This is a genomic window from Micromonospora rhizosphaerae (assembly GCF_900091465.1).
GTDB lineage: Bacteria > Actinomycetota > Actinomycetes > Mycobacteriales > Micromonosporaceae > Micromonospora > Micromonospora rhizosphaerae.
This window is the reverse complement of the sequence record NZ_FMHV01000002.1, coordinates 2,475,430-2,589,910: the sequence shown is the minus strand read 5'-3', so window position 1 is coordinate 2,589,910 and position 114,481 is coordinate 2,475,430. Positions and strand designations below refer to the sequence as shown.

The 114,481-nt window shown below is 73.4% G+C and carries 102 protein-coding genes (2 of these 102 running past the window's edge); 40 read left to right on the top strand and 62 right to left on the bottom strand.

Annotated elements, in window-relative coordinates; genetic code table 11:
- Positions 1–398, bottom strand: the 5' end (the start) of a protein-coding gene (locus tag GA0070624_RS12490; RefSeq protein ID WP_091340616.1) for a stealth family protein. It extends 1,534 nt beyond the left edge of the window; 398 of the gene's 1,932 nt are visible here — the first part of the coding sequence; it begins with the start codon at positions 396–398; the stop codon falls past the left edge of the window.
- Between the two features lie 480 nt (positions 399–878).
- Between GA0070624_RS12490 and GA0070624_RS12485 the strand changes: the two genes are divergently transcribed.
- Positions 879–1,799, top strand: a complete 921-nt coding sequence (locus GA0070624_RS12485; RefSeq protein WP_091340613.1) for a DNA-3-methyladenine glycosylase family protein — start codon at positions 879–881, stop codon at positions 1,797–1,799.
- Between the two features lie 19 nt (positions 1,800–1,818).
- Here the strand turns inward: GA0070624_RS12485 and GA0070624_RS12480 are convergent, their stop codons facing one another.
- From GA0070624_RS12480 to GA0070624_RS12470, 3 genes are all read right to left on the bottom strand, one after another.
- Positions 1,819–2,322 carry a DUF1990 domain-containing protein gene (locus GA0070624_RS12480; RefSeq protein ID WP_091348718.1) on the bottom strand — a complete coding sequence of 168 codons (504 nt, stop codon included), beginning with the start codon at positions 2,320–2,322 and terminating at the stop codon, positions 1,819–1,821.
- Position 2,323: 1 nt separating this feature from the next.
- The gene (locus tag GA0070624_RS12475; RefSeq protein WP_091340611.1) at positions 2,324–2,746 is read right to left on the bottom strand and encodes an SRPBCC family protein; all 423 of its coding nucleotides are present in this window, start codon (positions 2,744–2,746) and stop codon (positions 2,324–2,326) included.
- A 76-nt stretch (positions 2,747–2,822) separates the two neighbouring features.
- Positions 2,823–3,035 (bottom strand): hypothetical protein, encoded by a 213-nt coding sequence (locus GA0070624_RS12470; RefSeq protein WP_091340608.1) that lies wholly within the window; start codon positions 3,033–3,035, stop codon positions 2,823–2,825.
- A gap of 135 nt (positions 3,036–3,170) precedes the next feature.
- Here GA0070624_RS12470 and GA0070624_RS12465 point away from each other — a divergent pair, with 135 nt between their 5' ends.
- Both GA0070624_RS12465 and GA0070624_RS12460 read left to right on the top strand, forming a co-directional pair.
- Positions 3,171–4,283, top strand: coding sequence for an ATP-dependent DNA ligase (locus tag GA0070624_RS12465; protein WP_091340606.1), 1,113 nt, complete (start codon positions 3,171–3,173; stop codon positions 4,281–4,283).
- Positions 4,284–4,338: 55 nt separating this feature from the next.
- Positions 4,339–5,895 (top strand): alpha/beta hydrolase, encoded by a 1,557-nt coding sequence (locus GA0070624_RS12460; RefSeq protein WP_245719144.1) that lies wholly within the window; start codon positions 4,339–4,341, stop codon positions 5,893–5,895.
- A gap of 334 nt (positions 5,896–6,229) precedes the next feature.
- Here the strand turns inward: GA0070624_RS12460 and GA0070624_RS12455 are convergent, their stop codons facing one another.
- Positions 6,230–7,582 (bottom strand): IS110 family RNA-guided transposase, encoded by a 1,353-nt coding sequence (locus GA0070624_RS12455; protein WP_176731612.1) that lies wholly within the window; start codon positions 7,580–7,582, stop codon positions 6,230–6,232.
- Between the two features lie 124 nt (positions 7,583–7,706).
- Between GA0070624_RS12455 and GA0070624_RS12450 the strand changes: the two genes are divergently transcribed.
- Both GA0070624_RS12450 and GA0070624_RS12445 read left to right on the top strand, forming a co-directional pair.
- Positions 7,707–8,159, top strand: coding sequence for a GNAT family N-acetyltransferase (locus GA0070624_RS12450; protein ID WP_091340600.1), 453 nt, complete (start codon positions 7,707–7,709; stop codon positions 8,157–8,159).
- Between the two features lie 233 nt (positions 8,160–8,392).
- Entirely contained in the window at positions 8,393–8,932 is a 540-nt protein-coding gene (locus GA0070624_RS12445) for a hypothetical protein (RefSeq protein ID WP_091348715.1), read from the top strand.
- 125 nt (positions 8,933–9,057) lie between these two features.
- Here GA0070624_RS12445 and GA0070624_RS12440 read toward each other — a convergent pair whose 3' ends face one another.
- From GA0070624_RS12440 to ligD, 5 genes are all read right to left on the bottom strand, one after another.
- The gene (locus tag GA0070624_RS12440; RefSeq protein WP_091340597.1) at positions 9,058–9,777 is read right to left on the bottom strand and encodes an ABC transporter ATP-binding protein; all 720 of its coding nucleotides are present in this window, start codon (positions 9,775–9,777) and stop codon (positions 9,058–9,060) included.
- Positions 9,774–10,769, bottom strand: coding sequence for an ABC transporter ATP-binding protein (locus GA0070624_RS12435; RefSeq protein ID WP_091340594.1), 996 nt, complete (start codon positions 10,767–10,769; stop codon positions 9,774–9,776). The genes GA0070624_RS12440 and GA0070624_RS12435 overlap by 4 nt, the downstream gene beginning before the upstream one ends.
- Before the next feature lies 1 nt (position 10,770).
- Positions 10,771–13,485: an FtsX-like permease family protein gene (locus GA0070624_RS12430; protein ID WP_091348712.1), complete on the bottom strand. Its 2,715-nt coding sequence runs from the start codon at positions 13,483–13,485 to the stop codon at positions 10,771–10,773.
- 43 nt (positions 13,486–13,528) lie between these two features.
- A complete protein-coding gene (locus GA0070624_RS12425; RefSeq protein ID WP_091340592.1) occupies positions 13,529–16,723 on the bottom strand; it encodes an ABC transporter permease in 3,195 nt (1,064 codons plus the stop codon).
- A 98-nt stretch (positions 16,724–16,821) separates the two neighbouring features.
- Positions 16,822–17,850: a non-homologous end-joining DNA ligase gene (ligD, locus tag GA0070624_RS12420; protein ID WP_091340589.1), complete on the bottom strand. Its 1,029-nt coding sequence runs from the start codon at positions 17,848–17,850 to the stop codon at positions 16,822–16,824.
- A gap of 47 nt (positions 17,851–17,897) precedes the next feature.
- On the opposite strand from ligD, the gene msrB reads away from it, so the two are divergent.
- Positions 17,898–18,308, top strand: a complete 411-nt coding sequence (msrB, locus tag GA0070624_RS12415) for a peptide-methionine (R)-S-oxide reductase MsrB (RefSeq protein WP_091340586.1) — start codon at positions 17,898–17,900, stop codon at positions 18,306–18,308.
- Between the two features lie 40 nt (positions 18,309–18,348).
- Here msrB and GA0070624_RS12410 read toward each other — a convergent pair whose 3' ends face one another.
- Positions 18,349–18,624, bottom strand: a complete 276-nt coding sequence (locus GA0070624_RS12410; RefSeq protein WP_091340584.1) for an isoamylase early set domain-containing protein — start codon at positions 18,622–18,624, stop codon at positions 18,349–18,351.
- 157 nt (positions 18,625–18,781) lie between these two features.
- On the opposite strand from GA0070624_RS12410, the gene GA0070624_RS12405 reads away from it, so the two are divergent.
- The 3 genes from GA0070624_RS12405 to GA0070624_RS12395 all read left to right on the top strand — a co-directional run bounded on the left by GA0070624_RS12405 (position 18,782) and on the right by GA0070624_RS12395 (position 22,086).
- Complete coding sequence (locus tag GA0070624_RS12405; RefSeq protein WP_091340580.1) at positions 18,782–19,042, top strand: Prokaryotic metallothionein; 261 nt, start codon at positions 18,782–18,784, stop codon at positions 19,040–19,042.
- Positions 19,043–19,233: 191 nt separating this feature from the next.
- Positions 19,234–19,680 carry a GNAT family N-acetyltransferase gene (locus GA0070624_RS12400; protein WP_091340576.1) on the top strand — a complete coding sequence of 149 codons (447 nt, stop codon included), beginning with the start codon at positions 19,234–19,236 and terminating at the stop codon, positions 19,678–19,680.
- A gap of 114 nt (positions 19,681–19,794) precedes the next feature.
- Entirely contained in the window at positions 19,795–22,086 is a 2,292-nt protein-coding gene (locus GA0070624_RS12395; RefSeq protein ID WP_176731674.1) for a peptidoglycan recognition protein family protein, read from the top strand.
- A 60-nt stretch (positions 22,087–22,146) separates the two neighbouring features.
- On the opposite strand, the gene hemQ is transcribed toward GA0070624_RS12395, so the two are convergent.
- From hemQ to hemE, 3 genes are read right to left on the bottom strand one after another with little or no spacing between them, the layout of a single operon-like run.
- Positions 22,147–22,848, bottom strand: coding sequence for a hydrogen peroxide-dependent heme synthase (hemQ, locus tag GA0070624_RS12390; RefSeq protein ID WP_091340569.1), 702 nt, complete (start codon positions 22,846–22,848; stop codon positions 22,147–22,149).
- A complete protein-coding gene (gene hemG / locus GA0070624_RS12385; RefSeq protein ID WP_091348709.1) occupies positions 22,845–24,254 on the bottom strand; it encodes a protoporphyrinogen oxidase in 1,410 nt (469 codons plus the stop codon). The genes hemQ and hemG overlap by 4 nt, the downstream gene beginning before the upstream one ends.
- A gap of 9 nt (positions 24,255–24,263) precedes the next feature.
- On the bottom strand, positions 24,264–25,355 hold the full coding sequence (gene hemE / locus GA0070624_RS12380) for a uroporphyrinogen decarboxylase (protein WP_176731673.1): 1,092 nt from the start codon (positions 25,353–25,355) through the stop codon (positions 24,264–24,266).
- Positions 25,356–25,551: 196 nt separating this feature from the next.
- Between hemE and GA0070624_RS12375 the strand changes: the two genes are divergently transcribed.
- A complete protein-coding gene (locus tag GA0070624_RS12375) occupies positions 25,552–26,124 on the top strand; it encodes a DUF3000 domain-containing protein (protein ID WP_091340567.1) in 573 nt (190 codons plus the stop codon).
- Positions 26,125–26,254: 130 nt separating this feature from the next.
- On the opposite strand, the gene GA0070624_RS12370 is transcribed toward GA0070624_RS12375, so the two are convergent.
- Both GA0070624_RS12370 and GA0070624_RS12365 read right to left on the bottom strand, forming a co-directional pair.
- Positions 26,255–27,025 carry a hypothetical protein gene (locus tag GA0070624_RS12370; protein ID WP_091340563.1) on the bottom strand — a complete coding sequence of 257 codons (771 nt, stop codon included), beginning with the start codon at positions 27,023–27,025 and terminating at the stop codon, positions 26,255–26,257.
- Between the two features lie 130 nt (positions 27,026–27,155).
- Positions 27,156–28,505, bottom strand: coding sequence for a S1C family serine protease (locus GA0070624_RS12365; protein ID WP_091348703.1), 1,350 nt, complete (start codon positions 28,503–28,505; stop codon positions 27,156–27,158).
- 229 nt (positions 28,506–28,734) lie between these two features.
- Between GA0070624_RS12365 and GA0070624_RS12360 the strand changes: the two genes are divergently transcribed.
- From GA0070624_RS12360 to GA0070624_RS12345, 4 genes are all read left to right on the top strand, one after another.
- The gene (locus tag GA0070624_RS12360; protein ID WP_091340561.1) at positions 28,735–30,063 is read left to right on the top strand and encodes a ribonuclease D; all 1,329 of its coding nucleotides are present in this window, start codon (positions 28,735–28,737) and stop codon (positions 30,061–30,063) included.
- A 228-nt stretch (positions 30,064–30,291) separates the two neighbouring features.
- A complete protein-coding gene (locus GA0070624_RS12355) occupies positions 30,292–31,485 on the top strand; it encodes a thiolase family protein (protein ID WP_091340558.1) in 1,194 nt (397 codons plus the stop codon).
- A 55-nt stretch (positions 31,486–31,540) separates the two neighbouring features.
- Positions 31,541–33,607, top strand: coding sequence for a 3-hydroxyacyl-CoA dehydrogenase NAD-binding domain-containing protein (locus GA0070624_RS12350; protein WP_091340555.1), 2,067 nt, complete (start codon positions 31,541–31,543; stop codon positions 33,605–33,607).
- Positions 33,608–33,974: 367 nt separating this feature from the next.
- On the top strand, positions 33,975–34,820 hold the full coding sequence (locus GA0070624_RS12345; protein WP_091340553.1) for a hypothetical protein: 846 nt from the start codon (positions 33,975–33,977) through the stop codon (positions 34,818–34,820).
- A gap of 66 nt (positions 34,821–34,886) precedes the next feature.
- Here the strand turns inward: GA0070624_RS12345 and GA0070624_RS12340 are convergent, their stop codons facing one another.
- The 4 genes from GA0070624_RS12340 to GA0070624_RS12325 form a co-directional block, all read right to left on the bottom strand.
- Positions 34,887–35,273, bottom strand: a complete 387-nt coding sequence (locus GA0070624_RS12340; protein WP_091340548.1) for a VOC family protein — start codon at positions 35,271–35,273, stop codon at positions 34,887–34,889.
- A gap of 224 nt (positions 35,274–35,497) precedes the next feature.
- Positions 35,498–38,038: a malectin domain-containing carbohydrate-binding protein gene (locus GA0070624_RS12335; RefSeq protein WP_245718757.1), complete on the bottom strand. Its 2,541-nt coding sequence runs from the start codon at positions 38,036–38,038 to the stop codon at positions 35,498–35,500.
- Between the two features lie 265 nt (positions 38,039–38,303).
- A complete protein-coding gene (locus GA0070624_RS12330; RefSeq protein ID WP_176731672.1) occupies positions 38,304–39,464 on the bottom strand; it encodes a sensor histidine kinase in 1,161 nt (386 codons plus the stop codon).
- Positions 39,461–40,129, bottom strand: a complete 669-nt coding sequence (locus GA0070624_RS12325; RefSeq protein ID WP_091340542.1) for a response regulator transcription factor — start codon at positions 40,127–40,129, stop codon at positions 39,461–39,463. Before GA0070624_RS12325 ends, GA0070624_RS12330 begins: the two co-directional genes overlap by 4 nt.
- Positions 40,130–40,299: 170 nt before the next feature.
- Between GA0070624_RS12325 and GA0070624_RS12320 the strand changes: the two genes are divergently transcribed.
- Entirely contained in the window at positions 40,300–41,484 is a 1,185-nt protein-coding gene (locus GA0070624_RS12320) for a peptidase C39 family protein (RefSeq protein WP_245718756.1), read from the top strand.
- A gap of 29 nt (positions 41,485–41,513) precedes the next feature.
- Here GA0070624_RS12320 and GA0070624_RS12315 read toward each other — a convergent pair whose 3' ends face one another.
- Together GA0070624_RS12315 and GA0070624_RS12310 are read right to left on the bottom strand one after the other, a co-directional pair.
- Positions 41,514–42,800, bottom strand: coding sequence for an outer membrane protein assembly factor BamB family protein (locus GA0070624_RS12315; protein ID WP_091348695.1), 1,287 nt, complete (start codon positions 42,798–42,800; stop codon positions 41,514–41,516).
- Positions 42,797–44,077, bottom strand: a complete 1,281-nt coding sequence (locus GA0070624_RS12310) for an outer membrane protein assembly factor BamB family protein (RefSeq protein ID WP_091340540.1) — start codon at positions 44,075–44,077, stop codon at positions 42,797–42,799. The genes GA0070624_RS12315 and GA0070624_RS12310 overlap by 4 nt, the downstream gene beginning before the upstream one ends.
- Before the next feature lie 109 nt (positions 44,078–44,186).
- Between GA0070624_RS12310 and GA0070624_RS12305 the strand changes: the two genes are divergently transcribed.
- Positions 44,187–46,046, top strand: coding sequence for a DUF6311 domain-containing protein (locus tag GA0070624_RS12305; protein WP_425413548.1), 1,860 nt, complete (start codon positions 44,187–44,189; stop codon positions 46,044–46,046).
- Between the two features lie 50 nt (positions 46,047–46,096).
- Here GA0070624_RS12305 and GA0070624_RS12300 read toward each other — a convergent pair whose 3' ends face one another.
- Both GA0070624_RS12300 and GA0070624_RS12295 read right to left on the bottom strand, forming a co-directional pair.
- On the bottom strand, positions 46,097–47,908 hold the full coding sequence (locus GA0070624_RS12300; protein WP_091340534.1) for a DUF6311 domain-containing protein: 1,812 nt from the start codon (positions 47,906–47,908) through the stop codon (positions 46,097–46,099).
- On the bottom strand, positions 47,866–49,614 hold the full coding sequence (locus tag GA0070624_RS12295; protein ID WP_091348692.1) for a DUF6311 domain-containing protein: 1,749 nt from the start codon (positions 49,612–49,614) through the stop codon (positions 47,866–47,868). The genes GA0070624_RS12300 and GA0070624_RS12295 overlap by 43 nt, the downstream gene beginning before the upstream one ends.
- Before the next feature lie 249 nt (positions 49,615–49,863).
- Between GA0070624_RS12295 and GA0070624_RS12290 the strand changes: the two genes are divergently transcribed.
- Positions 49,864–51,057: a hypothetical protein gene (locus GA0070624_RS12290; RefSeq protein ID WP_091340532.1), complete on the top strand. Its 1,194-nt coding sequence runs from the start codon at positions 49,864–49,866 to the stop codon at positions 51,055–51,057.
- A gap of 52 nt (positions 51,058–51,109) precedes the next feature.
- On the opposite strand, the gene dxs is transcribed toward GA0070624_RS12290, so the two are convergent.
- From dxs to GA0070624_RS12275, 3 genes are all read right to left on the bottom strand, one after another.
- Complete coding sequence (gene dxs / locus GA0070624_RS12285; protein WP_091340529.1) at positions 51,110–53,059, bottom strand: 1-deoxy-D-xylulose-5-phosphate synthase; 1,950 nt, start codon at positions 53,057–53,059, stop codon at positions 51,110–51,112.
- Positions 53,060–53,315: 256 nt separating this feature from the next.
- Positions 53,316–54,557 carry a class I SAM-dependent RNA methyltransferase gene (locus GA0070624_RS12280; protein ID WP_091340526.1) on the bottom strand — a complete coding sequence of 414 codons (1,242 nt, stop codon included), beginning with the start codon at positions 54,555–54,557 and terminating at the stop codon, positions 53,316–53,318.
- Complete coding sequence (locus GA0070624_RS12275) at positions 54,554–56,623, bottom strand: APC family permease (RefSeq protein WP_091348687.1); 2,070 nt, start codon at positions 56,621–56,623, stop codon at positions 54,554–54,556. Before GA0070624_RS12275 ends, GA0070624_RS12280 begins: the two co-directional genes overlap by 4 nt.
- A 161-nt stretch (positions 56,624–56,784) precedes the next feature.
- Here GA0070624_RS12275 and GA0070624_RS12270 point away from each other — a divergent pair, with 161 nt between their 5' ends.
- Positions 56,785–57,450 (top strand): potassium channel family protein, encoded by a 666-nt coding sequence (locus tag GA0070624_RS12270; RefSeq protein ID WP_091340524.1) that lies wholly within the window; start codon positions 56,785–56,787, stop codon positions 57,448–57,450.
- Positions 57,451–57,452: 2 nt separating this feature from the next.
- Positions 57,453–58,142: a potassium channel family protein gene (locus GA0070624_RS12265; protein WP_091340521.1), complete on the top strand. Its 690-nt coding sequence runs from the start codon at positions 57,453–57,455 to the stop codon at positions 58,140–58,142.
- 46 nt (positions 58,143–58,188) lie between these two features.
- On the opposite strand, the gene GA0070624_RS12260 is transcribed toward GA0070624_RS12265, so the two are convergent.
- The 4 genes from GA0070624_RS12260 to dut all read right to left on the bottom strand — a co-directional run bounded on the left by GA0070624_RS12260 (position 58,189) and on the right by dut (position 60,763).
- Positions 58,189–58,872: a DUF3159 domain-containing protein gene (locus GA0070624_RS12260; protein WP_091340519.1), complete on the bottom strand. Its 684-nt coding sequence runs from the start codon at positions 58,870–58,872 to the stop codon at positions 58,189–58,191.
- Positions 58,869–59,249 carry an OB-fold nucleic acid binding domain-containing protein gene (locus GA0070624_RS12255; protein ID WP_091348682.1) on the bottom strand — a complete coding sequence of 127 codons (381 nt, stop codon included), beginning with the start codon at positions 59,247–59,249 and terminating at the stop codon, positions 58,869–58,871. Before GA0070624_RS12255 ends, GA0070624_RS12260 begins: the two co-directional genes overlap by 4 nt.
- 238 nt (positions 59,250–59,487) lie before the next feature.
- Entirely contained in the window at positions 59,488–60,174 is a 687-nt protein-coding gene (locus GA0070624_RS12250; protein WP_091340516.1) for a DUF3710 domain-containing protein, read from the bottom strand.
- 25 nt (positions 60,175–60,199) lie between these two features.
- Positions 60,200–60,763: a dUTP diphosphatase gene (gene dut, locus GA0070624_RS12245; RefSeq protein ID WP_245718755.1), complete on the bottom strand. Its 564-nt coding sequence runs from the start codon at positions 60,761–60,763 to the stop codon at positions 60,200–60,202.
- An 88-nt stretch (positions 60,764–60,851) separates the two neighbouring features.
- Here dut and GA0070624_RS12240 point away from each other — a divergent pair, with 88 nt between their 5' ends.
- On the top strand, positions 60,852–61,343 hold the full coding sequence (locus GA0070624_RS12240; RefSeq protein ID WP_091348678.1) for a DUF3093 domain-containing protein: 492 nt from the start codon (positions 60,852–60,854) through the stop codon (positions 61,341–61,343).
- Positions 61,344–61,421: 78 nt separating this feature from the next.
- Here GA0070624_RS12240 and GA0070624_RS12235 read toward each other — a convergent pair whose 3' ends face one another.
- Together GA0070624_RS12235 and GA0070624_RS12230 are read right to left on the bottom strand one after the other, a co-directional pair.
- Entirely contained in the window at positions 61,422–62,318 is an 897-nt protein-coding gene (locus tag GA0070624_RS12235) for a hypothetical protein (RefSeq protein ID WP_245718754.1), read from the bottom strand.
- A 134-nt stretch (positions 62,319–62,452) separates the two neighbouring features.
- Complete coding sequence (locus tag GA0070624_RS12230) at positions 62,453–62,749, bottom strand: DUF4193 domain-containing protein (protein ID WP_007075406.1); 297 nt, start codon at positions 62,747–62,749, stop codon at positions 62,453–62,455.
- A 433-nt stretch (positions 62,750–63,182) separates the two neighbouring features.
- On the opposite strand from GA0070624_RS12230, the gene GA0070624_RS12225 reads away from it, so the two are divergent.
- A complete protein-coding gene (locus GA0070624_RS12225; protein WP_176732009.1) occupies positions 63,183–63,695 on the top strand; it encodes a LytR C-terminal domain-containing protein in 513 nt (170 codons plus the stop codon).
- Between the two features lie 17 nt (positions 63,696–63,712).
- Here the strand turns inward: GA0070624_RS12225 and GA0070624_RS12220 are convergent, their stop codons facing one another.
- Positions 63,713–64,534 (bottom strand): inositol monophosphatase family protein, encoded by an 822-nt coding sequence (locus GA0070624_RS12220; RefSeq protein ID WP_091340509.1) that lies wholly within the window; start codon positions 64,532–64,534, stop codon positions 63,713–63,715.
- 286 nt (positions 64,535–64,820) lie between these two features.
- On the opposite strand from GA0070624_RS12220, the gene GA0070624_RS12215 reads away from it, so the two are divergent.
- Positions 64,821–66,431 (top strand): RNA polymerase sigma factor, encoded by a 1,611-nt coding sequence (locus GA0070624_RS12215; RefSeq protein ID WP_091340506.1) that lies wholly within the window; start codon positions 64,821–64,823, stop codon positions 66,429–66,431.
- A gap of 246 nt (positions 66,432–66,677) precedes the next feature.
- Positions 66,678–66,911, top strand: coding sequence for a DUF7455 domain-containing protein (locus GA0070624_RS12210; RefSeq protein WP_073835435.1), 234 nt, complete (start codon positions 66,678–66,680; stop codon positions 66,909–66,911).
- A gap of 197 nt (positions 66,912–67,108) precedes the next feature.
- Here GA0070624_RS12210 and GA0070624_RS12205 read toward each other — a convergent pair whose 3' ends face one another.
- From GA0070624_RS12205 to GA0070624_RS12195, 3 genes are all read right to left on the bottom strand, one after another.
- Complete coding sequence (locus GA0070624_RS12205) at positions 67,109–68,842, bottom strand: DEAD/DEAH box helicase (RefSeq protein ID WP_091340503.1); 1,734 nt, start codon at positions 68,840–68,842, stop codon at positions 67,109–67,111.
- Positions 68,843–69,205: 363 nt separating this feature from the next.
- Complete coding sequence (locus GA0070624_RS12200) at positions 69,206–69,856, bottom strand: trimeric intracellular cation channel family protein (protein ID WP_091340500.1); 651 nt, start codon at positions 69,854–69,856, stop codon at positions 69,206–69,208.
- A 41-nt stretch (positions 69,857–69,897) separates the two neighbouring features.
- Positions 69,898–70,116 (bottom strand): DUF3039 domain-containing protein, encoded by a 219-nt coding sequence (locus tag GA0070624_RS12195; protein WP_091340497.1) that lies wholly within the window; start codon positions 70,114–70,116, stop codon positions 69,898–69,900.
- 88 nt (positions 70,117–70,204) lie between these two features.
- Between GA0070624_RS12195 and GA0070624_RS12190 the strand changes: the two genes are divergently transcribed.
- Both GA0070624_RS12190 and GA0070624_RS12185 read left to right on the top strand, forming a co-directional pair.
- Complete coding sequence (locus GA0070624_RS12190; protein WP_091340494.1) at positions 70,205–71,140, top strand: pseudouridine-5'-phosphate glycosidase; 936 nt, start codon at positions 70,205–70,207, stop codon at positions 71,138–71,140.
- Positions 71,137–72,033, top strand: a complete 897-nt coding sequence (locus GA0070624_RS12185; RefSeq protein WP_091340491.1) for a carbohydrate kinase family protein — start codon at positions 71,137–71,139, stop codon at positions 72,031–72,033. Before GA0070624_RS12190 ends, GA0070624_RS12185 begins: the two co-directional genes overlap by 4 nt.
- A 3-nt stretch (positions 72,034–72,036) precedes the next feature.
- On the opposite strand, the gene GA0070624_RS12180 is transcribed toward GA0070624_RS12185, so the two are convergent.
- Positions 72,037–72,393, bottom strand: a complete 357-nt coding sequence (locus GA0070624_RS12180) for a DUF3099 domain-containing protein (protein WP_091340488.1) — start codon at positions 72,391–72,393, stop codon at positions 72,037–72,039.
- A 107-nt stretch (positions 72,394–72,500) separates the two neighbouring features.
- On the opposite strand from GA0070624_RS12180, the gene GA0070624_RS12175 reads away from it, so the two are divergent.
- Together GA0070624_RS12175 and GA0070624_RS12170 are read left to right on the top strand one after the other, a co-directional pair.
- The gene (locus GA0070624_RS12175) at positions 72,501–72,788 is read left to right on the top strand and encodes a hypothetical protein (RefSeq protein WP_245718753.1); all 288 of its coding nucleotides are present in this window, start codon (positions 72,501–72,503) and stop codon (positions 72,786–72,788) included.
- Between the two features lie 12 nt (positions 72,789–72,800).
- Positions 72,801–73,112 (top strand): hypothetical protein, encoded by a 312-nt coding sequence (locus GA0070624_RS12170; RefSeq protein WP_091340483.1) that lies wholly within the window; start codon positions 72,801–72,803, stop codon positions 73,110–73,112.
- Positions 73,113–73,153: 41 nt separating this feature from the next.
- On the opposite strand, the gene GA0070624_RS12165 is transcribed toward GA0070624_RS12170, so the two are convergent.
- Together GA0070624_RS12165 and GA0070624_RS12160 are read right to left on the bottom strand one after the other, a co-directional pair.
- Positions 73,154–74,353: a low temperature requirement protein A gene (locus GA0070624_RS12165; RefSeq protein WP_091340480.1), complete on the bottom strand. Its 1,200-nt coding sequence runs from the start codon at positions 74,351–74,353 to the stop codon at positions 73,154–73,156.
- Between the two features lie 58 nt (positions 74,354–74,411).
- Complete coding sequence (locus GA0070624_RS12160) at positions 74,412–74,996, bottom strand: HhH-GPD-type base excision DNA repair protein (RefSeq protein WP_091340477.1); 585 nt, start codon at positions 74,994–74,996, stop codon at positions 74,412–74,414.
- 91 nt (positions 74,997–75,087) lie between these two features.
- On the opposite strand from GA0070624_RS12160, the gene GA0070624_RS12155 reads away from it, so the two are divergent.
- Together GA0070624_RS12155 and dtd are read left to right on the top strand one after the other, a co-directional pair.
- Positions 75,088–76,569: a DUF7782 domain-containing protein gene (locus tag GA0070624_RS12155; protein ID WP_176731671.1), complete on the top strand. Its 1,482-nt coding sequence runs from the start codon at positions 75,088–75,090 to the stop codon at positions 76,567–76,569.
- Positions 76,569–76,991 carry a D-aminoacyl-tRNA deacylase gene (gene dtd / locus GA0070624_RS12150; protein WP_091340474.1) on the top strand — a complete coding sequence of 141 codons (423 nt, stop codon included), beginning with the start codon at positions 76,569–76,571 and terminating at the stop codon, positions 76,989–76,991. Before GA0070624_RS12155 ends, dtd begins: the two co-directional genes overlap by 1 nt.
- Before the next feature lie 118 nt (positions 76,992–77,109).
- Here the strand turns inward: dtd and GA0070624_RS12145 are convergent, their stop codons facing one another.
- Positions 77,110–77,898, bottom strand: coding sequence for a sporulation protein (locus GA0070624_RS12145; protein WP_091340469.1), 789 nt, complete (start codon positions 77,896–77,898; stop codon positions 77,110–77,112).
- A 242-nt stretch (positions 77,899–78,140) separates the two neighbouring features.
- Between GA0070624_RS12145 and sigB the strand changes: the two genes are divergently transcribed.
- Positions 78,141–79,157, top strand: coding sequence for an RNA polymerase sigma factor SigB (sigB, locus tag GA0070624_RS12140; RefSeq protein ID WP_091340466.1), 1,017 nt, complete (start codon positions 78,141–78,143; stop codon positions 79,155–79,157).
- Between the two features lie 135 nt (positions 79,158–79,292).
- Here the strand turns inward: sigB and GA0070624_RS12135 are convergent, their stop codons facing one another.
- Genes GA0070624_RS12135 through GA0070624_RS12125 form a run of 3 tightly spaced genes read right to left on the bottom strand, consistent with a single transcriptional unit; the run spans position 79,293 to position 83,953 of the window.
- Complete coding sequence (locus tag GA0070624_RS12135; protein ID WP_091340463.1) at positions 79,293–81,848, bottom strand: bifunctional acetate--CoA ligase family protein/GNAT family N-acetyltransferase; 2,556 nt, start codon at positions 81,846–81,848, stop codon at positions 79,293–79,295.
- Positions 81,849–81,871: 23 nt separating this feature from the next.
- Positions 81,872–83,053, bottom strand: coding sequence for an acetoin utilization protein AcuC (locus GA0070624_RS12130; RefSeq protein WP_091340460.1), 1,182 nt, complete (start codon positions 83,051–83,053; stop codon positions 81,872–81,874).
- Between the two features lie 39 nt (positions 83,054–83,092).
- Positions 83,093–83,953, bottom strand: coding sequence for a sulfurtransferase (locus GA0070624_RS12125; RefSeq protein ID WP_091340457.1), 861 nt, complete (start codon positions 83,951–83,953; stop codon positions 83,093–83,095).
- 97 nt (positions 83,954–84,050) lie between these two features.
- On the opposite strand from GA0070624_RS12125, the gene GA0070624_RS12120 reads away from it, so the two are divergent.
- Positions 84,051–84,737 carry an iron-dependent transcriptional repressor DtxR gene (locus tag GA0070624_RS12120; protein WP_091340454.1) on the top strand — a complete coding sequence of 229 codons (687 nt, stop codon included), beginning with the start codon at positions 84,051–84,053 and terminating at the stop codon, positions 84,735–84,737.
- An 11-nt stretch (positions 84,738–84,748) separates the two neighbouring features.
- Here GA0070624_RS12120 and GA0070624_RS12115 read toward each other — a convergent pair whose 3' ends face one another.
- From GA0070624_RS12115 to GA0070624_RS12105, 3 genes are all read right to left on the bottom strand, one after another.
- Positions 84,749–85,297: a hypothetical protein gene (locus GA0070624_RS12115; protein WP_091348672.1), complete on the bottom strand. Its 549-nt coding sequence runs from the start codon at positions 85,295–85,297 to the stop codon at positions 84,749–84,751.
- 81 nt (positions 85,298–85,378) lie between these two features.
- Positions 85,379–85,621: a DUF5522 domain-containing protein gene (locus GA0070624_RS12110; RefSeq protein WP_091340451.1), complete on the bottom strand. Its 243-nt coding sequence runs from the start codon at positions 85,619–85,621 to the stop codon at positions 85,379–85,381.
- 218 nt (positions 85,622–85,839) lie between these two features.
- A complete protein-coding gene (locus GA0070624_RS12105; RefSeq protein WP_091340448.1) occupies positions 85,840–86,823 on the bottom strand; it encodes an asparaginase domain-containing protein in 984 nt (327 codons plus the stop codon).
- A gap of 255 nt (positions 86,824–87,078) precedes the next feature.
- Here GA0070624_RS12105 and GA0070624_RS12100 point away from each other — a divergent pair, with 255 nt between their 5' ends.
- Positions 87,079–87,822, top strand: a complete 744-nt coding sequence (locus GA0070624_RS12100; protein WP_176731670.1) for an MFS transporter — start codon at positions 87,079–87,081, stop codon at positions 87,820–87,822.
- Positions 87,823–87,965: 143 nt separating this feature from the next.
- Here GA0070624_RS12100 and GA0070624_RS12095 read toward each other — a convergent pair whose 3' ends face one another.
- Positions 87,966–90,845, bottom strand: a complete 2,880-nt coding sequence (locus GA0070624_RS12095; RefSeq protein WP_091340441.1) for a vitamin B12-dependent ribonucleotide reductase — start codon at positions 90,843–90,845, stop codon at positions 87,966–87,968.
- Between the two features lie 65 nt (positions 90,846–90,910).
- Positions 90,911–91,405: a transcriptional regulator NrdR gene (gene nrdR, locus GA0070624_RS12090; protein ID WP_091340437.1), complete on the bottom strand. Its 495-nt coding sequence runs from the start codon at positions 91,403–91,405 to the stop codon at positions 90,911–90,913.
- Between the two features lie 550 nt (positions 91,406–91,955).
- Between nrdR and lexA the strand changes: the two genes are divergently transcribed.
- On the top strand, positions 91,956–92,741 hold the full coding sequence (gene lexA / locus GA0070624_RS12085) for a transcriptional repressor LexA (RefSeq protein WP_091340434.1): 786 nt from the start codon (positions 91,956–91,958) through the stop codon (positions 92,739–92,741).
- A gap of 48 nt (positions 92,742–92,789) precedes the next feature.
- Here the strand turns inward: lexA and GA0070624_RS12080 are convergent, their stop codons facing one another.
- Positions 92,790–94,346, bottom strand: a complete 1,557-nt coding sequence (locus tag GA0070624_RS12080; RefSeq protein WP_091340431.1) for a hypothetical protein — start codon at positions 94,344–94,346, stop codon at positions 92,790–92,792.
- Positions 94,347–94,395: 49 nt separating this feature from the next.
- On the bottom strand, positions 94,396–95,859 hold the full coding sequence (gene hflX / locus GA0070624_RS12075; RefSeq protein WP_091340428.1) for a GTPase HflX: 1,464 nt from the start codon (positions 95,857–95,859) through the stop codon (positions 94,396–94,398).
- A gap of 174 nt (positions 95,860–96,033) precedes the next feature.
- On the opposite strand from hflX, the gene GA0070624_RS12070 reads away from it, so the two are divergent.
- Entirely contained in the window at positions 96,034–97,500 is a 1,467-nt protein-coding gene (locus tag GA0070624_RS12070; RefSeq protein WP_091340424.1) for an NAD-dependent malic enzyme, read from the top strand.
- Positions 97,501–97,558: 58 nt separating this feature from the next.
- Here GA0070624_RS12070 and dapF read toward each other — a convergent pair whose 3' ends face one another.
- From dapF to GA0070624_RS12055, 3 genes are read right to left on the bottom strand one after another with little or no spacing between them, the layout of a single operon-like run.
- Entirely contained in the window at positions 97,559–98,404 is an 846-nt protein-coding gene (gene dapF / locus GA0070624_RS12065) for a diaminopimelate epimerase (RefSeq protein WP_091340419.1), read from the bottom strand.
- Positions 98,405–98,411: 7 nt separating this feature from the next.
- Complete coding sequence (gene miaA / locus GA0070624_RS12060) at positions 98,412–99,323, bottom strand: tRNA (adenosine(37)-N6)-dimethylallyltransferase MiaA (RefSeq protein WP_091340415.1); 912 nt, start codon at positions 99,321–99,323, stop codon at positions 98,412–98,414.
- Between the two features lie 49 nt (positions 99,324–99,372).
- A complete protein-coding gene (locus tag GA0070624_RS12055) occupies positions 99,373–100,143 on the bottom strand; it encodes a class III extradiol dioxygenase subunit B-like domain-containing protein (RefSeq protein WP_176731669.1) in 771 nt (256 codons plus the stop codon).
- A gap of 150 nt (positions 100,144–100,293) precedes the next feature.
- On the opposite strand from GA0070624_RS12055, the gene GA0070624_RS12050 reads away from it, so the two are divergent.
- Entirely contained in the window at positions 100,294–101,502 is a 1,209-nt protein-coding gene (locus tag GA0070624_RS12050; protein WP_091340412.1) for a DUF349 domain-containing protein, read from the top strand.
- A gap of 71 nt (positions 101,503–101,573) precedes the next feature.
- Here GA0070624_RS12050 and miaB read toward each other — a convergent pair whose 3' ends face one another.
- A complete protein-coding gene (gene miaB / locus GA0070624_RS12045; RefSeq protein WP_091340408.1) occupies positions 101,574–103,109 on the bottom strand; it encodes a tRNA (N6-isopentenyl adenosine(37)-C2)-methylthiotransferase MiaB in 1,536 nt (511 codons plus the stop codon).
- A gap of 52 nt (positions 103,110–103,161) precedes the next feature.
- Between miaB and GA0070624_RS12040 the strand changes: the two genes are divergently transcribed.
- A complete protein-coding gene (locus GA0070624_RS12040; RefSeq protein ID WP_091340405.1) occupies positions 103,162–103,389 on the top strand; it encodes a DUF2277 family protein in 228 nt (75 codons plus the stop codon).
- Between the two features lie 19 nt (positions 103,390–103,408).
- Here the strand turns inward: GA0070624_RS12040 and GA0070624_RS12035 are convergent, their stop codons facing one another.
- Both GA0070624_RS12035 and selD read right to left on the bottom strand, forming a co-directional pair.
- On the bottom strand, positions 103,409–103,888 hold the full coding sequence (locus tag GA0070624_RS12035) for a hypothetical protein (RefSeq protein ID WP_091340402.1): 480 nt from the start codon (positions 103,886–103,888) through the stop codon (positions 103,409–103,411).
- Between the two features lie 199 nt (positions 103,889–104,087).
- Positions 104,088–105,077, bottom strand: coding sequence for a selenide, water dikinase SelD (gene selD, locus GA0070624_RS12030; protein ID WP_091340399.1), 990 nt, complete (start codon positions 105,075–105,077; stop codon positions 104,088–104,090).
- A 196-nt stretch (positions 105,078–105,273) separates the two neighbouring features.
- On the opposite strand from selD, the gene GA0070624_RS12025 reads away from it, so the two are divergent.
- From GA0070624_RS12025 to GA0070624_RS12010, 4 genes are read left to right on the top strand one after another with little or no spacing between them, the layout of a single operon-like run.
- A complete protein-coding gene (locus GA0070624_RS12025) occupies positions 105,274–106,029 on the top strand; it encodes an amino acid ABC transporter ATP-binding protein (RefSeq protein WP_091340397.1) in 756 nt (251 codons plus the stop codon).
- 57 nt (positions 106,030–106,086) lie between these two features.
- A complete protein-coding gene (locus tag GA0070624_RS12020; RefSeq protein ID WP_091340395.1) occupies positions 106,087–106,962 on the top strand; it encodes a glutamate ABC transporter substrate-binding protein in 876 nt (291 codons plus the stop codon).
- A 42-nt stretch (positions 106,963–107,004) separates the two neighbouring features.
- Positions 107,005–107,712, top strand: a complete 708-nt coding sequence (locus GA0070624_RS12015) for an amino acid ABC transporter permease (protein ID WP_091340392.1) — start codon at positions 107,005–107,007, stop codon at positions 107,710–107,712.
- Complete coding sequence (locus GA0070624_RS12010; RefSeq protein ID WP_091340391.1) at positions 107,709–108,671, top strand: amino acid ABC transporter permease; 963 nt, start codon at positions 107,709–107,711, stop codon at positions 108,669–108,671. Before GA0070624_RS12015 ends, GA0070624_RS12010 begins: the two co-directional genes overlap by 4 nt.
- A 67-nt stretch (positions 108,672–108,738) precedes the next feature.
- Here the strand turns inward: GA0070624_RS12010 and rny are convergent, their stop codons facing one another.
- The 5 genes from rny to GA0070624_RS11985 form a co-directional block, all read right to left on the bottom strand.
- The gene (gene rny, locus GA0070624_RS12005; protein WP_091340388.1) at positions 108,739–110,505 is read right to left on the bottom strand and encodes a ribonuclease Y; all 1,767 of its coding nucleotides are present in this window, start codon (positions 110,503–110,505) and stop codon (positions 108,739–108,741) included.
- Between the two features lie 757 nt (positions 110,506–111,262).
- On the bottom strand, positions 111,263–111,955 hold the full coding sequence (locus GA0070624_RS12000; protein WP_091340385.1) for a regulatory protein RecX: 693 nt from the start codon (positions 111,953–111,955) through the stop codon (positions 111,263–111,265).
- Between the two features lie 8 nt (positions 111,956–111,963).
- Positions 111,964–113,010, bottom strand: a complete 1,047-nt coding sequence (recA, locus tag GA0070624_RS11995) for a recombinase RecA (protein WP_091348664.1) — start codon at positions 113,008–113,010, stop codon at positions 111,964–111,966.
- A gap of 185 nt (positions 113,011–113,195) precedes the next feature.
- Complete coding sequence (locus GA0070624_RS11990) at positions 113,196–113,396, bottom strand: DUF3046 domain-containing protein (RefSeq protein WP_091340382.1); 201 nt, start codon at positions 113,394–113,396, stop codon at positions 113,196–113,198.
- Positions 113,397–113,400: 4 nt separating this feature from the next.
- Positions 113,401–114,481, bottom strand: partial view of an MFS transporter gene (locus GA0070624_RS11985; RefSeq protein ID WP_091340378.1) — the 3' portion only. Its footprint extends 239 nt past the window's final position; the window shows 1,081 of its 1,320 coding nt (coding positions 240–1,320); its start codon lies off the right edge, out of view; its stop codon occupies positions 113,401–113,403.

Sequence of the window (114,481 nt, the reverse complement as noted above, 5' to 3'; positions counted from 1 at the left end):
TCGACCACGCGGACATGCGCGCCGGACAGCGCCGGGGCGGAGCGGACCAGCCGGAGCACCTCGGCCCGCCGGTCCTCGAGCACCGCCACCGAGCTGCGCAGGTAGTCGTCGTTGCGCAGGCAGTGGTGGTCGATCCCGGCCGCCGCCAGGGCGGTGGTCACTGCGGTGAGGTTGCGGTGCCACATCTGCAGCGGCGTTGCGGCGGCGACCACCTCGGCCTCGGTCCGCGCGCCGCCGTCGCTGACGGTCACCCGCGAACCGATCACACGCACGGTGTCGCCGCCGCTCGGCCGGGTGAGGGTGCGCACCAGGCTGAGCCGGCGGTGCTGGGGCAGCACCGCGATCAGTCGGCGCCGCATCCCCTGCGGCAGGGTGCGGTAGAGCTTGAGCGCGATCATGGTAGCGGCCCGTCAGAGCTGACGACCGCGGCTGTCCCCGCCATCGGTCAGGGCCGGCGGGGCGATGCCGGCAGAGCCGGGTCCGGTACGTCGTGACACGCTGAACGAGCACGCATCGCTGATCGCCCTTCTGACTTGCTTCCCCGTTGGCCGCCCCCGGAGATCCCTTCCACCGGGCCGCGGCGCTGCGCGCCGGTAGGAGAGGACCGCCAACACGGGGAGCGGCACGCGAGACATTAACAGCGGATTCGAAGCAGGTACATCAGCCGTTCACCTCGTAGCGAACGACCTATTGGCCGTTAAGGGGCTTTGCGCGCAGCACACATGTTTCACGTCCGACAAGTAGGTCCTTCCGGAGGAGCGGCGACTGCCGATTCGGCTGACCGCCACCCATCCGCGCGTCGCAGTTCCCCAGCCGGCCGAGGCGCCCCCGGCCCCCAGGCCCGCTGCCAGGCCCAGGCCGAGTGGCAGAGTGTCGGGGTGACCCCATCCGGACCCGCCGCCAGCCGGACCCTGCACCCGCCGGCCGACTACCGACTGGCCGCCTCGGTCCGGGCACTCACCTTCAGCCCGTACGACCCGTGCGCCCGGCTCGCCGCGGGCACGTTCTGGTGGGCCACCCGCACCCCGGCCGGGCCGGCCACCCTCGCCCTCCGCCCGGCGGGTGGTGAGCTGGTCGCCGAGGGCTACGGCCCCGGGGCCGACTGGGTGGTGGAGCGGGCGGACGCGGTGGCCGGCCTGCGCGACGACCTGACCGGGTTCGCCGACCTCGCCACCGCGCACCCGGTGGTGGCCCGGCTGGCCGCCCAGCACCGCGGGCTGCGGATGCCGGCCACCGGGCAGATCTTCCCTCGGCTGCTCCGGGCGGTCTTCGAGCAGAAGGTCACCGGCAAGGAGGCCTACCGGGCGTACGCGGCGACGGTCAGACACTTCCGGGAGCCGGCGCCGGGGCCGTTGCCGCCGCTGCTGCTGCCGCCCGAGCCGGCCGCGGTGGCCGTCACGCCGTACTGGGTCTTCCACCCGTTCGGCGTGGAGCAGCGGCGGGCCGAGACGCTGCGCCGCGCGGCCGCCGCCGCGGACCGGCTGGAACGCTGCGTGGACGCCGCCGAGGCCACCCGCCGGCTGACCGCCATCGCCGGCATCGGCCCGTGGACCGCCGCCGAGGTGGTGCGGATCGCGTACGGCGACCCGGACGCGGTCAGCGTCGGCGACTACCACATCCCGAACACGGTGGCTTGGGCGCTGGCCGGTGAGCCGCGCGGCGACGACGCCCGGATGCTGGCGCTGCTGGAGCCGTTCCGGGGCCACCGTGGCCGGGTCTGCGTCCTGCTGGAGGCGGCCGGCATCCAGGCGCCGAGGTACGGCCCACGCGCCCCCATCCGTTCCTTCGCCCGCTTCTGACCGTCCGCCGTCCGGCCGGTCAGCCGGGGGCGCAGAGGCGGCGCAGGGTGCGGCCGAGCCACCACGCGTACCCGTGCTGGAAGGCCCGGACGAGCGGCCCGGCGGCGCGGACGAACCAGCGATCCGGCCGGCTGAAGGCCAGCACCTCGAACCAGACCGCGCCGGAGTCGTCCCGGGTGACCAGGAAGGCCTCCTCGCCCCGCTCCGGGTGCCCGGGCAGGGTGCCGTAGCCGAACCCGGCCCGGTCCGGCCCGTCCTCCGCCCAGACCACCTCGGTGGGAGCCCAGAGCCGCAGCGGGCCGACGCCGAGGCCCGGCGTGACCCGCACACCCGCCTCGGCGCGGGGCGCGTCCGTCCGCATCCGCACGCCTGCGGCGCGGTGCATCCGCCAGCTCAGCACCGCGTCCCCGGCCGCGGGGAGACAGCCGTCCGGGAGCCGCACCCGATGCCGCAGGTGGTGGTAGCCCGCCGGCAGTCGGCCGGCGCGGGTCGCCCCGGCCTCGGGGTACGTCAGCTCGGGCACGTCAGCCCCGTTCACACCGACGTTTGAGCCCGTCGGCCTCCATGCCGATGTAGCGCCGGACCAGATCGCCGTAGAGCCAGCCCAGCAGGGGCCCCAGCGGACCCGAGAGATCGAGGGCCAGCTCCACCCGGACGCCGCCGTCGGGCAGCGGCACGATCCAGTGCTCACCCGTGCTGCGGACCCCTGGGCTGCGGGACACCCAGACGAAGCCCCGCCCGGCCTCCAGCTCGGTGACCCGCCAGACGGTCGGGCGCAGCCGGGGCTGCTCCAACCGGGCGGTCGACCCCACGGCGAGCGGGCCCGGCTCAAGCCGCTGCGCCCGGCGCACCGAGGGCGTCCACTCCGGCCAGCGGTCGATGTCGCTCTGCACCGCCCAGACCAGGTCCGGATCGGCGGCGATCTCCGTCGTCTTTTCGAACCGCATGAAGCCCCCTCAGCCTGGCGACGGGTTCAGGCTACGCCGGGGATCGGCGGCGGGTGATCCCCGGCCGGGCCGGGTTTCAGGCGGCCTCGTGCAGGTCGGCCAGGCCGAGCGGGCTGCGGCTGCGCAGCAGTTCCTCCAGCTCGGCCACCGAGGAGACCTCCCCGATGACGTTGTTGCCGCCGCCGAACTCCGGCCGGTAGCGGTGCACCAGACGGTAGCGGTACCGACCGCGGATCAGCTCCACGCTGACCCGCCAGCGCCCGCAGCAGCCACAGACCCACTCCCGCACCCGGCGAAAGTAGCTCTGACCTGCGGTTTCATCATCCGCCCGAGGGGGACGAACGGGGCCGAGGCGGGACACGCCGCCCGGCACCGCCGGTGATCCGCCTCACGACTGTCGGTGCCGTCTGATTGACTGGTCGCCGTGGACCTGCCGATCAACCCGCCGGTCGAGCCGATGCTGGCCAAGAGCGTGCCCCAGCTCCCCACCGCCGCCGGCATGACGTACGAGCCGAAGTGGGACGGCTTCCGCTGCATCATCTTCCGCGACGGTGACGAGGTCGAGCTGGCCAGCCGGGGCGGCAAGATGATGACCCGCTACTTCCCCGAGGTGGTCGAGCAGGCGCGCAGCCAGTTGCCGTCCCGGTGCGCGGTCGACGGCGAGCTGATCGTGATCCGCCGCGACGGCCCGGGCGGCCAGCCCCGGCTCGACTTCGAGCTGCTCGCCCAGCGGATCCACCCGGCCGCCTCCCGGATCAAGCTGCTCGCCGAGACCACCCCGGCCGACTTCGTCGCCTTCGACCTGCTCGCCATCGACGACGAGGCGCTGCTGGACCAGCCCTACCCGCAGCGCCGGGCCCGCCTGGAGGAGGCGCTGGCCAAGGTCCGCCCGCCGGTGCACGTCACCCAGATCACCACGGATCCGCAGACCGCCCGCCGCTGGTTCGAGGTCTTCGAAGGCGCCGGGCTGGACGGCCTGATCGTCAAGCCGGCCGACCTGCCGTACGAGCCGGGCAAGCGGCTGATGTTCAAGGTCAAGCACGCCCGCACCGCCGACGTGGTGGTGGCCGGCTTCCGCTGGCACAAGTCCGGCCCGGTGGTCGGCTCGCTGCTGCTCGGCCTCTACGACGACGCCGGGGTGCTGCACCACATCGGCGTCAGCTCGTCGTTCACCGCGGCCCGCCGCAAGGAGCTGCTGGCGGAGCTGGCGCCGTACCGCGACGTCGGCGGCGACCACCCGTGGGTGCACGGCGACCACGAGCGCGGCCAGCGCATCCCCGGCGGGGTGAGCCGGTGGACCGGCACGAAGAACCTCGAGTGGGAGCCGCTGCGCCCGGAGCTGGTGGCCGAGGTCGGCTACGACGCGATGGAGGGCGACCGGCTCCGGCACACCGCCCAGTTCGTCCGCTGGCGTCCGGACCGCGATCCCCGCTCCTGCCGCTACGACCAGCTCGACCGCCCGATCCGCTTCGACGTGGACCAGGTGCTGCGCGGGGATCCGGCGGCGGCCGCCGGCAGCGCACCGGGCCCGGCGTAGCCTGGCCGTCGACCCGATCACGGAAGGCTCGCACGTGACCCGCTTCTCCGACCGGATCCGCCGGGCCCGGCTCACCCTGGCCGGGTTCGCCGCGGCGGTGGTGGTCACCGCCGGCTGCACGCTGCCGGCGTTCGCGCCGCGGACGGAGGGCGAGGCAGCCGCCCCGGGCACCACGCCGAGCTGGCATGACTGTCCGGAGGTCCCCAACGAGCTGGTCGGCCGGGGCGCGCCGGGCATGCGCTACGAGTGCGCCCGGATCGCCGTACCGCGCAACAGGGGCACCGCGACCGGCGCCACCGCCGGGCCGGGCGCCGGGGAGAGGTTCGAGATCGCGCTGATCCGGGCCCGCTCGAACAAGCAGCACGACCGGATCGGCTCGCTGGTGATCAACCCCGGCGGGCCGGGCGCCTCCGGTGTGGACACCGCCGTCTACCTCTCCTTCGGGCCGGCGTTCGGCGGGTTGCCGGCCAAGGTGACCGACCGCTTCGACATCGTCGGCTTCGACCCGCGCGGGGTGTCCCGATCCAGCCCGGTCAAGTGCATCTCCGACGCCGACCTGGACGCCAGCTTCGGCTACGACCCCGACCCGGAGAGCCAGGCATCCTTCGACGAGTTCGTCGCGCTCAACCGGCGGATCGGGCAGAGCTGCGGCCACCGGTACGGCAACCAGTTGCCGCTCTACGCCACCGAACAGGCGGCCCGGGACATGGACGCGGTCCGGGCGGCGGTCGGCGACGAGAAACTCACCTACCTGGGCTACTCCTACGGCACCCTGCTCGGCGCGACCTACGCTCAGCTCTACCCCCAGCGGGTGCGGGCCCTGGTGCTCGACGGCGCGGTCGACCCGCAGCAGAAGCTGATCGCCGGCTCGGAGAGCCAGGCCAAGGGCTTCGAGCGGGCATTCGACAACTTCAACCGGTGGTGCGCGGCCAACGCGGGCCGCTGCCCCATCGCGCCCGACGCCCGGGGCGCGGTCACCTCGGCCATCGACAAGGCGAGGGTCTCCCCGGTACGCGGCACGGGCGGGCGGGAGGCCACCTCGGGCTGGGTCTTCTACGCGGTCATCTCCTCGCTCTATACGGAGTCGGGGTGGCAGGAGCTGGCCCGGGCGATCGACCGGTTGCAGGGCGGCGACCCGACGGACGTGTTCAAGCTCGCCGACGCGTACGCGGGCCGCGAGGACGACGGGACATACTCCAACCTCTTCGACGCCAACCTCGCGGTCAACTGCGCGGACGAGACCGAGAAGCCGACCAGGGAGCGGATCCGTCAGCTCCAGTCCCAGTGGCGGGAGAAGTACCCGCTGTTCGGCCCGGCCTTGGCGGTCGGCATGCTGGGCTGCGTGGAGTGGCCCGGTCAGCGGGACCCGTACCCGACGGGCAAGGCGGTGGGTGCGCCGCCGGTCGTGGTGGTGGGCACCACGGGCGACCCGGCCACGCCGTACGAGCAGACCGCGGCGCTGGCCTCGATGCTCGGCGTCGGGCGGGTGTTGACCTGGGAGGGCGAGGGGCACACCGCCTACCCGCAGACCGCCTGCATCAGCGCCGCCGTCGACGCTTACCTGATCTCGCTGACCGTTCCCAGAGAGGGGCTGCGCTGCCCGGCCCGCTGACCGGCTCGCGCGGCTCCGGCTCGGGTACGGCGACGCCCTGCCCCCGGCAGATCCAGCGGAAGGCCAGCAGCAGGCGTTCCATGCGCACATGCTGCCCGCTGCGGCCAACCGACGCCCGTACATCAGCGTAAGTCGTTTTGTGTCAAGCTTCTGGTCGGTGCCTCGGCCGTCGTCTGTCCCTGCATAGCGGTGATGGGGTTGGTCCCCAGCAACGTGTAATCGGGTTGATGGGACGACGGGCCGGGGCTGCCCATGATGTGCGTCGAGATCAGGTTGTGTCTCAATGCCGCGTAGGGCTCGCCCCGACCGTCGGCTTGAACGCCGCACGGCAGAGTCAGGCGGCCAGAGCCAGCTGCCGGCGGCCGTTTGCACCGTGAGTTGCGATGTGGGGATCCCAGGCCTGGCCGGTGGTGATCACGGCGTGCAACTGGCGCAGGATCGCCGCGGCGATCACGGTCTGGGCTTGGGTTGCGGTGAGCCTGTTGGTCTCCCGCGTCGTCAGATGGTGGTAGCGGGCCGCGTAAACGGCGTTGCCGCGCTGGGCGCCCCAGACCGCCCGCCAGGCGGCCAGACGCAGCGCGGGCCGGCCCTGGCCGGTGAGTTTGGTGCGACCAACGAACGTGCCCGACAGCTTCTCCCGCGGCGCGAGGCCGGCGTGCTTGACCAGGGCACGGGCGGTGGCGAACCGGTTCGGGTCACCGGTCTCGGCGAGGATCGCCGCGGCGCCGACGGCCGATAGGCCGGGGATGGAGGTGACCAGTTCGGTCAGCTTGAGCTCGTCGAGGACGTCGGTCATCCGGGTCTCGGTGTCGGCGAGCTTGTCGGCGGCGGCCTGCCAGTCCTGCAGCAGGAACGCGACCCGCTCCAGCGCGCCGGGCCGGTGGGCGGTCACCCCGGTGGGGTCGGTCAACGCGGTGAACAGGTGCCGCAGGATGCGCAGCGAGGGCTTGCACCCACCCCGGCGGGTGATCTCACGGCGCACCGCCTGCTCGAACCGGGCCGCGCCGAGGCGTCGGGTGCGGGCGAGGTCACCGCCGTCACGATCGCAGATCACCGTCATCGCCGCCGCCCAGGTGCGGGAGCGGAACGGCTGCTTGGCGGTATCGAGCGCGGCGGGCCAGACGCACTCCAGCAGCGCGCGGATCTGCTGGATTTGGCTGACCATCTCGATGACGAGCTGTTCGCGGCGGGCGCCCAGATGCCGCAGCCGGCCCCAGGTCTCATCGACCGGCTCGGGTACGTAGCAGCGCAGCTGCGCGGTCAGCCGGGCGATCAGCACCGCATCCTTCTCATCGGTCTTGTCCGAGGTCAGGTCCTCACTGCGCCGCGCCCACGACGTCAGCATCGGCTGCACGCACACGAACGGCATCGCCCGGTCCGCGGCCAGCTGCCCGAGCACCCGCCACCGGTGCCCGGTCGGCTCGCACGCCACCGTCACCCCCGCCCAGCCTTTCACCGCGGCCCGCTCAGCGGCCCAGTCCAACGCCGCACCCAGATCCCACGCCCGACACCTGAACGTCTTGCGCGCCAACACCTTCGAGTCATGATCGGTAACCACGACCATCTGCTTCTTATCTGCCAGATCAATGCCGACGATCGCGTTCGTGGCCGGGACCAGCACCCGCAACCGAGCAAGCCGCGCGTTGCGGTTGCGGTCACCCCGGGACACGCCGCTACCGTTACCCATGAACGTCCTCCTCCTGCGATGGGACACCAAGCCCGACAAGCGCATCAGGGGGACGTTCCTACGTCCTGCATCGACACGCAGAACGTCTTTCTATCGCCGGGGGTCGCTGTGTCAGGCTGCCGGCATGAGCGACGTGACCTTCCGGGAAGCCGTCCGGGCGGATCTGCCCGCCGTCATCGCCCTGCTCGCCGACGACGTGCTGGGCAAGGCCCGCGACTTCACCGAGGTCGACGACGCGTACGAGAAGGCGTTCGCGGACATCACCGCCGACCCGCGCAACCACCTGATCGTCGCCGAGCAGGGCGGCGAGCTGGTCGGCTGCATGCAGCTCACCTACATCCCGGGCCTGGGCCGGCACGGCGCGGAGCGTTCGCTGATCGAGTCGGTCCGGGTCCGCTCGGACCTGCGCGGCCGGGGGCTCGGGCGGGAGATGATGACCTGGGCCATCGACCAGGCCCGGCAGCGGGGCTGCGCGCTGGTACAGCTCACCACCGACAAGACCCGCGCCGACGCGCACCGCTTCTACCGCAACCTCGGCTTCGTGGCCAGCCACGAGGGGATGAAGCTCGCGTTCTGACGCCGGCGCCGGAGGGCAACTCGACTGCCTCTCCCCCCGCTGGCCGCCGGGCGTCGGCCGAGCCGCTCTTCGGACCGACCGACGCGGACGGGCCGGATCGCTGCCCCGGGTCCCGGGACCGTTCGGGGCCCACCCTCCCCCGCATCGGGGAGCCGATTCCCCACCCCGGCGGGATGGTCGCCGCCTCTGCCCGGATCAGGCTGGACGGGCAGCCGACAGAACGGGGAGCCACCATGCCCACCAGCACCGCGCCGACCAGCCGCACAGTCCACCCGCGGGACGGGCGACCCGCCCCGGCCTGGGCGATCCGCGCCGCCCGGCTGATCCCGCTGGTCACCCTGCCGTCCGGGCTGTGGCGGATCGCCCTGGTCGCCGGGGTGCCGCTGGGCGCGTTCGAGCACGGAGAGCCGGTCCGCACGCACGGCTGGCAGAGTGTCTACATCGTCTCGCTGAGCCTGGTCGCCGAGGCGCTCGCGCTGCTCGCGCTCGGCCTCGTCCAGCCGTGGGGCGAGGTCTTCCCCCACTGGCTGCCGGTCGTCGGTGGCCGCCGCGTGCCGCCGCTGTTCGCCGAGATCGCCGCCACCGCCGGCGGCGTCGCGGTCACCCTGATCTGGGGGTACGCCGCCTGGGGCATCATCGTCCAGGGCAACGTCATGGGCTTCTCCCCGGCCGGCTTCGCGCTGCTGGTCGCCTGCTACGCCCCGCTGCTGCTCTGGGGCCCGTTGCTGCTCTCGGTCACCGCCGCCTACCACCGCCGCCGCTGCCGCGACTGACGCCCGACCGCAACTGCCGCCCTGTCCGCCCGCACAGCTCAGGGTCGATCATGAAGTTGTTGTCGGCCGGCGCGGCGCGTCGAGACAACAACTTCATGATCAACGCAGCTGTGGGCTGCGCGGGGTCAGTCGTCGACCAGGCGGCCGTCGCGCAGGGTCAGGGTGCGGTCGGCCAGCTCGATCAGGGCCGGGTCGTGGGTGGCCACCAGCGCCGTCATGCCGCGCGCGTGGACCACCGCGCGGAGCAGGTCCATGATGGATCGCCCGGTCTCGGAGTCGAGCTGGCCGGTCGGCTCGTCGGCGATCAGCAGGTCCGGCTCGTTCGCCAGCGCCCGGGCCACCGCGACCCGCTGCTGCTGCCCGCCGGAGAGCTCGTACGGGCGCTGCGCGGCGTGCCCGCCCAGCCCGACCAGCTCCAGCAGCACTGCCACCCGCTGCTCCCGCTCGGCCGCCGGCACCCGGGCGAGCCGCAGCGGCACCCCGACGTTCTCGGCCGCGGAGAGGATCGGGACGAGGCCGAAGGTCTGGAAGACGAAACCGACCGTGCCCCGGCGCATCTCCAGCAGCTCCCGCTCGCCGGCGCCGGTCACGTCGCGCCCGGCCACCCGCACCCGGCCCGAGTCCGGCCGGTCCAGCCCGCCGACCAGGTTGAGCAGGGTGGTCTTGCCGGCGCCCGAACGGCCGCGCACCGCCACCAGCTCGCCGCGGCCGGCGGAGAAGGAGACGTCCCGGACCGCGTGCACGGCGTGCTCGCCCCGCCCGAAGGTCCGGCTCACCCCCTCGACCCGGACCACCTCCTCGGTGGTGACCGCGGCGACGGACCCCCGGTACAACTGCTCGCTCATGCGTCACTCCGTTCGGCGCGGTTCCGGTCGCCGGGGCGCACCTCGACGTGGTCGGGTTCCAGGTTGAGTCGGACCCGGTCGCGCAGGGACAGGGCGTCGACGAAGGACGCCGGCAGCTGCATCCGGCCGGTCCGGTCGAGCACCGCGTACTCCTCGCTGACCAGCTCGGTGCTGCCGTCGGCGGCGACCCGCGCGGTGCGGCGTACCTCGGAGGCGGTCCGGCCGTCGCGGATCGCGACGGTCCGGCGGACCTGGGTCGCGACGGCGTGGTCGTGGGTGACCACCACGATGGTGACGCCCAGCTCCGCGTTGATGGTGCGCAGCGCGGCGAAGACCTCCGCGCCGGTCGCCTCGTCCAGCTCGCCGGTGGGCTCGTCGGCGAAGAGCACCTCGGGGTCGTTGGCCACCGCCACCGCCACCGCGCAGCGCTGCTGCTCGCCGCCGCTCATCTGGCCGGGCCGCCGGTCGGCGCAGTACCCGACGCCGACCAGGTCCAGCAGCTCCCGGGCCCGTTGCCGACGGGTTCGGCGACCGCCGCCGCGGCCCGCCAGGTGCATCGGCAGCTCGACGTTCTCCAGCGCGGTCAGGTAGGGCAGCAGGTTGCGGCCGGTCTGCTGCCAGACGAAGCCGACCATCTCCCGTCGGTAGCTCAGCCGCCGCCGCGCGGAGAGGTTGAGCAGGTCGTACTCCGCGACCCGGGCGATGCCGGCGGTCGGGGTGTCGAGCCCGGAGAGGATGTTCAGCAGGGTGGACTTGCCGGACCCGGAGGCGCCGACGATCGCCACCAGCTCGCCCCGGTCGATGACCAGGTCGAGCCCCTGCAGGGCGACCACCTCCACCCCCTCGGTCTTGAAGATGCGGACCAGTCCGTCGCAGACGATGTGTCCGCGCAGCCGGTCCTGGCCGCCGGCCCGCTCGGCCGCGCGCCGCGCGGCGCGCTCCTGCAGCGTGGCCAGGTCCGGCACGGCGGACACCTCGGCGGTGGCTGTCATCTCAGCTCTCCTCTCCGAGCCGGAGCACCTCGCCGAGGCGCATCCGGCGGTTGTTCAGGGCCTCGACGGCGACCGCGAAGCCGAGGGCGACCGCCCCGAGCGCGACGATCCCGGCGACCAGGCGGGGCTCGAACGGCACCCGGACGGGGGCGCCGTTGGTGAAGGCCGACAGGCCGAGCACCGGGGTGAGCAGCAGCGGCAGCAGCGCCCCGACCAGCGCGCCGGTGAGCACCGACACGCCGACCAGCGGGCCCAGCTCCACCAGCAGCAGTCCCCGCCACTGCCGGCGGGACAGGCCGAGGGTGCGCAGCCGGGACAGCACCTGACCGCGGGCCCGGGCGCCGGCCAGCACCACGAACGCGATGGCCAGCAGACCCAGCGCCGTCCCGGCAGCGGCGCCGGCGACGAAGCCGAAGACCAGAACTCCGTTCGCCCTGCCCTCGCCCAACTGCCGGCGGATCTCCGCCCAGGTGCGGACCTCCACCTCGAGCGGTCGCTCCCGCCCGGTGACCGTCCCGCCCTGCTGGAAGCGGGACTGGCCCTCGTTACCCACCCGGCGCAACTCCTCGACGTCGAGATCGTCGCCGGCCACCAGGAAGCCGGTCGGCAGGGCGGCGTACTCCCGCCGGGGCAGGGACTGCCAGGGCAGGATGACGAATCGGCTGTTGTCCGCCCGGAGCATCGGGAAGCTCTCCGCCCGCCCGGCCACCCGGAACTCGTACCGCTGGCCCTGCACGGCGACGAAGGCGGACCGGTCCAGGCCGGCGGCGGCCAGCTCGGCGGCGACGGCCGGGGAGACCACCGCGGGCAGCGGGCCGGGCTGCGCGCCCCGGGTGAGCAGCGCCGAGGGCACGCTCACGCGGACGCCGGTCTCCCGGACCATGCTGGCCAGGGCCGGCCCGTCGACCAGCACCACGCTGACCGTACCGAGTCGGGGGTCGGTGCCGATCGCGTCCTTCGTGATGCGCTGGCCCGCCTCGTTCAGCACCGGGGAGGCCGCCCGCACCCCGGGCAGCCGTTCCAGCTCGGCACCGGTCTCCGGGGCGAGCCGCTCCCCCTGGATCAACGCGTCGGCGGGCACCTGCCGGCTGGCCGCGCCGTCCCGGCTCGCCTCGATGCCGCCGGCGACGACCGCGCAGAACGCCGCGGTCGCGACGGCCAGCACGACGACCACCAGGGGGGTGGTGACCACGGCACGGCCGGCCCGGGCGGTGCCCAGGAAGGCGACACTGCCCCGGGTCCGGGCGGCGAGCCGGCTGAGCAGCCGCAGCGGCCACGGGTAGAGCCGTACGGCCAGCACCGCCGCGGCGACGGCGAGCAGCATCGGGACCGAGACCAGCAGCGGATCGACCTCACCGAGGATGAGACCGCGGCGCCGCAGCAGCACGACCGCGAGCACGGCGAGCAGCAACAGGCTCGCCTCCACGGTGATCCGACGCGCGGAGGGTCGCAGCTTGATCAGGTCGCGGCGGACGGCGACACCGGTCGGCGCGACCAGCGTCGCCACCGGCAGCGCCAGCGTGACAAGGATTGCCGCGACCGCGGCGAACGCCGCGGTGTCGCCGGGCGACCCGGGCGCCAGGTTTCCGAGCAGCCACCCGAACGCAGCGGCGGGCAGCACCACCAGGAACGACTCGGCCAGGCTGCGGCGGGCTCCGATGGTGGCCGTGCCGCCCCGGGCCCTCAGCAGGGTGAACTCGGTACGGCGCCGCCGGACGGTCAGGCCGGCGGCCAGCACCACCAGCCCGGCCAGGGCCGCCAGCACCCCGGTGGCGATCACCACGAGGACCGTGCGGGCGGCGGCCAGCTCGGCCTTGAACTCCCGCAGCGGGATGTCGAGGCCCTGGACGAAGATGCGGCCCTGCGCCTGCCGGCCCATCAGCTGGATGCTGTCGATGAGTCGGTCCAGGGCGGCAATTTCGATGCTGTCGGCGCCGAGCCGGTAGCGCCAACTGAATCGCAGACCCCAGCCGTCGGCGGAGAGGCGGTCCAGCGCCGCGCCGTCGACGACGCCGAGGGCGACGAACGGCTGGCCGTCCCCCTGCGGCTCGATCACCCGCAGGATCTGGGGCAGGCCCTGCCAGATGCCGTCCGCGCGCTGGCGAGGCTCGAAGACGCCCACCACGGAGATCCGGACGGGATCCGGGGCGCCCTCCGGGGTCGCCGCCTGAGGCGCGGCGAGGGTCAGCTGGCTGCCGGCCCGCAGGTTCAGCTTTCGGGCAACGTCAGCGGCCAGCGCCACCTGCACCGGCTGATCGGCCAGCGCCCCCTGGTCCGGCCAGCGCCCCTCGGTCAGCGTGCCGGCCTCCGCGATTCCCGGCATGCTCCGCAGGCCGAGGTCGACCAGGAGGTTCTTCGCCGCCAGGTCCCGGCCCCTGACCCGCCCGGGCTCGGTCTCCGCGGTGAACCACCGCTGGTCGACCATCCGGCGCACGTCCGGCGGCATCCCGGCCTGCAGCCGTTCCAGATCAGCCTCGTACGCCGTCAGCAACGAGGTGCCGTTGCCGGCGTTGAACAGCGGCTCGGTCGAGTACGTCACGTCCCGCCGCTCGGCCGGCTGACTGGCCAGGAACGTCCGCAGGCCCTGCTCGGCACGCCAGTTCACCAGCCGCGGGACGCCGCTGATCAACAGCGTGACGACCATCGTCAGCGCCGCGAGCAGCAGGAACTGTCCGCCGTACACCCGGATCCGGCGGGCGACCGCGCCGATGCTCACTTCGCCGCCTCCGCGCTCCTGGTTGTCGCTCCGCTCCACCCGGTCACCGGTCTCCCCCGATCCGCAGCTGCGCCGCCGCCACCCGCTGCCGGATGCCGAGGGCGATGAACGCGCTGAAGGCCAGCGCCGCCAGCAACAGGCCGAGCGCGGTCAGCCCGATCGGCCCCCAGGGCAGCACGAAGGCCGCCTCGGGCACCGGCCGGCTGGCCGACGGGGTGAGGATGACCAGCGGGGCCATCGTCACGCCCACGACCGCGCCCAGCAGCAACCCGACCCCGACCCCGATCCCGGCCAGGAAGGTCTGCTCGGCCAGCAGCGCCCGGGCCAACAGCCGTGGGCTGGCGCCGAGCGTGTGCAACACGGCGAACTCCCCCAACCGGTGCCGGACCGTCGCCCACACGTCGACCATCAACCCGACGAGGGCCAGCAGCACCGAACCGATCGCGGCCGCGAGCAGCCCGGTCCGGGCGCCCCGCCAGTACGGGTCTCCCGCGGCGCGCTCGGCCAGCTCCCGCCGGTCCAGCATCGTGGTGCCGGGCAGGGCCGCCGCCGCGCGGGCCGCCGCGGGATACCCACCGTCGTCCGTGCTCAGCCACCACTCCTGCACCGGCCGGACCGTGCCCTGGTCCCGGACCAGCCAGTCCGTCGCCGCCGGCAGGTCCACCAGCACGCCCTCCCCGGTGGTGGCCGGCACCGCAGCCACCTCGCCGACCAGCGTGACCGCCAGTGACACGCCGGAGAGCGAGAGGGTGACGGTGTCCCCGTCGCGCAGGCTCAGCGCCTTGCGTACCCCGGGGGTCATCAGCGCCGGCACCGGCCGGTTATCGCCGGCGGGCACCACGGCGAAGCGGGAGGAATCCTGGAACGCGAACTGGCCGCCGGGCAGGAACGTCACCTTGTTCTCGGCCGACAGCGCCGTCGCCGTGGCCGAGGTGGTCACCTCACCACCGTTCGGGTCAGCGCTGATCCCCGCCCACGCGTCGCCGAGCTGCGCCGGTCGGGCCGTCCCGTCGGCGCCGACCACACGCAGGTCGGTCACCTCCAGCCGGTACGCCCGGCCGGCCACGTCACCACCGTCGACCTCGAATCCGGCCAGCCGCAGGCTCCCGGCGTCGGGCAGCGCCACGGTGAACGGCGCCGGCCGGCCGTCGCTGCCCGTGCTGGCCACCGGCAGCCGGAAGGCCAGCCCGTCCGCCCGGGTCAACAGCATCGACACGGCGATCCGATGCGGGCGCACGGCGTCGCGCACCGGGGTGCGGACGGTGCCGGTGACCGACCGCGTGCCGGCGGGCAGGTCGACCCCGGCCGGCGCGCTCCGCGCCCGGACCAGCCGGTCGAACAGCGCCGGCACCGGCTCGCCGGCCAGCCGCTCGTCGAGCCGCACCACCTCGGCCGCGGCCGCCGCGTCGAGACTCACCACGGTGGCGGGCAGGTCGGCGCGGCCGACCCGGATCTCGTCCCGCCAGGCCGGCAGCGCCCGGTCCACCCCGGCCAGCGCCGCCAGTTCCCCGGCCCGGCCGATCGGGGCGACTCCGTCGCGCTCCGTGAGCCGCAGGTCGGCGCCGACGGTGTGGTTGGCCTGGTCGACCAGGGACCGCTCGCCGGTGGCGACCAGCGACCAGGCCAGGGTGCTGCCGCCGACCGCGAGGGCGAGCAGCAGCACCGGCCCGGCGTGCGGGCGGCGACCCGCCTGCCACATGCCGAGGATGGTCGCCGTCCAGAGCCGCCGGTCGACGAAGCGTTCGGCGAACCGGGTCGCGGGTGGGAGCAGCCGCAGCGCCACCACCGCGCCGGCCAGCACGCCCAGAGTCGGCGCGGCGACCAGCAGCGGGTCCACCCCGAGCCGCCCGGCGGCGCCGGTCACCGGCGAGGAGTACTGACGCAGCTGCGTCCAGGCCAGCACCGCGAACCCGACCAGCACCAGGTCGAGGCTGGCCCGCTGCACGGTGGCGGACCGGTCGGGTCGGGACCGCGCCGCCAGGTCGGCCACGTACGTCCCGGCCCCGCGAAACGTCGGGGCGACCATCGCCACCAGACAGCCGGCGGCGGCAGCCAACGCCACCGCCCAGAGCAGCGTGGTGCTGTCGGCGGCGAGCGCCGGGCCGGACGGTCGGCCGCCCACGTGCCGCAGCGCCTCACCGGCGAGCAGCGGCCCGAGCACCGCGGCCGGCAGGACGACGAGGGTCGCCTCCCGGGCGGCGAGCCCGGCCAACTGCCGCCGCGCGGCACCCCGCGCCCGCAGCAGGGCGGTCTGGTTCCGCCGGTCCTCGTGCAGCAGCGCGGCGACGAGCACCAACGCGTACCCGCCGAGGACCACGATCAGCAGCACCGGGGTGGCCAACGAGGACCGCCCCACCAGATCGGCCCGGGCGATCCGGTTCAGCAACCGGTCCATCGAGTTGACGACCTGGGCGGAGGAGCCGAGCCCGGCCGCCTCGGGCACCTCGTTGACGGCGTCGGCGAAGGCCTGCCGGACGTCGAGCAGCCCGCCGTCCCGGGCCGCCGCCGTGAGATCCGGCTCCACCACCCACCAGGCCGAGACCGAGCCCGGGAAGGTCGCGGCGAAGTCCGCCGGGTCCAGCACGAACGGCCCGTACGAGGTGTCGGACTCCGCCGCGCTGCCCGCTCCCACCCCGGGCGCCAACCGCCAGTACGGCTCGGCCGGGTCACGCGGCCGCCACGTCCCGGCGAGCACCACCTCGCTGGCCCGCTCGGTGCTGCGGTCCAGCATCGGCACCCGCTCACCGACGGTCATCCCCAGCGCGGCGGCGACCCTCTCCGGCAGCGTCACCTGCAGTGGGCTCGCCCCGGCGGAGGGCCAGGCACCGCCGGCCAGTTCGGCGTGCGCGGGCAGGTCGTCCAAGGCCGCGAGGTTGGCGAAGACGGGGTCGTCGTCGGCTCGGACCTTCGGGCCGAGGTCTCCGGTCAGTTCCCGGCCACCGCCGTACCGCGCGCCGTTCACGGTGACCGGCACGCCGCCGAGTCCGTGGGCGAATCCGTCGCGGACCGCCCGGTCCCGGGTGGCCAGCTCGGCGGCGTCCCGACCGCCGGAACCGGTCACCAACAGGCTGCGCTCCTCCAGTGGGGCGCCGGCGAGCAGCGCCCGCTGGCCGGCCTCCACCGCCCGGCGGTTGTAGTCGGTGAGCCCGGTGACCAACGCGACCGCGACCAGGGCCGCGGCGACCGCGGCCAGCAGCAGTCCGCGCGCCGCGCTGGCCCGCCTCCACACCAGTCTCATCCGGCCCTCCCCTGGCCCCCGTCGGGCCGACGACCAGAGAAAGCGGCGACGGGTCAGGAAAGGTTCGCGCCCGTTACATGATCGTTATTCCAGGCTGCTCAGCCCCGGGGCCGGTCGCGGTCCTTGGAGGGCTGCACCCGCTTCGGCTCGCCGGGCATCTTCGGATGGTCCGGCGGGTACGGCAGGTCGCCCTGGCCGGCGGCGGCGTCCCGCTCGGCCCACTCCAGCAGCGGGGTGATGTCCCACGGGGCGTCGTCGATGCCGGCGTGCGGGTCGCCCCGCTCGGCCAGCCGGGCCGGCACGCTGCCCAGGTCGAAGTCGTCCGGATCGACCTCGGTCAGCTCGTCCCAGTCGACCGGGGTGGAGACCGTGGCCCGGGCGTTGGCCCGCAGCGAGTACGCGCAGGCGATCGTCCGGTCCCGGGCCATCTGGTTGAAGTCCACGAACACCCGGCTGCCCCGCTGCTCCTTCCACCAGGCGGTGGTGACCAGGTCGGGACGGCGGCGTTCCAGCTCCCGGGCCAGCGCGATCGTCGCCCGGCGCGCCTCGACGAACGTCCACTGCGGGTGGATGCGCAGGTAGACGTGCACGCCCCGGCCGCCGGAGGTCTTCGGCCAGCCGATGGCGCCCAGCTCGGCCAGCAGCCCGCGCAGCTCGCCGGCGGCGGCCGCCGCGTCGGCGAAGTCGGTGCCGGGCTGCGGGTCCAGGTCGATCCGCAGCTCGTCGGGGCGGTCCACGTCGGCGGCGCGGACCGGCCAGGGGTGGAACACCACCGTGCCCATCTGGGCGGCCCAGGCGACGTGCGCCAGGTCGGCGGGGCAGAGCTCCGCGGCCGTCCGGCCGCTTGGGAAGCTGATCTCCGCAGTGCGGATCCACGGGGGGACGCCCCGGGCCGGCACCCGCTTCTGGAAGAACATCTCCCCCTCGATGCCCTGGGGGAAGCGCTGCAGCGTGGTGGGCCGGTCCCGCAGGGCGCGCATGATCCCCTCGCCGACCGACAGGTAGTAGTGGAAGACGTCCGCCTTGGTGAAGCCGCGCTGCGGGAAGATCAGTCGGTCCGGGCTGCTCAGCCGTACGGTGTGCCCGGCGACCTCGATCTCCTCGACTGCTGCCTTGGTGCCACCCATTCGGCGACGATATGCGATGCCACCGACGCCCGGCGTACCGTTGAGCGGTGAGTCTTTCCGAGAGCGAACTGCCCCGTACCGAGGAAGAGTGGCGGGTCCGGCTGAGCCCCGAGGAGTTCCGGGTGCTCCGCGAAGCCGGCACCGAGTCGCCGTGGACCGGCGAGTACGTCGACACCAAGACGCGCGGCGTCTACCACTGCCGGGCCTGCGGCGCGGAACTCTTCCGCAGCGACACCAAGTTCGACTCGCAGTGCGGCTGGCCGAGCTTCGACGACGCCATCCCCGGCGCGGTGAAGGAGATCGAGGACCGCAGCCTCGGCATGGTCCGTACGGAGATCCGCTGCGCGCGGTGCGACAGCCACCTGGGACACGTCTTCAAGGGTGAGGGCTTCACCCCGAAGGACACCCGGCACTGCGTGAACTCGATCTCCCTGCGGCTGGAGCCGAGGGAGGGCTGACCGGGGCGCCGGGCGCCGTCGCCCCGGTGGCGCCCGGTGGTCAGAGCAGCAGTCGGCTGCCCTGCCCGTCGACCTCGTCGGCGGAGTCGTCGTCCAGCCACACCCCGCCGCTGGCCAGGTAGCGGAAGTGGTACTCGCCCGGGCCGAGGTTGACGGTCACCGTGCGGGTGCCGTTGCGGCGGGCCACCAGCTCGTGCCGACCGGGCTCCCAGTGGTTGAAGCAGCCCACCACGCTCACCGTGCCGGGCGGGGTGTCCCGCGGCAGGCAGAAGGTGACCCGAATCCGGTTGCCGAAGAGCTTGCTCCGCTTGATCACGTGTTCCTCCGGGGGTGTCGGGGCGGTCACCAGGCCTAACGCGCGACACGCCGGGGGCGACTCGCCGTCGAGCGGGTTCAGGTTCGCCGGTTTCGGTTGCCCGGATGTGTCGGCTGCTCGACGCTGGGGTGACGTGTCCATATCGGGGGGTTTTGTAATGGCTACCTGCGAGGTATGCGGTAACGACTACTGGGGGGCGTTCGAGGTCCGCACGGCCAGCGGGGCGGTGCACACCTTCGACAGCTTCGAGTGCGCGATCCACCGGATGGCGCCGATCTGCGAGCACTGCCAGATCAAGATCGTCGGCCACGGCGTCGAGGTGTCCGGGCGCTTCTTCTGCTGCGCGCACTGTGCCCGGGCGGTGGAGGGCGCCCAGGGTGCCGAGGTCCGCGACGCCGTCGGCGCCCGCCCGGCCTGACCAGCACCGGGCCCACACTCGACGCCAGGGGTCGCGCCGCCCCGGCACATACCCGGGGAGCGATATGCCTGGGAGGCAGTGAATCTGCCGAAGAGGCATGTCGCTCCCCGTGGTGTTGTCCTCCGCACGGGCGACGGGCGCCGCCCCCGACGCCCTCCAGCGGGCCCCGACTGACCGCCTACGATCGCGGGATGCCGCCGCAGACCATCGAGGTCCGGGTCGCCGCGTTCGCCGACCTGGACGCCCGTACCTTCCACGACCTGCTCCGGCTGCGCATCGACGTGTTCGTGGTGGAGCAGGCGTGCCCGTACCCGGAACTGGACGGCCGGGACGTCGAACCCGGCACCCGGCACCTCTGGCTGACCCGCGACGGGGAGATCGTCGCGTACCTCCGGATCCTGGCCGACCCGGGCGGCGTGGCCCGGATCGGCCGGGTCGTGGTCGCTCCGGCCGCCCGCGGTGGCGGGCTGGCCGGCCGGCTGATGACCGAGGCCCTGGCCCTGATCGGCGACCGGCCGTGCGTGCTCGAGGCGCAGACGTACCTGGTCGACTTCTACGCCGGGCACGGCTTCACGGTCAGCGGCGCCGAGTACGTCGAGGACGGCATCCCGCACACCCCGATGCGCCGGGGCACCTGATGCCCTGCGGGAGACCCGGCGGCAGGCCGCGGCGACGGGCCGCGATGTAACGCCTCAGACATTGATTACGCTGTGCCCTCCGGTGAGATCATTCGGAGGGACTCAACTGTGAAATTGACGGGGATACGCTGGAGCGGCCGGACGGCCGGTATCGGGGCCGCGATAGTGGCCACCGCCGTCGCCGGCACCGCGGGCATCGTCGCGGTGGGCTTCGGCGACGACGCGGCCAAGTGGGTTGCGGACGGACCGGTCACCACCGCCCTGCACACCGTGGACTTCCCGGCCGCGAACGGCCGCGAGGTGAGCATCCCGCAGCGGGACACGGACCGCTTCGCCATGGTCGGGGTGACCTGGACCAACCCGAAGCTCGACTTCAAGGGCACGATCTCCGTCCGCACCAGGGCGGTCGGCGGCGGCTGGTCGGACTGGCGGCCGCTCGAAATCGACGGCCACTTCGGACCCGAGACCGGCTCTGCGGCGACCGCAGGCAAGGCGCGGGGCGGCACCGACCCGCTCTGGGTCGGCTTCTCCGACGGGGTCGAGGTGCGCGCCGTGACGGCCAGCGGCCGGGTGAGCGACCGGATCCCCGCCGGTCTGCGCCTGGAACTGGTCGACCCGGGCCAGCCGAAGCGCCGCAAGGTCGCCGCGGCGGGCGTCGGCCAGGCGCGGCCGGAGCGCTTCCAGCCGGTCGCCGAGGTGCGGGCGCTGGAGCCCACCCCGACCGACCCGGCGCCGACGGACACCACGACGACCGCGCCGGCGCCGACCGAGACCAGCACGACCGCGCCGGCCCCCACCGAGACCACCGCCCCGCCACCGGCCGAGACCACCGCCCCCGCGCCGACCACCACCTCGGCCCCGGCGCCCACCGCCACCACCTCGACCTCCGCGGCTCCCGCCCCCGCCCCCACGAGCCCGGTCCCCACCCCGAAGGTGGTCACCCGCGCCGAGTGGAAGGCCGACGAGTCCATCGTCACCGAACCGCCGTCGTACGGCACCACGGTCAAGGCGTTCTGGGTGCACCACACGGCCGGCACCAACACCTACAGCTGCGCCGACTCGGCCGCCATCGTCCGGGGCATCGAGGTCTACCACGTCAAGAGCAACGGCTGGAACGACATCGGCTACAACTTCCTGGTCGACAAGTGCGGCGTCGTCTTCGAGGGCCGCAAGGGTGGCATCGACAAGCCGGTGATCGGCGCCCACACCTACGGCTTCAACACCGACACCTCGGCGATCGCCGTGCTCGGGACGTACATCAGCACCGGTATCCCCGCCGCGACGCAGGACGCCATCGCGCAGGTCGCCGCCTACAAGCTCGGCCAGTACGGCAACGACCCGCTCGGCAAGGTCACCCTGACCTCCGGGGTGGACGGCAAGTACGCCCTGGGCCAGCAGGTGACCTTCAACCGGATCGGCGGGCACCGGGACGCGGTGGCCACCGAGTGTCCCGGCGACGCGCTCTACGGCCAGCTCGGGGTCATCCGCAGCAAGGCCGCCAGCGTGTACGGCCTGGCCCTGACCGGCCTGACCGGCACGAAGAACGGCACCACCTACTACACCAAGACCACGACCACCGCCTCCTGGTCGGTGAGCACGCCGAGCGCCCTCATCTCCCGGTTCGAGGTGCTGGTGGACGGGTCGGTCGTCGCGACCACGGCGGGCACCGCCCGCTCGGCGGCGCTCACGCTGGCCCAGGGCACGCACACCGTCCAGGTGCGCGGCGTGCACACGCTCGGCCGTACCGCGACGACCCCCGCGCAGACGGTCGTCGCCGACACCACCGCGCCGACCTTCTCGCAGGTGCCCACCCTGTCGCTGCGTACCGGCGGGGTGAGCAGCACGGTCGTGCCGGTGACGCTGGGCTGGCGGTCGGCGGACAACGTGGCCGTCCGGTCGGTCGCGCTGACCGCGCCGACCACGGGTACCTTCGCGGCGAGCGGCAGCTACGGCACCACCACCAAGCCGGGTGTCACCACCGCCTGGTCGATGCGGGCGCAGGACTGGTCGGGTAACACCGCCACCTCCTCGGCGAGCTGGACGCCGGTCTTCATCCCGGAGGCCAAGGCCACCCGCACCGGCACCTGGGGCACCTACACGAGCAGCAACTACCTCGGCGGGTCGGCGCTCACGGCGACCGCCGGCGGGGCGTCGCTGAGCTGGGTCTTCACCGGCCGCTCGGTGTCCTTCGTCGCCACCAAGACGTCCACCTCCGGCCAGGCGCACATCTACGTCGACGGCGTGAAGGTCAGCACGGTGGACCTCTACTCCAGCACCGTCAAGTACCGGCAGGTGGTCTGGGCGAAGAGCTGGACCGGCAGCGGCCGGCACACCGTGAAGATCGTGGTGGCCGGCACGTCGGGCCGCCCGCGGGTCATCACGGACGGCCTCGTCTACGTCCGCTGACGCGGGCGGCAACGGGCCCCGGAGGAGATCCTCCGGGGCCCGTTGCGCTGACCGGGCGGGTCAGACCAGGCAGGTGACGATGTCGGCGATCGGCCGCCGACGGCCGGTGTAGAACGGGATCTCCTCCCGGACGTGCCGCCGCGCGCCGGCGGCCCGCAGATCCCGCATCAGGTCGACGATCCGATGCAGCTCGTCCGCCTCGAAGGCGAGCATCCACTCGTAGTCGCCGAGGGCGAACGAGGCAACCGTGTTGGCCCGCACGTCCGGGTAACCGCGGGCCATCCGGCCGTGCTCGGCGAGCATCTCGCGCCGCTCGGCGTCCGGCAGCAGGTACCACTCGTAGGAGCGGACGAACGGGTACACGCACATGTAGGCCCGGGCCTCCTCGCCGGCCAGGAACGCCGGGATGTGGCTCTTGTTGAACTCCGCCGGCCGGTGCAGCGCCATCTGGGACCAGACCGGGGTCAGCGCCCGGCCCAGGGTGGTGCGCCGGAACCGCAGGTAGGCGTCCTGGAGGGCGTCGCTGGAGGAGGAGTGCCACCAGATCATCAGGTCGGCGTCGGCGCGCAGGCCGGCCACGTCGTACGTGCCACGGATCGTCACGTCCTTGCCGGCCAGCTCCTCGAAGAGGGCCGTGACCTCGTCGATGACGTTCTCGCGCAGGGACGGGAGGGGGCTGGTCGCCCGGTACACCGACCACATCGTGTAGCGGATGCTGGCGTTCAGCTCCCGCAGCCGGGCCGCGTTGGTCTGCTCGGTCATGATCCCGATCCTCCCAGTGCTGTGATGATCTCTTCGGCCGCCGTCTCGCCGGAGCGGACGCAGACCGGGATGCCGACGCCGTCGTACCCGGCGCCGGCCAGGACCAGCGTGGGGTGGGCGGCGCGCAGCGCCGTCCGGGCCGCCGCCACCCGCTCGGCGTGACCCGGGGCGTACTGCGGCAGCGCCCCGCCCCACCGCTGGACGTGGCTCGCGACCGGGGTGGGCAGCGGGTTGCCCAGCACCTTCGACAGCTCCCGGTGCACGGCGGCGACCAGGGCGTCGTCGGTGAGCTGGAGCGCCGTCTCGTCGCCGTACCGGCCGACCGAGGCGCGGACCAGCGCCATGCCGTCGGAGCGGCGCAGGTGCCCCCACTTGGTGGTGAAGAAGGTCGACGCCTTGATCAGCAGCCCCTCGGTGGCCGGCACCAGGAACCCGGAAAGCTCGGGCAGTTCCGGCTCGGGCAGGGCCAGGGTGACCAGCGCGACGCTGGCGTAGTCGAGCCCGCCGACGGCCGCGGCCACTTCGGGGGCCGGGCCGGCGAGCAGCCGGGCGGCCGTTCGCGCCGGCACGGCGAGCACCACCGCGTCGGCCTCCACCAGCTCCGGGTCGCGGGTCGGGCCGACCACCAGCCGCCAGCCGGTCGCGGTCGGGTGCAGCTCGCGGACGGTCGCGTCCCGGCGGATGGTCGCGCCGCTGGCGGCCGCCGCCGCCTCGACCAACCGGCTGAGCCCGCCGGCCAGGGTGCCGAAGACCGGGGTGCCGGAAGGGCGCGGTGCGGCGGCCTGCGCGGCCCGGACCGCGTCGACCAGGGTGTGCTCGACGCGGGCCGCCCGGGCCAGCGCCGGCATGGTGGTGACCAGGGAGAGGTTGTCGGCCCGCCCGGCGTAGACGCCGCCGAGCATCGGGTCGACCAGCCGGTCCACCACCTCGTCGCCGAGCCGGTCGCGGACCAGCGCGCCGACCGCCACGTCCTCGTCCGGACCGAGCAAGGGCCGGCCGCCGTCCCGATCGGCGTCCGCCGCCGGCCGCGCGACCGTGGCCGCCTTCTCGAGATCCCCCGGTACGCCCACCAGCGTCCCGCCCGGGATCGGGCGCAGCCCGCCGTCGACGGCGAGCGCGGCCTGCCCGACGGTGGGGTGCACGATCGCGTCGGCCAGCCCGAGCCGGCGGACCAGCGCAACCGCGGCGGAATCCCCGCCGGCCGGGTCACGCATCAGGAACTTCTCGGCGCCGAGCTCGACGGCCTGGCCGGCCAGCTCACCGGTGCGCAGCTTGCCGCCGAGGGCGCCGGACTGCTCGTACACGGTGATCTCGGTGCCCGCGGGAGCGCGGTCGCGCAACCGGACGGCGGCGGCCAGCCCGGTGATCCCGCCACCGACGATCGCCACCCGCCACGGTTGCCGCACGGTCACTCCCTACTCCACCGGTCGCGCGGAGAGCTCGTGCACCAGCGCGACAACCCGGGTCAGCACGTCGGGGTCGGTCTCCGGCAGGACGCCGTGGCCGAGGTTGAACACGTGACCGGGAACGGCCCGCCCCTGGTCGAGGATCCGTCGCACCTCGGTCTCCACCACCGGCCAGGGGGCGAGCAGCACGCACGGGTCGAGGTTGCCCTGGACCGCCTTGTCCGGGCCGATCCGGCGGGTCGCCACGTCCAAGGGGGTACGCCAGTCCACGCCGACCACGTCCGCGCCGGCCTCGCCCATCGCGCCGAGCAGCTCGCCGGTGCCCACCCCGAAGTGGATCCGCGGCACGCCCGCGTCGGCCAGCCCGGAGAGCACGGCCGTCGAGTGCGGCAGCACGTAGCGGCGGTAGTCGGCCTCGGACAGCGCGCCGGCCCAGGAGTCGAAGAGCTGCACCGCGGAGACCCCGGCGTCGACCTGCACCCGCAGGAAGGAGAGCGTCACCTCGGCCAGCCGGGCGCAGAGTGCGTGCCAGAGCTCCGGCTCGCCGTACATCAGCGCCTTGGTCTTCGCGTGGGTCCGCGACGGGCCGCCCTCGACCAGGTAGCTGGCCAGCGTGAACGGGGCGCCGGCGAAGCCGATCAGCGGGATGTCGCCCAGCTCGGCCACGAGCAGCCGGACCGCCTCGTCCACGTAGGACACGTCGTCCCGGCCGATCGGGCGGATCCGCTCGACGTCGTCGGCGGTGCGCACCGGCTCGGCGACCACCGGCCCGGTGCCGGGCACGATGTCCAGGTCGACCCCGGCCGCGGCCACCGGGACCACGATGTCGCTGAACAGGATCGCCGCGTCGACCCCGTGCCGGCGGACCGGCTGGAGGGTGATCTCGGCGACCAGGTCCGGGCGGCGGCAGGACTCCAGCATCGGCACGTTCGCCCGGATCTCGCGGTACTCCGGCAGCGACCGGCCGGCCTGACGCATGAACCAGACCGGGGTGTGCGGGCCGGGCTCGCGGCGGCAGGCCCGGACGAAGGGCGAGTCGGCCGGCCCGCCGCGGCGGGGTTCTCCGTGTCGGGCGACAGTGCCCGTGGTGTCGGTGGTCATCGCGGCCATCGTGCCACGGGCCGAGGCGGCCCCGACGGGCACCGTCACCTTTTGTGACCGGGCCCGCCGGGCGGGAAAGGAGGGCCCCTTGGCAACGCATCCGGGATGGCAGGGGTCCCCTCTTGACCCCGCCGACGCGGCGGCGCGTCGGCGCGCCGTACGGCTCACCGGGCGGGCAGCGGCATAGGCTGCCGACATGGCCCCCCCGATCGCGCTCCCGGAAACCTTCGCTCGCGCGGTCGCCGGGCTGCGGTCGGTCACCCCCCGCTCGGAGATCGTGCTCGAGGAGGTCGGCGCGCCCCAGCGCCTGGCCCCGTACGCGTTCGCCCTCTCCGCCGCCGTGCTGCGGGACGGCGACGAGGTGGCCACCGGGCGGTTGATCCTGCTGCACGACCCGGCCGGGCACGAGGCGTGGCAGGGCACGCTGCGGCTGGTCACCTACGTGACCGCCGAGCTGGAGGTGGATCTGGCCGCCGATCCGCTGCTGCCCGGGGTGGGCTGGACGTGGCTGACCGACGCGCTGGACGCGCAGGACGCCCGGTACCGGGCGATCGGCGGCACGGTCACCCAGACCCTGTCGACCCGGTTCGGCGAGCTGGCCGGGCCGCCCGCGGCCGGGGACATCGAGATCCGCGCCTCGTGGACGCCGCGCGGCGTCGACCTGGCCCCGCACCTGCTCGGCTGGTGCGCGCTGCTGTCCTCCACGGCCGGTCTCCCGCCGCCCGGCGTCACGCCCCTGCCGTCCCGCCGCCCGGCCGGCGCCGCCTGACCCGACCCGCTCCCCGCCCGCCGGTCCGCCCTGCCTCCGAACGGTCGATCACCGGCGCGCCCGGGCGGGCCGACGAAGGCCGACGGGCCGCCCCGGTGACCGGGGCGGCCCGTACGGCTGGCCTCGTGGATCAGAGGTAGTTCTCGGCCTCGTCGCAGACCTTGTCCAGGCCCTTGTTGGCCTTGTCGAAGGCGGCCCGGTCGCCGGCCGACGCCGCCGCGATGGCGGTGGTCAGCTTGTCCAGGCAGGTGGCGATGACCTTCTTCTGCCGGGCCTGCTCGTCCCGGTCGTTCTTGGTGCCGGTCAGGTCCTGCTCGGTGTCGGCCAGCTTGTCCTGCACGGTCTGCAGGTCGGCCTTGAGCTTGTCGATCTCCTGCTTGTTCGCCGTGATGGTGCCGTCCCGCTGACTGACCTGCTTCTCGGTGCGGTGCAGCTCATTGTTCGTGGTGACGAACAGGCCGGTCATCACGCCGCCGAGGACGAAGAGCAGCCCGGCGACGAGGGCGAGGATCAGCGTGGCCCGGCTCTTGCGGGCACCCGGCGCGGGCGCCCCGTACGAAACGTTCGGGCCGGGCGGGGCGGACATCGGCTGCCCGAAGCCCGGACCGGAGACCGGCGGGGCGGACATCGGCGGCGCCGACATCGGCTGGGTGTACGACGGACCGGAGACCGGGGCGGCGGAGCCCGGCGTGAACTGGCCGGGCACCGGTGGGGCGGACGGGGGCGCAGCGGGCTGGGGCAGGGTGGGATCGGGCTGCGCCGGGCCGTACCGCGGCGGCTCGGGCTGCCCGGCGCCGTAGGGACTGCCGTACACGGTGCCGCCCGCGGGCTGCGGACCGGGCGGCGGCTGCGGTGGGTAGGCCGGCGGGAAGCCCTCCGGCCCGGTCGGTGGCTGGGACATGTCTTCCTCCAATTACTGGTCCCCCGTGGGGTGGCCCGAAGGCCGGGGTCTGGCGGTCGACGGCCGACCTGGTCGGCGCTACGTGTTCGACGGTGAGGGATGAAGTCAATGCGGGCGGCGGGCCGACCGGTCAACAGAGCTTGAAGGCGTCGCAGGCCGTCTTGATCGGCACCGCGAGGCCGATCCCCTCGGCGTCCCGCGCCTTGGCGGTGGCGATGCCGACGACCTCCTTCGAGCCGTTGATCACCGGCCCGCCCGAGTTGCCGGGGTTGATCGGCGCGTCGAACTGGATGACCGGGCCGGAGCCGCCCTCGTCCTTGCGGAAGGCGCTCACCACCCCGGTGGTCACGCTGTCCTGCAGGCCGAGCGGGGCGCCGACCACCACGATCTGCTGCCCGGACTTGACCGGCGTGCGGGCGGCGACCAGCCCGGCGAACTTGGCGGTGGTCCGCAGCTGGGCGATGTCCTTGGCCTTGTCGACCTTGACGATGGTGGCCGGGAAGCGCTGGTCGGTCCGCTCCAGGAAGACCTGCCGGCCGCCGCCATCCCAGACCGACTCCACCACGTGGAAGTTGGTGAGCAGGTTCGCCCCGCCACCGGAGGCCGGCTTGCCGATCGCGAACGCCGTCCCGGTGAACTCGCCGGCGCGCACCCGGAAGACGCTGGGCAGCACGGCGGCCGCCACCGCCTCCGGGTTGAAGGCCGCGCCAACCTCCTTTTCCAGCGCCTCCGCCCGCTTCTCCAGGCCGTCGAACCGGGCGCCGTCGGCGTTCTGCGCCTCGGCCAGCCGCCGGTCGGTGGCGGCGAGCCGGTCGCCCAGCCGGTGGATCTGGTACGCCTGCACCCCGGCGACCACGGCCAGCACGGCGGCGAGCGCCGCGACGGCCAGCCGGCGCCGGCGGGTGGGCGAGGCCGGCCCAGCGGGGGGCGCCGCCGGCCAGCCGGGCTGTCCGCCCGGGTACGCGGGCCCGGCCGGCTGCCCGGGATACGCCGGGCCGGCGACGGGCTGGCCCGTGGACGGGCCCGGCATCGGGTGCTGGGCGGCGGGCGACTGCCCGGGCACCGGCCCGGCTGCGGGCTCGCCGGGTGACCACCCGCCCTGACCCGGCTCGGCGCCGGGCGCGGGACCGCTCCCCCACTGGCCGCCGGTGGCGGGTGGGGACCAGGTGGTCCTCGCGCTGGGAACGGCGGGCTGGCCCGGCATGGGCATGCCGGCGACCGGCGCACCCGGCGGGGCGGGCAGGGCCGACCCGAACCCGGGAGTCGGTGCGGCCGGCTGGATGGGGGTGGCCGGGAAGCCGGTAGCGGGCGGCGTCGGCTGGCCGGGGGCGGTCGGCGGGTGGCCGAGGGCGGGCGGCTCGAACCGGGGCGGCAGGGGGCCCGGCCGGCTTGCCTCGGGACGCTCCGGCCAGCGGTCGTCGGCGGCCTCGCCGGCACCCTGTCCCGGCGTCCCGTCGCCCGACCCGTACCCAGCGGTCATGATCGCCACGTCCTCCCCGTTGACGCCCCCGGTGCGACGCCCCCTCCGGTCCGCGACCCGGCGGTGGCTCGATGGACCGTACCGGCGCGAACGGGGTTTGTCTCCCCCGATGTCCGAGGCTGCCACGTCAGCACCACCCGACCCTGCCACGACATCCCTCGGTCGCCGGGTCGACACGCGCCGGACCAGGCTGCGCACGCCGGATCCGGTCGCGCACTAGGGTTGTCAGGTGACCGACGAACCACCCCTGCGCCGTCGGGCCGCCGAGAGCCGTGCGGAAGAGGCGCCGCAGCAGCCGCCATCGGCCACGCCGGAGCCGGCGGACGCGGCGACCGAACCCACCGCCGGCGGGCCCGTCCCGCTGACCGCCCCGCGCGAGGGCACTCCCGCGCCGGTGGCCACACCGAGCGAGCTGGATGAGGTCGTGGCCCGTTTCGCGGCCGGCATCGGGCCGGTGGCCCTGGACGCCGAACGAGCCTCGGGCTACCGCTACAGCCAGCGGGCGTACCTGGTGCAGCTGCGCCGGGCCGGCTCCGGCACGGCGCTGATCGACCCGCTGCCGCTGCCCGACCTCGCCGCCCTGGACGTGGTGATCGGCGAGGCCGAGTGGGTGCTCCACGCCGCCAGCCAGGATCTGGCCTGCCTGGCCGAGCTGGGGCTGCGCCCGCGCCGCCTCTTCGACACCGAACTGGCCGCCCGGCTGGCCGGATTCGAGCGGGTCGGCCTGGCCGCGCTGACCGAGCAGCTGCTCGGCTACACCCTGGAGAAGCACCATTCGGCGGCGGACTGGTCCAGCCGGCCGCTGCCCGAGTCCTGGCTGACCTACGCCGCGCTCGACGTCGAGATGCTGGTCGACCTGCGCGACGCCCTCGACGAGGAGCTGACCCGGCAGGGCAAGTCGGCGTGGGCGGCGGAGGAGTTCGCCAACCTGGTCCGCTCCGGCGCCCGCCCGCCCCGGGTACGCGCCGAGCCGTGGCGCCGGACCTCCGGCATCCACCGGGTCCGGGGCGCGCGGGCGCAGGCCCGGGTCCGGTCCCTCTGGTACGCCCGCGACCAGATCGCCGCTCGGCGAGACGCCGCCCCGGGCCGGGTGCTGCCCGACTCGGCGATCGTGGCCGCCGCCGAGCTGGACCCGAGGGACGAGAAAAGCCTGCTGACCCTCCCCGGCTTCGGCGGACGCTCGGTACGGCGGCTCGCCCGCACCTGGCTGGCGGCCCTGGACGACGCCCGCAAACTGCCGGAGGACGCGCTGCCGGTGGCCCCGGCCGTCGAGGGTCCGCCGCCGCCGCACCGCTGGGCGGAGCGGGACCCGGTGGCCGCCGCCCGGCTGGCCCGCTGCCGGGAGGTGGTGGTCCGGATCGCCGGCGAGCACACCCTGCCCCCGGAGAACCTGATCGCCCCCGACTCGATCCGCCGTCTGGCCTGGGTCCCGCCCGAGGAGATCACCGACGACGCGGTGGCGGAGATCCTCCGCGGCTTCAACGCCCGGGAATGGCAGATCGCCCTCCTCCTCCCCGCCCTCACCGAGGCCCTCACGGGCCCCCAACCGGCCCCCTGACCCGCTGCCCCCGCCGTTGATCATGGAGTTGGCGGCCGGCGACCCGATGATCAACGCGCCAGTGGGCGGGACCGGTGGGATGTGGGGTGGGCCACATGGGGGGTGCTGTCGGGGTTGGTTACTGGCGAGTAGCATCCGAGGGAAATCGCCCGTGCCGGCGGCCTTCATTCGATCCGTAGCGCCGCCTGGCGGCGCGGAGGCCGAATTATGGCCGAAAAGGAGGCTCAAGTGCCCCGTGAAGTTCGGGATGTCGTCTTCGTCGACGGCGTCCGTACCCCCTTCGGCAAGGCGGGTGGCATGTATGCCAACACCCGCGCCGACGACCTGGTGATCCGCTGCATCCGCGAGCTGCTGCGCCGTAACCCGCAGCTGCCGCCGGAGCGGGTCGAGGAGGTCGCCATCGCCGCCACCACGCAGATCGGCGACCAGGGCCTCACCATCGGCCGCACCGCCGCCCTGCTGGCCGGCCTGCCCAAGACGGTCCCCGGCTTCGCGATCGACCGGATGTGCGCCGGCGCGATGACCGCCGTCACCACCGTCGCCAGCGGCATCGCCGTGGGCGCGTACGACATCGCCATCGCCGGCGGCGTCGAGCACATGGGCCGCCACCCGATGGGCGAGGGCGTGGACCCCAACCCGCGGATCATCGCGGAGCGGCTGGTCGACCCGTCCGCCCTGGTCATGGGCGCCACCGCGGAGAACCTGCACGACCTGGTCCCGCACATCACCAAGGAGCGCACCGACGCGTTCGCGCTCGCCTCGCAGCAGAAGACCGCCAAGGCGTACGCCAACGGCAAGCTCCAGGGCGACCTGGTACCGGTTGCGGTGCGCGACCCGGAGAGCGGCTGGGGCCTGGCCACGGTGGACGAGGCTCCCCGGGACACCTCGATGGAGAAGCTCGCCTCCCTGAAGACCCCGTTCCGCCCGCACGGCAAGGTCACCGCGGGCAACGCGGCCGGCCTGAACGACGGCGCCACGGCCAGCCTGCTCGCCGCCGAGGAGACCGCCCGCGAGCTGGGCCTCCCGGTCGCGATGCGGCTGGTGTCGTACGGCTTCGTCGGCGTCGAGCCCGAGGTGATGGGCGTCGGCCCGATCCCGTCGACCGAGAAGGCGCTGCGGATCGCCGGCCTGACCATCGACGACATCGGCCTGTTCGAGCTGAACGAGGCGTTCGCCGTGCAGGTGCTCGCCTTCCTCGACCACTTCGGCATCGCCGACGACGACCCGCGGGTCAACCCGTGGGGCGGCGCGATCGCCATCGGTCACCCGCTCGCCTCCTCGGGCGTGCGGCTGATGACCCAGCTCGCCCGGCAGTTCGCCGAGCACCCCGAGGTCCGCTACGGCCTCACTGCCATGTGCATCGGCATCGGCATGGGCGGCACCGTGATCTGGGAGAACCCCCACTGGGAGGGCAACAAGTGAGCGCGAGGAATGAGCCGGGCCTGCGAGTCCCGCAGTCGCGAACGAAGGAGGCGCAGTGAGCGCGCTCGCCGCACCGAACGAGGTCGTCACCAAGGCGCTGCTGCGCCAGGTCAACGTGCCGGGGCTGGACCGTCCGGCCGCCCTGATCACCCTGGACAACGGCTTCGACCACACCAAGCCGAACACCTTCGGCCCGGCCGGCCTGGCCAGCCTGGACGAGGCGATCACCGCCGCGCTGGCGGCGAACCCGGCGTTCATCGCGGTCACCGGCAAGCCGTACATCTTCTGCGTCGGCGCGGACATCACCGGCCTGCCGCTGCTCGCGGACCGCGAGCAGGCGCTGGAGATCGGCCGGCTCGGCCACCGGGTCTTCGCCCGGCTAAAGGACAGCGAGATCCCGACCTTCGCCTTCGTCAACGGCGCGGCGATGGGCGGCGGCCTGGAGCTGGCCCTGCACTGCCACTACCGGACGCTCTCCGGTGGCGCGGCGGCCCTCGCCCTGCCCGAGGTCTCGCTCGGCCTGGTCCCGGGCTGGGGCGGCACCCAGCTGCTGCCGAACCTGATCGGCATCCCGGCCGCCACCCAGGTGATCATCCAGAATCCGCTGATGCAGAACAAGATGCTCAAGCCGAAGCAGGCGGCCGAGATGGGCATCGCGGACGTGCTGCTGGAGCCGGCCGACTTCCTGGAGCGGTCCCTGGAGTGGGCCGCCGGCGTGGTCCGGGGCGAGGTCACCGTGACCCGACCCGAGGTCGACCGGGACATGTGGGCCGGGGTGCTCTACTTCGCCCGGCAGACCCTGGACCAGCGGCTGCACGGCGCGGTCCCGGCCGCGTACAAGGCGCTGGACCTGCTGGAGACGGCGAAGGACGCGGGCTTCGCCGCCGGCACCGCCGCCGAGGACGAGGCCCTGGCCGACCTCATCTTCTCCGAGGAGCTGCGCAGCGGCCTGTACGCCTTCGACCTGGTCCAGCGGCGGGCCAAGCGGCCAGCCGGCGCGCCGGACAAGGGCCTCGCCCGCCCGGTCACCAAGGTGGGCATCGTCGGCGCCGGCCTGATGGCCAGCCAGCTCGCCCTGCTGTTCGCCCGCCGCCTCCAGGTGCCGGTCGTGCTGACCGACCTGGACCAGGCCCGGGTGGACAAGGGCGTGGCGTACGTGCACACCCAGATCGAGAAGTCGGTCACCAAGGGCCGGATGGACAAGGGCACGGCCGCCAAGCTGTACGGCCTGGTCAGCGGTTCGGTCGACAAGTCCGTCTTCGCGGATGCCGACTTCGTCATCGAGGCGGTCTTCGAGGACCTGAACGTCAAGAAGCAGGTCTGGGCCGAGCTGGAGAAGATCGTCAAGCCGGAGGCGGTGCTGGCGACGAACACGAGCTCGCTGTCGGTGACCGCGATGGCCGAGGAGCTGGAGCACCCGGAGCGGGTGGTCGGCTTCCACTTCTTCAACCCGGTCGCCATGATGCCGCTGCTGGAGATCGTCCGCGGCGAGCGGACCGACGACGCCACCCTCGCCACCGCGTTCGCCGTCGGCAAGCAGCTGAAGAAGTCCTCGGTGCTGGTCAAGGACGCCCCGGCGTTCGTGGTCAACCGGCTGCTCACCCGATTCCTCGGCACGGTCTTCGCCGCCGTCGACCAGGGCACCCCGCTGGACGTGGCGAACAGCGCGCTCGACCCGCTGGGCCTGCCGATGCGTCCGCTCACCCTGCTCCAGCTGGTCGGGCCGGCCGTCGCGTACCACGTGGGCGGCACCCTGCACGCCGCGTTCCCGGACCGGTTCAAAGTCAGCGAGAACCTCAAGCGGATCGCCGACTCGGGCCAGCCGATCGTGATCGACGACCAGGTCAACGAGGAGGCCGCCAAGCTGCTCGTGGTCGGCGACCAGCCGCTGACCGCCGAGCAGGTCCGGCAGAACGCGCTCGACGCACTGGCGCAGGAGATCTGGCTGATGCTCGACGAGGGCGTCGTCGCCGAGGCGCAGGACATCGACCTGTGCATGATCCTCGGCGCCGGCTGGCCGTTCCACCTGGGCGGCGTCACGCCGTACCTGGACCGGACCGGCACCGCCGAGCGGGTCGCCGGCCGGCGGTTCCTGCCGGGCGGGGTCGCCAGCCTGCTGTGACAACTCCAGCTCGGCCGGCGCGGCCATAATTCGGCCTCCGCGCCGCCAGGCAGCGCTCCGGACCGAATGAGGGCAGGTCTGACGCCGCGCTGCGACCTGGAGCCGTCAGCCTGACCCACCCCCGCCCCCCCGCGATCGCGGTGGCCGACCGTCCTCTCCGGGCGGGCCGGCCACCGCGATCGTCATCTCGGGCTCCCGGCCCGCACCCTCCCGAGGCCGAAAGGCGCCCCGGGTCGCGTCCCCGCGCGGACCGGCGGGCCTGGTCACGAGCCGGTCCCGGTTCCGTCACTCCGTCGCCGGGCGGACAGCGGCATGTCGGTCGGCCTGGCTAGGATCGGCCGGCCCGTTCTTCACCTGGAGCTGCCCCATGTCCCAGCCGCCGTCCAACCCCTATCCCGGTTCCTACCCGCCGCCACACGAGCAGCCCGGCGGCTACCCGCCGCAGCAGCCCGGCCCCCAGTACGGCGGCTACCCGCCGCAGCAGCCCGGTCCCCAGTACGGCGGCTACCCGCCGCCCCAGCCGCCCGGCCCGCAGTACGGCGGGTACCCGAGCCAGCAGCCGCCTCAGCAGTACGGCAGCTACCTGGAGACCGGCCAGCCCCAGGGCGCCCCGGCCGGCCCGCCGCCGAAGAAGAAGTCAAATGTCGGCCGGATCCTGCTGATCACCCTCGCCGTCGTGGTGGTGCTCTGCGTGGGCGGCGCCGCCGTCCTCTTCTTCGCCGCAAAGGACGAGGTCGGCGACGTGGTCGACGCCACCAAGACCCGCCTGGTGGCGCCCGAGACGCTCGCCGGCCGCCCCAAGGTGGCGGATCCGCAGCTGCAGGCCACCGCCGAGCAGATGAAATCGGAGATGAAGAAGGACGTCCCGGATGCCACCAGCACCGTCGGTGGCTTCTACGGCAATCCGGCCAAAGAGGACCTGGTGATGATCGCCGGTGCGTCCGGATTGCTGGCCGACCCGAGGAAGGAGTTGGAGGACGCCACCAAGGGCCTCTCCACCGAGCTCGGGGTGAAGGAGTTCAAGACGATCGAGGCCGGTCCGCTGGGCGGCGACGCCAAGTGCGGGGACGGCAAGGCGGACGACGTCGCCATCGGCGTCTGCGTCTGGGCCGACCGGGGCAGCCTCGGCATGATCATTATCTACTTCAAGTCCGCCGCGGCCCTGCAGTCGGAGTTCGTCACCATGCGCGGCCAGATCGAGCAGCGCTCCTGAGTCAGCCGGTGACCTGACCGGGGCTCCTGCCACCGCGGGTGGCAGGAGCCCCTTCCGTTTCCGACCCTAGGCCGACACGGCCCGTTCGGCCGCGCTCCGGCAGACGCAGAACTCGTTGCCCTCCGGGTCGGCGAGCACCACCCAGCCGGTGCCGTCCGGCCGGCGGCGGTCCGCGACCAGTGCGGCACCGAGCCCGAGCAGCCGCTCGACCTCGGCGTCCCGGGTTCGGTCGGCGGGATGCAGGTCGATGTGGAACGCGCCCTTGCCGTGCCGCTCCCCGACCTCGACGAAGAGCAGGTCGGGGCCGTGCCCGTCGGGCGCGACCAGGACCGCCTCCGGGTCGCCCGGGTGGTCGTCGTCGTGCAGCCGGCGGTCGAGCACGCCCGCCCACCAGCTGGCCAGGGCGTACGGGTCGTCGGACTCGACGGTGACGCAGTGGATCAATGCACTCACGGTGACTTCTCCCCTGATGGAGTGCGCCCCGCGGGGTGGATGGTGTCAGCGGTGACCGGGGCGGGGCGCGGGACTGTTCACGGTGGACATCGACGGCACCCCCTCCCCCACGAGTCGGGCTGACGCGGCTGATCATGTCACCGGACGCCCCGGGGCACAACCCGGTTCGGGCGCCCGGCCCGGCCCCCGACGGGACCGGGCCGGGCGCCCTGCGGTGGTACGGGTTACGGCCCGACGAAGACCGCCCTGGCCCGCCAGTCGTTGCCGTCCGCGGCCGGCCCGCTGCGCACGGTGAACGCCCCGGTCGGCGCGCCGCCCGCCCAGTCGGTCGAGGAGAGGTCGCCGGTGCTCCGGTCGACCTTGTAGAGGGTGTCGCCGCCGAGGAAGATGCCGCCGGCGTCGGCGAAGCCGGTCACCCCGGCCACGGTGAACCTGTCCGCCCCGACCACGCCGCTGTCCGGGGTGAACCAGCGCCAGTGGAGCTCACCCTGGCCGGCGAGGGTGTAGTAGAGCCGGCCAGCGGTGTAGAACATGCCGGTCACGTTCGGGATCTCGGCGTAGAAGTTCGTGGTCACCCCGGCGTACGTCTGGCCGTCCGGGCCGGAATCCGTCTCCACGGTGTCCCAGTACGCGTCGTGGTACGGGTCGACCAGGCTCGGCGTGCCGAACGTGGTGCCGTCGAACGAGCGCCGGTACAGCGCGCCGTTCATCCCGTAGAAGAGGGTGCCGCCCACCCAGAAGCCGCCTCGGGCGGTGGACCAGGCGGTGTTGTCCGGGTTGGCCAGCACGCTGCTCGCGCCGACCGCGCTGGCCCCGTCGTACGACCGGACCTGCACCTCTTCTCCGTTGCCCGCGGGCGGCGGCCCGGTCTTGACGATCTCGATGCCGTCGACCAGCGGGTTCTCCACCACGTGCCCGAAGTCGAGATCGACCGAGCCGTCGCTGACGATGGCGAAGGAGCGCATGGTGCCCACGTTGTGCCCGACCGTGCCGGAGAGGTCCAGGTCGTCGAGGACCGTCACCCCGTCCAGCGCCACGTCGAAGACCCGTGACCCGGGCGTCGAGGTGCCGTCGTACCGGTCGGCCAGGTAGAGCCGGACCTCGATCTCGGTGCCGGCGGGCACCGGGAGCTGCCACTGCATCTCCGGGTCGCCGCCGGAGTCCCACCGCTCGTCGCTGTAGAGGGCCGACGGGGTGCCGGCCGGCACGGTGGCGTCGACGCTGCCCACCGGGCCGAACCCGGCGGTGCTGCTGCCGTCGTTGTGGTACGGGCTCGGGTCAGCGGCGTCGTCGGCCGCCCAGTCCGGTCCGCTGTCCGTCGCGGCGACCAGCGGCCCGCCGGCGTTCACCCGGTAGAGCACGTTGGTCGGCACCGGCACGCCGGCCCGGTAGACCTTGCCGGGTAGCCCGGCCGTGGTGGTCGGGTGCGGGGCGGCCCCGCCGGTGAGCGGGAAGAACGCGATCCGCTCCCGGCGGTACTGGAAGTTGCCGATCCAGGAGGTGTCGGAGCCGAGCCAGAGCCCGGCGGGGGTGACCAGCAGCTCGGAGACACCGACGCCGCGCGGGTGCCGGCCCGGGTTCCAGGACATCGGCAGCCCGTTGCGCGGGTCCAGGGCGGCGATGCTGGCCCGGCCGACCGCGCCCGCCTGGGCGGAGTCCCCGCCGAAGCTGTTGTTGAGCCAGCGGATGTGCCCGCCCACGTAGACGGCCTGCTCGCTGATCCCGACGGACAGGAAGGTGTCCCCGCCGGAGTAGTCGGCCCAGGTGGGCTGGAGTTCCGTGCCGGTCGCGTCGGTCTCCCAGCGGGCGGCGGAGTCGCAGAGCGTGCCCGCGTTCGGGGCGCCGGTGGTCACCACCACGAAGTAGCTGCCGTCCGGCGCGTACGCCACGTCCCGCATGTACGTGTCGAACGCCCACCAGGCGCAGCGCGGGGTGTACCGGCTGGTGTTCCAGTCGGCGATGGTCGCCGCGCCGGCACCCAGGTCGAGCTTGACGATCTGGTCGTGCAGCACCCCGTCGGCCTGCTTGAAGTTGCCGATCACGACGAGCTGCCGGCCGTCCGGGGAGACGGCCAGCTTGCCGGCGCCGACCCCCGCGTTGGCGCCGCTGACCCCGTCGTAGTTGTGGTGCTCGGTGAGGGTGGTGGTCAGGTAGCTGTCCAGCGCGCCGGTGCTGGCGCTCAGCGAGGCGAGGCCACCGCGCGGGTTGGTGTTGCCGGCGGTGGTGAAGATGCCGCCCACCAGGAGCCGGTTGCCGACCAGCGCGACGTCGTTGACCAGCCCGTTGAACGCCGGGCCGGCGAAGCTGGTGACCACCGCGCCGGTCGCCACGTTGAGCAGGGCCACCTTGCGCCGGGTGACCCCGTTGACGGTGTTGAACTTGCCGGCCAGGAAGACGGTGCCGGCGGTGGGCCCGGCAACCACGGCGTAGACCTGGTTGTCGACGGTCGGGGCGAAGGCGGTGTCCACCGTGCCGGTGGCCTTGTCGAAGGCGAGGACGTAGTTGCGGGTGATGTCCACGTCGGACCCGCGGTTCTGCACCCGGGTGAAGGAGCCCGCTGCGATGATCTTCGTGCCGGCGTCGTGGATCGCGTACACGGTGCCGTCCATGATGTCCGGCGAGGCGGTGGACGGGACCGGCTTGACCACGGTGGTGTGGTCGGGCGCGGCGCTGGCGGCGCCGGTCGGGGCCAGGCCGGCGGCGGTGATGGCGACGGCGGCGAGTGCCGCGAGGAGACGGCGGCTCAGGGCCGAGGGACGGGTCACTGGCAGCTCCGGTTGGACGCGCGGATGGGACCGCCGCTCGTCCGGCGCCGAGGGCGTGCGGCCCGCGTCGGGTCGCCGCGGCGCGGCGGGTGTGACATGGAGCACTGCCCACCCTGCTGCATCGGGCACCGGCCGTCCAGCGGGCGCCGCGCCTTCTGCCCGACCACACGACGCGTCCGCCCGACCACACGACGTCGATCGGTCGGGACGGCCGGCCGGACCACACGAAAAGGTGATCGTGGATGGTGGTTCGGCGGACGGGCGCTCAGCCGGGCCAGGGGGCATCGGCGGAGGGCAGCGTGACGCTCACCTCCAGGCCGCCGCCCGGCTGGGCGACCGCCTTCACGGTGCCGCCGTGCGCCTCGCAGACCGCCCGGACGATGGAGAGCCCGAGGCCGGAGCCGCGCGCCCCGGTCCGCTCCTGACCGCCGCGCCGGAACGGCTCGAACAGCCCGGGCACGTCGGCCTGGTTGACCTCGAAGCCGGTGTTCCCCACCACCAGCCACGAGCGCTGGCCGTCGGAGTCGGTACGCACCCAGATCCGGCCGTGCAGGTGGTTGTAGCGGACCGCGTTCTCCACCAGGTTGCCGGCCAGCCGGTCGAGCAGCCCCGGGTCGCCGACCACCGGCGCCGGCCGCAGCGAGGTGTCCACCCGCAGCCCGATCCGCTCCACCTCCCCGGCGACCGCGGAGAGCGCGTTGGCGGTGCCGACGGCGAGGTCGCACTCGGCGCGGCGGCCGAGCCGGCGACCGGCCTGGGCCTCGCTGCGGGCCAGCACCAGCAGGGCGTCGACCAGCCCGTTGGCCCGTTCGGAGGCGTCCCGGACCACGGTGGCCATCCGGCGGTACTCGGCGGTGTCCGCCCCGTCGTCGCTGAGCGTCACGTCGATCTCGGTCCGCATCACCGCGAGCGGCGTACGCAGCTCGTGCGAGGCGTTGGCGACGAAGCGTTTCTGCGCTTCGAACGCGGCGGCGATCCGGTCCAGCATCGCGTCGAAGGTCCTGGCCAGCTCGGCCACCTCGTCGTCCGCCCCGGACCAGCGGATCCGCTGGTCCAGGGTGGCCTCGCCGAGCCGCCGTGCGGTGGCGGTGACCTGGTGCAGCGGGCGCAGCGCCCGGCCGGCCACCACGTACGCGCCGGCGACCCCGACCACGCCGACCACCAGCAGCGCGACCAGGCCCTCGACCAGCAACTCCGCCGACGCGGCGTCGACGAGCTGCCGCTGCCACTGCCCGGCGTCCAGCGAGCGGCCGTCGGCGAGCACCACCGTGGTGCCGGGCAGCAGCTCGTCGGTCGGCCGCAGCGCGTCGCGCACCAGCAGCCAGGCCAGCAGCACCAGGATCGCCCCGGCCCCGACCAGCAGCACCCCGTTGAGCACGGTGAGCCGCAGCCGCAGGGTGGGGCGCAGCCGCAGCCGGCCGATCACGCCGAAACCTCGGCGGTCCGGTAGCCGGCGCCGACCACCGTCTCGATCAGCGGTGGGTCGCCGAGCTTGCGCCGCAGCGTCATCACGGTGACCCGGACGATGGTGGTGAACGGGTCCGTGTTGGCGTCCCAGACCCGTTCCAGCAGCTCCTCGCTGGAGACCACCGCGCCGCGCGCCTTGAGCAGCTCGCAGAGGACGCCGAACTCCTTGTTGGTCAGGTCGACCGGCACGCCGCCCCGGGTGACCACCCGCCGGGCCGGGTCGAGCACCAGGTCGGCGACCTCCAGCACCGGCGGGGCGGCCGGGGTGGCCCGCCGGCCGAGCGCCTGCACCCGGGCCACCAGCTCGTCGAAGGCGAACGGCTTGGGCAGGTAGTCGTCGGCGCCGAGCTGCAACCCCTCGACCTTGTCCGCGACCGTGCCGCTCGCGGTGAGCATCAGCACCCGGGTCAGGGTGCCGGAGGCGGCCAGGTCGGCGCAGATCCGGTCGCCGTGCACGCCGGGCAGGTCCCGGTCCAGGATCACCACGTCGTACCGGGTGACGAAGGCGGCCTCGTGGCCGGTCGTGCCGTCGTACGCGACGTCCACGGCCATGCCGCGATTGCGCAGCCCGCGCGCGATCGCGTCGGCGAGGTTGCGCTCGTCCTCCACCACCAGTACCCGCATCTTCGATCCTCCCCTCGTGACCTCCCGACAACCTAGTGCCGGCCACCAAACCAGCGTCCCTCGCCGCCGTTGCAAAAAACTTTCGGGTACGCGATCCTTCCCGATGCCGAGCGACAGGTGCCCGGGGCGGGCGCGGCCAGGTCGACGGGCGACGAGCGGACGGAGCTGCCATGACCGGAGCGCCCACCGGGCGGGACATCGCCTACCGCGGTTTCCGCCTGCCGGCCGACCTCGGCCTCGGCGCCGCCGACGGGGTGGCCCCGGGCGACGGCGGCGGGACGGTGGCCACCCCGGCCCGGCAGCTCGACCACGGCGACCCCGCCATCCGGTACGACGCGGCGAGCTGGACCTCCCCGCCCGTGGAGACCGGCTTCCCGGTACGGGAGGTCATCCCCTCCTGGACCGCGGACACCCCGCCCGGCTGCTGGCTCCGGGTCGAGCTGCGCGGCTGGCACGCCGGCGCCCCGACCACCGGCTGGTACGTCCTCGCGGACTGGGCGGCCGACGACGCCACCCTGCCGCGTACCTCGGTGCCAGGTCAGCGCGACGGCGACGCGCGGGTGGAGACGGACACCCTGGTCGTGGCGGACGCGACGGTGACCGGCTGGCAGGCGCGGGTGACCCTGCTCCGGCCGGCCGGCGGCGACGCCACGCCGGTGCTGCGCACGGTCGGCGCGGTCGCCTCCGGCCGGCACGAGCCACCGACCATCGGCGCCCACCGGGCCCTCCCCGGGCGGGCCGGGCACGGCCGGGTGATCGAGGTGCCCCGGTTCTCGCAGCGCCGGCACGCCGATGGGGAGACGCGCTGGGGCGGCGGCGGGGACTCCTGGTGCAGCCCCACCTGCGTCTCCATGGTGCTGGACTTCTGGGCCGCCGGGCCGGCGCCGGACCGGTACGCCTGGGTGACGCCCCCCGGCCCCCGGCCGGTGGTGGTGCACGCCGCCCGGCACTGCTATGACCACGCGTACGCGGGCGCGGGGAACTGGCCGTTCAACACCGCGTACGCGGGGCTGCACGGGATGGACGCCTTCGTCACCCGGCTGCGGTCCCTGGCCGAGGCGGAGGAGTTCGTCGCCGCCGGCGTGCCGCTGATCGTCTCGGCCGCCTTCCGGGCCGGCGAGATGCCCGGGCTGGACTACGACACCCGGGGGCACCTGATGGTGCTGGTCGGCTTCACCGTGGACGGCGACCCGGTGCTGAACGACCCGTACGCCCCGGACGACGACGCGGTCCGGCGGACCGTTGACCGGGACCGGTTCGAGGCGGCCTGGCAGGCCGGCAGCGGCGGCGTGGCGTACGTCATCCGGCCGGCGTCCGTACCGCTGCCGCCGGCCCCCGCGCAGGCCAACTGGTGACCGGCCGTCCCGCCACCGCATCAGGTTGATCAATGGTCGAGCCGCCACACGGCCAGGCCACCGGCCGGCCGCTGGCAGACCATGGTCGCGCTGACGACCGCGCAGTCGTTCCAGGCGCCGGGCAGCACGTCGCGGACGCGCACCTGCCCGGCCGCCACGTCGAGCTCGGCGACCAGTTCACGGTCGCCGGGCAGCCGGCGCAGCCCGATCAGCGGCTGGCCGGACAGCTCCGGCCCGGCGAGCTGCCAGCGGCCGAGCCGGCCAACCCTTCGTCCGGTGGCCGGGTCGAGCGCCACCAACTCGGGCTCCGGGCCTACCCCCGCCTCGGCGGCGAGCAACCGATCGCCGACCGGGAAGACGGCGAACCACCGCTCTCCGGTCCACCGCGAGCGCCCGGTGGCCGGGTCGATCAGGCGCAGCCGCGCGTCGCGGTCCCGCAGGCAGATCACATGCCCGCAGTCCTGGAAGTAGGCAGCCGTCCGGAGGTCCACCGGGATGGTCCACCGCCGATCGAGCCGCTCGAGGCCGTAGCCGCTGATCCAACCCGCGCCGTCGTCGAGCAGCAGCAGGTCGCCGACGACCTGGTTGAACCGGTACGACACGCCGTCGGCGGCCGACGGCACCCGCCCGGCCCGCAGCAGGCCGCCCGATCCGGGATCCCGGATCTCCACCCGGCCATCGACGGTCAGCAGCACGATCTCTGCCACCCCCCGGTCACCGAAGCGGTACTCCGCCCCGTTGCTCGGCATCGGCAGTGACCAGCGCGATGATCCCGAGGCCGGGTCGACCAACCGCAGCGTCCAGGTCCCGTCCGGTCGGGACCTCGCGAAGAGCAGCCGGCCGTCCTGGGTGGGTAGCGGGTAGCCGGGCTCCCGCCATCGCACGCGTCCGGTGTCGATGTCCACCGCGGTCGAAGTCGGGTCGCCGGCGCCGGCGGGGCTGCTGGACACCAGCAGCGTCCCGGCCACCATGCCGACTCCCAGCACGTGGTCACCGCCGGGCATTCCGAGCCGCCACAGCGGCTCGCCGCCGGGCAGCCGGTACGCGGCCACCAGCCGTCCATCCCCGCCGACGGTGTTTGGCCCGTCCGCGACGACCAGCCGGTCCCCGACGACGAGGAAGGTGGCGCCCTGCGGGGCGGGCACCAGCACCGGCCGGGGCCAAACCGGGGTGGGCGCGGCCCCGGCCAGGGTGAGCAGCACGACCGAGCAGAGCGCGGCGATCCGCAGCGACCGGCTCGATGGCCGAGGCGGATCGGGCGGCGGGCCGACCTCCTCGCCGTGGCGCATCTCGCCCAGCTCGATCGTCGGGGTCACGGCAGCCGCCACAGCCCGAGCCGGCCGTCAATCCGGCGGCAGACCAACACGTCCCCGCCGAACCGGCAGTCCCCGAGCACGTCCGGCAGCGCGTCCCGCACCCTGGCTCGGCCGGCCGCTACGTCCAGCTCGGCGACGAGCAACCGCCCGTCCCGGCCGCGCCGGATTCCGATCACCGGGTCCGCCGGGTCCGCCCACCTCGCCACTTCCCAGGTCCCGAGGTCGGCCAGCAGCCGGCCGGTGGCCGCCTCCACCACCGCGTACCGCGATCCGGTGGCGTCGGCCCGGTCGACCAGGAACCGACCACCGGTCACCCGCAGCACGGACTGCGAGCGCGGGTCGGTCCACCAGGTGCTGCCCGTCGCCGGGTCGAGCGCCCACATCCCGCCGGTCTGCCGGTACGCGCAGAGCAGCTCGCCGCAGACCTCCACGTAACCGACCAGCGAGAGCCGGGCCGTCCACCGCAACTCCAGCCCGTCCAGGCCGTACGCCGTCACCGAGCCGCCGTTGTCCCGGATCACCAGCAGCAGCTCGTCCACCACCTGGGTGCGCTGCCAGGTCGGCAGCTCACCGGGGCGGATGTTGCGGGCGATCAGCCGGGCGCCGGAGGAGGCGTCGAAGACCTCGACGTCGCCGGACGGGCGGGCCAGCACGATTCGGTCGATCCCCTCCGGTCCGAAGCGCAGGTGGGTGCCGGTCGCGGGGATCGGGACCGACCAGAGGGTCCGACCGGTCGACGGATCCACCCGGCGGATCGCGGTCATTCCCTCGTCCTCGACGGACTGGACGAGCACGGCGTCGTGGCCCACGACGGCGACACCGGGTTGCCGCCAGCCCGGCCGGCCGGTCCGGGTGTCCACCGTGGACGTCTCGTACCCGGTGTTCTCGGCCGACCGCCCGGTGAGCAGCACCGTCCCGTCTCGCTCCAGCAGCCCGACGTCGTTGCCTCCGTCCGGCAGCGACGTTCGCCACAGCACCGGGAGCTGGTGGCCCGGCGTGAGCCGGTACGCGACCAGCTGCCGCCGCCAGGCCCCGCCCCCCGGGTGCGCCACTTCCAGCACGTAGAGCCGGTCCCCGACGAGGAACGCCTCGGCGCCGGGTCCACCCGGCACGATGGCCCCGGTGCGACCGGGCACCGGCGCGGCGCCGGCGAGCGTGACCAGGGCGACCACCAGCACCGCCAGACAGCGGTACAGCCGGGTGGCGGAACGCGGCCGGCGGGGCGACGGGCCGGGGGCGGCCTCGTCACGGAGCTCACCTAGATCGATGACCGTCACTACCACCCCTCCCCGGCCAGCCGCCGGGGCGCCCCGAGCGGCCGCCGGGGGGCCGCTCCGGGCGGGCCGGAGCGACGCCGCTCCGCCTGTACGATGGCCCGTCGTGGCTGTGCCGGTGGTAGACCCCTCGCTGAACCCCGCGTCCGTCGCGGTCGAGCCCGTCGTGGCCGACCCGCCGCGCCGGCCCCGACGCCGGCCGGTCCGCGCCGACGTGCTGGCCATCGGAGCCTATGCGTTGCTCGGCGTTTTCGTCTGCCTCAACTACTGGGGAGATGTCCAGCACCGCGTCTCGTCGCACCTGCCGACCGACCACAGTTGGTTCGAGTGGCTCTTCGCGCACGGCGCCTACTCGGTGCGCCACCTGGAGAACCCGCTCTTCACCGCCCGGCAGAACGCCCCCGACGGCGTGAACATGATGGCGAACACCTCGCTGCTCGGGGTCACCCTGCCGCTGGCGCCGCTCACCCTGCTCCTCGGCCCCCAGGTGATGTACGCGCTCTACCTGGGCGGGGCGCTCGGCGCGACGGCCGGCACCTCGTACTGGATGCTCTCCCGACACCTGGTGCGCTCCCGGGGCGCGGCCTTCGTCGGCGGCGCCTTCCTGGGCTTCGCCCCCGGCATCGTGCACCACGCCAACGGCCAGCCGAACTTCGTCTCCAACTTCCTGCTCCCGCTGATCGTGGTGCGGGTGCTGCGCCTCGGCGAGCCGGGCCGGTGGCGGCGCAACGGGATCGCCCTCGGCCTGCTGGTGGCGTACCAGATCTTCATCAACGAGGAGATGCTGCTGCTCACCGCGCTGGCCTGCCTGGTGATCGTGGGGGCGTACGCGGTGCAGCGGCCGCGGGCGGCGTGGGCCCGGGCGGGTACCTTCCTGGCCGCGCTCGGCGTCGGCGGCGGGCTGGCCCTGCTGCTGGCCGCCTACCCGCTCTGGTTCCAGTTCAACGGTCCGCAGTCCTACCGGGGGCTGCAGGGCGGGGTCTTCCACAGTTGGGGCGAGGACCTGGCGGCGTTCGTCACCTTCCCCCGGGACACCGTCGCCGGCAGTGAGGCGGTGGAGCAGACCATCGGGCTGACCGAGCAGAACAGCTGGTTCGGCTGGCCGCTGGCGCTGGTCGCGCTGGTCGCCCTGGCGCTGCTGGTCCGCCGTTCGCGGGCCGCCCGGATCGTCGCCGTGCTGGTGGTCGGCTTCACCGTCGCGGCGATCGGCCCGAAGGTGCGGTTCAACGGCGTGGAGACCGCGATCGACGGCCCCTGGGCGTACGTCCCGGACGACCTGCCGCTGGTCGAGATGATGATGCCGACCCGGTTGGCCCTGGTGGTCGCGGGCGCGGTCGGGGTCCTGCTCGCGCTGGCCTGGGACGCGCTGGCCGGCGGCCGTCCGCCGGTGCCGGCCCCGCGCTCCGCCCCGGAGCGGGCCGACGACGCGGTCACGCCACCGACCCCCCGGCGCTGGCTGCGGCCGGTCGGGTACGCCGCCGTCACGCTCGCGCTGCTGCCGCTCTTCCCCCGGCCGCTGCCCGCCCAGCACGTCGACCCGCCGCCGCACTTCATCACCGCCGGTGGCTGGCGCCCGTACGTCCCGGCCGGCCGGACGCTGGTGCCGGTGCCCATCCCGAGCAACGTGCACGGCCTGCCCACGCTGCGCTGGAGCGCGCTGACCGGGCAGGCGTTCCCGATTCCCGGCGGCTACTTCATCGGCCCCGGGCCGGAGGAGCAGGGCATGTTCGGCGCGCCGAACCGGCCGACCAGCACGCTGATCTACTCCACCATGGACGCCGGCACGCTGCCGCCGATCACCGCGGAGCACCGCCGCCAGGCGGTGGCGGACCTACGCTTCTGGCGGGCCTCGGTGGTGGTGCTCGGCGCGAACCCCGACGAGACGGTCCTGCGCGACCTGATGACCGCCCTGCTCGGCCCGCCCCGGCGGGTCGACGACGTCTGGCTCTGGGACGTCCGCGGCCTGGTCTGACGAAAGGCCCGGTCACCGGCGCCGGCGCCGGTCCACCCCCGGCGGCACGCTCAGCCGACCAGCGGGCGGACGTCCCAGATGTGGGCGCCGTCGACGTCCCGCCCGGGGCCGAGCAACGCGTCCACCGTCGCGCGGACCGGGTCGGCCGGGGCGGACCCGGCCTGGACCAGAACGGCGGCGCGCCAGTGGCGCAGATCCTCGACGGCCTGGCGGCGGTCGACGTCGGTGATCGGGGGCACCTGCCCGGTCTCCGCGGCCCGGCGCAGCAGCAGCGAGGTCGGGCGGTCCGGGGCGCCCCAGTGCGCGGTCGGGTCGTCCGCGCCCCGGGGGCCGATGAAGTAGCCGCCCGGCGCGGTGAAGGCCAGCCCGGTCCGGGCCGACCAGAGGGTGGCCGGGCTGACCGCCGCGCCGGTGACCGGAGGCACCGGCACCAGTGTTCGCCCGGGCGGCACGTACGCCCGCCAGCCGCCCTCGGCGACGAACGCCGGCACCGGCGCGGCCGGCACGGTGCGGATCGGCGTCGGGGCGAGCGGCAGCAGCGCGGCCGCCACCGCCCCGGTCCAGAGCAGCCGTGCCGCCCGCGACGCCGACCGGTCGGGCGCGGGCCGCGCGTGCACCCGGTCCAGGGCGAGGGCGAGCAGCACGCCCAGAACCGGTACACAGACCAGCGCGAACCGGGCCGGCACCACCAGGTCGAGCAGCGGCACCCCGGCGACCAGCCGGTACGGCCCGGGCAACCCGGTCTCGTGGTGGTTCACCCGGATCCCGGTGCCGAGGGAGAGCAGGGCGAAGAGCAGGCCGCAGACGGCCAGCGCGCGGACCAGCGGGCGCCGCCACAGCCGGGCCACCACCAGCACGGCCAGCAGCGGCAGCCCGGGCCCGAAGAAGGAGTTCTCCTCGGTCGGGTTCGGCGACAGCAGCCCCGGCAGGTGGTCGTCCCCGGCGACGCTCTGCCGGGCGGCGGCGGTGAACGAGGCGGCGTCGAGCCGGAAGCCCTGCGCGAAGAAGGGCATCCCCTGGTAGTGCCCGGGACCCCGGAACTGGAACCAGAGCGGGTACGCCAGCAGCACCCCCGCCACCAGCGCGCCGACGCCGATCCGGCCGAGCACCGCGGGCGCCAGCCGGCGGGCGGCCTCCCGGTCGGCCAGCGCGTACGCCACGGCGAAGACCCCGGCGGCGAGGGCCACGAAGACCAGCGCCTCCTCGCCGAGGAAGACCTGGTACGCCACCGTCAGTCCGAGCAGGACGCCGTGCCGGCGCACCCGGTCGGTGCCGGGCCGGAAGACCAGCCCGAGGATCACCGGGACCAGGAACTGGGCGGTCATGTGCAGGTGCGCCCCGGCCTGCGAGACCATCCCCGGGGCGAAGCCACAGAAGAGACCGCCGACCGCCGCCGCGGCCCGGGAGCGGACGAGCCTGCGGGCCAGCAGGGCGTACCAGGCGGTGGCGGTGCCGACCAGGCAGCAGATCACCGCCACCAGGAAGGCCGCCTGGGAGCCGAACAGCAGCGTCACCGGGGTCAGCGGTACACCCAGCCCCAGCACCGAGGTGTTGGCCATCATGTTCACCCCGTCCGGGGCGTTCAGGGCCGTGCTGTGCAGCGGGTTCTCCGGCCCGGTCACCGCCCGCGCGGCCCGGGCCAACATCCACTCGAAGAGCATCTGGTCGCCGGCCTGGTGGAAGAGCCGCTCCGGGCGCCGCCACTGGTCGGCGGTGAGCAGCACGGCCAGGGCAAGGTAGCCCGCGACCACCAGCGCGTCGACCGGGCGCCCCGGCCAACGGCGGCGGGGCCGGGACGCGTCGGCGGCCGGGGCGGCGGTCAGGCCGACTGGTTGGTCAGTGTCCGGACGTCCCACACCCACACGTCCAGCTCCTGCCGGCCTGGACCGACCAACTGCTCGACGGTACGCCGCAGCGGCTCGGCGTTCTGCTGCCTCAACGGCAGCACGACGATCGCGGCCCGCCAGTGCCGCAGCTCGTCCAGAAAGCGGCGGCGCTGGCGTTCGTCCAGCTTCGGCGTACGGCCGGTGGTCGCCACGTCCTCCAGCAGGCCACCGATGCCGCTGGGCCGGCCGCCGAAGCGGCCCGGGTCGCCGGTGACGCCGTTGCGCGGGGCGAGGAAGTAGCCGCCAGGGATCTTGAAGTCGAGGTTGGTGGCGGCGGCCCAGCGCATCGCGTGGGTGTTGGCCATGCTCGGCACCGGCACCGGCACCAGCGTCTGGTCGGGGCCGACGTAGCTCCGCCAGCGGTCCGCGGTGATGAAGGCCGGGACCGCGGGGCGGGTGGTGACCTTCAGCGGCAGCGGCGCGATCGGCAGCAGCGCGAGGACCAGGCCGGCGACGGTCAGCGTACGCATGCTCGGCTGCCCGGCCGCTCCGAGCGTCCAGGTTCGCTCGACGGCCAGCGCCAGCAGGACGCTGATCACCACCGTGGTGATCAGCCCGAACCGGGTCGGCACCACCGCGTCGAGCAGCGGCAGCCGGACCAGCAGGTCCCACGGGCCGGTGAAGAGGTCCCGGTCCCACCAGGACACCCGCTCGCCGAGGGAGAGCACCGCGAAGAACACCCCGGTCACCGCGAGCGCCCGGACCACGACCTCCCGCCGCAGCCAGACCACGATGCCGACGGCCAGCAGCGACAGGCTCCAGCCGAAGAAGGCGTTCTCCTCGGAGTAGTTCGGGGCGAGGTTGGCGTTGGCCCGCTCGTTGCCGCCCAGGGTGGGCGAGCCGGGGGCGAAGAAGGCGGCGATGTCGTTGCCGTAGTCGCGGACCGCGTCGCTGAGCCCGTGGTACGCCATCGGCCCGGCGAACTGGATGAACAGCGGGTACGCCAGCAGTGCCCCGGCGAGCAGCGCGCAGACCGCCAGCCCGGCCCCGAGCGGGCGCCACGCCGCCGACCAGAGCCTTCGGCGCTGCGCGAGCACGGCGAGCAGGAAGACGCCGCAGGCCAGCGCGCTGAAGAGCAGGATCTCCTCGTTGATGAACGCCTGCACGGTGACCAGCAGGGCGAGCAGAACGCCGTCGCGTACCGGGCGGCTGGAACGGGTCAGCACCAGCACCCGCCAGACGATGAACGGCAGCAGGAACTGGGAGATGATGTTGGGATGCCAGTTGGCGTGCGAGAGCATCGCCGGCGAGAACCCGCAGAACCAGCCGCCGACCGCGGCCGCCAGCCGGACGCGGACGACGTGCCGGGAGAGCACGTGGTACCAGGCGGCGGCGGTGCCGGCGAGGCCGAGCGCCACCAACGTCACGAACGAGACGGCCGGTCCGAAGAGGAGGGTGACGGGCACCATCGGGATGCCGAGCGCGAGGATGGCGGTGTTCGCCATCAGGTTGACCCCGTCGGGGTAGTTGAACTGTTCGGTGTAGAACGGGAACTCGCCGTGCAGCACCACCCGGACCGAGTGGGCGAGGAAGAACTGCACTTGGGCCGGGTCCCCGCTGTAGAGCGAGGCGACCCGCCCGGCCGGGTCGGCCCAGATCCGGCTGGTCACCCAGAGGGCGGCGAGCAGGAAGACGCCGTACACCGCGAGGTCCTGCCGCCGGGGCGTCCACCGCCACCGCAGCGACCAGCGCGGGCGGTCCTGGACGGAGTCGGAGCCCGTCGGGGCGTCGGCATCCGTTGGGGAGTCGACACTGGGCTCGGCAGACGTCACAGTCGGCGGAGTCTACCGGAGGCGGAAAATGCCACGAAACGCGCACCACCGTCGCTTGTGGTGTCGCGTCGGGGCGAGCCGGGCGCGGTCCGGCGACCGGACATCTCGTACCATGTGGCTTCGAAAACACGACCGGCCACGCGAAACGGGGGCGTAAAGGTGGCTTCAGCGCGCCGGCGCGGCATGACGGCCACCGCACTGCTGACCCTGCTGCTGACCGCCACCGCGTGCGGTCCGGTCGTCGACCGGCAGCCGAGGGCCCTGCGGGTCGGTTACGACAGCCTGGACGGGTCGCTGAAGGTCTGGCCCCCCCGTGGCAGCCTGGCCGGTGACGCCGCCGCTACGGCGGCGGTCACCGAGGCGGTACGCGACTGGCGTTCGCCGGTCGACGGCCGGGCGCACCTGCCGTCGTCGGGGATCCTCTGGTCCGGTGCGGTGGAGGGGACGCCGCTCGCCCTCGTCGCCGCGGACGTGCCCGGCGAGAGCGCCTCCTGGCTGCTGCAACTCACCCGGGACGGCGACCGGTACCGGGTCAGCCACGCCACCGAGTACACCGACCCCGGCTACCTGGTCTACTCCGACGTGCTGCCGGTCCAGCTCCCGGGCGCCCGGCGCTACCTCACCTCCGCCCGGGTGGAGCGGCTGCTCGGCCCGGGCGGCCGGGCACTGGCCAGCTCCGACGGGCTCACCGAGGCGGTCGCCGTGCCGGCCTGCCGGGCGGTGGAGGTGACCGCGACGCTGCGGCCCACCCGCTCGCTGCCGCGCGGCCGGTCCGCCGACCGGCTGCTCGACCTGGGTACGGCCACCGCCGACCCGCGCTACCCGCTGGTCCGGGACGAGACCGGCTCCGGCCGGCGCGCCCTGACCGGGCTGGACACCTGCGTGCTCGCCAGTGAGCGGGGGCCGTTCGGCAGCCTTCCGCGCCGGATCGACGACCGGGATGCGCCCGGCTCGGCGCCGGAGTCCTGGCCGTCGGCGGGGATCTCCGTCCGGTCGCTCGGCGAGCTCGCCCTGGGCGGTGGTGACCCGGCCGAGCTGGAGCAGCTGAGCTGGGACAGCGCGACCGGCAGGATGACCGCGGTGGTCTACCGCCCGGCCGGCGGCGGGGCCCCGGTGGTCTCCCCCGCCGACCGCTCCGCCACCCTCCAGACGTACGCGCTGCCGGTCCCGGGGCAGCCGCTGGTGGTGTTGAGCTGGCGGGCCAACCGGGACACCTCGCTCGCGGTGCCGCCCGGCACCTCCCGGCTGGTCGACCGGCCGGGGCTGGTGGTGGTGCCGCGGCCGGCGATGAAGCAGACGTTCAGCCTGGCCGGCGCCGGGAAGACCTCGTACCGCTCCGTCGGCGGCCGCTGACGGAGACGACGGTGGGCGGCCCGGAGATCGGACCGCCCACCGTCGTCAAGCGTCAGTTCTTGGCGCCGGCCTCGTCGGCCCGAACCGGCTCGACGGGCTGGGCGTCGAGGCCGGAGATCCAGCCGGTGACGTCCCGGGCCACGTCCTGCGCGGTCAGGCCGAGATCCGCGAGGATCTGCGCGCGGGTGCCGTGCGGGTGCCAGTCGGCCGGTACGCCCAGGTCGCGCAGCGGCACCCGGACGTCCGCGTCCCGCATGGCCTGGGCCAGGGCGTCGCCGACGCCGCCGACCCGGACGCCGTCCTCGACGGTGACCACGAGCCGGTGCGCGGCGGCCAGCTCGACCAGCTCGGCCGGGACCGGGCGGACCCAGCGCGGGTCGACCACGGTGACCCCGTAGCCCTGCTCGGCGACCCGGGCGGCCACCTCCATGCCCAGCTGGGCGAAGGAGCCGACCGCGACCAGCAGCACGTCGGTACGCGCCGACTCGGCCAGCACGTCGACCGCGCCGATCCGGCGCACGGCCGGCAGGTCGGCGGCGACGGTGCCGGTCGGGAAGCGGACGATGGTCGGGCCATCATCCACGGCGACCGCCTCGCGCAGCTCCTCGCGGAGGCTGCCGGCGTCCCGGGGCGCGGCGATCCGCAGGCCGGGCACCACCCCGAAGACGGACATGTCCCAGATGCCGTAGTGGCTCGGCCCGTCGGGGCCGGTGATGCCGGCCCGGTCCAGCACGAAGGTCACCGGCAGCTTGTGCATCGCCACGTCCAGCAGGACCTGGTCGAAGGCCCGGTTGAGGAAGGTGGCGTAGACCGCCACCACCGGGTGCAGCCCGCCGAGCGCCAGCCCGGCCGCCGAGGTGGCGGCGTGCTGCTCGGCGATGCCCACGTCGTAGACCCGGTCGGGGTGCTTGCGAGCCAGCGTGGCGATGCCGGTCGGCTCGGCCATCGCGGCGGTGATGCCCACCACGTCCGGCCGTTCGTCGGCGATGGCGACCAGCTCGTCGGCGAAGACGTGCGTCCACTTCACCGAGGGCGCGGCGACCAGCTGACCCGTCTCGACGTCGAAGGCGCCGCCCGGGCCGTGCAGGCAGTCCGCCTCGTCCTCCTCGGCCGGGCGGTAGCCGTAGCCCTTCCGGGTGACCGCGTGCACGATCACCGGGCCGCCGAAGTTCTTCGCGGCGCGCAGCGCCCCCTCGACCGCCGTCACGTCATGCCCGTCGACCGGCCCGACGTACTTGATGCCGAGGTCCTCGAACATCGCCTGCGGGGCGACCGCGTCCTTGATGCCCTTCTTGACCGCGTGCAGCACCTCGTACATCGGCTTGCCCACCAGCGGGGTCGAGCCCAGCGCCTCCTTGACGGTGTCGAGCACCTTCTCGTAGCCGGGGCTGAGCCGCAGCGAGGAGAGGTGGTCGGCGAGGCCGCCGATGGTCGGCGCGTACGACCGGCCGTTGTCGTTCACCACGATCACCAGCGGGTTGCCGGCGGCCGCGATGTTGTTCAGCGCCTCCCAGCACATCCCGCCGGTCAGCGCGCCGTCGCCGACCACCGCGACCACGCTGCGCGACTCGCCCCGCAGCGCGTACGCCTTGGCCAGGCCGTCCGCGTACGACAGGGCGGTGGAGGCGTGCGAATTCTCGATCAGGTCGTGCTCGCTCTCCGCCTGGTTCGGGTAGCCGGAGAGACCGCCACGCTGACGCAGCTTGTCGAAGCCGGCCTGCCGCCCGGTCAGGATCTTGTGCACGTACGCCTGGTGGCCGGTGTCGAACAGGAACCGGTCCCGGGGAGAGTCGAAGACCCGGTGCAGGGCCAGGGTCAGCTCCACCACACCGAGGTTGGGGCCGATGTGCCCGCCGGTGCGGGAGACCTTGGCGATCAGGAAGTCACGGATCTCGGCGGCGAGGATGTCAAGCTGCTCGACGGTCATCCGCTTCACGTCCTGCGGATCGCGGACGGTGCCCAGCAGTCGACCGTGGTTGGCCGTGCCCTCTTCAACACTCATGACGGAAGAGTCTATCGGCCGCCCGGTAGCCCGCAGCCCGGCCGTGGATCGCCGCAGGTGGCCGCGGTCATCGGCTTGATCGGCAGCCCCCGCGGCGGCGCGGGCGGGGTGGCTGCGTACGCGGCTGCCCAGCGCGGCCGGTCGTCCCCGAAGTGTGGGATTCCGCACCCTGCCACCCCGGCGCGCGTTCCCGGCCCGGACACCTTCCTGGCACGCTCTGCTCTGCTGCAGCGACGGCAACGGCCGGCACCGCCGCTCAGTCGGGCGGCAGGAGGAGGCCGACCAGTTCGACGTGCTGGGTCATCGGGAACAGGTCGTATCCACGCAGCGCGGCGAGCCGCCAGCCGTGCCGCGCGAAGGTGCGCGCGTCCCGGGCGAAGGCGGCCGGATCACACGCCACGTACGTCGCCGCGCGGGGCCCGGCCGCGACGATGTCCCGCACCACCTGGGCGCCGGCGCCGGAGCGCGGCGGGTCGAGCACCACCACGTCGACCGGGCCGGTGACCCGGCGGCGGGCCAGTGCGGTCTCCACGCGGGCGGCCACCACCTCCACCTGGGGCAGGTCGGCCAGGTTCTTTCGGGCCGCTGCCACGCCCTGCTCCGACGACTCGACCAGGGTGACCCGGGCGTCGCTGACCCGGCCGGCCAGCGCCGCGGCGAAGAGCCCCGCACCCCCGTACAGGTCCCAGGCCGACTCGCCGGGGCGCGGGTCGAGCAGCTCCAGCACGGCGGCGACCAGGGTGTCCGCCGCGGCCGGATGGACCTGCCAGAAGCCGCCAGCGGGCAGTCGCCACTCCCGCCCGGCGGCCACCTCGCGCACCACGGCCGGGCCGATGACCGGCGCCACCGCCTCGGCGACCGCCACGACGCTCACGTCGCCGCCGGTCGAGGCGACGGTCTCGACCGCGTCCGCGTCCGGCCAGCGGGCCCCGCTGGGGGCGAGCACCGACAGCTCCTGGATCGCCGGGTGGGCGATCAGGCAGCGGTCGATCGGCAGCACCTCGTGCGAGCGGTGCTTGAGCAGCCCGGCCCGGCCGGCGGCGTCGACCGCGTACCGGACCCGGGAGCGCCAGCCCAGCAACCCGCCCGGCAGCGCCTCGACCCGGACGCCGAGCCGGTCGACCTCCGCGTCGGTCAGGCCGCCGAGCCGGGTGAGCTGCTCACGTACCACGGTGGTCTTCCAGTCCAGCTGCGCCGCCGGCGCCACATGCTGCAGGTCGCAGCCACCGCAGCGGCCCGGCTTCGCGTACGGGCAGGGCGGCTCGACCCGGTCCGGGGAGGCGGCCAGCACCTCCACCGCGTCGGCGCGGGCGAAGCCCCGGTGCAGCTCGGTCACCTCGGCCACCACCCGCTCGCCGGGGAGCGCGTGCCGGACGAAGACGACCTGGCCGTCGACCCGCGCCACGCAGTGCCCGCCCGGGGCGACCGCCCCGACGGTCAGCTCGACCCGCTCGGCCTCCTCCAGCCCGCGCCGCCCGTCGGCGTCGGGGCCGGTCACCCGCGATCCCCGCCGGCCAAGCCGCTCTCGCCGGGCGGCGCGGAGACCATCGGCGCGACGGCGGGGGGCAGGGTGCTGCGCGGGGCGACCCGCGGGCCCCGCGCCGGCCCCCGGCTCAGCCGAACGTCCAGCCGGTCCAGGTTCTTGTTCGCGGTCGAGGCGAGCTGCCACGGCACGCTGGTCACCATCACGCCCGGCTCGAAGAGCAGCCGGCCCTTGAGCCGCAGCGCGCTCTGGTTGTGCAGCAGGTTCTCCCACCAGCGGCCGACGACGTACTCGGGGATGAAGACGGTGACCACGTCCCGGGGCGACTCCCGCCGAATGGAGGCGACGAAGTTCAGGATGGGCCGGGTGATCTCCCGGTACGGGGAGTCGATCACGGTCAGCGGGACGGGGAGTTCGCGCCGCTCCCACTCGTCCTGCAATTCCCGGGTGTCCTTGTCGTCGACGTTCACCGTCACCGCGGTGACGGTGTCCGGCCGGGTCGCCCGCGCGTAGGCGATCGCCCGGAGGGTCGGCTGGTGCAGCTTGCTGACCAGCACCACGGCGTGGTTGCGGGCGGGCAGCACGGCCCGGGTCTCGGTCGGCTCCAGCTCTTCGGCGACCCGGTCGTAGTGCCGTCGGATGGCCAGCATCAGCAGGTAGATCACCGCCATCGCGGCGATGGCGATCCAGGCGCCGAGCAGGAACTTCGTGATCAGGACGATGATCAGCACCGTGCCGGTCATCGCCATGCCGAACGTGTTGATCGCCCGAGACCTGATCATCCGCCGGCGCGCCTCCGGGTCCCGCTCCGTACGCAGGTGCCGGTTCCAGTGCCGGATCATGCCGGCCTGGGAAAGCGTGAACGAGACGAAGACGCCGACGATGTAGAGCTGGATCAGCCTGGTCACCTCGGCCTGGAAGCCGACGATCAGCACCACCGCGAAGACGGCGAGGAAGACGATGCCGTTGGAGAACGCCAGCCGGTCGCCCCGGGTGTGCAGCTGCCGGGGCAGGTAACGATCCTGGGCCAGGATCGAGCCGAGCACCGGAAAACCGTTGAACGCGGTGTTCGCGGCCAGGAACAGGATCAGCGCGGTGACCCCGGCGACCACGTAGAGCAGCGCCGAGCCGGAGCCGAAGACCGCCTCACCGAGCTGGGTGGTGACGGTCTTCTGCACGTACCCCGGCGGGCCGGCGACGATCTGGGCCGGGTCCTCGACGAACTGCAGGCCGGTCAGCCTGGACAGCCAGACGATGCCGAACAGCATGCTCACCGCGATGCCGCCGAGCAGCAGCAGGGTGGTGGCCGCGTTGCGGCTCTTCGGCGCCTTGAACGCCGGCACGCCGTTGGAGATCGCCTCCACACCGGTGAGCGCGGCGCAGCCCGAGGAGAAGGTGCGGAGCAGCAGGAAGACCAGCGCGAAGCCGGTCACGCTGTGCTCCGCCTGGACCTCGAGGCCGGCGCTGGGCGCGCGCAGGTCGTCACCGAGGATGAAGATCCGGATCAGGCCGGTGGCCAGCATGGCGCCGATCACGATCACGAACCCGTAGGTCGGGATGGCGAACGCCGTGCCGGACTCGCGCAGGCCGCGCAGGTTCATCGCGGTGAGCAGCACCACCGCGCTGACCGCGATCAGCACCTTGTGGGTGGCCACGAAGGGCACCACCGAGCCGAGGTTCGCCACGCCGGAGGAGACCGACACCGCGACGGTGAGCACGTAGTCGACCAGCAGCGCGCTGGCCACCGCCAGCCCGGCGCGCGGCCCGAGGTTGACCGTGGCCACCTCGTAGTCGCCACCGCCCGAGGGGTACGCGTGCACGTTCTGCCGGTAGCTCGCCACCACCGTGAGCATCACCACGACGACCGCGAGCGCGATCCACGGCGAGAACAAGAACGCCGACGCGCCCGCGATGGAGAGCGTCAGCAGGATCTCGTCCGGCGCGTACGCGACGCTGGAGAGGGCGTCGGAGGCGAAGACCGGCAGCGCGATGCGCTTCGGCAGCAGGGTGTGCTGGAGGCGGTCGGACCGGAACGGTCGACCGACGAGGAGTCGCTTCAGCAGCGAGGTGGGACTGGCCACAAGCGGTAAGAGTACGACCATCCCGCCGCGGCTGCCGGGGGTGCCTGATCAACCTCGCGTACCCGCACGCGGTACGGTCGATCCCCCGCCGGCGAGCCGGACGTGGCAGGCTCGCAGACGACAAGCCCGCCGTCGACGGGCGGCACCTTGGGAGGGACACCGTGCATGTCGTGATCATGGGCTGTGGTCGGGTCGGCTCGACCCTGGCCCACAGCCTGGAGTCTCGAGGGCACTCGGTGGCGGTGATCGATCAGGACGCCGACGCGTTCCGCCGCCTCGGCCCCGACTTCGCCGGCATCACCGTCACCGGCACCGGCTTCGACGGCGAGGTGCTGCGCCAGGCCGGCATCGAACGGGCGGACGCCTTCGCGGCGGTCTCCAGCGGCGACAACTCCAACATCATCTCGGCCCGGCTGGCCCGCGAGACGTTCGGCGTCTCCCGGGTGGCCGCCCGCATCTACGACCAGCGCCGGGCCGAGGTCTACGAGCGGCTCGGCATCCCCACCGTGGCGACCGTTCGGTGGACGGCCGACCGGATGCTGCGGCACCTGGTGCCCGAGGGCAACGTCGAGATCTTCCGCGACCCGACCAGCACCGTGTCGATCATCGAGGTGCCGGTGCACAAGGACTGGGTCGGCCAGCCGCTGCGGCTGCTCGAGGAGGCCGTCGGCGCCCGGGTCGCGTACCTGATCCGCTTCGGGATCGGCATGCTGCCGACCGCCTCCACCGTGGTGCAGGAGGGCGACCAGGTCTTCATGCTGGTGACCGACGACATCAATGCGTCGGTCACGTCGGTGGCGGCGGCGCCGCCGGAAGGAGGGCACTGAGCATGCGCATCGCCATCGCCGGCGCCGGTAACGTGGGCCGGTCGATCGCTCAGGAGCTGATCGACAACGGCCATCAGGTGATGCTGATCGAGCGCCAGCCCAAGATGCTCCGCCCCGACCGGGTGCCCGCCGCCGAATGGGTGCTGGCCGACGCGTGCGAGCTGGCCAGCCTGGAGGAGGCCAACCTCGCCGGCTGCGAGGTGGTGGTTGCCGCCACCGGCGACGACAAGGTCAACCTGGTCGTCTCGCTGCTGGCCAAGACCGAGTTCGCGGTGCCCCGGGTGGTGGCCCGGGTCAACCGCGCCGAGAACGAGTGGCTCTTCACCGACCAGTGGGGGGTGGACGTCGCGGTGAGCAAGCCGCGGGTGATGGCCGCCCTGGTCGAGGAGGCGGTCACCGTCGGCGACCTGGTCCGGCTGATGACCTTCCGGCAGGGCGAAGCGAACCTGGTCGAGATCACCCTGCCGCCCGCCGCGCCGTACGTCGGTCAGCCGATCCACGCGGTGCCGCTGCCCCGGGACGCCGCCCTGGTCGCGATCCTGCGCGGCAAGCGGGTGCTGGTGCCGAGCCCGGACGATCCGATCGAGGCCGGCGACGAGCTGATCTTCGTGTGCACCGCCGAGGTGGAGGACGAGGTCCGCGCGGTGATCCTCGGCGCGGACAGCGTCGAGCGCACCCGCGGCGCGAGCTGAGCCGCGACGCGGGTCACCGCCGGCCGTCCGAGGGCGGCCGGCGGGCTCAGCCGCCGGGCAGCGCCGCCGGCGCGGTCTCCCGGGTCACCCGCCGCACCGTCCAGACCGTGATGAGCAGCAGCAGCGCGTACGGCGGGTAGCCCAGCGCGAGCCGGGCCACGCCCAGCGCGGTGTCCTGGTGGGCCAGGTAGAGGCCGGCCTGCACGCCCACCTTGGCCAGCCACACCACGCCCCACAGCACGGTGAGCTGGGTGAAGGTGCGCACCAGCCGGGGGTCGTCCCGCCACTCCGAGCGGCCGCGGGCGACCAGCACCGACCAGATCCAGCCGACCAGGGGCTGCCGGATCGCCGCCGAGATCAGCAGCGCCGCGCCGTAGCCGACGCCGTAGAGGATGCCCGGAAGGTAGAAGTCCCGCTCGTCCCCGGTCCGCCAGGCGATGGCGGCGCCGATCGCGATGCCGAAGAGCCCGTTGACCGCGTGTCGGATGGGCCGGCGCTGGGCCAGCCGCAGGCCGGCGATCAGCAGCGCCACCGCCACCGCGGCGATCACCGCGGGGCGCAGCTCGCCCACGACGTTGGCGATCACGAAGACCGCCACCGGGATGCTGGACTCGACCAGCCCGTGCCAGCCGCCGAGCTGGTCGGCCATCTGCTCGGCCAGGCTGGGCAGCCGCTCGTCGTCCTCCGGGCCGGTCTCCGGCTCCGTCGCCCGAGGCTGTCCGGTCGTCACTTCGGCGACTCCAGCTCGTAGTACGGGTTGTAGATCACCTTGCGGTCGTCCCGCATGGCCACCCGACCGCGGGCGGTCAGGTGCCGGCCGGGCTCGATGCCGGCGATGTGCCGCCGGCCCAGCCAAACCAGGGTGACCACGTCGCTGCCGTCGTAGAGGTCCGCCTCGAGGGTCGGCAGGTTGGTCCGGGGCGTGTAGACCACGGTGCGGAGCCGTCCGGCGACCGAGACCACCTGGCCCCGCATGCACTGCCGGGCCGGCATGCCGCCGGACTCGGCGCTCTCCCGGCGCAGCTCCTGTGCCTCGATCTCGGCCTCGCTCGCGGTGAGCCGTTGCAGGATGCGCCGCAGCGACACCCGGCTCTCGTCGGTCGTCATGACCTCCGCGTCACCCTCTCCACGCTGGCCGGTCCGCGCCGGCACTGGCCCGGCCCCGGGATGCCGGAACCGTCCCGCCAGCGTACGCCGAACCGGCGCCGCGGCGGAGCCGGCGTCCGCCCGGTGGTGGTCCCGGAGTACCGGGAACCGGCCGGAACCGCACCGGGAACCGGTCGAAACACGGCGGGCCCGGCGCCGTCGACGGGAGTCGACGGGACCGGGCCCGGCGCGATCGTCGTCAGGCCTCGCGCTGCCCCGGCGCGGGGCTCTGGCTGGCCTGCTCGGGGCTCTGGCTGGCCTGCTCGGCCACGTCGCGGGGCAGCCGCAGCGGCAGCGGCTCGCGGACCGGCTTCGCCTCGTGCCCCCGGTCGACCACCAGGCCGTCGAGGCAGAGCGCCAGCGGCCCGGCCGCGGCCGGGTCGGTCGCCGCGCCGCCCTGGTAGACGCCACGGACCATCCAGCGCGGCCCGTCGATGCCGACGAAGCGCAGGTCGGTCAGCCCCTCCGGGGTACGGACCCGGGCGTGCAGCTCCGTGCCGTACTCCCCCTCGACCTCCTGGGCGGCGGCACCGTCCTTGAACAGCGACTGCCGGATCTCCTCGCGCACCTCGTCCCAGATGCCCTCGGAGCGGGGCGCGGCGAAGACGCCGAGCTGGAGCGCGTTCTGGCCGTGCACGAGCACGACCTGCTGGATCACGCCCTGCGGGTCGGCCTGCACCCGCACCTCGACCTCGGGCACCGCCGGGATCTGCAGGCTGCCCAGGTCCAGCCGGGGCACGTCGGCGGGCGCCTCCGAGACGTCGTACGGGCCGCGGGACGGCAGCTGCGGGGTCGGCGGCTCCTCGTCGTAGGACTCGGGGACCTCCGTGGTCCGCTCGTCACGCGCGTGCCGACCGCCACCGGCCCGCTTCCGGGAGAAGATCACTGCGTCCACCCTCCGCTGTTCGCACTCACCCTGCCACCTCTTCCGTCTGCCCGCCCGCCTGGCCCGGCGACTCCCGCCGTCCGGCCGGCACGTCCGGCCCTTCCCGCCGTCCGTCCGGGACCGTGGGGGACGGAACGAGTCCGGCGTGCCCGCCGGTCGACCCGTGCCCACCGGTCCCCCGCCGGGACGCGGGCAGTTCCGCCACCGGCTGGAAATCGGCCCGCGCCACCCGCTGCACGACGAGCTGGGCGATCCGGTCGCCCCGGCTGATCTTCGCCGGCGCGTCCCGATCATGATTGATCAGGTTGACCAGGATCTCACCCCGGTAGCCGGCGTCGACCGTACCGGGCGCGTTGAGCACCGTCACACCGAGCCTGGCCGCCAGCCCCGAACGGGGGTGCACGAGCCCCACGTACCCCTCGGGCAGCGCGAGCGCCACCCCGGTCGGCACGAGGGCCCGCCCGCCCGGGGGCAGTTCGACGTCCGCGGCGGCCACCAGGTCCGCGCCGGCGTCACCGGGATGGGCGTACGCCGGCAGCGGCAGCTCCGGGTCGAGCTGCCGTACGGGCACGGGTACGACGTCTGTCACGGTCTTCCTCTTCCGTCCGGTCCTAGGGTGACCCTGCCATCCTGCCGCCTGGCGGCCCCGTCGTGCGCCGTACCCTCGGACTGTGAGCCTGTCGCCATCCTCGTCGTCCGCCCCCTCCGTGGCGGCGCCCACGGAGTACGCCGAGCGGCTCGGTCTGCGGTGGTGGTACTGGCTGGCCGGGCTGGCGCTCGCCGGTCTGCTCGCCGCCGAGCTCTGGATGGGCGCGCCGGGGCTCCGCTCCTGGCTGCCCTTCGTGCTGGTGCCGCCGGCGACGGTGGCCGCCCTCTGGTGGCTGGGCCGGATCCGCGTCGCCGTACGCGACGGCGAGCTGCGGGTGGACGACGCCCGCCTGCCGGTGCGGTTCGTCGCCGACGCCGTCCCGCTGGACGCCGCCGGCCGGCGCGAGGTGCTCGGCGTCGGCTCCGATCCGCTCGCCTTCGTGGTGCAGCGCCCCTGGATCGGCGGCGCGGTGCAGGTGGTGCTCGACGACCCGGCCGACCCGACCCCGTTCTGGGTGGTCAGCTCCCGGCGTCCGGTCGAGCTGGCCGCCGCCATCATGGCGGCCCGCGACGCCGCCTGACCGGTCCGGGGACGACTCGGGGCAGCACAGGCCGCGACGCGGACGACTCGGGGCAGCGCGGTCCGCGACGCCGACGGCTCAGGGCAGCGCGGTCCGCGACGTGGGCAGCTCCCGCCGCTTCTTGCGCAGGTCCTTGCGGAGCTGGTCGGCCACGCTGAGGGTGGTCCGGCGGTTGAGGTAGCTGGCCACCGCGGCCCCGGTGAGGAAGGGGCCGAGCGTGGTCATGTTGCGGCCGAAGCGCTTGAGCAGGGTGTCCCGCAGCTGTTTGCGGGTGCCGTTGGCGAGCACGGCGCTCACCCCCACCCCCGGCATCATCGGGTTGATCCCCCGCCCGCTCGCCCAGGACTGCACCAGGGCGACGGTGCGCTGGGTGCCGCCGGTGGGCAACGGCACACCGTAGACCTCGTGCAGCTCGCCGATCAGCTTCAGCTCGATCGCGGCGACGGCGACCGTCTCGGCGGCCAGCAGCACGGGCGCGGAGAGCAGGGTGGGGGTGATCGTCCACTCGATCGCGGCGACGCCGCCACCGGCCGCGCCGATGCCGGCGGTCGACCGGGCGGCGTTGCGGATAAGCCGATCCGCGAGCGCCTCGTCGTCCAGGCCGGGGAAGTGCCGGCGCAGCGTGGTCAGGTCCCGGATCGGGATGTGCGGGGCGACATCGGAGACGGTGTCCACCATCCAGCGGATGGCGGCCTTCGGCTTGAACAGGTCAGCGAGCCCGCGGGCCCGCGCCTGTCCGACCAGCCGGGTGAGCAGCTGCCGACGGCGGGCGGGCTCGATGTCGTCCGCGGTCAACGCGGCGACGGTGGCGCCGAGCTCCTCGGCATCACCCGCGCCGGCGGAGCGCCCGTCCGGGCCCGCGGCCCCCGCGGAGCGCTCGTCCGCGGGGGTGGCCTCGGCAGCCGTCGCCCGGTCCCGCCCGACGCCGGCCGCTCCGGCGCTCGATCCGCTGGCCCGCTTGCTGCGCTCGCTCACCCGTCCGACCTCCCGGAGTTCCGCCGCCGTGGAAACCGCTCGTTACGAGTCAAGCAGGTCCGAGCCGTCGGCGCACGGCGGCTCGGACAGCGGCGGCCCGCCGAGGAGGCCGCCGCCGGTCACACGCGTAGCGGTCAGACGCATTCGCGGCAGATCAGCTCGCCGTTGCGCTCGACCGCGAGCTGGCTGCGGTGGTGGACCAGGAAGCAGCGGGCGCAGCGGAACTCGTCCTGCTGCATCGGTAGCACCTTGACCGTCAGCTCTTCGTCGGCCAGGTCGGCGCCGGGCAGCTCGAAGCTCTCAGCCACCTCGGCCTCGTCGACGTCCACGGCGCCCGACTGTGAGTCGACGCGCCGGGCCTTGAGCTCTTCCAGGCTGTCCTCGCCGAGGTCGACCTCGTCGCGACGCGGAGCGTCGTAGTCGGTGGCCATCGGTTTCACTCTCCCATATCGATATGGTCGCTTCCGGTTTGTAACGCCGGACGACGCTGTTTCGGTTCCACTGGCCGGCCACCACTTGTGTCGGTCACCCGACCCGACGACCGGTGGGCCGAGGCCGCCAGAGGAACTCCCCCAGCGAGCGCGGAACCATACCCCCCTTTTTGGCGAGGCATGTATACCGCCCTCGTGGCAGAGATGTACGCCCCTGCGCCCTAAGTTGTTCCCAATGTGACTCAGGCGACACGAAGATAGGGGTAGTAGTACCTGGTTCCCCGATGGCGCGCCGGTATGTCGGACTGTTTCCACGCGACAGCCGGACAACCGTTAACCTCAGCGGCGTACTCGACGGCCGGCGGGGGTCCGACCGCCAGTGGCCGCCGCCACCCACCACTGTCCGGGGAGCGCCCAGATGAGTTTTGCGCGAGTGCGAGCACTCGTTGTCGTCGGTCTGCTGGCGGTCCTCGCCCTGGTCTTCGTCATCGTCGCCGTGATCCGGGACACCCAGGGCTCGGCCAGCACGGCCGAGAGTTGCCCGGACGGCTGGCCGCGGGCTGACGTCACCCTGCGCGAGCCGAAGGACGTCAAGATCAACGTCTTCAACGCCACCGACGAGCCCGGCCTCGCCGGCAGCGTGGCGGACGACTTCCGCAACCGCAAGTTCCAGGTGAAGAAGGAAGGCAACGCGAAGAAGGGCGTCGAGGACGTCGCCGTGCTGCGCTACGGGCCCAAGGGCGTCGGCTCCGCGCATTTGCTGCGGGCCTACTTCCTCAACAACGCCGATCAGGAGTACGACCCGAAGCGCACGGACGACACGGTGGACGTGGTCCTCGGCAACGGCTTCCAGCAGCTGGCCACCACGACCGAGGTCAACCAGTCCCTCGGTGACCTCGGCTCGCCGGTCGCACCCCCCGGCTCCTGCCCCATGCCGGTCAAGTAGCCCGACCGGACCAACGGTCAGGGGCCGCCGGAGGCGTCCAGGGCCGCGAGGCGGGTGTGCAGCGGATCGAACAGCGCGGGCGGCGCGGCGATGACCAGGTCCGGGCCGGCCGGGCGGCCCTCCAGCCCGGCCACCCGCAGGCCGGCCTCGGTGGCCACCAGGCCACCGGCGGCCTGATCCCAGGCAGCCAGCCCCTTCTCGTAGTAGGCGTCGACCCGCCCCTCGGCCGCCAGGCAGAGGTCGAGCGCCGCGGCGCCCATCCGTCGGATGTCCCGCACGTGCGGGATCAGCTCGGCGACCACCCGCGCCTGGTGCGCCCGTCGCCCCGGGTGGTAGCCGAACCCGGTCGCGACCAGCGCCTGGCCCAGATCGGTCTCGGTGGAGCAGCGCAGCCGTTCGCCGTCCCGCCAGGCCCCGCCGCCCGCGGTGGCGGTCCACTCCTCGCCGGTGGCGACGTTGCGCACGACACCGGCGACCACCTCCCCGTCGACCTCGGCGGCGAGGGATACCGCGCAGTACGGCAGCCCGTAGAGGTAGTTGACCGTGCCGTCGATGGGGTCGACGATCCACCGCACCCCGCCGGTGGCGGCCGGTGCGTTCTCCCGGGCGCCGTACTCCTCGCCGAGGACCGCGTCGTTCGGGCGCAGCCGCCGCAGCGCGTCGAGCACCTGCCGCTCCACCGCCCGGTCGGCGGCGGTGACCACGTCGGTGACCGTGCTCTTGGTCGCGGCGACCGAGACCCCCTCGGCCCGCATCCGGTGCGCGGTCGCGGCCGCGTCCCGGGCGACGTCGATCGCGATCTCCAGCAGTTTCCGCGGCGGCGGCGCCGACCGGCTCATCGTTCGTCCCCTTCCCGCACGACCGGGCCCTCCCGGGTCGCGCGCGAGTATCATCCTTACAAAGTCCACATCTGCGTCGAATCGCGCGTCCGCACCGCCGATACGCCGTGCGGCGCAGGATGATCGCGGCAGACGGCGTTACAATTCACCCTGCCCACGCGCCACGGACCGCCAGCGACCGGCCGGCCCGGGACACGGGGGCCCTCAACGACATCGCCCGGCACGGCGTACCGTGCTGCGCCGGACGACCCGGCCGTGCTCGCTCTTCGCCTCCGGAAGGTCATTCGTGACAGAACCCCGCCAGACCGGCGCCGACGTTCGCTCGCTCACCGACACCCTGATCGCCCACGCGCAGAACGCCGGCGGCCAGCTCACGTCGGCCCAGCTCGCGCGCACCGTCGAGTCCGCTGAGGTGACCCCGGCCCAGGCCAAGAAGATCCTGCGCGCGCTCTCCGAGGCGGGGGTGACGGTGGTCGTGGACGGCTCCGCCAGCACCCGCCGCCGGGTGGCCGCCGCCCGTTCCGCCACGCCGGCGTCGCGGGCCACCACCGCCAAGACCACCAAGAAGGCCGCCGCCCCCGCCCCGAAGCAGGCGCCGGCCGCCGAGGAGGCCCCGGCGCCCGCGCCGCGAAAGGCGACCGCGCGCAAGGCCGCCGGCACCACTGCCGAGGTGGCCGCCAAGGCCGCCGCGCCGGCGAAGGCCACCAAGGCGACCCGGGCCACCAAGGCCACCGTGGCCACGAAGACCGCCACGGCGAAGCCCACCAAGGCCGCCGCGAAGGGCGAGGCCGCCGAGGGCGACATCGACCCGGAGGAGCTCGCCGCCGAGATCGAGGACGTGGTGGTCGAGGAGCCGGCCGAGCTGACGCAGGCCGCCGAGACCGACGCCGCCAACTCCGCGAGCGACAACGACTTCGAGTGGGACGACGAGGAGTCCGAGGCGCTCAAGCAGGCGCGCCGGGACGCCGAGCTGACCGCCTCCGCCGACTCCGTCCGGGCGTACCTCAAGCAGATCGGCAAGGTGCCGCTGCTGAACGCGGAGCAGGAGGTGGAGCTCGCCAAGCGGATCGAGGCCGGGCTCTACTCCGCCGAGCGGCTGCGCGCGGCCGAGGAGGGCGAGGAGAAGCTCACCCGCGACATGCAGCGGGACCTGCTCTGGATCTCCCGCGACGGCGAGCGCGCCAAGAACCACCTCCTGGAGGCCAACCTGCGGCTGGTGGTTTCGCTGGCCAAGCGCTACACCGGGCGCGGCATGGCGTTCCTCGACCTGATCCAGGAGGGCAACCTCGGCCTGATCCGCGCGGTCGAGAAGTTCGACTACACCAAGGGCTACAAGTTCTCCACCTACGCCACCTGGTGGATCCGCCAGGCCATCACCCGCGCCATGGCCGACCAGGCCCGCACCATCCGCATCCCGGTGCACATGGTCGAGGTGATCAACAAGCTCGGCCGGATCCAGCGCGAGCTGCTCCAGGACCTGGGCCGCGAGCCCACCCCGGAGGAGCTGGCCAAGGAGATGGACATCACACCGGAGAAGGTGCTGGAGATCCAGCAGTACGCCCGGGAGCCCATCTCGCTCGACCAGACCATCGGTGACGAGGGTGACAGCCAGCTCGGTGACTTCATCGAGGACTCGGAGGCCGTGGTCGCGGTCGACGCGGTCTCGTTCTCGCTGCTGCAGGACCAGCTCCAACAGGTCCTGCAGACGCTCTCCGAGCGCGAGGCCGGCGTGGTACGCCTGCGCTTCGGCCTGACCGACGGTCAGCCGCGCACCCTGGACGAGATCGGCCAGGTGTACGGCGTGACCCGGGAGCGCATCCGGCAGATCGAATCCAAGACCATGTCCAAGCTGCGGCACCCCTCGCGTTCCCAGGTGCTCCGCGACTACCTGGACTGACCGATCACGTCAACCAGCCGTGTCGGTTTGATCACCAGCCGTAGAACACTCAAAGGTGATCGGCCGGTTGCTCGTTTGTGATCGTTGACGTGGCACCCTTGGTGCACGGCACACTGTCTTCCTGCCAGGTGTGACCTCGGTCCCGGCCGGGCACACAGGGAAGGCAAGGCCCGACAAGGATGTTGCACGATAGGTGAGCAACTACCGAAGTGAGTGTTCATCGGTGACGACCAGAGGAGGAAGGCGATGACCCCGACCCTCACGCCGCCGCCCGAGACGGTGAGCCCCCCGGCCGCCGATGAACGGTGCGACCGCTGCAATGCTGCCGGCAAGCTCCGGATCACTCTGGCGGGTGGGAGCGAGCTGGTGTTCTGTGGGCACCACGCGAACAAGTACGCGGAGGATCTCGTGAAGATCACCGTACGGTACGCGACGGACCCGGAGTTCAGCTGGCGTGGCGCCGATCTGATGGCGAACTGAATCCGAACCATCCGCAACACGACATAGCCGGCCGGAGGCACCCGAAAGGGGCCTCCGGCCGGCTTTTTCGCACCCGCCACGCCCACTGCCCGAGTTGATGAGAGGTTTGCGGGGAATCTGGCCAACCCGTACCCAAACTTCTTGATCAGCCCGGGTAGAGCGGGTGGGGCGCGGACGTGATGGGTGCGGTGGGAGGTTCAGAGGGTCTGGACGGTGGCGATGCGTTCCTCCAGCTGCTCGATGGTCGCCTGGGCGCTCGGCGGGCCGCCGCAGAGCCGACGCAGCTCGGCATGGATCTTGCCGTGCGGCTGGCCGGTGCGGTGGTGGCGAGCGGCCACCAGGGCGTTCAGCTGCCGCCGGAGCGCCACCCGGCGCTGGGCCGCGCTCATCGGCGCCGTGGCCGCCGCGGGCGTCTCAGCGGCCGGCTCAGCGGCCCGTGGGGCGGCCCGGCGGCGCTGGGCGGCCAACTGCTCCGCCTGCCGCTTGCTGAGCAGCATTGCCACCTGGTCGGCGGTGAGCAGCCCGGGCAGGCCCAGGTACTCCTCCTCCTCGGGGGTGCCGGCCTGGGCCGCGGTGCCGAACGACGCGCCGTCGAAGATCACCTGGTCCAGCTCGGCGGTGGCGGAGAGCGCCGCGAACCGCTTCTCCAGCTCGCCGCTGGCCTGGTCGTCGCGCTGGGCGCGCTCCAGCAGGTCGTCGTCGAAGCCGTCGGAGTCCTTCGGCTTGCCGAGCACGTGGTCCCGCTCGGCCTCCATCTCGCTGGCCAGCCCGAGCAGGTGCGGCACGCTGGGCAGGAAGACCGAGGCCGTCTCCCCCGGCCGGCGTACCCGGACGAACCGGCCGATGGCCTGCGCGAAGTAGAGCGGGGTGCTGGCGCTGGTCGCGTAGACGCCGACCGCCAGGCGGGGGATGTCGACGCCCTCGGAGACCATCCGGACCGCGACCAGCCAGCGCTGGTCGGACGCCGCGAACGTCGCGATCCGGGCGGAGGCGCCGACGTCGTCGGAGAGCACCACGGCCGCCTTCTCGCCGGTCACCTGCTCGATCAGTTTGGCGTACGAGCGGGCGGCCTGCTGGTCGCTGGCGATGACCAGGCCGCCCGCGTCGGCCATCCCGGCGTTGCGCAGCACGGTCAGCCGGGCGTCGGCGGCCCGCAGCACCTGCGGCATCCAGTCGCCGGCCGGGTCCAACGCGGTACGCCAGGCCTGCGCGATCAGGTCCTGGGTCATCGGCTCGCCCAGCCGCGCCGCCAACTCCTCACCGGCGTTGGTGCGCCAACGGGTCTCCCCGGAGTATGCCAGGAAGAGCACCGGGCGGACCACGCCGTCCCGCAGCGCGTCGGAGTAGCCGTAGACCGAGTCGGCGCGGGAGCGGAGCAACCCGTCCCCGCCCCGCTCGTACATGACGAAAGGGATCGGGTTGTCGTCGGAGCGGAATGGCGTACCGGTGAGCATCAACCGGCGTACCGCGGACTCGAAGGCGGCCTTGACCCCGTCGCCCCACGAGCGGGAGTCGCCGGCGTGGTGGATCTCGTCGAGGATGACCAGGGTGCGCCGGGTCATGGTGCGTCGCCGGTGCACCTGCGGGGCCATGCCGACCTGGGCGTAGGTGACCACCGCGCCGTGGAAGTCGGCGGAGGAGTGCAGGTCGGCGTTGCGGAACCCGGCGTCGAGCTGGATGCCGACCCGGGCGGCGGAGGCGGCCCACTGGTTCTTCAGGTGCTCGGTCGGGGCGACCACGGTGACCGCTTCGACGGTGCCGTCAGCGAGCAGCTCGGCGGCGATCCGCAGGGCGAACGTGGTCTTGCCGGCGCCGGGCGTGGCCACCGCGGTGAAGTCCTCGGTACGGAGGCGGAGGTACTCGACCAGCGCCTTGCGTTGCCAGGCACGCAGGGGCGGGAACGTCTCGAGCGCCGGCAACCGGGCTGCCACGCGAAGGCTCCTCTCCGACCGTAGAAGGCGGACCCGGCCGAGGCCACGGGTACCCCGCCCATGAAAAGGCCCTCGCGCATCCCGTGCCGCGAAGGCCGACTCAGCATAACCAGCGCGCCCCTCTCGGCCCAGGCGACGCCACGCTGGTCACATCCCCGGCCCCCGGACGACCCGCCGCCCGCCGCCCGCGGCCCGCGGCCCAGCGGCCCAGCGGCCCAGCGGGCCAGCGGGCCAGCGGGCCAGCGGGCCATGATCCACTCGCCTCACGGCACTGCGGGGCATCGACGCGCCGGGACGCCGCGACCTGCGGCAATCTGAGTCGATCAGCAGGCGGGCGCGGGCGCGCCGGCGCGGACCGCCCGGTCAGTCCCGGGGGCCGCGGGTGCCGGTGCGCGGCGGGCGGAGCGTGGCGACCGGCGCCGACCACTGGCGGCGCAGCGACACGACGCGCAGGACGAAGACGAGCGTCGCCGCCGCGGTCAGCCAGAGAGCATTGGCATGCCGGTACGCGGAGAGCAGGGCCACTACGATCGAGCCGGCGAGGGCGGCCACCGCGTAGATCTCCCGGCGCAGCACCACCGGAATCTCGCCGGTGAGCAGGTCCCGGCCGAGCCCGCCGCCGATGGCGGTCAGCATGCCGATCATGCAGGCGCCGACCGCCGGCACGTGGGCGTCGAGGGCCTTGAGCGTGCCGGTGACGGTGAACAGGGCGAGACCGGCGGCGTCCAGCACCAGCACGGTGGTCCGCAGCCGGGCGAGCTGGGGGTGCAGCCAGAAGACGGCGACGGCGGTGACCGCCGCGGTGGCCGCGTACCGCCAGTCGGCGAAGGCCAGCGGCGGCACCTCGTCGATCACCAGGTCACGGAAGATCCCGCCGCCGAGCGCGGCCACCACGCCGACGAAGACGACCCCGAAGAGGTCCAGCCGTTTGGCCACCGCCGCGGAGGCGCCGGAGGCGGCGAAGACGGCCACTCCGGTCAGGTCGGCGACGAGCAGGGCGGTGGAGGTGGTCACCGCCGAAGGTTACGCGGGCGGCCGGGACGGCCGCCCCGGGTTCACTCGGCCCAGGAGTCGTAGATCTCCTTGCACTTCGGGCAGACCGGCGAGCCGGGCTTGGCCGCCTTGGTCACCGGGAACGTCTCCCCGCACAGCGCGACGACGAACGTGCCCATCACGGCACTCTCGGCGATCTTGTCCTTGCGGACGTAGTGGAACATCTCGGGACCGGTGTCGGCGTCCTTCAGCTCGGGACGCTCGAGAACCTGTGTGCTCACGTCTACACCTCCAACTTGCCAGTTTGGCAGGTCGCCGGGCTGCCGGTCCACCGGAGGCGGCCGGGCGGCGGCCCGTAATGTAACGGAAGTGACCAACTTTCACATCCGTTTCGGCGCAGAGGTGGCCGACGCCCTGCGCGACGGACGTCCCGTCGTCGCCCTGGAGAGCACCATCGTCTCGCACGGCCTTCCCCGGCCCGACAACCTGCGGGTCGCCCGGCAGATCGAGCAGGCGGTCCGGGATGTCGGTGCGGTCCCGGCCACCATCGGCATGGTCGGCGGCGAGCTGGTGGTGGGCCTGGACGACGCCCAGCTGACCCGGCTCGCCACCGTCGACGGGGTGACCAAGCTCTCCGTACGCGATCTGGCGGTGGCCGCCGCGACCGGCGCGGACGGCGCCACCACCGTGGCCGCCACCAGCGCGGTCGCCGCGGCCACCGGGATCGGCGTCTTCGCCACCGGCGGGCTCGGCGGGGTGCACCGCGAGGCGGCGCAGACCTTCGACGAGTCCGCCGACCTGATCACCCTGGCCCGTACGCCGATCGCGGTGGTCTGCGCCGGGGTCAAGTCGATCCTCGACACCGGGGCCACGCTGGAACGGCTGGAGACCCTCGGCGTCGGCGTGGTCGGCTACCGCACCCGCCGCTTCCCCGGCTTCTACCTCACCGACGCCGGCTTCGACCTGGACTGGTCGGTGGACTCCCCGGAACAGGTGGCCGACGTGCTGGCCGCCCGCGAGCAGCAGGGCGTGCACCACGGCGGGTTGATCGTGGCCAATCCGCTCCCCGTCGACGAGCAACTCGACCCGGCGCTGCACGACCGGACCCTCGCCGAGGGCCTGGCCCTGCTGGAGCGCGACGGGGTGACCGGCAAGGCGGTGACCCCGTTCCTGCTGGCCCACTTCCACTCCGCCACGCGGGGCGCCAGCCTGGCGGTGAACGTCCGGATCATTCTGCGCAACGCCGACCTGGCCGCCCGGATCGCGGTCGCCGCCGCGGCCCGTCGTGCCGACACCGTGGCATGAGCCGCGGGTCTCGAATCGTCGTCGTCGGCGACGTGATCACCGACGTGGTCGCGGTGCTGTCCGGCCCGCTCGCGACCGGCTCGGACACCGCGGCCGAGATCCGCTTCAGCGGCGGCGGGCAGGCGGCCAACACCGCGGCCTGGATTGCCGCGCAGGGAGCGGCCGTGACGCTGGTCGGCGCGGTCGGCGACGACGACGCGGGACGCGACCGGGTGGCGGAATTGGAGCGCGCCGGCGTCGACTGCGCGATCGAAACTCACGAGGGCCACCCGACCGGCACCGTCATCGTGCTCACCACCGACGGCGAGCGGACCATGGTCAGCCAGCGCGGAGCGAACCTGCGGCTCAGCGCCGGGCACGTCGACCGCGCGCTGGCCGGGGCGTCCGACGCCGGGCATCTGCACCTGTCCGCGTACCCGCTGCTGGACGCCGCGTCGCGTGGCGCGGGACTGCGCGCGCTGGCCGCCGCCCGCGAGCGCGGGCTCACCACCAGCGTCGACGCGGCCTCCGCGGCGCCGCTGCGGCAGGTCGGCGCGGCGGCCTTCCTCACCTGGGTACGCGACGTCGACCTGCTGCTGGTGAACGCGGACGAGGCGACGGTGCTGGCCGGCGGGCTCGACCCGGCGGCCCAGGCGCGGGCGCTGTCGGCGACGGCCCGACGGGTGGTGGTCAAGCGCGGCGCGGCCGGCGCGGTCTGGGCCGACCGGGACGCGACGGTCAGCGCGGCGCCGACCCGCCGGGTGGCCATGGTGGACGTCACCGGGGCCGGGGACGCCTTCGCGTCCGGCCTGATCACCGCCTGGCTGGGCGGCGCCGGGCCGGAGGCGGCGCTGCGCCGGGCCGGCGACCTCGGCGCACTCGCCGTCTCCACGGTCGGCGCCCGCCCGGCGTAATCGTCAGGGTTCGGCGTCGATGATTTTGTGGGGGCGTTCCTCGGCGGTGAGGCTCATCGGCGGGGTCTCGTCGCGGTGGCGGTGCTGGAACTTGGTCGCCAGGCGGTGCTGCTCCTTGGGCGGGCGGTCGTTGGCCAGCAGCACCGCGAGCCACGGGATGAGCACCATGCCGAGGCCACAGAGCGGCAGCCAGAGCCAGAGCAGGGGGGCCTGCACGCCGACCAGGACCGCACCGACGACCAGACAGGCCACCCGGATGCCCATCATCAGCACGTAGCGCTTCTGCCGACTGGTGAGCTGATCGTCCTGGCTGCGCGAGGCGTCAGTGATCAGGATCGGCTGGTAGGCCTGACGCTTCACCACGGACCTCCTCGAGGGGATTACGCCCCATCCTGTCACCCGGAACCGATGATCAGCGAACTTCGCGCCATCCGGATAGCGTGTTACGTTCGTGGTACGCTCCGCTCGTGGGCAGCCGGTTCAGCTTCACCGACGAGGCGTTGGCCAACCTCCGGGTCTACGACGTCACGCCGGGGGAAGTCTGGGAGGCCTTGCACAGCACGCGGCGGGTCATCCGGCACCTCGGCGACGACGTGATGGTCGTCTACGCGACGGCCGGCCGGGGACGGCGACTGGCCGTGCTGCTGGCCGAGGCCGATGGCACCGACAACGACTGGGACATCCTCTCCGCCCGCGAGCTGAGCGACGTCGAGGCCAAGCGCTACGACGAGGCGGTGCGGAGATCGCGCCGATGAGGAGGCGTCACGATGAACCGTAACGAGGCGATGAAGCGGTTCCACGGAGGCGAGGACGCGCTCGCCGAGTTGGTCGACGAGAGCCAGCCCGTGGAGCTGCCCACCCCCGACACCGACGTGCCCATGGTCAGCCGCTCGGTACGCCTCCCGCTGGAGACGTACGAGCGGGTGCGGGCGGCCGCCGACGCGCGCGGGATCGGGGTGACCACCCTGATGCGGCAGTGGATCGAGGCCGGGCTGGCCGACCTGGACGACTCGGCGACGGTCTCCCTCGCCGACGTGCGGCGGGCGCTGGCCGCGCTCTCCCGCCCGACCGCCGCCTGACTGACGAGCCGCCGCATCGACGGGGCGGGCTGACCGGCGCGTCACATCGGCGGAGCGGGCCGCTCCTCCGGCCGGCCCCGCGCCCGCAGCGCGTCGACCAACCCCATCCCGGCGACCACCGCCGAGGTCGCCGCGGCGACCGCCAGCGGGGGCAGACCGGCCACCAGCGGCACTATCGCCACCAGCACGGCCAGGCCGATCAGCCGGGACCGGGACACCCGGCCGAACACCTCGTACTCGAAGCGCGTCCGGCCGAGCACGAAGAGCGCGGGGCCGCCGATGATCACCCAGAGCCAGGCGGGATCGGTGTGGCCGCCGGGGTGGGCGATGACGAGTTCGTAGCCGACGGCGGAGGCGACGATGCCCCCCACCATGGTCAGGTGGGTGTACGTCGCCGACTCGGCGAGCCGGCCGGGTCGCGGCGACGCGGCCACCGCGTCCGCCAGCACCGTCCCGGCCCGGTAGAAGTAGATGCGCCAGAGCAGGGCGGTGGTGGCGAACGTGATCGCGAAGGCCACCCACTGGGCGCCGTCGAACTCGCTTCCGCTGAAGGTGAATCCGCTGATGAGGATCATCTCGCCCAGCGCGATGATGATGAACTGCTGGAACCGCTCCGCCAGGTGTTCTCCGGTGACCGTCCAGGAGGAGGCGGGCGAACGGCCGCGTCCGGGCAGCGGCCAGCCCAGCCGCCCCGCGCCGTAGTCGATGATCACCGCCACGGTCCAGAGCACTCCGCGGGCTTCGTCCTGCACCAGCCCTCCGGCGATCCACGGCACCGCCGACACCGCTGCCCAGACGAGGTTCCGGCGGGCGATGTGCCGCTCGCGGTGGTGCCGCATCACCACGGTGATGACGAGCGGGCGCCCCACCTGGACGGCGACGTAGCCGAGCGCGAAGGAGAGGCCCCGGGTGTCGAACGCCTCCGGCAGCGACACGGCCATCACCATGCCGCCGAACATCGAGCCCGCCACGACCAGCTGGAGCACCGGCTGCTCGGGGTTGTACCGGCTCGTCGTCCACGTGGTCAGCGACCAGACGAACCAGAGGGCGAGCAGGAGCAGCAGCGTCTGCCCGGCCTCGGGCAGGAATGTCCTCCGCTCCACCGTGAAGTCTTGGACCAGCCGGTTCGAAACCCGGGTGAGCGCGAAGACGAAGGCGACGTCGAAGAAGAGCTCCAGGAAGGTGGCCCGCGGCGAGGTCATCTTGCCGCGGAGGAACTCCTCTCCCCGCTGATCCGCCATCCCCCGCCCGCCGTCGTCGCCTGACGATGCTCACGATGGCGCAGGAAGAGCGGTAGCGTCAGGGTTTCGCCGCTTTGGCCGCCGCCTTCATCTGCTGCTTGTACTCCCGCACCCGGCGCAGCGACTCCGGGTCGGTCACGTCGGCCACCGACCGGTACGCGTCCGGCTCGCCGTAGCCGCCGGCGGCCTCCTGCCAGCCCTCGGGCTGGATCCTGAACCGCTTGCCGAGCAGGGCCACGAAGATCTGCGCCTTCTGCTTCCCGAAGCCCGGCAGCTCACCGACCCGGCGCAGCAGCTCCCGCCCGTCGGCGACCTCCGACCACAGCCGGGCCGGGTCGCCGTCGTACCGGTCGACCAGAACCCGGCACACCTCCTGCACCCGGGCCGCCATCGCCTTGGGGAAGCGGTGCAGGGCGGGCGGCTGGGCAAAGACCTCGACCAGAGCCTCCGGGGCGTACCCGGCCAGCTCCCGGGCGTCCGGCTCGTGACCGAGCCGCTGGGCCAGCACGTACGGCGAGGAGAAGGCTTTCTCCATCGGCACCTGCTGGTCGAGGACCATGCCGAGGAGCAACGCCAACGGGCTGCGCTGCAGCAGCCGGTTGGCCTCGGGGTCGATGGGCAGCGAGAGCGTCATGGTCCCCATCCTGCCGGTCGCCGGGCGTGGGGGGTGACACCCGGGGGGTGAAAAGCCGGGCGGTGGGCGCCGCGGAATCGTGGCGAGGCAGGATGACGATGTGGACGAACACGACATGCTGCTCTCCCCAGCGGGAGTCGAGGCGCTGCGGACAGCGCTGACCAGGGCGGGGTTCACCTCGAACGGCATCGCTGGCCGGCTCGGCTCGCAGGCCACCGGCGGGGTGGCGCGCAACGACTTCCGGGCCGCCCTGCGCGCGACCGAGGACCGCGACCCGCTCGCCACGCTGATCCGGGTGTTCATCTGCGACCAGACCGAGCCCGATGCGGCGGTGGCGGCCGCGCTCGCCCCGCTGACCGTCGAGGAGGCATTGGCCGGCGGGCTGGTCGAGCGGCACGGCGACGGCCTGCGCGCCGGGGTCGACCTGGAGCCGTACGGGGACGACTGGTGGGTGCTCGCCGACGTGCCGGCCAGCGCCCGACCGGGCCGGCCGCTGCACGCCGAGCACGTGCTCGGCATCGGCGGGGCCACCCAGACGCTGATCGGTGCGACTGTACGCCGGCCGGTGGAGACCGCGCTGGACCTGGGCACCGGATCGGGCGTACAGGCCCTGCACCTGGACACCCACGCCCGGAGGGTGACCGCGACCGATGTCTCCGAGCGGGCGCTGCGCTTCGCCGCCACCACGGCCGCGCTCAACGGCCAGGACTGGGAACTGCTCCGCGGCGACATGGTCGCCCCGGTCGCCGGGCGCCGCTTCGACCTGGTGGTGAGCAACCCGCCGTTCGTGGTCGGTCCGGGCACCACCACGCACGTCTACCGGGACTCCGGTCGGGTCGGCGACGCGATCGGCGCGGAGCTGGCCGCCGCCCCGAGCCTGCTCACCGAGGGCGGCACCATGCAGTACCTGGCGAACTGGGTGCACGTCACCGGCGAGGAGTGGGACGAGCGGGTGGCCGGCTGGTTCGCCGGTACCGGGCTGGACGCCTGGGTGATCCAGCGCGAGGTGGCCGACCCGATGGCGTACGTCAACCTCTGGCTGACCGACGTCGGCGAGGCGGCCGACCCGCAGCGGATGGCGGCCTGGCTGGACTGGTTCGACGCGCACAAGGTGGAGGCGATCGGCTTCGGCATCGTCTCGCTGCGCCGCTCCGGACACGACGAGCCGATCGTCCGCGTAGAGGACCTCCGCCAGCGAGTCGAGCCCCCGATGGGCGAGCGCATCGCCGCCTGGTTCGACCGCCAGGACTGGCTCCGGGTACGCGACACCGACGCGCTGCTCGCGGAGCGCTACCGGGCCGCCGAGGGCCTCCAGCTGCGGCAGGAGGCCACCATGGGCGACGAGGGCTGGGCGGTGGACCGGCAGGTCCTCGGCATGCCGCGCGGGTTGCGCTGGCAGGAGGAGATCGATCCGCTGGTGCTGGCCCTGGTCGGGGGCGCGGACGGCCGGCTGCCGCTGCGCGACCAGCTGGCGCTGCTCGCCTCGGCGCACGACGTGGCACCGGAGGAGCTGGCCGAGGCGGCCGGCCCGATCGTGGCGCACCTGGTCGAGCGCGGCATCATCGAGCCGGTGGAGGGCTGATGCGGGCGGTGATCCAGACCGTCGGCAGGGCCACCGTGACGGTCGGCGGCGAGGTGGTCGGCGAGATCGAGAACGGGCTGTTGGTGCTGATCGGGGTGACCCACACCGACACCCGGCAGGTCGCGGCCACGATGGCCCGGAAGGTGCACGAGCTGCGCATCCTCGACGACGAGAAGAGCGCCGCAGACACCGGAGCGCCGATCCTGGTGGTCAGCCAGTTCACCCTCTACGGCGACGCCCGCAAGGGCAGGCGGCCGAGCTGGACCGCCGCCGCCCCAGCCGAGATGGCCGAACCCCTGGTGAACGCGGTCGTCGAGGCGCTGCGGGACCGCGGCGCCAAGGTCGAGACCGGCCGCTTCCGCACCCACATGCTCGTCGAGAGCGTCAACGTAGGCCCCCGCACCCTCCTCCTCGACCTCTAACCGCCCCCCTCCCCCTCCCCTCCCCACCCCCCGCCCGGTTGATCATGAAGTTATTGCCAAGACATGCCGACGCGGCGGGCAACAACTTCATGATCAACGCGAGCAGGGGCGGGCTCGGTCAGAAGAAGAGGCCGCGGCGTTGGATGGACTGGCGGAGCCAGGCGTCGAGCTGGGCGGCCCAGTCGGTGCGGTCGACCGTGGCGTGGTCGACGGTGAAGCGGCCGAAGGCGTCCCGGCCCTCGGTGAAGAGACCGCCCCGCTTGTCGATCTCCAGCACCACCTGCACCTGCTGCGGGTCGGTGACGAAGGTGACCTCGAGCTGGTTGATCGCGCGCGCGTACTGCGGCGCCGGGAGGAACTCGATCTCCTGGTAGAAGGGCAGGCTCTGCCGTACGCCGTAGATGTGCCCACGCTCGACGTCGGCCCGGGCGAACCGGAAGCCCAGCCGGAGCAGGCCCTCCAGCAGCCGTTCCTGGGCGGGCAGCGGGTGCACGGCAACCGGATCCAGGTCACCCTTGTCGACCGCCCGGGCCACCTCCAGCTCGGTACGCAGACCCATGGTCATGCCGTGCAGATGCTGCCCGTACAGGTCGGTCAGCGGCGTCTCCCACGGCACGTCGAAGCGGAACGGGATGTCGTGCCGCTGCCCCGGCTCCAACCGGAACGCCCCGGTCACCTGCCGCCGGCCGAACTCCTGGGTGGTGTCGTACTCGGAGTCGCCGCTCTCCACCTCGACCCGGGTGACCAGGCCCAGGGCCACATAGGAGACGTCCACGGCGTGATCCCCGCCGGCCACCTGGATCCGGCCCTCCAGGTGCCCACCGGGGCGGCAGTTCGGGTTGGCCAGCACCGTTTCCACCGACGGACCGCCCACACCCATCGCCTGCATGAGCCGCTTGAAGACCACCGCGTCCTCCGATCGCCTGTCCTGTCCGGCCGAGGTGGCCGACCGCTGGCACGGTAACCGGGCGCGGCAAGCCCGCCCGCCGTCGACACACCGCACCCCCACCCGACCCGATTGCTGTCGGGTCCCCGATCGCCTCACTCCCGTTTCACGCCCCGACCGCCAAGCTGAATGTCACCGGCACCACCGGGCCGGCATGCGGCACGGATCCGGTACCGGCACGAAGAACACGGGGAGAGACAGAGATGGCCCTGCAGATGATCGAGCACCAGACCCGCCCGGCTGCCGGCATCGACGCCGAGCTCGGCACCGACACCCTGACCGACCTGGACGCCACCGACGAGCGCGGCGTCTCCACCGACCTGGTCCGGGCGTACCTGAACGGCATCGGCCGCACCAAGCTGCTCACCGCCGCGCAGGAGGTCGAGCTCAGCAAGCGGATCGAGGCGGGCCTCTTCGCCGAGGAGAAGCTCACCACCTGCACCCCGGTCTCCGCCGAGCTGCGGGCCGACCTGGAGCTGATCGTGGCCGAGGGCCGCGCCGCCAAGGACCACCTGCTGGAGGCGAACCTGCGGCTGGTGGTGAGCATCGCGAAGCGGTACACGGGTCGCGGCATGGCCTTCCTCGACCTGATCCAGGAGGGCAACCTCGGCCTGATCCGCGCGGTCGAGAAGTTCGACTACACCAAGGGCTACAAGTTCTCCACCTACGCCACCTGGTGGATCCGCCAGGCCATCACCCGCGCCATGGCCGACCAGGCCCGCACCATCCGCATCCCGGTGCACATGGTCGAGCAGGTCAACCGGATGGTTCGAGCCCGCCGGGAGCTGTCGATCACCCTGGGCCGGGAGGCCACCGTCGCCGAGGTCGCCAAGGCCCTGGACGTCCCCGAGTTCCAGGTGATCGAGCTGGTCTCGTACGACCGGGAGCCGGTCAGCCTGGACCAGGCCGTCGGCGAGGACGGGGAGAGCGCGCTCGGTGACTTCGTCGCCGCGGTGGATCCGCGGGAGGAGCCGGGCGACGCCGCCGTTAACGGCGAGCTGCGCAACGAGGTGCGGATCGTGCTGGCCACGCTCTCCCAGCGGGAGCAGGCGGTGATCCGGCTGCGGTTCGGCCTGGACGACGGCCGGCAGCGCACCCTGGACGAGGTCGGCCGGGAGTTCGGCCTCTCCCGCGAGCGGATCCGGCAGATCGAGAAGGTCACCCTGCTGAAGCTGCGCGCGCCGGAGCGGGCAAACCGCCTGGAGGCGTACGCCTGCTAATCGGGCGGTTACGCGCTGAGGCCCCGGCGGTTTCGCCGGGGCCTCAGCGCATAGGGAACGAAGAACCTACGTCGTCCCGGTACCCGCCGTGCCCGGACGGGCGTCGCTGACGCTGCGAACCGGTCGGAGCGGGGCTCACAGGCGGCGGGGGCCGGTGTCGGGACGATCGGCGGCGGTGCCGGCGCGGACGGTGGCGTGCAGGACGGAGATGCCGTCGGGGCGGGCCAGCACGGGGTTCAAGGCCAGCGAGCGCACCCGGGGCTGCTCGTCGGCGAGCCGGCCGACCCGCAGCAGCAGGTCCACCAGGGCGGACCGGTCCACCGGTGCGGCCCCCCGGTGCCCGCGCAGCAGCGGCGCGGCCCGCGGCTCGTCGACCAGCTCGGCGGCGTCCCGGTCGGTCAGCGGGACCGCCCGCCAGGCCCGGTCACCCAGCAGCTCGGTGGCGACGCCGCCGAGGCCGAAGCCGACCACCGGTCCGAACGCCGGATCCTCCACCAGCTCCACCACGCAGGCCACCCCGGGCGGGACCATCGGCTGGACCAGGACGTCCGCGCCGAAGACGGGCGCCATCTCCACGTACGCCCGGCGCAGGGCGGCCGGGTCGGCCAGGTCGAGGCGGACCGCGCCGAGATCGAGCCGGTGCCGCAGGCCCGGGGCGGCGGCCTTCAGCGCGACCGGCCAGCCGAGCCGCTCGGCGGCCGCCACCGCCTCGTCGGCCGAGCGCGCCGGCGCCGATTCCACCACGTCGATCCCGTACGCCCCGAGCAGCGCCGGCGGATCGACGCCGTCCGGCCGGAACGCGGCCTGCCCGGCCAGCCGGTCGACCCGGTCCAGTTCGGGCAGCACGCCGGGCGGCCGGCGCAGCCAGTCGGCGTACGTGGTGACCCGGGTCAGAGCCCGGACCGCCTCCTCCACGCTCGGGTACGCCGGCACCCCGGCCGGCACCCGGCCGGCCAGGAACGTCGCCACCACCGGCTTGCCGGCGGTCAGCGCGTCGGGCAGCGCGGCGGTGAAGTCCGCGTCCGGGTCGGCGAGCTGACCGGGCAGCGGTGGGGCGAAGACCGCCACCACCGCGTCCGCCCGCTCGTCCGCCGCCGAGCCGGCGAGGGCGGCGGCGTACTCGGCGGCACCGGCCCGGGGACCGACGTCCCGGGGGTAGCCCTCGGCCACGGTGAGGCCCTGTGCGGCGCAGGCGGTGGCGGCCAGCCCGGTCAGCGCCGAGGAGTTGCCCACCACGGCGACCCGGCGACCGGCCGGCAGCGGCTGGTGGGCCAGCAGCACGCCGACGTCGAGCAGTTCGGAGACAGTGTCCACCCGGATCACCCCGGACTGGGCGAAGAGCGCGCTGACCGCGGCGGCGTCCAGGGCCGGCCCGGCGCCGACACCGGGCGGCCGGGCCAGCGTGGCGAGCGCGACGATCGGCTTGCTCCGGCCGATCCGCCGGGCGAGCCGGGCGAACTTGCGCGGGTTGCCGAAGGTCTCCAGGTAGAGCGTGATGACGTCGGTGGTCGGGTCGTCCTGCCAGTACTGGAGCAGGTCGTTGCCGGAGACGTCGGCCCGGTTGCCGGCCGAGACGAAGCTGGACAGGCCGAGCCCGCGCCGGGACGCCTCGGCAAGCAGCGCCACCCCGAACGCGCCGGACTGGCTGAAGATACCGACCCGGCCGGGTGCCGGCAGCACCGGGGCGAGGGTGGCGTTGAGGCATACCTTTTCGTCGGTGTTGGCGACGCCGAGGCAGTTCGGGCCGACCACCCGCATACCGGCCAGATGGGCGGCCCGGACCAGGGCCCGCTGCGCCGCGGCGCCCTCCGGACCGGCCTCGGCGAAGCCGGCCGAGATAACCACCAGCCCGTGCGCGCCCGCCGTCGCAGCGTCGGCCACCACCTCGGTCACCGCCTCCGGGGGCACCGCCACCACGGCCAGGTCCACGGTGCGCCCGGCGTCGGCCGCCGACGGGTACGCCGGCAGCCCGGCCACCGTGGCGGCGGTCGGGTGCACCGGGACGATCGCCCCGGTGAAGCCGCCGTCGCGCAGGTGTCCGAGCACCGCCGCACCGACGCCCTGCCCCGTGGTGCTGGCGCCGTAGACGGCGATGCCGCGCGGAGCCAGCAGCCGGGCGATCGAGCGGGCCTCGGTGCGGTGTTCCCGCCCGCGCTGCACCTCAAGGGTCGCCTCGGTCGGGGCGATCGGGAAGTTCAGGTGCACCACGCCGTCGGCGTACTGGCGCTGGACCTGGTAGCCGAAGTCGGAGAAGACCCGCAGCATCGCGCCGTTGGCCGGGAGCACCTCTGCGACGAAGTGCACGATGCCGAACCGCCGGGCCGTGTCGGCCAGGTGCTCCAGCAGCACCGAGCCGATGCCCCGGCCCTGGTACGCGTCCTCGACCACGAAGGCCACCTCGGCCTCCGGGGACCCCGGGCCGAGCCGCTCGTACCGGCCGACGGCGACGATCCGCCCGCCGGCCAGCACCACGAACGCCTCCCGGTCGCGGTGGTCGACGTTGACGAAGCGCTGCAGGTCCCGCTCGGGGATACGCGGGTACGGCGAGAAGTAGCGCAGGTAGCGGGTGCGCTCGGAGAACCGCGAGTGCATCGCCACGACGGCCGGGGCGTCGTCGGGACGGATCTGTCGCAGCTGGACGGTCGTACCGTCGCTGAGCAGCACGTCCACCGGTTGTTCGACAGTGGTCACCGGTCCTGTCCTCCCAGGACGACTCAGTCGCGCGGGTCGTGCGGGTCGAGGCCGAACAGCGGGAAGACGGACCTGCGGGTGGCCGCGATGGCCCGGTCCACCGCGTCCGGCTCGCCGTTCGGCTGCCATGGCTGGTACGACGGGTCGACGTCGTCGGTCATCCGCAGCGGCACCTCCCGGCCGGGTCGGCGGGCGGCGGCCAGCTCCCGCCAGGCCGGCGGGGTGAGCGTGGCCGGGTCGACCGGCTCGCCGCTGGCGATCGCCAGCAGGTGGGTCCAGGCCCGGGGCACCACCTCGACCAGGGCGTACCCGCCGCCGCCGAAGGCCACCCAGCGGCCGTCGCAGAGCTCGTCGGCGAGCCCCCGTAGCGCCAGGTAGGTGGCCCGCTGCCCGTCGACGGAGAGGCGCAGGTCGGCCAGCGGGTCCAGCCGGTGCCCGTCGGCGCCGCACTGGGTGACCAGCAGCTGCGGCCGGAACGCCCGCAGCACCGAGGGCACGATCGCGTGAAAGGCGCGCTGCCAGCCGCCGTCGCCGATGCCCGGCGGCAGCGGCACGTTGACCGCGCTCCCCTCGGCGTCCGGCCCGCCGGTCTCGTCCGGGAATCCGGTGCCGGGGAAGAGCGCGAGCGGGGTCTCGTGCAGGCTGATCGTGAGCACCCGCGGGTCGTTGTAGAAGATCTCCTGCACGCCGTCGCCGTGGTGCACGTCCACGTCCACATACGCGATCCGCTCCGCGCCGAGGTCGAGCAGGCGGGCGATGGCCACCGCGGGGTCGTTGTAGACGCAGAACCCGGCGGCCCGGGCCGGCATCGCGTGGTGCAGGCCCCCGGCGACGTTGACCGCCCGGCGCGCCTCGCGCCGCCACACCGCCTCGGCGGCGACCACGCTGGCGCCAGCGACCAGCGCGCTGGCCTCGTGCATCCCCTCGAAGACGGGATTGTCCGAGGTGCCCAGCCCAAAGCCGGCGAAGAGCGGGTCGCGAGGCGCGGCCCGCACCGCGTCGAGATAGCGGGGGTCGTGCACCCGGGTCAGCAGGGCGTCGTCGGCCGGCTCCGGCTTGACCAGGCGGACCCCGGGTCGCTCCAGCACGCCGAGTTCGCGGGCGAGCGCGATGGTCAACTCGACCCGGACCGGGTCGAGGGGATGGTCGCCCATGTCATAGGCGAGGAGGGCCTCGTCCCACACCACCACCGTGTCGTCCGACATGCGTGCCATCGTCGCACGCGGTTCCGCCGTCCGCCCTGCTCAGCTGCCGGGCTTCTCCACGGTCGCCACCGGACGGGCCGGGTCGGCGACCCAGTTGCTCCACGAGCCGACGTAGAGCGCCGCGTCCGGCCGGCCGGCCAGGTGCAGCGCCAGCACCGCCTGGGCGGCGGTCACCCCGGACCCGCAGTACGCCCCGACGGGCTCGGCGTCGACCACACCGGCCGCGGCGAACCGCTGGCGCAGCGCGTCGGCGGTCGGGAAGTGTCCGTCGCCGCCGACGTACTCCGGCGCGGGGAGGTTGGTCGCGCCCGGCACGTGCCCGGCGACCGGGTCGATCGGCTCGGTCTCGCCTCGGTAGCGGGGCGCCGCCCGCACGTCGAGCAGCACCCCGCGGTCGGCGGCGGCGAGCCGGGCGGCCTCGGCCGCGTCGAGGACGGGCAGCGCGCCGGGGCGGACCTCCACGTCGCCAGGCGCCTGGGCAGGCGGCTCGGTGGAGGCGGGCAGGCCGGCGGCGATCCAGGCCGGGAAGCCGCCGTGCAGCAGCCGGACCTCCCGGTGCCCCGCCCAGCGCAGCGTCCACCAGGCCCGGGCGGCGGCCATCCCGTCCCCGCCGTCGTAGACCACGACGGGGTGACCGGCGCGGACGCCGGCGGCCCGCAGCGCGGCCTGGAGCGCGGCGGGGTCGGGCAGCGGGTGTCGGCCGCCCGCGCCGGGCCGGCCGCAGAGCTCGGTGTCCAGATCGACGAAGACCGCGCCGGGCAGGTGGCCGGCGGCGTAGTCGTCCCGGCCGGGCGGGCCGGTCAGCCGCCAGCGGACGTCGAGCAGGGCGGGCGGGTCGGCGCGGTCGAGCTCGGCGGCGAGCCGGTCGGGCTCGACCAACAGCTCCTCGGTTCCGGACATGGGGTCCAGTCAACACCATCCGGGCGTTCACCTCGCGGTTCGCCGGACGTCGATTGTCGGTCGCCCGGGGTAGCATCGATCACCGGGAGGCCGCTGAATGAAGCATGACCTGGTCGATACGACCGAGATGTATCTGCGCACCATCCTTGAGCTCGAGGAGGAGGGGGTGCCGCCGCTGCGTGCCCGGATCGCCGAGCGGCTGCGGCAGAGCGGTCCCACCGTCAGCCAGACCGTGGCCCGGATGGAGCGCGACGGCCTGCTCACCGTCGAGGGCGACCGGCATCTGTCGCTGACCCCGGTGGGCCGCAGCACCGCCGTCTCGGTGATGCGCAAGCACCGCCTCGCCGAGCTGCTGCTGGTGAACGTGATCGGGATGCCCTACGAGGAGGCCCACGATGAGGCCTGCCGGTGGGAGCACGTGATGAGCGACGCGGTCGAGAAGCGGGTCTACGAGTTGCTCAGCCGGCCGACCCGCTCGCCGTACGGGAACCCGATCCCCGGCCTGGAGGAGCTCGGCAGTCCGGAGCGGCCGGAGGCCGACGGGGTGGAGGCCGAGCGCAACCTGGCGTTCCCCGGTCTCTCCGGTCCGGTGGTGGTCCGGCGGATCTGCGAGAGCGTGCAGACCGACGCGGACGTGCTCCGGCAACTGCACGCGGCGGGCGTGGACCCGGGCGCCACGGTGACCGTGGCCCAGGAGCGCGACGGGGTCTCCATCGACCGCTCCGGTGACCGGATCCGGCTGCCCCGCGAGGTCGCCTCCCGGGTGTTCGTCGCCGCGAGCTGACGGCCCGCCGGTCAGATCCGCCGGGTGTCGACCAGCTTGGCCAGGCTGACCAGCTTGCCGGCCACCTCCTCGGCGGTCGCCTCGTCGGCGCCGCGCGGGCAGGTCCAGCGCAGGGTGGCCAACCGCCCGTCGGTGGCGAGCCAGGCCACCTCGGCCGCGGGCCCGAGCTTCGCGGTCTTCGGCAGCGTCCGGCGGTAGGCGATCCGGCCCAGCTTGGTGACCTTCGTCGCCCCGTCGGGCAGGACGTCGGCGGTGAAGGTCGACACGTCGATCGAGGTCTCGGTGACCGTGAGGGTCAGCTCCGGCAGGACCGACCGCTCGGCGCGGACCACGCAGGTGTGGGTGTCCCCACGCTCGCTCGCCGCCGCCACGTCGAACCGGGCGCCGGTGTGCTTCGCGATCACGGCGAAGTCGAGCAGCCGGCAGGCGCCCCCGGAGGAGGCCGCCGCCACCTCCACCGTCACCGGCTCCACCGCGGGAACCGCCACCGGTCCCGCCTCGGTGGCGCAGCCCGCGGTGAGCACCACGGCGACGCCGGCGAGCCAGATCCGCCCGTGCACGTTCAACCTCCGCTCGTCGGCGGAGTGCCCGCCGGATGTCCGTCGGACACCGTACGGGCTGCCCCGGTCGGACGGAAGTCCTCAATCGTCCACATACGGACAGTGCCGGCAGCCTCGCCCACAGCACGTGCCCCGCCGGGCCAGGAACCCGGCGCTGAGCACGAAGAGCCCGGTCGCCGGGTCGAGGTAGCCGGCCTCCCCGGCGGCCAGGGCGGCGGCGTGCGCCGCCAGGATCCGTGCCCGCTCGGGGTGGTCGGGCGACAGCCGGGACGGGTGCGGGTCGGTCAACGGCCGGTCCGCCAACGGTCGTCGCTCTCCACTCACCGGGGCGAGTGTACGGAGCACCGGAGGGGCCGAGTCACGGCCCGCTGGTCGGGTGGGCCGGGCGACCTCGCGCGACGGGCCGGTGGGCCTCAGTGCCCAACGGCCGCATGGTCGGAAGGAGCCTTTGGAGCTGCCCCTGGATGCAGAGCTGATCTCGCGACCGAATCAAATGATCAAGAACATGCCCGCCCCCGGCCGTCCTGCTCGGGTCCGGCCGCTCAGCCGTGCCGGGCGAAGGCGGCGGCGATCTCCGCGCGGTCCGCACCCGTCGCCAGCAGCAGCCGGAGCAGCACCAGGGCCTTGTACGGGTCGAGCAGGCCGCCGTTGACCAGCCCCCGCCGCTGGAGGTCGGCCTCCGAGCCGACCGCCCCGTACGTGTGCCGCAGCACCGCCCCCGCGCCGGTGCGCGAGGTGAGCACCACCGGCATCCGCTCGGCGAGCGCGCCGAGCACCGGGGCGAGCGCCGGCCGCACGTGCCCGACGCCGAAACCGCCCACCACCAGCCCCTGCCGGTCGCGGGCGAGCGCGTCGAGAAGGTCAACGTCGTCGTCGAGGGTCGCCGTGTGCAGGGCCACCCGGGTGGCGGCGAGCCGGTCGGGGTCCACCGGCGGCAGCAGGGGGACCCGCGGCGGCCGGGTCAGCAGCCGTACCTCCCCCTCGATCACGTGCCCGAGCGGACCGGCGTTGGGCGAGGCGAAGGCAGCCGTACTCGTGCTGTGCGTTTTCCGGACGAACCGGGCGGCGTGGATCTCGTCGTTGATCGCGACCAGGACGCCGAGGTCGCGGGCCGCCGGCGCGGCGGCCACCCGGGCCGCGGCGAGCAGGTTCGCGGGGCCGTCCGGCCCGGCCAGCGTGGGGTTGCGCATCGCGCCGGTGAAGACCAGAGGCGCCTGGTGCGGCCAGACCAGGTCGGCCAGGAACGCCGACTCCTCCAGCGTGTCGGTGCCCTGGGTCACCACCACCCCGGTCGCCCCCGCGGCCACCGCCGCGCCCGCCGCGTCGACCAGGTCCAGGATCTGCCGGTAGGTCAGGTCGGCGCTCGGCACCGCCCGCACGTCCCGTACGTCCAGCGGCTCGGCCAGGTCGGCGAGCCCCGGTACGGCGGCGGTGAGTTCGGCGCCGGTCAGCCGGGTGACCACGCCACCGGGTGCGGCGCCCGCCATCGCGATCGTGCCGCCGAGGGTGAAGAGAACGACGCTCACCGGTCCGCACCCCCGTCCGGCCGCTCCGCCAGCAGGAACGCCTGCGGTCCCTTCTCGTAGCCCTCCGCCTCGCGGAACAGTTCCGCGCACACGTCGCTCGGTTCAGTCATGATCCGAAACCCTAGACCCTGCCCGGCGCGCCGAGGGCCTTCGCCGTCCCGCGCGAAAATTGCGGTGCGGCCGCCCCGGCCCAGGGATAGGGTGCCCGGGCCGCGGCGACCGGCTCGCGGCCCTCGTCGACGGACAGGCTCAGCAGTGACGGAACACCTGACCCGGCCAGCGCCGGCCACCACCCCAGATCGTCTCTCCCGCTGGCGGAGCCGGAACTTTCTGCTGCTGTGGAGCGGCCAGACAGTCAGCGAGCTGGGCACGCGGATCTCCGGCGTGGCGGTGCCGCTGCTCGCCGCGGGCACCCTGGACGCCACCGTCTTCCAGCTCTCCCTGCTGACCGTGCTGGCCTGGCTGCCGTACCTGATCTTCTCGCTGCCGGCCGGGATGCTCGCCGACCGGGTCGACCAGCGGCGACTGATGATCGTCTGCGACCTGGGCCGTGCGGTTCTCCTGCTCTCCGTGCCGGTGGTCGGCCTGGTCGGCCACCTCACGCTGACTTTCCTGTACGTCGTGGTCGGCCTCACCGGCGTGCTGAACGTCGCCTTCACCGTGGCGTACCGGAGCCTGCTGCCCGCGATCGTGCCGGCGCACCGCCTGGCCGAGGGGAACGCCCGGCTGAAGGTGACCGAGAACGTCGCGCAACTGGCCGGGCCGACCGCCGGCGGCGCGCTCGTCGGGCTGATCGGCGCCACCCGCACCTTCCTCGCCGACAGCCTGAGCTTCCTGGTCAGCGCGGCGACCCTGGTGCTGATCCGCCTATCGGGCGGCTCTGGACCTGGTCGACAACGACGCCGAGCGGGAGTTCCTCACCCCCCGCCTCGCCGAGATCACCTCGGACTAGCGCCCGTTGATCATGAAGTTGTTGCTCGCCGTACCGGCGTGTCGTGACGACAACATCATGATCGACGAGGCCGCGGCGGGGCGGGGTTGGCGGCGGCCGGATAGCCGGACAGCCACACCATCCCGCATCTCGTAAGCGAATGGAATGAGCCCCGGGCGCGGAAACGCCCGGGGCTCATCGCGGTCAACCGTCAGCTGCAGCCGCTGGTGGAGCCGCAGCCCTCGCAGACGTAGCAGCTACCGGCCGGCCGCATCTTCGTACCGCAGGTGAAGCAGAGCGGCGCATCGGCTGCCTTGCCCAGCACGGCCTCCAGCAGCTCGGTGCTGGAACCGACGGACGGCGCCGGCTTGACGGCGGCGACATCCGCCACCTCCTGGGCCGGCTGGGCGACCGGGCCGGGCTTGACCGCCTCCGGCTTGGTCTCGACCGGGGCGGAGGCGGCCATCGCAGCGAGGTCCGCGCTGCTCTCCGCCTCCGCCTCGGCCCTCAGCTGGGCGGCCCGCTCCTTGGCGGTGAAGATGCCCAGCTCCGCGCGGCGCTCGTACGGCAGGAAGTCCAGGGCCAGGCGACGGAAGATGTAGTCCATCACCGAGGCCGCCATCCGCACGTCCGGGTCGTCGGTCATACCGGCCGGCTCGAACCGCATGTTGGTGAACTTGCTGACGTACGTCTCCAGCGGGACGCCGTACTGGAGACCGATGGAGATGGCCACCGAGAAGGCGTCCATCACGCCGGCCAGGGTCGAGCCCTGCTTCGACATCTTGAGGAAGACCTCGCCGAGACCGTCGTCCGGGTAGGACGACGCGGTGAGGTAGCCCTCGGCGCCGCCGACCGAGAAGCTGACCGTCTGCGACGGGCGCTTCTTCGGCAGCCGCTTGCGCACCGGCCGGTACTCGACGACCTTCTCGACGACCTTCTCCACCTCGGCGGGCGCCTCCGCGGCGGCCTTGTTCGGCTTGGCCGCCGACAGCGGCTGGCCGACCTTGCAGTTGTCGCGGTAGATCGCCAGCGCCTTGAGGCCGAGCTTCCACCCCTCGAAGTAGATCTTCTCGACGTCCTCGACGGTCGCCGCCTCCGGCATGTTGACCGTCTTGGAGATGGCGCCGGAGATGAACGGCTGGACGGCCGCCATCATCCGCACGTGGCCCATCGGCGCGATGGACCGCTCGCCCATGGCGCAGTCGAAGACCGGGTAGTGCTCCGGCTTGAGGCCGGGGGCGTCCACCACGTGGCCGTGGTCGGCGATGTGCTCGACGATCGCCTCGACCTGCTCCTCGGGGTAGCCGAGGCTGCGCAGGGCGCGCGGCACGGTCTGGTTGACGATCTGCATGGAGCCGCCGCCGACCAGCTTCTTGAACTTGACCAGCGCCAGGTCCGGCTCGACGCCGGTGGTGTCGCAGTCCATCATCAGGCCGATGGTGCCGGTCGGCGCGAGCACGGAGGCCTGCGAGTTGCGCCAGCCGTTCTTGTCACCGATCTTGTTGCCCAGCGCCCACTGCTTGGTCGCCTCCCGCTGGATCGCGGTGGCCGCCGTGCCGCCCGGCTTGATCTCGTCGTTGGCGGCGGCGTGCTTGCGCATGACCCGCTTGTGCGGCTCCGCGTTGCGGGCGTAGCCCTCGTACGGGCCGACGATGCCGGCCAGCTCGGCCGAGCGGCGGTACGCGGTGCCGGTCATCAGCGAGGTGATCGCGGCGGCGAGCGAGCGCCCCTGCTCCGAGTCGTATGGCATGCCGGAGGCCATCAGCAGCGCGCCGAGGTTGGCGTACCCGATGCCGAGCTGCCGGTAGGCGCGGGTGGTCTCGCCGATCTTCTCGGTCGGGAAGTCGGCGAAGCAGATCGAGATGTCCATCGCGGTGATGACGAACTCGACGGACTTGACGAACTTCTCCACCTCGAAGCCACCGTCGGCGCGGAGGAACTTCATCAGGTTGAGCGAGGCCAGGTTGCACGAGGAGTTGTCCAGGTGCAGGTACTCCGAGCACGGGTTCGAGGCGGTGATCCGCCCGGTCTCCGGGCAGGTGTGCCAGTCGTTGATGGTGTCGTCGTACTGCAGGCCGGGGTCGGCACACTCCCAGGCGGCCTGGGAGATCGTCCGGAACAGCTTCTTGGCGTCAACGGTCTCGATGGTCTGCCCGTCGAGCCGGCCGCGCAGGTCGAAGCCGCCGCCGTTCTCCACCGCCGTCATGAACTCGTCGGAGACCCGGACCGAGTTGTTGGCGTTCTGGTACTGCACGCTGACGATGTCGGCGCCGCCCAGGTCCATGTCGAAGCCGGCGTCCCGCAGCGCGCGGATCTTGTGCTCCTCGCGCGCCTTGGTGAGGACGAACTCCTCGATGTCCGGGTGGTCGACGTCCAGGATGACCATCTTGGCCGCGCGCCGGGTGGCGCCACCGGACTTGATGGTCCCCGCGCTCGCGTCCGCGCCGCGCATGAAGCTGACCGGGCCGGAGGCGGTGCCGCCGGAGGAGAGCAGCTCCTTCGAGGACCGGATCCGGGACAGGTTGGCGCCGGAGCCGGAGCCGCCCTGGAAGATCAGCCCCTCCTCCTTGTACCAGTCGAGGATGGAGTCCATCGAGTCGTCGACGGACAGGATGAAGCACGCGCTGACCTGCTGCGGCGACGGCGTGCCCACGTTGAACCAGACCGGCGAGTTGAAGCTGAACACCTGGTGCAGCAGCATCCAGGTCAGCTCGTGCGCGAAGATCTCCGCGTCGGCGGCGGCGGCGAAGTAGCCGTACTCCTCACCGGCCTTGCGGTAGGTGCTGACCACCCGGTCGATCAGCTGCTTGAGCGACCACTCCCGCTCCGGGGTGCCCACCGCACCCCGGAAGTATTTGGTGGTCACGATGTTGGCCGCGTTGACGCTCCAGGACTCGGGGAACTCCACCCCGCGCTGCTCGAAGTTGATCGAGCCGTCCCGCCAGTTCGTCATCACGACGTCGCGCCGCTCCCAGGCGACCTCGTCGTACGGGTGCACTCCCTCCGTGGTCCACACCCGCTCGACCTTGAGCCCGGTCGGAGCGGCGGCCCTGGTCCGTGACTTGCTGGCTGTCACGCCGTCCCCCGCCATCTCATCCGCCCCCTCGTCTGCGCGGTCACCCACCGCGCGTCGAAACTGTCAGAAATCCGAAAAACTCAACTGGTGCGGCCGGCGGCGTCGAGCGCCTCGGCCCCCTCCCGGGCGCGTGCGGCGGCCCGCAGCGTCTCGATCTCGCGCTCGAAGTCGGCGAGCGAGTCGAAGGATCGGTAGACGCTGGCGAAGCGCAGGTACGCCACCTCGTCCAGGTCCCGCAGCGGCCCCAGGATCGCCAGCCCCACCTCGTGGCTCGGGATCTCCGCTGCCCCCTTGGCGCGGACGGTCTCCTCGACCTTCTGCGCCAGCAGTGCGATCGAGTCGTCGTCCACCGGCCGGCCCTGGCACGCCTTGCGCACCCCGCCGATGATCTTCGTACGGCTGAACGGCTCGGTCACCCCGCTGCGCTTGACCACCGCGAGCACCGCCTCCTCGACCGTGGTGAACCGCTTGCCGCACTCCGGGCAGGCGCGCCGCCGGCGGATGAGCTGGCCGTCGTCGGCCTCCCGCGAGTCGACCACCCGGGAGTCGGCGTGCCGGCAGTACGGGCACCGCATCGCTGACCTCCTCCTTCGACCGCGGGCGCCGACCGCCCCGGGGCACACGTCACCGCGGCGAGGCCATTCCTCGATGGCCCCCGCCGGATCGGCGGTACGGGAGTGCGGTCGGTAGCCGGACCCAACCTATAGGCAACTTACGCCCGTGTGACTACTACATCTAGGGGTTGACCGTATGCCGTCGCCCATCCGAGGTCAAGTTGAACGGCGTGTCCGGCGCGTCATCAGAATCACCACCCGTCCCACCCACCCCAAGCCATCGAAAGCCCAACGGTCCCACTCCACCGCCGGTTACCACCCGCCCGCCAGCGCCTCGCTCATAGAACACGCGTTCGAGAACGACGTACCATTTATCAGAACAGGCGTTCGGAGTTCCCGGATTTTCGGCCCGACACGCCGACAGAGGTCGTACAGATGTTTGAAAATGGCCGATCTCACCTATACGGTCAACAACGACCGGCCGCGGCGTGTTCCGTCGAACCGGTCGGCAGCACCACCCGCATGCACCACGAGCCGCCAAGGCACCAAGCGCCGACCAGGGAGGACGGACGTGACCGAGGACCGGGCCAGCCGGCAGAAGAACCCGCAGCCGATCGACGGGGCGGGTCCGCCGGCGACCCGACGCCCCCGCGCCGCGCGCAGCCGGACGGGGCAGCCCGCCCTGCGCCCGGTGACCCCGGTGGTGAGCAGCTTTCCCGACCCGACCACGGTCGACCTGACCGCGCGGCAGCGCCGGATCCTGGAGTTCATCCGCACCTGGGTGGAGCGGCACGGCTATCCGCCGAGCGTCCGGGAGATCGGCGAGGCGGTCGGGCTGGTCTCGCCGTCCAGCGTCGCCTACCAGCTCAAGGAGCTGGAGAAGAAGGGCTTCCTGCGCCGCGACCCCAACCGGCCCCGGGCGGTCGACGTCCGCGCCCCCAGCGACGTGATGGACGACGAGCTGGCCCGGGCGCAGCGCCCCGCCCCGGCGTACGTGCCGATGCTCGGCCGGATCGCCGCCGGTGGCCCGATCCTGGCCGAGCAGGCGGTGGAGGACATCTTCCCGCTGCCTCGGGAGCTGGTGGGTGAGGGCGAGGTCTTCATGCTCCAGGTCAAGGGCGACTCGATGCTCGACGCGGCGATCTGCGACGGCGACTGGGTGGTGGTTCGGCAGCAGCCGAACGCCGAATCCGGCGACATCGTGGCGGCCATGCTCGAGGGCGAGGCGACCGTGAAGACCTACCGGCGGCGCGACGGGCACGTCTGGCTGATGCCGCAGAATCCGGCCTTCGACCCGATCCCCGGCGACGACGCCACCATCATGGGTCGCGTCGTCGCCGTGCTGCGCCGGATCTGACGCCCGAGCCGGGTGACCGCCGCACGGCGGTCACCCGGTGACGTTCGCTCAGTAGCGGTCGTTCCGGTACTCGCGGCCGCCCGACACCTGCCCGTACTGGCCACGGCCGTCGTCGTAGCCGCCGTCGCGGCGACCCGACCGCGGGTCCCGGTAGTCCGGGTCACGCCGCTCCCCACGGCCACCGCCGTACCCGCCGCCGCCCTGCGGGGCGCCGTAGACGGCGCCGCCCTGCGGGCGACCGCCACCGCCGCCGTAGACCCCGCCCTGCGGATGGCCCCCACCGCCCTGGGAACGACCGCCCCCGTACACGCCGCCCGCGGCGGGCGCGCCGTTCGCCGACCCGCCGCCGTAGACGTTCCCGGCGGGCGCGCCGCCGTAGACGCCGCCGCGCGGTCGGTCCCCGCCGGGCGTCCTACCACCCTGGGCACTGAGGTCGTCGAAGCCGGCGTTCATCGGGAAGTCGTCGTTCCGATCCGGCCCGTCCGCCGAATCGGGGGCAGGCTTCTTACGTGACCGGACGATGCCGAAGACGCCGGCGCCGACCATCAGGACGCCGATCACGCCAACGGCCGCGATCAGATACGTGATCTCGTCGAGGGTCAGCCCCTCGATCCAGGACTTCTCGGCGGCCGGCTTCGCCGCGCCACCGGCGGCCGGCAGCGCCTCGATCCCGGTGGTGGACGGGATGTAGCTGAGGATGTCGATCGGGTCGTCCGGGGCCAGGAGACCCCCGTCCGAGACGGTGACGAAGGACTTCCCGTCGGGCGTGTAGGAGATGGCCTCGCCGAACGGATCGGTCAGCGGGGTGACCCGGGGCTTGCCGGTGGTCAGCGCGCCGACGATGTCGCCGCCGGTCACGTCGAACTCGAACGCGTCCGCGTACGTCCGCAGCACCACCCGCTTGCCGTCGGGCGAGCGCGCCGCGCCGGTGATCGTCACCCGGCCGAGAGAGCCCATCCGGTTGTCGGTGGTGGTCTTGGGGAGCGAGACCTCGCCGACCTTCCGCATCGGCACCGGGTCGGTGTCGCCGGTCTTCAGGGGGGCCGACGGGCTGAAGATCTCCGACTTGCCGGCGGGCACCTTGGTGATGATCAGCGGCTTGCCGTCGTCGCCGATCAGCAGCGCCTCGGCGTCGTGCGGCTGCTTCTCGGGATAGGAGAGGCGGTGCAGCACGGGCTTCGACCCACCCACCGACATGGTCCAGACCGCGACCCGCTCCCGGTGCTGCTTGTTTTCCAGGTTGTCACCGGTGTCGGCGATCCAGAGGTTCTTGCCGTCCGGCGAGAGCGCCAGGTCCTCGGTGTCGAGCGGGCCGTCACCGGAGTAGCGGACCTCCTTCGAGATCCGGCACTTGGTGTCGAGGTAGAAGACCCGCTTGCGGCTCTCGTACTGGCTGCCGTCGTTGATCACGATGTAGCCGGTCTTCGTGGCCACCAGGCCCGACAGCTCGCGGAGCTTCTCGTCCTCGATGGTGCACTTCTTCTTGCCAGGTGCCGGAGCAGCGACCGCCCCCGGTGCGGGGGCGGCATGAACGACTCCGGGGAGCGCCACGGTCGCCCCTAGCAGGCCGAGGGCAACCGTGATCGAGGAAAGAGCGCGGCGCATTGGGTAAGTGTCTCACGCCCGGTTCACCGGCCGGGTGACGCCGGACGCCTCACCGGCCGGCGCCGACCCGCTCCTGCTCGATGAGCCGGTCGCCGGCGCGGAACGGTGCCAGCTCGGTGGCGAGCGCCTCGCCCACCCGGACGTGCAGCAGGGTCCCCTCCGGCAGGTGGGAGGTGCTCAGCACCTCGCCCTGCCGGTGCACCCGGGCCACCAGGTCACCCCGGTCGTACGGGAGCACGGCGCGGACCTCCACCGCGGGGCGGGGCAGCCGCTCCTCGACGGCCTCGCGCAGCCCGTCGATCCCGCGCCCGCTGTGCGCGGAGACGAAGACCGCCTCGGGCCAGAGCCGCTTGAGCCGCAGCAGCGTCTCCTCGTCGGCGGCGTCGGTCTTGTTGACCACCAGCAGCTCGGGCAGCCGGTCGGCGCCCACCTCGGCGAGTACCTCGCGGACCGCCCGGACCTGCTCCTCCGGGTCCGGGTGGGTGCCGTCGACCACGTGCACCACCAGATCCGCCTCGGCGACCTCCTCCAGGGTCGAGCGGAACGCCTCGACGATCTGGTGCGGCAGGTGCCGGACGAAGCCGACGGTGTCGGACAGCGTGTAGAGCCGGCCATCGGAGGTGGTGGCCCTGCGGGTGGTCGGGTCCAGCGTGGCGAAGAGCGCGTTCTCGACCAGCACGCCCGCCCCGGTCAGCCGGTTGAGCAGGCTGGACTTGCCGGCGTTGGTGTAGCCGGCGATCGCCACCGCCGGGACCGCGTTACGGGATCGACGGGCTCGCTTGGTCTGGCGTACCGTCTGCATGCCCTTGATCTCGCGGCGCAGCCGCGCGATCCGGTACCGGATCCGACGCCGGTCGGTCTCCAGCTTGGTCTCACCGGGACCGCGCAGACCCACGCCGCCGCCGGCGCCACCGCCGCGACCGCTACCACCGGTCTGCCGGGAGAGCGTCTCGCCCCAACCACGCAGCCGCGGCAGCAGGTATTCGAGCTGGGCCAGCTCGACCTGCGCCTTACCTTCCTTGCTCTTGGCGTGCTGGGCGAAGATGTCGAGGATCAGCGCGGTGCGGTCGACCACCTTGACCTTGGTGCGCTGCTCCAGGTTGCGGAGCTGGGACGGGGACAGCTCACCGTCGCAGATCACCGTGTCGGCGCCGGTGGAGAGCACCACCGCGCCCAGGTCGTCGACCTTGCCCCGGCCGACGTAGGTGGCCGGGTCCGGGCGGTTACGCCGCTGGATCAGCCCCTCGAGCACCTGCGAGCCGGCCGTCTCGGCCAGCGCGGCCAGCTCGGCGAGACTGTTTTCCGCGTCACTCTGCGTGCCCTCGGTCCAGACGCCGACCAGGACGACCCGCTCCAGCCGGAGCTGGCGGTATTCGACCTCGGTGATGTCGGTGAGCTCGGTGGAGAGGCCGGGGACCCGCCGCAGCGCCTGCCGCTCCGACAGCTCGAACTCGCCGGTGGTGGCGTCGAGCTCGTCGTCCTCGTAGGGAACGTAGGTCTCCTGGTCTCGCAAACTGAATCTCCTGTCCGTTTGGTCACGTACCGAGCAATCCTGACATGTGCCAACGCCCAACGCACCTGCTATATGCCCGTGACGGAGACCGCGAAATGCGGGGTCGGATGCCGGCCGACGTCGTCGGGCGAGTAGAAATGCGGGGCGAGCCTCAGCAATGACGGAGGGATTTCCGTGGCCATCACCCGACTTCCGAGTGCCGGATTCTCGATCACGATCCGGATCGCGATGCCCGCGGACGCCTCCTCGATCGGCCGGCTGACCACCTCGGTCGGCGAGGCCGGTGCAATCGTCACGGCGCTGGACGTGGTCGACTCGGACCCGACCCACGTGATCGTCGACCTCACCTGCGACACCGCGGACGCCAGCCACGCCGACCAGGTGGTCAAGGCGCTGACCGCGCTGGAGGGGGTGGACGTCCGCAAGGTCTCCGACCGGACGTTCCTGCTGCACCTGGGCGGCAAGATCGAGGTCAGCTCGAAGGTGGCGCTGCGCACCCGCGACGAGCTGTCCCGCGCGTACACGCCCGGGGTGGCCCGGGTCTGCCAGGCGATCGCCGAGAACCCGGCCGACGCCCGCCGGCTGACCATCAAGCGCAACACCGTCGCGGTGGTCAGCGACGGCTCGGCCGTGCTCGGCCTGGGCAACCTCGGCCCGGCCGCGTCGCTGCCGGTGATGGAGGGCAAGGCGGCGCTGTTCAAGCGCTTCGGCGGGGTGGACGCCTGGCCGGTGGTGCTGGACACCCAGGACACCGACGAGATCGTCTCGATCGTCAAGGCGATCGCGCCCGCGTACGGCGGGATCAACCTGGAGGACATCGCCGCGCCGCGCTGCTTCGAGATCGAGGCCCGGCTGCGCGAGGCGCTGGACATCCCGGTCTTCCACGACGACCAGCACGGCACCGCGATCTGCGTGCTGGCCGCGCTGACCAACGCGCTGCGCGTCGTGGGCAAGCAGCTCGCGGACGTCAGGGTGGTGGTCTCCGGCGCCGGCGCGGCCGGCACGGCGATCATGAAGCTGCTGCTGCGCCAGGGCGTGGGCGACATCATCGCGACCGACCGGCAGGGCGCCCTGCACCGCGGGATGACCGGGCTCAACCCGGCCTGGCAGTGGCTGGCCGAGCACACCAACAAGGAGAACTACTCCGGCGACCTGCGCGGCGCGGTGCGCGGCGCGGACGTGTTCATCGGGGTGAGCGCGCCGAACCTGCTCACCGGCGAGGACATCGCCACCATGGCCAAGGACGCCATCGTCTTCGCGCTGGCCAACCCGGACCCGGAGGTCGACCCCCGGGAGGCCCGCAAGTACGCCGCGGTGGTCGCCACCGGCCGCTCCGACCAGCCGAACCAGATCAACAACGTGCTCGCCTTCCCCGGTGTGTTCCGGGGCATGCTGGACGCGCACGCCGAGGAGTTCACCGAGGAGATGGCGATCGCCGCCGCCCGGGCCATCGCGGACGTGGTCGGCGAGGACAAGATCAACCCCACGGTGATCGTCCCCAGCGTCTTCGACTCCCGGGTCGCCCCCGCGGTCGCGGCGGCCGTCCGCGCCGCCGCCCAGCACCCGGCCCCCGCCCCGGCGGCCGACCCCGGCCCCGCCGACCTCCCCGAGATCGCCGCCGAGGCCTCCGCCACCCCCTGACGCCCGTCCGGGGAACTGGGCGGAAACGTCCGCGGGATGCGGCCAGCGGGCAGGTAACTCAGGCGGGTAGGGCGGTGGGGTTGACGGTGCCGGTGGCGACCAGGACGGCGGGGCCGGACAGCCAGCAGGAGTCGTCGGTGACCGTCACCTTGAGGCGGCCGCCGGGGACGTCGACGGTGACCGTGCCGGTGTCCTGGCCGGCGTCGCGCAGGGCCACCGCGCCGACCGCGCAGGCGCCGGTGCCGCAGGAGAGGGTCTCGGCCGAGCCGCGCTCGTGGACTCGCATCAGCACGTGGCCGGCCGAGCCCTCGACCGGGTCGGCGGGGGCGGTGAACTCGACGTTCACCCCGGCCGGGAAGATCGCCGGGTCGACGTCGGGCGCCCGGGTGAGGTCGAGGGCGGCCAACTCCAGGCCGGCCGGCAGGGCGCACACCAGGTGCGGGTTGCCGACGTCCACCGCGGTGCCGGGGATGGTCAGCCCGCCCAGGGTGGCGGCCGCCGTGGCGTACATCCGGGGGCGGCGCATCTCGACGGCGATGGTCTCCCCCTCGACCAGCGCGCGCACGACGCCGGCCCGGGTGGCCACCGGCAGGGTCTCCCCCGCCGGCGCGGCCAGCCCGGTCGCCAGCAGGTAACGGACGAAGACCCGGGCGCCGTTACCGCACATCTCGGCGAACGAGCCGTCGGCGTTCCAGTAATCCATGAACCACTCGGCCTCGCCGGCCAGCGCGGTGCCCTCCGGGTGCTTGGCGGCCCGCACCACCCGCAGCACGCCGTCGCCGCCGATGCCGCGCCGCCGGTCGCAGAGCGCGGCGACCAGGCGGGGGGTCAGGTCGAGCGCGTTGTCCGGGTCGGGCAGGATCACGAAGTCGTTGCCGGTGCCGTGGCCCTTGGTGAACTCCACGCCCCCATCATTCCCGATGGTCGGCGACCACTCGCAGCGCAGTCTCGACGAGCTCCGGCGAGGCCGAGTCCAGCCAGTGGATCCGTGGGTCGCGGCGGAACCAGGAGCGCTGCCGGCGGACGAATCGCCGGGTGGCCCGGATCGTCTCGTCGTGCGCCCCCGCCTCGGTCATCTCCCCGGCCAGGAAGCGCAGCGCCTGCTGGTAGCCGAGCGCCCGGCTGGCCGTACGACCCTCGGGCAGGCCGCGCGCGACCAGCTCCTGGGTCTCGGCAACCAGGCCGTTGGCCCACATCCGGTCCACCCGCAGCGCGATCCGCTCGTCCAGCAGCGCGGTGTCCAGGTCCACGCCGAGTTGCAAGGACGGGTAGTACGGCCTGGGCTCGGGCAGCGAGGCGGTGAACGGCGCTCCGGTCAGCTCGATGACCTCCAGGGCCCGGACGATCCGCCGGGCGTTGCCGGGCAGGATGCCGGCCGCCGCGACCGGGTCGGCCTCGCGCAGCCGGGCGTACAGCGGGGTGGGTCCGACCGCGGCCAGCTCCGCCTCCAGCCGCTCCCGCACGGCCGGGTCGGTGCCGGGGAACTCGAACTGCTCCAGCACCGCCCGCACGTACAGCCCGGAGCCGCCGACCAGCAGCGGCACCCGGCCGCGGGCCAGGATGTCGTCCACCGCCGCGCGGGCCAGCCGCTGGTACTCGGCGACGCTGGCCGGCTCGGTGACGTCCCAGATGTCCAGCAGGTGGTGCGGCACGCACTCCCGCTCGGCCGGGGTCAGCTTGGCGGTGCCGATGTCCATGCCCCGGTAGAGCTGCATCGAGTCGGCGTTGACCACCTCGCCGTCGAGGGCGTGCGCGAGGGCGATGCTGAGCGCCGACTTGCCGGCCGCGGTCGGCCCGACAACGGCCACGACCGTGCCCGTCATTGCTGCTCTCCGTTCACGACTGCGGGGCTCGCGAGCTCACGCCTCGCGCTCACACCTGGTCCCAGTTCGCCACGAAGTAGGCAACGCCGTAGGGGGCCTGGTGGTAGCTGAGGTCGCCGCGCCAGTCGCCGCCGGCCGCGCGGGCCGCGCCGGCCAGCACCTGCCAGGACGCCCGCCCGGCCGCCCTCAACTCCGCCGACAGCACCGGGTCGAGGTTGAGCAGGGCCTCGACGTCCGCGTCGGCCAGGGCCCGGGCCACCCCGTCGTCGTACGCCTCGGCGCGCGGGTCGTCGTAGCCGGGCGCCTGGCGGCCTCGGCAGGCCGACCCGTCCCCCATCACCAGCAGCGCGACCCGGGACTCGGAGCGGCCGGCCAGCTCCGCCCCCAGCGTGGCGCATTCGTCCGGATCCGCGTCGTTGACGACCGAATGCGCGAGCCTGGGCAGATCCGTTCCGGCGCGGCCGACCAGCCAGGCGCCGATGGTGAGACTCAGCGGAAGCCGTTCCGCGCCCGAGCAGGCCGCCTTCCAGAGCGGGATCAACCCGTTCACGCCGTACGGTCGCACCGAGCCGACGTCGGCGTAGCCGAAATGGTCGCTCTCCGGGCCCTCGCCGACCAGAACGATCTTGTCCGGTCCGGCGGCAAGCAGCCGACCGACGGCGGCGTCGGCGGCGGCCCGGAGGTCGTCCAGTTCCGGCGCGGCGGCACCGGCCACCTCGGGCACGATCAGCGGCGGGTGCGGGCAGACGGCGGCGGCGACCAGAGGCACCCGTTCACCGTAGCGGGACCCGCCGGTGCGTTCCCGTGCTGATCCGGTCATCCGGGCGTACGACACCGTATGGTCACGGTCGACGGCAGGCGCTCGACACGGACCGGGTCGGACCTGTGACAATGCCGGAAGTAACTTTGCTGCGCCGTGGCGGCGATCGCGGGGACCCTCCCTCGACGCCGGGAGAACGAGGATGGGCACATGAGCGACTGGACTGCCTTCGGACGGGTGGACGCGGACGGCACCGTGTACGTGAAGACCGCCGAGGGCGAGCGGGTGGTCGGATCCTGGCAGGCGGGGGCCCCGGAAGAAGGGCTGGCCCACTTCGCCCGGCGCTTCGCCGACCTGGTGACGGAGGTGGACCTGACCGAGGCCCGGCTCAACTCGGGCGCGGCGGACGCCGGCCACTCGCTGGCCACGATCCGGCGGATCCGCGCCTCGCTGGCCGAGGCGCACGTCGTCGGTGACATCGACGGGCTGGCCGCGCGGCTGGACAAGCTGGCCGAGGTGGCCGAGGCGAAGGCCGGCGAGGCCAAGGCCGCGCGGGACGCCGCCCGGGGCGAGGCCCTCGCTCGCAAGACGGCCCTGGTGGAGGAGGCGGAGAAGCTGGCCGCCGAGTCGACCGGCTGGAAGACCGCCGGGGACCGGCTCAAGGAGATCCTCGACGAGTGGAAGACCATCCGCGGGGTCGACAAGAAGACCGACGGTGAGCTGTGGAAGCGGTTCGCCGCGGCCCGGGACGGCTTCACCCGGCGTCGCGGCGCCCACTTCGCCTCCCTCGACCAGCAGCGCAAGCAGGCGCAGGGGGTCAAGGAGGAGCTGGTCGCGGCGGCCGAGAAGCTGAAGGACTCCACCGAGTGGGCGGTCACCGCCAATCAGCTCAAGGACCTGATGGCCCAGTGGAAGGCCGCGCCGCGGGCTTCGAAGGAGGCCGAGCAGAAGCTCTGGGAACGGTTCCGGGCGGCCCAGGACGACTTCTTCACCCGGCGCAGCGAGGTCTTCTCGGCCCGCGACAACGAGCAGCGCGCCAACCTGGAGCGCAAGCAGGTCCTGCTGGCCGAGGCCGAGTCGCTCGACATCGACGGCGACCCGAAGGGTGCCCAGGCGAAGCTGCGGGAGATCCAGGCGCAGTGGCACGAGGCCGGCCGGGTGCCCCGGGAGGCCGCCGCCGGCCTGGAGCGCCGGCTGCGCACGGTCGACGACAAGGTGCGCGAGGTGATGGACTCGGCGTGGCGCCGGACCGCTCCCCAGGACAACCCGCTGCTCGCGCAGATGCGGGCGCAGGTTGCCGAGGCCGAGGAGCGGCTGGCCCGGGCGCAGGCCGCCGGGGACGCCCGCCGGATCAAGGAGGCCGAGCAGGCGCTCGCCTCCAAGCGCCAGTTCCTCCAGCTCGCCGAGCAGGCCAGCTGAGCTCAACCGCGCCGAACGCCCCTCGGTCCCGCCGGACCGGGGGCGTTCGCGTGTGGCGGCCGCGCCGCCGGTCAGTGCGCGGCGCACCCCGTGGTGGGTGTGGGCGCCGCGGGCGGCGCGCCGACCGTGGGCAGCCCCAGCAGCACCCCCGGCGTACGCGGGGTGCGGCCCGCCTCGGCGGCGTCCCCGGCCCGGGTCCGCCGGTGCGACAGCGGCTCGCCGTCGGCGTTGAGGTGGTGCGGGGCGGCGTAGGTCACGGTGGTGTGCACGATGTCGCCGGGGCGGATCTGCCCGGCCAGCGAGCCGGCGCCGCCGCGCTGGCCGTTCGCTCGGGCTGCGCCCGTCGCGAAGTGCACCAGGCGGCCGTCGCGGGCCCGGCCGGACATCCGGCCGGTGCGCTCGTCCTTGCGCCCCTCGCCGACGGCGACCAGCACCTCGACGGTCTCCCCGACCAGCTTCCGGTTCTCCGCCCAGGTGATCTCCTCCACGCAGGCGATCAGCCGCTCGTAGCGCTCCTGCACGACCTGCTTAGGGAGCTGGCCGTCCATGGTCGCCGCCGGAGTGCCGGGGCGCTTGGAGTACTGGAAGGTGAACGCCGAGGAGAACCGGGCCTCGCGGACCACGTCGAGGGTCCGCTCGAAATCGGCGTCCGTCTCGCCGGGGAAGCCGACGATGATGTCGGTGGTGATCGCCGCGTCCGGCATCGCCGCCCGGACCTTCTCGATGATCCCCAGGTAGCGCTCGGACCGGTACGACCGGCGCATGGCGCGCAGCACGTCGTCGGAGCCGGACTGCAGCGGCATGTGCAGCGAGTGGCAGACGTTCGGCGTCTCGGCCATCGCGGCGATCACGTCGTCGGTGAAGTCCTTGGGGTGTGGGCTGGTGAACCGGACCCGCTCCAGCCCCTCGATGTCACCGCAGGCGCGCAGCAGCTTGCCGAAGGCGTACCGGTCGCCGAACTCGACGCCGTAGGAGTTGACGTTCTGCCCGAGCAGGGTCACCTCCAGCACGCCCTCGTCGACCAGGGCGCGCACCTCGGAGAGGATGTCGCCGGGGCGGCGGTCCTTCTCCTTGCCGCGCAGGGAGGGCACGATGCAGAACGTGCAGGTGTTGTTGCAGCCCACCGAGATCGACACCCAGCCGGCGTACGTCGACTCGCGCCGGGTCGGCAGCGTGGAGGGGAAGACCTCGAGCGATTCGAGGATCTCCACCTCGGCGGCGGCGTTGTGCCGGGCCCGCTCCAGCAGCACCGGCAGCGAGCCGATGTTGTGCGTGCCGAAGACCACATCCACCCAAGGGGCCTTGCGGACGATCTCGCCGCGGTCCTTCTGGGCCAGGCAGCCGCCGACCGCGATCTGCATCCCGGGGTGCTTGTCCTTCACCGGGCGCAGATGACCCAGGTTGCCGTAGAGCCGGTTGTCGGCGTTCTCCCGGACGGCGCACGTGTTGAACACCACCACGTCCGGGTGGTCGTCGGCCTCGGCGGCGCGGACATAGCCGGCCTGCTCGAGCAGGCCGGAGATGCGCTCGGAGTCGTGCACGTTCATCTGGCAGCCGTACGTGCGCACCTGGTAGGTACGCGGGCTGCCCGCGGATGCGGTAGTCATGACCCGGACAGCGTATCCGGGCCGCCCGGTCGGAACCGAACGAGGAGGAGCCGTGTGCCGGAGCATCAAGACCCTGCGTGAGCCGTACGTCCCGGTGGTCACCGAGGAGGACATCCGGGCGGCGGCGCTGCAGTACGTCCGGAAGATCTCCGGATTCCGGGCGCCCGCCGCGCACAACGCGGCCGCCTTCGACGCTGCGGTGGACGCCGTCGCCGCGGCCACCGCGACCCTGCTCGACCAGTTGGTGGTGCGCGGTCAGCAGCCCGCGGGCCGGAGCTGATCCCGCCGGCGGCCGGCGGTCAGGCCGCGGCCAGCGCCGGCGCCACCGAGTCGGGAGCCCACCGTGAGCGGTGACACTGCGACCAGCCCCGGCAGCCGGGGTGGGCCACCGTGCAGAGCCGCTGGTCGCTGAGGAGCTCGCCGTCCTCGGTCTCGGTGATGTCGAAATGCACCGGGCGGATGGTGCCGTCCGGGGCGACCAGCAGGTGCCGGCCGGCGTCGAGGGTGTCGTCGCGCATCAGGCAGTTGCGGTCGAGCAGTCGGGCCAGCGCCGCGATGCTCGGCAGTTCGGGCAGCCGCTCGGGCACCCCGTAACAGTCGACCATCGTGCCGAACTCGCCCGACGCCTCCCAGACGTCGCAGATCACCGCGTACGCGGGCAGCCGGGCCGGGTCCGCGATGGCGAGGGGCAGCACCACCCGACCGAGCGCCTCGGCCAGCGCGGGGTAGACCTCCACGGCTGGTACCCGGTCGACTCTCCAGTTCCACAGCTCGGTCATGCCGCCTCCTCACCGCGCTCGTCCCACCGGCCTCCGGAACGGGCCCTACTGACGATGGTGGGGTGCAGACGACCTCAGCCGGGGGCAAGTTACCGGTCTGTGACCATTCCGGGCAAAATTTCCTCTGCGGTCATTGCTCCGAGTAGCGGGAAGATGACAGTTTATCGGGTATGGTGCCACGGCCGGCAGGGAAGTCGGGTCAGCGGACCCGCACCAGGTGTTCGCCCGGGGGCAGCAGCTCGCCGATGATCGTGCCGCCCGGCACCTCGCCGGCGACCAGCAGCCCGCCGGAGGTCTGCGCGTCGGCCAGCAGCAGCCGCTCGGCCTCGTCGGCGGTGCCGAAGTCGGTCCACGGGGTCACCCAGTCCAGGTTCCGGCGGGTGCCGCCGCTGACGTACCCGTCCCGGACCGCCTCCCGGGCCCCGGGCAGGTAGGGCACCCGGGCCGCGTCGATGGCCGCCGTGAGCCGGCTGGCCCGGGCCAGCTTGCTGGCGTGCCCGAGCAGCCCGAACCCGGTGACGTCCGTGCCGCAGCGGATGCCCGCCGCGACGGCCGCCCGGGCGGCGTCCCGGTTGAGCGTGGCCATCGCGACGACCGCCTCGCCGAACCGCTCGCCGGTGGCCTTGTGCCGGGTGTTCAGCACCCCGACGCCGAGCGGCTTGGTCAGCGAGAGCGGCAGGCCGGCCCGCCCGGCGTCCAGGGTTATCAGCTCCTCCGGCCGGACCACCCCGGTCACCGCGAGGCCGTACTTCGGGCCGTCGTCGTCGACGCTGTGCCCGCCGGCCAGGTGGCAGCCCGCCGCCCGGGCCACGTCCTGGCCGCCGCGCAGCACCTCCCCGGCCAGTTCCAGCGGCAGCACGCCCCGCGGCCAGCAGAGCAGGTTGAGCGCGACCAGCGGGGTGCCGCCCATGGCGTACACGTCGGAGAGCGCGTTGGCGGCGGCGATCCGACCCCAGTCGTACGCGTCGTCGACCACCGGGGTGAAGAAGTCGGCGGTGCTGACCAGGCCGGTCCGCTCGTCCAGCCGGACCACCGCGGCGTCGTCGCCGTGGTCCAGGCCGACCAGCAGGTCGGCGGTGCCGGCGGCCGGGCCGAGGCCGGCGACCATGGCCTCGAGCTCGCCCGGCGGGATCTTGCAGGCGCAGCCACCGCCGCGGGCGTAATCGGTCAGCCGCACCCGTTCGGTCATCCCCACATGATCTACGCATAGCGTGGTCCTCGCCACCGGACCAGGCCGAGATGTGACGGAATTCGGACTCGGGACCACGATCGGTACCGGTGTTACCGCACCGTGACCATTCGAGTTGCGTACCGCCACATCACCCCGCCTACAGTTGCCGAACCGGGGGTCGACCGACCCCGCTTCCGTTGCGACGACAGGGACGGTGGACGACGTGACGACGGGCGAACCGCTCATCGTGCTGGACGGGGTCAACAAGTGGTTCGGCCCGCTGCACGTGCTGGACGACGTGTCACTCTCCGTCGGCAGGGGCGAGGTCGTCGTGGTGATCGGCCCCTCCGGCTCCGGCAAGTCGACGCTCTGCCGGACCATCAACCGGCTGGAGCCGATCAACTCGGGCACCATCACCTTCGACGGGCGGCCACTGCCGGTCGAGGGCAAGGCGCTGGCGAAGCTGCGCAGCGAGGTCGGCATGGTCTTCCAGTCGTTCAACCTCTTCGCGCACAAGACCATCCTGGATAACGTCACCCTCGGCCCGGTCAAGGTCCGCAAGGAGAAGCCGGCCGCCGCCCGTGAGCGCGGCCTGGCCCTGCTCGACCGGGTGGGCATCGCCAACCAGGCCGACAAGTACCCGGCCCAGCTCTCCGGCGGCCAGCAGCAGCGGGCGGCGATCGCCCGCGCGCTGGCCATGCAGCCCAAGGCGATGCTCTTCGACGAGCCGACCAGCGCGCTCGACCCGGAGATGGTCGGCGAGGTGCTGGACGTGATGACCTCGCTGGCCCGCGACGGCATGACCATGGTCGTGGTCACCCACGAGATGGGCTTCGCCCGGCACGCGGCCAACCGGGTGATCTTCATGGCTGACGGGCAGCTCGTCGAGGACGCGTCGCCGACCGAGTTCTTCGCCAACCCGCGCAGCGAGCGGGCCAGGGACTTCCTCTCCAAGATCCTCACGCACTAGGCGTCCGTAGTGGAGCGTGCCGTCCCCCGGCGGGCTCCGTCGAAGAAGGAGAAGAGTATGCGTTTCAAGCGCGTGGCAGCGGTCGCCGCGGTGGCGACCCTGGCGCTCGGCCTCGCCGCCTGTGGCGGCGACAGCGACGAGGGCACCGGCGCCGGCAGCAAGTCTTTCGCCGCCGGCAGCACGATGGAGAAGCTCAACAAGGCCCAGAAGATCAAGATCGGCACCAAGTTCGACCAGCCGGGCTTCGGCCTGAAGGGCCTGTCGGGCAAGCCGGAGGGCTTCGACGTCGAGATCGCGAAGATCATCGTCAAGGAGCTCGGCATCCCCGAGGACAAGATCGAGTGGGTGGAGACGCCGTCCAAGGTCCGTGAGGACGTGATCGTCAACGGCACCGTCGACCTGGTCGCCGCCACGTACACGATCAACGACAAGCGCAAGGAGCGCATCGCCTTCGCCGGGCCGTACTACGAGGCCGGCCAGAACATCCTCGTCAAGAAGGACGACACCACCATCACCGGCCCGGATTCCTTCAAGGACGGCACCAAGAAGGTGTGCTCGGTGACCGGCTCGACCCCGGCCGAGAACATCAAGAAGTACGTCAAGGACGTCGGCACCCAGCTGGTGCTCTTCGACACCTACGACAAGTGCCGCGACGCCCTCAAGGGCGGCCAGGTGGACGCGGTGACCACGGACAACGTGATCCTGCTCGGCTACATCGCCAAGGACGAGGCGTCCTTCAAGCTCGCCGGCGACAACTTCACCAAGGAGCCGTACGGCATCGGGGTGAAGAAGGAGGACACCGACTTCCGCAACTTCGTCAACGACACGCTGGAGAAGGCGTTCACCGACGGCAGCTGGAAGAAGGCCTGGGACGACACCGCCGGCAAGTTCGGTGCCGAGCTGGGCTCCGCGCCGAGCGTCAACCGCTACTGATCTGATCCGTTCGATCTGGAGGGTGGGGAGGAAGTCCGACCCGTGAGTGTGCTCATCGACAAGTTCGACGTCTTCGCGGGGGGCTTCTGGCTCACCCTCCAGATCTGCGTACTCGCCGCGATCGGCGCCCTGATCCTGGGCGCCGTCGTGGCGGTGCTGCGCATCTCGCCGGTGCCGCCGCTGCGGGCGGTCGGCACCGGCTACGTGAACGTCTTCCGGAACATGCCGCTGACCGTGGTGATGTTCTTCGCCGCGTTCGGCCTGCCGGCGCTCGGCTCCAACGCCGACTTCCTGCGCATCCCGGGCCTGGACGCGTTGTTCAGCCGGCTCGGCACGGACCTGCCCTACTTCCGCTTCGCGCTGATCGCCCTGGTGCTCTACACCGCGGCGTTCGTCTGCGAGGCGCTGCGCTCGGGCGTGAACGCCGTCCCGGCCGGCCAGGCGGAGGCGGCCCGGTCGCTCGGGCTCACCTTCGGCCAGAACCTGCGGTACGTCGTGCTGCCGCAGTCCTGGAAGGCCTCCGTGGTGCCGCTCGGCTCGGTGATCATCGCGATGATCAAGAACTCGGCGCTGGTTGGCTTCTTCGGCGTGGTCGGTGACCTGTCGGCGACCGCTGACCAGCTCACCGGGGCCGAGGGCTACGCCTTCATTCCCGTCGCCATCGGCATCTCAATCGGATACCTGATCATGACGGTCCCCCTCGGCGCCCTCCTCGACCGGATCGAGAAGCGACAGGCGGTGGCGCGATGAGCCAGCAGACCGTCCTCTACGACGTCCCCGGGCCCCGGCAGCGCCGCATCACGCTGATCAGCAGCGCGGTCGCGGCGTTGCTGCTGCTGGTCGGCGCGTACTTCCTGATCTACCGACCGCTGGACGAAAAGGGCCAGTTCTCGATGGAGCTCTGGGGGCCGCTGGTCGACCCCTCCAACGAGAACTTCTCGCTGGTCTGGGAGCGGATCGGTCTCGGCTTCAAGAACACGCTGATCGCCGCTGCCCTGGCGATCATCGCCTCACTGGTCGTCGGCACCCTGGTGGCGGTGCTGCGGATCCAGCTCAAGAGCCTGGCCCGGCGCCGGTTCACCGGGCTGGCCACGCCGGTGGCGTACCTGCTGCGCGGGCTGAGCTGGGTGCTCTCCGCGCTCACCCGGGTGTGTGTCGAGGTGTTCCGGGGCCTGCCGGTGGTCATCACGATCTTCTTCGTGGCCCGCGGCTTCCCCGAGTTCGGCATCACCTTCGAGACGCTGTGGTACCTGGTCATCGGCCTGACCATCTACAACTCGGTGGTGATCGCCGAGATCCTCCGCTCCGGCATGGAGGGCCTGCCCGGCGGGCAGGCCGAGGCGGCCGCCGCGATCGGGCTCTCCCCGCTGCAGACCACCCGGATGATCCTGCTGCCGCAGGCGTTCCGGATCATGCTGCCGGCGCTGATCAGCCAGCTGGTCGTGGTGCTCAAGGACACCTCACTGGGCTTCATCATCAGCTACGAGGAGACGCTCAACATCGGCAAGCAGATCATCGGCGTGCTGAACAACCCGATCCAGGTGTACGTCGTGATCGGCCTGCTGTTCATCATCGTGAACTACTCGCTGTCGAAGCTCGCGCAGTACGTCCAGCGTCGGCTGTCCCGCGGGCGGCGCTCCTCGGCCACTCGGACCGGCGCCCCCGACACCGAGCTGGGCACGGAGGCCGTGGCGGGCACCGCCACCTGACATCCACCACGAAAGGGGCCGGTCCGGAAAGATCCGGGCCGGCCCTTCCGCTGTACATGACGGCTGGTCAGCGGGCGATCTCGGTGACCCGGGACTCGCGGACCACGGTCACCCGGATCTGACCCGGGTAGGTCAGCTCCTCCTCGATCTGCTTGGCCACGTCCCGGGCCAGCACCGCCGCGCCGATGTCGTCCACGTCCTCCGGCTTGACCATCACCCGGATCTCCCGGCCGGCCTGCATGGCGAAGACCTTCTCCACGCCGAGCTTGCCGGCCGCGATCTCCTCGATCCGCTCCAGCCGCTTGACGTACGCCTCCAGGCTCTCCCGGCGCGCGCCCGGCCGCCCGCCGGAGCAGGCGTCGGAGGCCTGGGTGAGGACGGCCTCGATGGTCTGCGGCGGCACCTCGTTGTGGTGCGCCTCGATGGCGTGGACGACGTCCTCGCTCTCGCCGTACTTGCGGGCCAGGTCCGCGCCGATGATGGCGTGGCTCCCCTCCACCTCGTGGGTGAGCGCCTTGCCGATGTCGTGCAGGAACGCGCAGCGCTTGATGGTGGGCGCGTCCAGCCGCAGCTCGGCGGCCATGATCCCGGCGATGTGCGCGGTCTCCACCAGGTGCTTGAGCACGTTCTGCCCGTACGACGTCCGGTAGCGCAGCCGGCCGAGCAGGGTGACCAGCTCCGGGTGGATCTCGGTGATGCCGACCTCGACCAGGGCGTCCTCGGCGGCCCGGTGGCAGAGCTCCTCCACCTCGTGCCGGGCCTGCTCGTAGACCTCCTCGATCCGGTGCGGATGGATCCGCCCGTCGAGGACCAGCTTCTCCAGGGTGAGCCGGCCGACCTCCCGGCGTACCGGGTCGAAGCAGGAGAGCAGCACCGCCTCCGGGGTGTCGTCGATGATCAGGTTGACCCCGGTGACCGACTCGAAGGCGCGGATGTTGCGCCCCTCCCGGCCGATGATCCGGCCCTTCATCTCGTCGCCGGGCAGGTGCAGGACGCTGACCACGCTCTCCGCGGTCTGCTCGCTGGCGACCCGCTGGATGGCGTCCACCACGAGGTGCCGGGCGCGCTGCTCGGCGGTGTCGCGGGCCTCGGACTCGATGTCCCGCACCAGCAGGGCGGCCTCCCGCTTGGCCTGGGACTCGATCGCCTCGATCAGCTCGGCGCGCGCGGCCTCGGCGGTCAGCCCGGCCACCCGTTCCAGCTCGCGGCGGCGCTGCTCCTCCGCCTCGGCCGACGCCTGCTCCCGCTCCACGAGGGCGCTCTCCCGGGCGGCGAGCGCCGCGCTGGCGGCGGTGAGCTGCCGCTCCCGCTCGGCGAGCCGCTCCACCTCCTCGGTGTGCAGCCGTTCCCGCTCGTCCATCCGGGCGGCCCGGCGCTCCACCTCGGCGGCCTGCTCCCGGGTGGTGGCCGCGAGCACGGCGACCTCCCGCTCACCGCTGCGCCGGGCAGCGGCCCGAAGCTGCTCGGCGTCGGCCTCGGCCTGCTTGTGCGCCCGCTCCAGGACGGTGTCGGCCTCGGCGCGGGCGTCGTCGAGGACGCGCCGCGCCTCGGCCCGGCCCGCCTTCGCCTCGGCCTTGGCAGCGGCGGCCTCGGCCCGGGCCGCGGCGGCGGCCGACTTGGCCACGTCGATGGTGCTGTGCGCCTCGTCCGCGGCGGTGCGCAGGGCGGCCAGGGACTGCTCCTGCCGGTCCTTCTCGGCGATGAAGGCCGGGTCCTCCGGGGCCGGGCCGAGGCTGAGCCGGCGCAGCGTCCGAACGCCGAGCAGCACGGCCCCGACCACCACCACCGTCAGGATCAGGACCACCGCGAGGATGACCACGTCGAAGCCGCTCATGCCGCCACTCCGGAGGTCGTGGCGGCGTCGATCCGTCCCGCCTCACGGTCGCCCGCGATGCCCCTCGTCCGGCACTGACACCGGGCCGCAGGGGGACCCTGATCCGCATCGCGAACCCGTGGAAGACCGCCGGTGAACCTCTGCCGTCCCGCCATGGCCGCCTCCCCTGAACGTCGCGCCGCAGGAGCCCGTGCCGGGTGGGCACGCGCCTGCGGCTCTGGACGCCCGACCGGAGCGGCTGGCGGTGGCTAGCTTTCCGTCGACGGTGCCCTGCGAAGGGGCATCGCCGACGGCCGGGTGCAGTTGTCGGACGGCTCCGGACCTGTCCGGAGCTGCCGTCAAAGGCCGGTGTAGCTGGCCAAAGTGATGCTGTTCTGTTACGGGATCTATGTTGTGCGCTTAGCCTGCGCTGGTCGGGCGAAGTGAGCCTGTATGGCGAGGCTAGGTCGCCGGGGCCGGTTCGGTCAAGAACTCATGATCAAACCACCCGCACGGAGAGAAGTTACGGCATCACCGAGCGCCGATCAGATGCCGGACACCGGGGGACAAAGGCGGCGAGCCGCCAGCCCATGCCGGCGCGTCGGTCCTGCTCAGGCCCCCGGCGCCTCGCGTGTCGCGCCGCTTGCGGAGATCAGCGGTAGCCGGCCGGGGGAAGGCCGCGACATGCCGAATGTCGGGAGGGTCACCCACCGGCGGTCGCCGACGGGCGGCTCACCTACCGGGCGGCTCACGAACCGCGCGGCCGGCATCGTTCGGCTCAGTCGAGGGCGGGAGTCTCCCGGTCGAGGTCGCCCTCGGCGTCGGCGAGGGCGTCGGCGTCGATCTGCTCGGCGAACTCGGCCGCCTCGGCGCTCTGCGCCGCGAGGGCGTCCTTCACCGCGCGGATCGCCACGCCGGGCGGGTAGCCCTTGCGGGCCAACATGCCGACCAGCCGCCGGAACACGGCGTCCGGCTCGCCCCGGACCGAGCGCAGCTTCCGCTCCACCAGGGCGCGGGCCGTCTCCGCCTCGGTCTCCTCGTCCAGCTCGCCCAGCGCCTCGCTGGCCACGTCGCCGTCCACGCCGCGCTGGCGCAGCTCGTTGGCGAGCGCCCGGCGGGCCAGCCCCCGGCCGGCGTGGCGGCTGGAGACCCACGCCCGGGCGAAGGCGGCGTCGTCGATGATGCCGACCTCGTCGTACCGGTCGAGCACCTCGGCCGAGACCTCCGCGGAGATGCCCCGCTTCGCCAGCGCGCCGGCCAGCTCGGCCCGGGTACGCGGCCGGACCGCGAGCTGCCGCAGACAGATCTCCCGGGCCACCTCGGCCTCGTCGCGGGGCGGTGTCGCCTCCGGGTCGGTCGCCTCGGAGCGGCCGCGACGGCCCCGGCGGGGGCGGGGCGTGGCGTTGGCGTCACCCGCCCGGGGCGGGCTGGCGTCCCAGCCCCGCCCCGTGCGGGCGCGTCGTCCTGCCACGTGACCGGTCAGAAGTCGACCGGCGGCAGCTCCGGCCCACCGGCGGCGTCGCCCGCGCCGACCCCGACGCCGAGCTTCTCCAGGATCTTCTTCTCGATCTCGGCCGCCACGTCCGGGTTCTCCCGGAGGAACTCGCGGGCCTTCTCCTTGCCCTGGCCGAGCTGGTCACCGTCGTAGGTGTACCAGGCGCCGGACTTGCGGATGATCGCCTGCTCGACGCCGACGTCGATCAGCGAGCCCTCGCGGGAGATGCCCTTGCCGTACATGATGTCGAACTCGGCCTGCTTGAACGGCGCGGCGACCTTGTTCTTCACGACCTTGACCCGGGTCCGGTTACCGACCACGTCGGTGCCGTCCTTGAGGCTCTCGATGCGGCGCACGTCAAGCCGGACCGAGGCGTAGAACTTCAGCGCCCGGCCACCGGTCGTCGTCTCGGGGCTCCCGAACATCACGCCGATCTTCTCGCGGAGCTGGTTGATGAAGATCGCCGTGGTGCCGGTGTTGTTGAGCACACCGGTGATCTTCCGCAGCGCCTGGCTCATCAGCCGGGCCTGGAGGCCGACGTGGCTGTCGCCCATCTCGCCCTCGATCTCGGCCCGCGGCACCAGGGCGGCGACCGAGTCGATCACGATGATGTCGAGCGCGCCGGAGCGGACCAGCATGTCTGCGATCTCCAGCGCCTGCTCGCCAGTGTCCGGCTGGGAGACCAGCAGGGCGTCGGTGTCGACGCCGAGGGCCTTCGCGTACTCCGGGTCGAGCGCGTGCTCGGCGTCGACGAAGGCGGCGATGCCACCGGCCCGCTGGGCGTTGGCCACCGCGTGCAGGGCGACCGTCGTCTTACCGCTGGACTCGGGACCGTAGATCTCGACGACCCGGCCGCGGGGCAGACCGCCCACGCCGAGCGCCACGTCGAGCGCGATCGAGCCGGTCGGGATCACGGCGGTCTGGACGACCGGCCGCTCCCCCAGCCGCATCACCGAGCCCTTGCCGAACTGTTTGTCGATCTGAGCGAGAGCAAGGTCGAGTGCCTTCTCCCGGTCAGGCCCTGCCGCCATCGTCGCCACCCCTGCCTTCGCCGGCGTCTTTCCTGAGCTTCGCGTCACGCGGACACGCTAGGCGCTGGGTCCGACAGAAAACCAGCCGAGGAGGCCGCGAGCTGTGGACGAGCACCCCGCTGTGGACAATAGCCGAACAGGTGTACGACTCGGCAAGCGACACGCCGAAGCGGCGAAAAGGCTGCTCAGCGTAGCCGTGCGGGCACCCGTTCGGGGTAGGCGGCGACCACGGCCCGCCACACCACGTGCGTCTCCTCACCCGCGGCGAGCGCCTGCTCGATGGTCCGCCCGCCGAGCTGGGACAGCACCTGGTCGCTGGCGATGCTGGCCGCGTACGCCGGCCCGAACGCCTCTTCCAGTCGGGCCCAGAAGTCGGTCAGCCGCACGTGATCAGTCCTCCTTGTCGGGCGCCCCTGCGGGTACCGGACGCAACGCTAGCGCCACCAGGGGCACGGTCGCGATGGCCGCGAGCAGGGTGAGCGTCGGATAACCGGCCACCCGCATGACAAACCCGCTCAGCGCCGCGGCACCCGCCCCGGCCAACCCCATGGTCAGGTCGGAGAGCCCCTGCACGGCCGGCCGGACGGCGGTGGGCACCGACTCCGACAGCAGCGTGGAACCGGCCACCATGGTGCCCGACCAGCCCAGCCCGAGCAGCGTCAGACCGACCGAGAGGCCCGGCGTGTGGTGTCCGGCCGTGCCGGCGACCGCGCAGGCGGCCAACAGCACCCCGACCCCGCCGAGGATCACCGGCCGCCGGCCGAGCCGGTCGGTCAGCCAGCCCACCACCGGCGAGAGGGCGTACATGCCGGCGATGTGCAGGCTCAGCACGACGCCGACCACCCGCAGCACGTCGGCGTCGTCGTGGAACTCGCCGAGACGTACCGGGGTCATCGACATCACCGCGACCATCACCACGTGGCCCACCGCCACCGCCGCGATGCCGAGGCGGGCGGCGGGCCGCTCACGTACGACCCGCCAGGCCGCGCGCATCCCGGCGCCGCGCCGGGCGGCGACCTTGACCGGCGCGGAGCCGACCGGCTCGGCCACCGGCGCGTCGGCCGCCGCCAGCCGGCGCGCGGTGAGCAGCGGGTCGGGCCGCAGCAGGACCAGCAGTACGACCGCGGCCAGCACGAACGCGGTCGCGCTGAAGGCGAACGGGCCGGCCAGCGGCGGCAGGCCCCAGCCGCTGGTGGTGTGATCGGCGAGGGCGGCGAAGTTCGGCGCCGCCACCGCGCCGATGGTGGTGGCCCAGACGATCAGGGAGAGCTGGCGACCCCGGCGGGCCGGCTCGGCCAGGTCCACGGCCGTGTAGCGGGCCTGGAGGTTGGCCGCGGTGCCACCGCCGAAGAGCAGCATGCCGAGGAAGAGCAGCGGCACCCAGCGGGTGATCGCGGCGAGCACCACCAGCACGCCCCCGGCCGCCCCGGCGAAATACGCCATCGCCAGGCCCGGCCGGCGGCCGTGACCG

What these genes read in the sequence shown, in the direction of transcription:
- GA0070624_RS12475 (WP_091340611.1), bottom strand. Translation starts at nt 2,746, where the DNA reads ATGCGGTTCGAAAAGACGACGGAGATCGCCGCCGATCCGGACCTGGTC.
- GA0070624_RS12455 (WP_176731612.1), bottom strand. Translation starts at nt 7,582, where the DNA reads ATGGGTAACGGTAGCGGCGTGTCCCGGGGTGACCGCAACCGCAACGCG.
- GA0070624_RS12450 (WP_091340600.1), top strand. Translation starts at nt 7,707, where the DNA reads ATGAGCGACGTGACCTTCCGGGAAGCCGTCCGGGCGGATCTGCCCGCC.
- GA0070624_RS12445 (WP_091348715.1), top strand. Translation starts at nt 8,393, where the DNA reads ATGCCCACCAGCACCGCGCCGACCAGCCGCACAGTCCACCCGCGGGAC.
- GA0070624_RS12440 (WP_091340597.1), bottom strand. Translation starts at nt 9,777, where the DNA reads ATGAGCGAGCAGTTGTACCGGGGGTCCGTCGCCGCGGTCACCACCGAG.
- GA0070624_RS12435 (WP_091340594.1), bottom strand. Translation starts at nt 10,769, where the DNA reads ATGACAGCCACCGCCGAGGTGTCCGCCGTGCCGGACCTGGCCACGCTG.
- GA0070624_RS12425 (WP_091340592.1), bottom strand. Translation starts at nt 16,723, where the DNA reads ATGAGACTGGTGTGGAGGCGGGCCAGCGCGGCGCGCGGACTGCTGCTG.
- ligD (WP_091340589.1), bottom strand. Translation starts at nt 17,850, where the DNA reads ATGGGTGGCACCAAGGCAGCAGTCGAGGAGATCGAGGTCGCCGGGCAC.
- GA0070624_RS12405 (WP_091340580.1), top strand. Translation starts at nt 18,782, where the DNA reads ATGGCTACCTGCGAGGTATGCGGTAACGACTACTGGGGGGCGTTCGAG.
- GA0070624_RS12400 (WP_091340576.1), top strand. Translation starts at nt 19,234, where the DNA reads ATGCCGCCGCAGACCATCGAGGTCCGGGTCGCCGCGTTCGCCGACCTG.
- hemQ (WP_091340569.1), bottom strand. Translation starts at nt 22,848, where the DNA reads ATGACCGAGCAGACCAACGCGGCCCGGCTGCGGGAGCTGAACGCCAGC.
- hemE (WP_176731673.1), bottom strand. Translation starts at nt 25,355, where the DNA reads ATGACCACCGACACCACGGGCACTGTCGCCCGACACGGAGAACCCCGC.
- GA0070624_RS12375 (WP_091340567.1), top strand. Translation starts at nt 25,552, where the DNA reads ATGGCCCCCCCGATCGCGCTCCCGGAAACCTTCGCTCGCGCGGTCGCC.
- GA0070624_RS12370 (WP_091340563.1), bottom strand. Translation starts at nt 27,025, where the DNA reads ATGTCCCAGCCACCGACCGGGCCGGAGGGCTTCCCGCCGGCCTACCCA.
- GA0070624_RS12365 (WP_091348703.1), bottom strand. Translation starts at nt 28,505, where the DNA reads ATGACCGCTGGGTACGGGTCGGGCGACGGGACGCCGGGACAGGGTGCC.
- GA0070624_RS12345 (WP_091340553.1), top strand. Translation starts at nt 33,975, where the DNA reads ATGTCCCAGCCGCCGTCCAACCCCTATCCCGGTTCCTACCCGCCGCCA.
- GA0070624_RS12325 (WP_091340542.1), bottom strand. Translation starts at nt 40,129, where the DNA reads ATGCGGGTACTGGTGGTGGAGGACGAGCGCAACCTCGCCGACGCGATC.
- GA0070624_RS12320 (WP_245718756.1), top strand. Translation starts at nt 40,300, where the DNA reads ATGACCGGAGCGCCCACCGGGCGGGACATCGCCTACCGCGGTTTCCGC.
- dxs (WP_091340529.1), bottom strand. Translation starts at nt 53,059, where the DNA reads ATGAGTGTTGAAGAGGGCACGGCCAACCACGGTCGACTGCTGGGCACC.
- GA0070624_RS12265 (WP_091340521.1), top strand. Translation starts at nt 57,453, where the DNA reads ATGCGCATCGCCATCGCCGGCGCCGGTAACGTGGGCCGGTCGATCGCT.
- GA0070624_RS12255 (WP_091348682.1), bottom strand. Translation starts at nt 59,249, where the DNA reads ATGACGACCGACGAGAGCCGGGTGTCGCTGCGGCGCATCCTGCAACGG.
- GA0070624_RS12230 (WP_007075406.1), bottom strand. Translation starts at nt 62,749, where the DNA reads ATGGCCACCGACTACGACGCTCCGCGTCGCGACGAGGTCGACCTCGGC.
- GA0070624_RS12220 (WP_091340509.1), bottom strand. Translation starts at nt 64,534, where the DNA reads ATGAGCCGGTCGGCGCCGCCGCCGCGGAAACTGCTGGAGATCGCGATC.
- GA0070624_RS12210 (WP_073835435.1), top strand. Translation starts at nt 66,678, where the DNA reads ATGACCCCGACCCTCACGCCGCCGCCCGAGACGGTGAGCCCCCCGGCC.
- GA0070624_RS12185 (WP_091340491.1), top strand. Translation starts at nt 71,137, where the DNA reads ATGAGCCGCGGGTCTCGAATCGTCGTCGTCGGCGACGTGATCACCGAC.
- GA0070624_RS12170 (WP_091340483.1), top strand. Translation starts at nt 72,801, where the DNA reads ATGAACCGTAACGAGGCGATGAAGCGGTTCCACGGAGGCGAGGACGCG.
- GA0070624_RS12165 (WP_091340480.1), bottom strand. Translation starts at nt 74,353, where the DNA reads ATGGCGGATCAGCGGGGAGAGGAGTTCCTCCGCGGCAAGATGACCTCG.
- GA0070624_RS12160 (WP_091340477.1), bottom strand. Translation starts at nt 74,996, where the DNA reads ATGGGGACCATGACGCTCTCGCTGCCCATCGACCCCGAGGCCAACCGG.
- dtd (WP_091340474.1), top strand. Translation starts at nt 76,569, where the DNA reads ATGCGGGCGGTGATCCAGACCGTCGGCAGGGCCACCGTGACGGTCGGC.
- sigB (WP_091340466.1), top strand. Translation starts at nt 78,141, where the DNA reads ATGGCCCTGCAGATGATCGAGCACCAGACCCGCCCGGCTGCCGGCATC.
- GA0070624_RS12130 (WP_091340460.1), bottom strand. Translation starts at nt 83,053, where the DNA reads ATGTCGGACGACACGGTGGTGGTGTGGGACGAGGCCCTCCTCGCCTAT.
- GA0070624_RS12125 (WP_091340457.1), bottom strand. Translation starts at nt 83,953, where the DNA reads ATGTCCGGAACCGAGGAGCTGTTGGTCGAGCCCGACCGGCTCGCCGCC.
- GA0070624_RS12120 (WP_091340454.1), top strand. Translation starts at nt 84,051, where the DNA reads ATGAAGCATGACCTGGTCGATACGACCGAGATGTATCTGCGCACCATC.
- GA0070624_RS12095 (WP_091340441.1), bottom strand. Translation starts at nt 90,845, where the DNA reads ATGGCGGGGGACGGCGTGACAGCCAGCAAGTCACGGACCAGGGCCGCC.
- nrdR (WP_091340437.1), bottom strand. Translation starts at nt 91,405, where the DNA reads ATGCGGTGCCCGTACTGCCGGCACGCCGACTCCCGGGTGGTCGACTCG.
- GA0070624_RS12080 (WP_091340431.1), bottom strand. Translation starts at nt 94,346, where the DNA reads ATGCGCCGCGCTCTTTCCTCGATCACGGTTGCCCTCGGCCTGCTAGGG.
- miaA (WP_091340415.1), bottom strand. Translation starts at nt 99,323, where the DNA reads ATGACGGGCACGGTCGTGGCCGTTGTCGGGCCGACCGCGGCCGGCAAG.
- GA0070624_RS12055 (WP_176731669.1), bottom strand. Translation starts at nt 100,143, where the DNA reads ATGACCGGATCAGCACGGGAACGCACCGGCGGGTCCCGCTACGGTGAA.
- GA0070624_RS12050 (WP_091340412.1), top strand. Translation starts at nt 100,294, where the DNA reads ATGAGCGACTGGACTGCCTTCGGACGGGTGGACGCGGACGGCACCGTG.
- miaB (WP_091340408.1), bottom strand. Translation starts at nt 103,109, where the DNA reads ATGACTACCGCATCCGCGGGCAGCCCGCGTACCTACCAGGTGCGCACG.
- GA0070624_RS12035 (WP_091340402.1), bottom strand. Translation starts at nt 103,888, where the DNA reads ATGACCGAGCTGTGGAACTGGAGAGTCGACCGGGTACCAGCCGTGGAG.
- selD (WP_091340399.1), bottom strand. Translation starts at nt 105,077, where the DNA reads ATGACCGAACGGGTGCGGCTGACCGATTACGCCCGCGGCGGTGGCTGC.
- GA0070624_RS12020 (WP_091340395.1), top strand. Translation starts at nt 106,087, where the DNA reads ATGCGTTTCAAGCGCGTGGCAGCGGTCGCCGCGGTGGCGACCCTGGCG.
- GA0070624_RS12010 (WP_091340391.1), top strand. Translation starts at nt 107,709, where the DNA reads ATGAGCCAGCAGACCGTCCTCTACGACGTCCCCGGGCCCCGGCAGCGC.
- rny (WP_091340388.1), bottom strand. Translation starts at nt 110,505, where the DNA reads ATGAGCGGCTTCGACGTGGTCATCCTCGCGGTGGTCCTGATCCTGACG.
- recA (WP_091348664.1), bottom strand. Translation starts at nt 113,010, where the DNA reads ATGGCGGCAGGGCCTGACCGGGAGAAGGCACTCGACCTTGCTCTCGCT.